Below are 115343 nucleotides of genomic sequence, written 5' to 3' on the forward strand. Positions count from 1 at the left end.
TCTTTAACGCTGGTTTCCAATAAATCCCCATCATGAGTACCGATCATGTTAAAACCCCTTACCATATGTTTTTATATACAGCTCTTTCTATAGTTTAACATATGTAAGCGGAAAAGGCTCATTCCTAGACCAATAAAATCCCAATCGGCGGGATTTCCGCAATAGACCCTTAGCCCTTACTAGTTTTGATGTTAACCTGTTTAAAACCGCATTCCGAGCATTGGTAAATCACATTTTGGTTGGATTGTGCGGTTAATACATTTTCCATTTCCCTTTCCTCACCGCATGCCGGGCATATTACCATTGGATTTTTCATTTACATCCCTCCAATTAATAAGATGTCGTAAAAATCACTACTTCATTCAAGTAAAAATTGACCGGTTCAAAATAAAAAAGCCGCTTCCAATGGAAGGCGGCTTTTTGTGATTTTTTTAAGATTGAAGAAGATCAAAGATTTCAATGGTAATCATATCAATATTATCGAATTGATATTTAGATGATTTCCCTTTATCACTGTATACTTCAAGCTCGAACATTTCTGTTTTGCTGAAATATGTAACCTGGCACTTTTTCACACCATCTATTTCAAAAAAACGTTGAGCAGATTCAGATTCCTTCGCTTGCTCTTGAAGACTTTTCAATCTGGTAAGGATGCCCTGTAATTGAGACATACTCCCTCTCCTTTCTGAATAAAACCTTTTCGATAGGTTTCACTATACCATACTTTTCTATCCAGTAGCCACGCTGAAATAAATTCAGAATAATTTAAAACTTCATTCTTTACATGGCACTATTAACAGAATAAAATAAGGAATGGATTTTGTACATGAAAAATTTTCTGGGGGTAGATTCAGTTGCAAAACATTAGTGAGCTTGGATATCGCATTTCATTGATTGATGGTTTTGATTTGGATAGAAGAAATCGTACAGGAACATATGTAATTGCCGATGAAGACATCACCTTAGTCGAAACTTCTGCCAGCCCTTCCATCCCCCACTTAATGAAGGGGCTCGAACATTTGGGAATCGCCCTCGAAGATATTACATATATCATTCTTACCCATATTCATTTGGACCATGCAGGCGGAGCTGGACTTTTTTTACAACATTGTCCGAATGCGAAAGTGATCGTCCACCCAAAAGGCGCACGGCATCTAGAAGATCCAACACGTTTGATCGCTGGGGCTAAAGCGGTCTATGGTGAAGAATTCAACAAGCTTTTCAATCCGATATTACCTATTCCAATAGATAGAATCCTGACTAAACATGATAAGGAATCGCTAAAAACAAGTGAAAATTCCAAGTTGACCTTTTATGACACGCCAGGACACGCTAACCATCATTTAAGCATTTTCGATTCAGTTTCAAAAGGGATGTTTTCAGGTGACACCGTAGGCATCTATTATCGTGAACTCGATGAAGAAGGTTTGGAATTTTACTTACCGTCCACATCCCCAAACCAATTTAATCCCGATGCGATGCTTGCTGCAGCGGAATTGTATGAAAGCATCGGCGTCGAACGTATATATTTTGGTCATTACGGGGTATCGGAAAATCCTAATGAAGTCTATAAACAACTTCATTACTGGCTGCCTAAATTCGTGGAGACTGCCAAATCGGCATATAGGGAATATGCTGGCTTCGAGGAACAAGTGGCAGCTACCAGTAAAAATATTTTCACGAAGGTCGCTGTTCATTTAAGCGAAAAGGGAATCACCGCTGATCATCCTGTTTTTGATATCATTGCCATGGACCTTAACGTTTGTTCCATGGGATTGATAGACTACCTGATAAAACAGGATAAAGATCGGTAGAATGGTCCTTAAGGTTTTTTCCTATTCAAATGTCTTGGCATTCTCTATAATGAAAAAGTAAACCTTACCTAAAGCATACATGGAGGAATGAAATGAAAGATGTTACGCTCTATACCCAACCTGATTGCCCTCCCTGCAAAATCATGAAAATGTTCTTTGATGATAATAATGTCGTATACAAAGAAAAAGATATTAAAGCGGATGGACATGCACGAAAAGAACTAACGAATAAATATGGCGCCTATTCCACACCGACGGTCGTCATCGATGGGAAAGCCATTATTGGTTTTGAATTGGACGAAATAAAGAAAGAACTGAATATATAACAAAAAGTCCAGGGAAGGCTGTAACCTTCCCTGGACTTTTTCATTTCAGCCTCTATACTTTTCAGCTTTGAAGGACTTTCCTCTAAATCCCTTATTCCATTTTTTCACTTCCATACTTTACGTCCATTATCTTCCAAACCCCATTTTCCTTTTTCAAAGTAACCGATTCAACATGTTTTTCCATCGATACAGGTCCGTCCCCTGTGTCCTGGAATTCCTCTTGAACATAAATGAAGTCACCGTTTTTCCCATATATAATTTCCGTATTTTTGTCGTAGCTGAAAAATGGGATATAATATGGTGCGAAATCTGATCCAAATGCGGTATAACCGCCATCGACTTTCACTACATTCGCTTGGACGAACTTCTCGATGAAGTCATCTGTGAAATGTTTATCCAACTTCCCTTCAATCGCTTCCTTAGTACGTACTTCCTCACTGATCGAACCTTGATTCTCCATGGCATCCTGTACTAAGGATAATACTTCCTCTCTATGTAAGCCCTCCGCTGAAGCAGTGAACCCTCCACTTAAAAATAAAAGGACGCTGGCAAGACATGCAACTAAATATTTACTCATTACAATCATCTCCTAATTATAGAATTTCTCCTAATGATTCGGATTTTTGCCCATGTCTTTCAATACCCGTCAAGATCAAAGCCAAACTACAAAAATTAATTTCTCCGTTAGACCTTGAAACCATTGCCCATTCTTCACAATAAAAAAGAAGATTTCATGATATTGAAATCTTCTTCTTACACCTATCGAAAAGCATAGTAAAAAATAAAACCGGCAACCAAAATCGTCCCAACTAAAAGAGAAACTAATATCGGGTTCTTTAAATAAGGATGTTCTTTAACTGTATCATCGATAGTCGAATCATATCTGGCTTTCACTTTCTGTGCCCTTGCCACAGAATAAGTATAAAAGAGCAGATATAACGCCATGACTGTAACGATTATGATTAGAATCCAGATGTACGTGCTCAAAATATGTCTCCTCCAAGCGCATCATTTCTGCTTATCGTTACACATTTAAAGCGATTATATTCATGAATCGTTTTTTATAACAATGCTTCATTTTCATATAAATAACTATAAGAAAGATCACAGAAAATGTATTCCTTATTATTCAGGGGATATGAAAAGGTCCGAATGGTTTCTCCCGTTTCAATATCACTGTATAAATCGGATAGTATTCCTGTTTTCCGATTACGCATCTTTACGATATTTTCGAGAAAGTAAGGTCTCCAGCTCCAATTTTTATTCATATAGCTCGGTTGGACTAACCATTGCCCGTCCTTATGGAGGATATTGGGAGATTTTTGATACCCTTCTTCATCACAAATATAAAGCCGGAAACATACGGAATCCAACTTTTTCGCCAAAACTCCGAGAAACTCTTCATGGGAGCCAGCCCGTTTATGCTGCTTTAAGAAGTTTTGCATATTCTCGTTGAATTGCAAAGTCTTTTGATAAACGGCTTCAAGCTTCTTGGTCTCTAAAGAAATGAAAGACTGACATTCTTGATGGAATTTTTCACGAAGTAAATCTTTATTAATGAACTCGCCTTCCGGTTTCGCCAAAAAATACCCTTGATAATATCGTCCCCCATTCTTCCATGCAAAGCGAAGCTGGTATTCGGACTCAATGTTTTCAAATAGTAAATTGGCGCCGATTTTTCGTGCAAGCATGCTTAGAGAAAACAGGATGACCTGATAGGCATCTCCACCTGAAATGCGAAGCTGGTCCAGGTTAACTTTTAAAATATTCGGAGAAATCTGTGCGATTCGGTCCAATTGCGTATCTTCCCCTAAATGATCTAAAGCTATCTTAATCCCATATGTTTTAAAGTAAGCAAGCACATGCTGCAAAGGATCTAAGTTTTCCGGACTGATCGTGTCTGATAATTCCAGCACGATCCGGTGCATTTCCCCCGGTTGAAAATGACGATGTAATATCTCCATGAATTCTTCGCCATGATCCAGCATAAGCAAATTAGGATCTCTGTTGATAAAGATAAGAAAATCTTCACCATAGTCTTTTATTCTCTCCAAGGCAATTTCAAGTACGTAATTATCCACTTCCACCCTATACTCTTCCGGCACTGCAGAATCGTGAAAAAAAGGGCCAAGGCTTTTATATTCCGCCTGTTCCTCATAGCGCCCTAGAATTTCATACCCGATTACCTGATGTTGATCTGCACTGAAAATCGGTTGAAAGAATGGTGTCACCTTGTCTAAATTCTTTAATATCTTTTCTGTATCCATGATGCATCTTCCCCCTAATTACGAAAACACCAATATGCCAAAATTATACCATTAGTTTCCGGCATTGATAATAAATAATTTTAATTCCTACTGAACAACTCATTTTTCAGAACATTAAAATACCCGTTCATCCTATCGTTTTGAAAAGAAATACATTGAAAAGGCATTGTCCATAAATGGAACAATGCCTTCAGTCTGATCAAAAAGGGAAGAACCACGGAATTGTGATCACCATGATAACACCAATGAAGATCTGTATGGATATCCCGATCATGATAAAATCTTTATGCTTGTAATCACCCGCCGTCATGACAAGCGCGTTGGTAGTGGCTACCCTTGGAGTGGATAACGCCAAACTTCCAGCAACGGCAAGGCATAGAAACACAGGAAGCGGATCGATTCCTTGATTCACCGCAGATGTCAGGGCAATGGGCGTCATGATTACCGTCGCGGCTCCATATGGGATGAATTGGCTCAGTATCAGTGTCAGGAGGTAAAAGACCGCCAATATGCCGTGTGCCCCGATATTACTGAATAAAACGGCCAGCCAATCACTTATCATTCTCACTCCACCCGTATTATCCAAAGCAGCCGTTATTCCGAACATGGCAGCAATCAAGAGAACAGGTTCCCAGTTAATCTTTTGGTATGCATCCTCCATCGAACGGACACAGCCAGTGATCACCATCAACAATGCTGCAGTCAGTACCGATAATACAGCAGGGACGGACTCCATCGATAAAAGAATGACCATCAATGCAGTGATTCCCAAAGCGATCCAAGCTTTGCCCCTGGAGTTGACCGGAGAGCCATCTTCTGAAGTACTTCCAATAACGATGACATCCTGTAAATCCGAGGAAATCCTCTCAATGTTCTCCCATTCTCCATGTATCAGGATTGCATCTCCCGGTTTCAAGCGTTCCGTTCCGACATCCGCTTGAATATATTCGCCATTCCGATTGATTGCCAGCACATTACATTGGTATTTCTCGCGAAAATGCACATCTATCAAGGTTTGATTTTCATAATCCGAATTCGGGACGATCAATATTTCTGTCAATCCAAATCTACTGCTAAGAAAATGTTTCTTTATTTGTTCTGTATTGAAATGTTTAAACTCCAGTTCATAGTTAAGTGCCAATCTCTCTACTGCTTCTTCTTCTCCAAACACCAAAATGACATCTTCGGGATGAAGAACTTCATCCGCCCTGGCTGAAATCGTCAGCTGTCTTTGCAGCAGCGGCAATTGTTTGTCCTTTGGCTTCCGCTGGATTTCAATCAAAGTCAATTCATACTGAATAGGAAGCTGGAGGTCTGACAGCCTTTCTCCAACAATATCGGAAGTAGCCGGTATGTGCAGATAATGCAATCGGTCATACACTTTGTACATGCCGGCAAGCTCCCCTGCAGACAGTCCCTTGACACTGTTATTCGCTGCAATCGTTTTCTCGGGAAGCAACAGGCGCCCGAGTGTCAACATGAAGAATAACCCTGCTGCAAAGGCGATTAAGCCAACAGGTGTAAAGTCGAAAAATTCTAAAGTCCCTATTCCGTTTTGCCGTAATACATCAGCGACGATCATATTGGAGGGAGTACCGGTAAGTGTTAATAACCCCCCAATACTGCTTGCATAGGCAAGGGGCAATAAATACCTTGTCGGACTTGTTTTTTGTTGTAAGGCCATGCTCATAACGAGCGGAAGCAGTATGGAAACAATTCCTGTTCCGCTTAGAAATGCACTTAATATTCCTGCAGTCAGCATGACGATAAGCAGCGATTTCCATTCACTGCCCCCACATAAACCTAACAACTTATTTCCTGCCTTTTCCACGATTCCTGAATTTAACAGGCCGGCACCGACGATAAATAGCCCAGCCAGCATGATGACCACTTGATTCGCAAACCCGGCCACCAGTTCATCCAATGTAAGAATCCCCAATAAACCCAGTATGGAAAGTGCGCTAAGTGCAATTAAATCAGCTCGAAATTTTCCTTGTATAAAAAGCGCAATCGCGCATAGAAGTATAATCAGTGTAATAAACATTGGTTCGGTCATCATGTTACCTCCGTATAGATGTTCAATTTCAAACCGGATACGGTTTCATCAAACCCCAGTTTACATGTTTTTCATAGGCTTATAGAAGATATTTTCTTCAATTTATGTATATTGTTTGTTAGTATGAGGAAGTAACATTTTTATATTAGATAGGTTGATTAATTTGAATAAACCCATATCAAGAAGAACATTCTTAAAGAAAAGTCTTGGTACATTGGCTACCATAACCGGTTTAGGTATTGGCGGAAACTATTATGCCCATAATTTGGAGCCGAAATGGTTAGAAATCAAGCACAAAATCATCAGACACCCGCTTATCCCAAAAAGTTTTCATGGCATGAAAATGGTCCAATTCAGTGATACGCATTTAGGCTTTCAATTTCAGCTTAAAGATTTACAAGCAATTGTCAATAAGATAAATCAACTGGACCCTGATGTTATTTTTTTTACCGGAGATTTAATGGACCAGCCTAATAAATACAAGGCTCACCAGAAAATCCCTCTCGTTTTGAATCAGCTCAAAGCGCCGCTTGGAAAGTTCAGCATCTATGGTAACCATGATCATGGGGGATATGGCTCAGAAATTTACAGTGATATCATGGAAAAATCCCATTTTACCATGTTGCAGAATACCTCAGCTAAGATAACCTTATTAACGGCTGAAGAAATAATCATTGCCGGGGTTGATGATGCCATGCTAGGAAAGCCGGATTTTGAAAAAGCCCTTTCCGGCATCCCGGAAGAAGTGTTCACCATTATGCTTTCACATGCCCCTGATCTTGCCGACATATCAAGGACTTACGACATCCAATATCAAATAAGCGGTCACAGTCACGGAGGCCAAGTACAAATTCCGTTTGCCGGTGCCCTTGTAACTCCTCCATACGCTGAAAAGTACCGGGAAGGCACATATGAAATCGATTCATTAACGTTACATGTTAATAGAGGGCTTGGCACTACCCGTCTCCCCTATCGTTTTCTTTCACGTCCGGAGTTGACTGTTTACGAATTACAAGCCGAAAAATGATAGAAAACGAAAACAGGGGAAAACCGCCAGACTTATTAACAAAACCTGTGCGGATAAAACAACTTGTTGCCATGTATCATTTATAATGGACTCCTATGAATTATAGCATTAGAAGTATATCGAGAAAACCAGGTCTTTTTTACCAGAATCAACGGTAATGCCATAAAGGTTATACCATACTTAAATAGCCACACAGGAAAGTGCCGATACACCCTAAAACAGACACCGTTATATAGATAAGGCTATCTATATAACGGTGTTTTCTAATAAGTTCAAGCGTTTCCATACTGAATGTCGAAAAGGTCGTAAAAGCACCCAGAAAACCTATCGTCAGAAAAACCTGCAAAGATAAAGCCCAGCTCTCTTTTTGCGGAAACACCAATCCCAGCCCGAAGGAACCTAAAAGGTTAATCAGTAAAATGCTAATGGGTATAGAGACCGCTGGCAAAAGCCTATTAAAAATAATCTGCAAGACATATCGGGAGGCCGCCCCAAAAAAACCTCCTATAAAAACAGAAAGAAACTCAATCAAAGCGAGTCACCTCTTTGTCTATTAAAAAGGCCCAGTCCGAGGAAACCAGCGACCAAACCAAATAAAAGCGTAGCTCCAAGATACAGTCCCGCCAATGGCAGAGAAGTCTGCAGTAGATTAACCACTTCTTGGGAAAATGTGGACATCGTGGTGAAGCCGCCGCAAAACCCGCTGCCCAGCACTAAAAAAACAAGCGACTTCTTTTTCGCGGCGAAATAGCCATTGATCATTCCAAGCAAAAAGCTGCCTACTATATTTATCAATAGGGTTCCAAACGGGAAGAAGGAATGGCCAGCAGTCAAGATTACGCAATAACGCAATATTGCTCCTGCCGCTCCTCCAAAACCGACTGCAAAGATGCTTTTTAATCGATCCATTTAGGTCCCCCCGAATTCTTCTCATAAGTAGACTCATTATAACAGATTAAGATGAAACAGGCTCTTTTCTTAAAAAAAACCATACTATGTAAAGAATTTGAGAAAAGGAGGCTAATTATGCAAACACAGTATTTTCCTTACTACCACTATCCACAGACCATGATGCTACAGAACGAATACAGAAATTCATATGGGAATGAATATGGACCTGAATATTGGAATGACGAGCGCTTCTTTCCTTTCTTTCCTCTATTGGCGCCTGTAGCTTTTGTTGCAGGATTGGCAATTGGACCGTTGCTATTCAATAACCGTCCACCTGTCTATCCTCCATATCCTCCTCCATACCCGCCCGCTTACCCTCCTTACCCTGCTTATCCAGCTTATCCTGCTTATCAAGGCTTTCAGGGTTACCAGCAACAACAATTCGGCGCACAGGCTGGGGTATCCGAAAATATCAATATATACACTCAATAAGGATTGCACAGAAGGCGACATTGAACGCCTTCTTTTTCTTGGACCAAAAGCCGTCAGATTGAATTTTACTTCACTATATATTTTGAAGTGGTATAATATGAAAATGAATAGAAGGTAAAATGTTAGGAAATGATGGTCATACCTTAGAGATGTACATGCATTGTTTTTTCACTATTTGTGCCTGGTTGCGCACACGTCTCTATTTCAACCAATATATAAGACAGGTTTTGATTGAAGGACGTCTGTTTGTAACGTCCTTCTAACCTTATTAAGAAAAGGAGTTTCCATGATGAACCAAACGAAAGGACATTCTGAAAGGGATGAGTTTTCGATTAACTCCATTGCCCAAGCCGTGTTTATTGTCAATAAACATGCAAAGACTGCATTGGAGCCCAAAAATTTATATAATTTAAAACGGCTCGCATTAAGCAAGCTTATGCAAGAAGGAAAAGCGAAGAAGATTGGACTTCATTTCTCTGATAACCCTCGCTTTGCAGCACAACAATCCGACGTCATTGTCGAATGCGGATCATATGTTTTTCATTTACCTCCCACTAAGGAAGATTTGAAAAAACTACCCCACCTCGGCAGCCGGGCAGCCTCCATAAGGAACCCTAAAGCCGCATTGTCATTATCCAAGGCAAAACAGATCCTGCAATCTTACGTTGGACAAGCAGGTGAAAAACAACCTAACCCTACCAACACCGAGAAAAGGGCTCACGGGCGTGGGTCGGTCAAGCAACCTTTCCACAATCCATTTCCATCCTCCTTTTTAGGAAAAGGTTCCAAGTATTAATCATCATTGATAAACCAAACGGGCCGTGAGGTAATGCCTCACAGGCCCGTTTCACATTCATAATACCAATCTGTCTATCAACTTTATTAGCTCTGCAATTTCTGGCTTGCTGATCTGTGCGTCAGCCCCTACGACCTGACCTTTATGACGCAGGCTGTCCGTAATCAAAGAAGAGAAAATAATCACCGGCAATCCAGCGAGTTCCCCGTTTTCCTTTATTCTTCTAGTCAAATGATGCCCATCCATTTGAGGCATCTCAATATCGGTAATCACCAGTTGCACTTCTTCTTCAACCACTTTTCCTGAATCAATTAAATTCTCCAGATAATTAAATGCATCAAGTCCATTTTCATAAAACTCAAAATACTTGAACCCAGCTTCTGACAATGTATCAAACAGCAACTTCCTCAGTAATGGAGAATCTTCTGCAATCAGGATTCTCTTGTCTGAATTTTGCCGGATACCAAGCTTTTTAACCTGTTGGATGTTTATTCCTGATTCTGGATTGATTTCGACCATTATTTTTTCAAAATCTAGTAACAGTAACATGTCACTATTTAATTTTATTACTCCGATAATCTGACTTTCAAGGCCTTGATACATATCTGAAGGCTTTTCGATTTGTGACCAGGAAATACGGTGGATCTGTGTTACGGTATGGACATGGAAAACCACTTTTTGCTGATTGAATTCAGCCACTATGAATTTATCCTGCTCAGGAGTTTCAGATGGCGGAAATCCTAAAGCATCCGCCACATTCACAACTGGAAGGACTTCTCCGCGAAGCTCAATGATCCCCTCCACATTTGGATGCGAATGCGGGACTAGCGTAATGGGGACAGGATTGATGATTTCCTTCACCTTAATTACGTTAATGCCGAATTTATTATTTCCGAGACCGAATTCCACTATCTCAAGCTCATTCGTTCCACTTTCAAGTAATATTCCTTTATTTGCTTCCATTGTTTCATCCCGCCCTTCTACTTTTTCATTTCATAATCCATAAATCATTTAACCGCTAGGAAAAATACCATGGTTTCATCAATGAACTCATACCTAATAATTCGGTTAAATATTTCTTTTGTTTAGGGCACAGCTAAAAAAAGAATCAAGAAGTGATTATTTATTAATACCAAACTAAAAAGGGACCCATCAGAGTCCCTTTTTCCATTCTCATTATTCACCACTGCCATACCGGCCATCATATCGATCGTAAGGCTGTCTCTTCGATAAAAACCTCCATATTGGGTGGATCAGCAAATAACTCCTTGCAGCCCTTCTAAACCCACTTAAAATAGCAGGTCAGTTGGGTCTTTTCATCTCCTTCACGACCTTTTCTTTGGATTGAGCCATCCTTTTTTAACAAAGAATAAAAACATCATCAAGGCAATTCCGCCCATCATTCCAAGAATGATGAAATAGCCATAATGCCAATTTAATTCCGGCATATATTCAAAATTCATCCCGTATACGCCCACTATGAAGGTCAGCGGCATGAAAATGGTAGTGATGACAGTCAACGTCATCATCGTAGAATTCATATTATTAGAGTTCACAGACAAATAGCTATCTCGGATATCTGACGAAAAATCTCGATACGATTCAAGCATTTCAGTCAATTTAAGAAGATGATCGTACACATCATTAAAATAAAGGTGCTGATCCTTCAAGTAATTCAGACGCTCTGATGAGATCATTCTGTACAATAAATCACGCATCGGCAATATGGTCCGACGGAGCTTGGACATATCTGTACGTAAATCGAAAAGCTGATCCATCAATTCGTTAATCGTGTCATTTTCAGTATTTTCCTCAATGCTGCCCAATTCGCTTTCTATTTTATAAACAGGCGGGAAAAATTCATCGACGATCCTGTCAATTATCCTATGCATCAAGAAAAAGGGACTTTGCTTCAACATTTTATTACCAGCAATTTCTTCCCATACTTTTTCCAGTTCAAGCATGTCTTCCTTATGAAAACTGACTATCCATTTTTCACCAACAAACATATCCAATTCCACTGCTTTAAATACCTTCTCCCTTAGAGCATGTATCACAAGAAATTGGTAGCCCTCATAAAAATCCATTTTGGGACGTTGGTTAAAATCATCCAGGCAGTCTTCGATTGCCAGCGGATGAAAGTGAAAATGATTGGTTAAAAGTTCGATTTCCTTGTTTGTGGGGTTGGAAAAATCCACCCAGTACCACTCGATATCCGAATTATTCATTTCGGTTAGCGGTAAACCAAAACTGACTTCATGATTAGAAGTTATTGCGCAAGTCCTTATCATATGTATCAATCCTCAAAATTTTCTTATCATACATTATACCTTTAATTCATTAATCTCAAAAAGTTTTCTCCCCCCTCCAAACTAAATGATAAAATAGAATGAATGAGTCAAACATTGTACATAATTCATGTAGTAAGAAAAGGGAGGATATTCATAGATGGAACATTTAATAAACCCTCTAGTAAAAGACGTTAAAATATCAGGAATCCGTAAATTCTACAATATGGTAGCTGATATCGAAGGCACCATTTCCTTAACGATAGGACAGCCTGACTTTCCAACTCCGATGCATATTAAACAAGCTGCAAAACATGCCATCGATAATGACTATACCGTTTATACACACAATGCGGGCTATTTGGAATTACGGGAAGCCGCTTCAAATTATGTAAAGGATAAATACAAGCTTAACTATGATCCGGAGAATGAAGTAATAGTGACCTCTGGTGCCAGCGAAGGCATAGACATTACGTTCCGGACGATCCTCACCCCAGGAAACGAAGTAATATTACCGGGTCCGGTATATCCGGGATACGAACCCATCATAAAGATGTGCGGGGCAACACCTGTTTATGCCGATACAACAAAAAATGGATTTCGTTTGACTGCTGATATACTTGAAAAATACATAACTGAGCATACCCGGTGCATCGTTCTGCCCTATCCATCGAATCCGACCGGGGTTACATTATCTGCCGAAGAATTATTGGACATTGCCGAACTTGTCAGGGGCAAGGACATCTTCATATTGGCTGACGAGATATACAGTGAACTGGTATTCGATCAGGAGCATGTTTCGATTGGCACTTTCTTAAAAGAACAAACCATCGTCCTGAACGGACTGTCCAAGTCCCATTCCATGACCGGGTGGAGAATCGGCCTTCTGTTTGCGCCTGCAGCCATCTCTCAGCATCTCCTGAAGGTTCACCAATACAATGTGACCTGTGCCGCCTCCATATCGCAGAGAGCTGCCTTGGCAGCATTGACGGCAGGCAGAGATGATGTAATCCCCATGAAGACTGAGTATGCACGGAGACGGGAATACGTATTCAGCCGCTTACAAGCGATGAATCTGGAAGTAGTCAAACCAAATGGTGCCTTTTACTTTTTTATAAAGCTGCCTGAAGGCTATTCCTCTTCGCTTGATTTTTGCCTTAAGCTTGTTCAACAGGAAAAAGTGGCAGTGGTCCCTGGAGATGCATTCTCTCCCCTTGGTGAAGGGTACTTCAGGATATCTTATGCATATTCCATGGAAACCCTTGAAAAGGCTTTGGATCGTATTGAGGCTTTTTTAGCCATAAAGTAACCGAAAATAAAGCGGCCTTCAATTGAATGAACAATTGAAGGCCGTTTTCCTATTTTCAAAGTTGTATGCTACCGAAGGTTTTTCACCAAGTCAGTCAATTAATACAACCTCCGTAAGAAACGAATTTCCCGATATCCCTCTTCCTTATTTGTCGTGGTAAGGCTCACTTCAACGATTGACCCAAGTAAATCAGCCATCACTTCTTCAAATTCCTTTGCGGAGCGCGGCTTTGAAAAACCTAAACTCTTCAATTCGCGCATCAGGATCTGAAAACCGGCATTCGTTTCGATATGACTGAATTTCACCGGCAGTATCAGCGGACTTTCATTCATTAATTTCAGATCCCAACGAATGGGCTTTGTTTGGTGAATGGTTTTTTCTCGCTTAAAACCTTCAATCCTTACAATATATCGACCATCTTCTAATTCCTGGAATTTCATATTGATATCATCGAATTCGCCCATAGCTTTCACTCCTTTTTGTAAAGGCTGTCGCTATCAGCTTATTCATGATATAGAAATGCTAGCACTAATTATAATGTTTATATAATGCTTGTGTACCGCTATTTTCCTCGCCAGCTTCTGCCAGCCCCTCATATAGGGATTTGCTTAGGCTTAATCCAGGAGCGTCCATTCCCATTCTTTCCGCTTCATCAAGTGCAATCTTCATATCCTTGATAAAGTGCTTGATATAAAAACCAGGTTCAAAATCCCCTTCAACCATTCGCGGCACAAGATTGGACAGTGACCAGCTTCCGGCGGAACCCGATGATATGCTCCTTAAAACCCGTTCCGGATCCAACCCGGCCTTTTTGGCATAGGAAATCGCTTCAGTCACTCCGATCATATTTGATGCAATGGCGATTTGATTGCACATTTTCGTATGCTGTCCTGAGCCAGCCGGGCCTTGATGGACAACATTGCTGCCAATGATATCAAAAATGGGCAGGACAGCTTCAAATGCCTCACTAGACCCGCCGACCATGATCGTAAGCTTCGCATCACGAGCACCGATATCTCCTCCGGAAACCGGTGCATCCAATGATTCCATGCCCCTTTTCTTGGCTTCTTCTGCAATTTTCACTGCCAAAGATGGAGTGGATGTCGTCATATCGATTAAATGGGTTCCTTGTTTCCCGTTCTCGATAAGCCCATTTTCCCCCAGATAGATTTCTTCCACATCACTAGGGTATCCCACCATGGAAATGATCACATTGGCTCTCTGCGCAATTTCCTTTGGTGCAGATGCCCACTTCGCTCCCTGTGAGAGCAGCTCACTTGCCTTATCTTTCGTCCTTGTATAAACAAACACCTCAAATCCCGCCTTAAGAAGATTTGCGGCCATGCTTTTTCCCATAACTCCTAAACCTATGAAGCCGATCACTTTGTTCGATTGCATATTGCAGATTCCTCCCAATCATTTTGTTTCAAAAAGTCTTAAATGGACTTTATCATTCCTCCGTCAACTAAATACGACTGGCCCGTTAAATATGTATTAGCGCCTGAAACAAGGAAAGTAACGAACCTTGCAAATTCCTCGGGTTCCCCATAACGGCCAAGAGGGATTTTGTTAATCGATTGTTCAGTCACCTCCTCAGGAGTGACGCCTTGTTTCTCCGCATTCATTTCATCAAGGTGCTGAACGCGGTCTGTTGCGATTCTTCCTGGACCGACTGTATTGATCAAAATCCGGTCCGGTGCTAATTCTGAAGCTAACGTCTTTGACAATCCAACGATTGCCGTCCGGAATGTATTCGATAATATCAATCCTGGAATCGGTTCCTTAATGGATGAAGAAGCAATATTAACGATTTTCCCGCCCTGTTTTTTTAAATGTGGCAAGCTTTCACGGATCGTCCTGATGAAACTTAGTAAATTAAGTTCGAAGGATTGTTGCCATTCTTCATCATTGAAATCCGTAAATGAACCCCCTGGAGGACCTCCGGCGTTATTAATAAGAATGTCGATACCGCCGAATTCCTCAGCAGTTTGCCCAACCAGGCTTTTAATATCTTCAGCTTTTGTTATATCCGTTACCTTATAAGAAACTTTACCCGTCCCAAGCTGCGATAATTCCCTTTGTACGGCGGCAAGCTTTTCTCCATCACGGCTTGCCAGCATGACATTTGCCCCTTCCTTAACCAATTCAGCTGCCATAGCCTTCCCCAAACCTTGACTTGAAGCTAAAATCAATGCATTTTTCTTTTCCAAATGTAATTCCATATAATATTTAACCTCCATTTTCTTAAAATCATAATTCCATTATATCGTCATAACCGTAAAGTGAAAAATCTGAATAATCATTATTGTGATTTTTATTTACAAAAAATAGCCGGTTGGATAACCCAACCGGCGTCAAAGGGGGAAATGAGAATGTCAGCTGCCCTAATAGAGCTAAACAACTGTGCTTGCTTTTTATTTACCCCCATTATGAAGCAATAAACATTTATTCTCAAATAATCAAGCAAGAATTACAGGACAGCACCCCATCCGAAGGTTCTGTGGATGGGGTGCGTTTTTCCTGATATATTTATTTCTTCAAAGCGTTAACTACCGCTTCTTTCACATTATCATTCGTATCCAGCCCTAAAACTTCCTGAGATAGTTTTTTCATCTCTTCAAGTGAAAGTTGGCTAATTAGAGAACGTGCTTTTAAAATCGAAGTGGCACTCATTGAGAATTCATCAAGGCCCAATCCGATCAATATCGGTATGGCCACTTCATCTCCAGCCATTTCCCCGCACATTCCGGCCCATTTCCCTTCTTTATGAGCTGCATCTATTACCATTTTAACCAGGCGTAAAATCGCTGGATTGTATGGTTGATATAAATAGGATACTCTCTCATTCATTCGGTCAGCGGCCATCGTATATTGAATCAAGTCATTAGTGCCAATGCTGAAGAAATCGACTTCCTTAGCAAAAACATCCGCCATCACTGCAGTTGAAGGGATTTCAACCATGATTCCGACTTCAATTCTTTCGGCAACTTGAACACCATTATCAAGCAATTCCTGCCTAACTTCAGCCAAAACGGCTTTAGCTTCGCGGAATTCAGCAAGCGTGGCAATCATCGGGAACATGATTTTCAAATCTCCGTAAATGCTTGCACGAAGCAGGGCACGGAGCTGAGTCCGGAAAATCTCCTGCTCATTTAAGCATAGGCGTATAGCACGGTATCCAAGGAAAGGATTCATTTCCTTAGGAAGCTCTAAATATGGCAGCTCCTTGTCCCCGCCAATATCAAGCGTTCTGACGACTACAGGCTTACCTGACATTCCCTCCAGCACCGCTTTGTATGCCTCGAACTGTTCTTCTTCACTTGGAAAGTCATTTCTGCCCATATAAAGAAATTCCGTACGATATAACCCGATGCCTTCACCGCCATTTTGATGAACGCCCTCAAGATCTTTCGGCGTACCAATATTGGCTGCCAATTCCACATGATGGCCATCATTTGTAACGGTTTTTTCATTAACCAGCTTCGCCCACTCAGCCTTTTGCATGGCATAGGCTTCCTGCTCCTCTTCGTAGCGTTTCACGAGTTCAGGAGTAGGATTGATGTGAACTTCACCCTTTAGCCCGTCAATTATGACCAAGTCACCATTTTCAATGGACGAGGTCACTGACTTCGCTCCAACGACTGCTGGAATTTCCAATGAACGTGCCATTATGGCTGAATGGGATGTACGTCCACCAATATCTGTCGTAAATCCTTTAACATATGCCGGATTCAACTGTGCTGTATCGGATGGAGTCAAATCCTCCGCAATGATGATCACTTCTTCAGCAATCATGCTCGGATTAGGAATATGAACACCTAAAAGATGTGACAGAACCCGTTTCGTGACGTCACGGATATCCGCCGCACGTTCCTTCATGTATTCATTATCCATTTGTTCAAACATCGTAATGAACATGCTTGCGGTTTCATTTAAGGAAAACTCAGCGTTGACGCCTTCTGATTGTATTTTATCCTGAATTGGAGTGATAAGTTCCGGATCAGCCAAAACAAGCAGGTGCGCGTCAAAGATAGCGGCTTTATCGGCCCCTAAATCTTTTTCGGCTTTATCCCTGATTATCTCCAATTCATTTGTTGACTTTTGAATAGCTTCCTTAAAACGGGATATTTCAGCCCCGACATCTTCTATGCTTCTTTTTTCAATCGATAAATCTGGCTCAGTCAGTCGATAGGCTTTAGCGATGGCTATTCCGTTTGAAGCTGCTATTCCACTAATCAAAGTGGACATTATTCTGCTAATCCTTCTCTGTTTAACGTTTCAGCAAGTGTGTTTAGTGCATCATTTTCATCGCTTCCTTCAGCAGAAATCGTAATTTCCGCCCCTTTGCCAATACCTAGAGACATTACACCCATAATGGACTTAAGGTTCACTTTTTTCTCTTTATAAGCAAGGTTTATTTCTGAATCAAATTTTCCTGCAGCTTGTACAAGCAATGTAGCCGGACGAGCGTGAATTCCTGTTTCTGCAGTTACTGTAAATGTTTTTTCTACCATATAAATCAATCTCCTTTAAGATAAATTAACAAAAATAGGTTATGTAAGGGGTTTTCTCCATCCATCAGGAAAGAAACGAAAAAAAGAAATGCCCTTTTCCTTATCAGGATAGCATTATCATTCCCAACAAACAAACCAAAACTATTGGTACCTACAAAATAGTACAAAAATATAGAAGGAACTGCAACTATTACTTTTCAGATTCTTCAATGTTTAAATGGACAGCTGTGCATTTTTGGTAAAAAAAGCCCTGAAACTCAGCATAATGAAAAGGACCACCGTTAATGAAACACTTCCGAGAATCCCGATTAGTATCGCAATCTGGTACTCAATAGCGATTAGCGGGCTTATCCCCGACAGGATTTGCCCTGTCATCATTCCTGGGAGGAAGATAATCCCCATCCCGAGCATATTGTTCAAAGTCGGGAGCACTGCCGAGTCGAATGCAGCATCCACATATTTCTTAACAGCTCTCGCTGGAGTCGCTCCAAGCATCAGCATCGCTTCTACCTTTTCACGATTACTGCTAATCCCATCATGGAGGTTTTTAAGCGCCAATGTCACTCCTGTCATCGCATTTCCCACGATCATTCCAGCAATTGGAATGAAATACCTCGGCTCATACCATGGGGTGAAATGGATCACGACCACATTAAAATAAAACAAGGCAGCCATGGGACCTGATAACATACTTAGGATAACCATCCTTTTGATTTTCTTATTAAGTGTATGGGACACTTGCTTAAAAATATTATGGATGGAAAACAGGGACATCGCACATAGAAATCCCAAAGAAAGTAAAGGGTGGGGATTTTCAAAGATATATGTCAAAACATAACCGGCGAGAACGAGTTGGACCGTCATCCGTACCGTAGCGAGCACGATTTGCTTTTCCCGTGAAATCCCGCGCCATTTCACGATTATGAGCAGGATTACTACAAACACGTAGGCCGCACAAAGACGCCAGAACTCAATATCTATTATCCCATTCGCCTCCATTAATAGTCACCCTCCTTCGCCTTTTTCAGAACGATCCTCTTTTCAGCACAGATGTCCGCAAGCTGTTTTGAATGGGTTATCATGATGACCGTTCCTTTTTCCCGCTTTACTTCTTCTAAAAAACGGCTCATGACCGTCAGCTCGGCTTCCTCATCGAGAGCCGAGGTCGGCTCATCCAGTAAATACACCTCGGGTTTCAATAAAAGTAGCCTCGCCAGTGCCAGCCTCTGTTTCTCCCCGCCAGAAAGATTCTCCGCCCCCTCGTCTAAAGACTTCTGCAACTGGACGGTCTCAAGTGCTTTAACCAATTCGGCTTTATCCTTTTTTTCCCGTTCTGTCAATTCCAGGCCAATCTGAAGATTTTCTTCAATCGTACCAGGTAAAGTGAACGGTGCCTGAGAAAGCATTGTGACTTTACGCCGGAGCTCTATCGGGTTGAATTTATCCAGCAGCTGATCCTCATAATAGATCGAACCGCTATCCGGGTCATCCATCCTGTTCAATAATCGGAGCAGTGAGGTTTTTCCTGCACCGCTTTCCCCAGTCAAGCAAGTAACCATACAAGCGGGTATTTTCAAATCATCAATTTTCAAAATCCCTTTATACCTAATATTTTCAAGCCTAAATATCATTTTGCACGCCTGCCTCCCTTACTCCACCATATCATTATAAGAAACTATCATGATACGGGGTAGCGATGCATGTAAAATTTTTCATTTTCTTTCGCTTTTTTATGGGTTAGTATTAGTCCTGCCGAATATATCCATGACGGACGTGGAAAACACCTTAATAAATGGGGGGACTTATCATGAACGGAAATTCCTTGTTACATTCTTATCTGAATGTTTTTCTCCTGACTGCACTTTGCCTGATTACGTTGTCTGGCTGCCAGGCAGCATCAGATGACCAGATTAATCAATCCAAACAGGAAGATTCAATTTCAAATGAAGAAAAAGGCAAGACATTCACAGCCGAGATCATCAAAGTTGTTGACGGAGATACAGTAAAAATCAAAATGGATAATGGAAATGAAGAAACGGTCAGGCTCCTTTTGGTAGATACTCCAGAAACCGTGCACCCATCCAAGCCCGTTCAGCCTTTTGGACCTGAAGCAAGCAAGTTCGCCAAGGAACTCATGCCTGCGGGCTCTGAAGTGGAAGTAGAAACCGGCATAGGTGAAAGGGATAAATACGGCCGGCTGCTGGCCTATTTTTATGTTGATGGCAAAATGGTGAATAAACTCCTGCTGAAAAAAGGACTGGCAAGGGTAGCTTATGTTTATGCACCGAACACGAAATATCTTGAAGAATTGGAAGATACTCAGAAACAAGCCCAAAGAGACGAAATCGGTATTTGGTCTATTGAAAACTATGCAACTTCAAAGGGGTTTGATGATTCCCAGTCAAAAGAAGTATCAGTGGAAAATCCGACTGGATCTTGCAGTAACCCGCAAATTAAAGGGAATATAAACTCTAAAGGCAATAAAATATATCACATTCCTTCGGGGCAATATTACGAAATAACTAAACCAGAAGAAATGTTTTGTACCGAACAGGACGCACAGGATGCCGGTTTCCGAAAATCGCAAAGTTAATTCACCGGTTTATCAATATGCCTGCTTCCGAACTCGCATTTGGAATTTTTCAGGGGTGATACAAAATGAAATACAACCAAAAATATTTCGTTACTGCTTTTCTCCCCCGCTTCCTTATTTTTAAAAACTAAATGATGATTTGGAAAATTACACATCTTTAAATGTATAGACTGCAGGCAAATTAAAAGAAGATCCGTTTGCCTGCAGTTTTTTATTTTAAAAAGATCCAGCGGATTTCAGAAATCCGCTCCCTTTCCGCCGTCTGCCTGCCTCCATCCAGATAGTTTCCATCATATGTATAATAAGCAAAAAACAAGTAGGAACCTATTTTCCTTTAAAATAATGGTCGGGGTGAGAGCCTTTCGAACCTTCGTTATTATCTAGTTTGTAGACAAAAGGAGTTCTATCTTTTAAAACATATTTGATTAGAACGGAAGGCGTGAGACTCCTGCGGGAAAAGCGAGTGCCCTACCAAATTTTACAACCCCTCCTAAAAAAGTTTTAAATTCACAATTCGGAATGAGACCTTTCCAAACTCCCTTTTTCTCGACAAACGGAGCATTCATGTGTATGGCTTTACATTGAATGAAGAGGAAAAACTAAAAAAAATAGTAGTGAATTGTTTCGGCACATCCAATATCAGGATGTGTTTTTTTCATTTGGTCACCTTTTTCAAGATTATCTGAATCTAGTTTTTCCCTTCAATAAGGTTCTTTTCAGCTCCCTTAAAACCCACTTTTTCCCCCTCCATTTTTCCGTTACGCATTTTGGCTATATATGATCGTTTTATTTATGGTAGAAGCACCCGGGAATACAGAAAAGTGCACTTTCTAAAGGTGACTTGCTTAATGGAAGATTTCTCAGCACTAACGAAGGAATTCACCCCGATGATCCATCATATTATCCGCTCACTTTCCATCTATAAAAATAAGGAAGAATATTTTCAAGTAGGCTTGATTGCATTATGGGAGTCATTGGGGAATTTCAATGAGGAATACGGAAAATTCTCCAACTATGCCTATACGGTAATCAAAGGCAAAATTCTGAACGAATTAAAGCATCATCATAAATATGAGATCCGCACTGAACCCTTTGATTCCTTCATATTAGAGATTAAGGATCCTTTTACGATGCATGAAGAGGCCTTTGCCATCGATAATATCTTAACCTACACGGAAGGATTGACACTGAATCAGCAACGCTGGCTTTTACAGACATACCTCGAAAATAAAACAGTGTCTGAAATCGCTGAGGTCTATCAAGTCACTGCAGCAGCCGTCAAATCATGGAGAAGGTCCGCTTTAAAAAAATTAAGGAACAAGTGATTTTTCCATTGTAAATAATTTGGGGTGGCTCAATCATGAGCCACCCCAAATTATTTACATCGATTAACTTCTCGCTTCTTCTAAATACGTATAAGTTATCACACCGTTATGTTGGGCATTCCCCCGAAAATGTTTAAAGTCTTCCCTTTTAACAAGAATCTCACGAAAAGCTAAAAATTCTTCTTTTGTTATCCTGAATTCATCCATTTCCCGGTTCGCCAGTTTATCGAGTACCTCTTTTGCTTCATCTGCATTCATCATATTATCCTCCTTAATTATCAAATGTTCCATCATATTCAGACAGGAGAAATTCCGTTTTCATTTTAACATAAGCAGGCCACTAAATATAAATCAGAATTTTTTGAGGCCCTCTTGCTACATTATTCTTTACGTATGCTTTAAAATAGTGCAAACTGTATAGTAAAATATCATAATGTAAAATGATTGGCATATTTTGTACATAGAATTACATACTGGTACGTATAACTGCGTTTGCAATATATACCAAATTATGCCACATCATTACAGCTCGTCCATTTCAAGAATCGCACCTCCCTTTAAAAGTTTAGCTTACTGTACCGACATGAGAGATAACTAATTCTCTTACTGGCACTTCCCACGTCAAAATCTAAACGGCAAGATGTTCGAATAATCCAATTACTCCATAGTTACTTTTTGATCATTGGAAACAAAATGGGAAAGGATGATTACCATGAAGAAAGCGGAAGTTGGAAATATCATTGAATTTAGAGAAGGCTTAAAAGGAATCGTCGAGAAAGTGAACGAGAACTCAGTAATCGTGGACGTCACGTATATGGAAAATTATCGTGATTTGGAACTTGAACAGAAAACCGTCGTCAACCATAAAAATTATAAAATCATAGGTTAATACAAAACGGGATGGTTTCTCTATACCATTCCGTTTTTACTTTTTAGCAAGCGTATGAATTGATTCTTCAGTTTTTTGTAACCATTTCCATTTTACTCCGTCTAATTCATTAAAGGGCAAAACACTTGTATGTGGTGCAACATATCCAAATTCAGATTGGAATTTCTATCAGAAAGATGAGGGAAACAAATGACTCGTTGGACACGTTATATTGGCTGTGTCACATTCGCCGCTATTCTGCTGACTGGCTGCGGTACGACCACAGACGAAAATGCAGATGAGCCACAAGAAGGTTCAGTAAAAGAGGGGAACGAAGGCAATACCTCTCAAGGAGATAATCGTAATAACAAAATAAGACTGATGGAGCAAAACCTGCAATATTCAATTAACGGGGAAGCAAAGGAAAAAACAGCGTTCTTAAAAAAAAGTGATAATCAACCGTTCAGCCTTTATGTTTTGCAACAATTCAGATTAAGTGCCGAAGAACCTGGAAAGGATATTGTGTTCCTGACTGAAGATGACTCCATTTATATGAGAATAGAACTATTGAAGACGGATGTCAATTGGGATGAGGTGGAAAAAAATGTTCAATCCCAGCTGGAAAGCATTTCAGAAACGATTAGGGATCCTTCACTTGAAATCGAGGGCGGAACGGGATTTGAAGTGGAAAGTGGGGATGATGTGATCACTTCCATATTGATCAAGGATGAAAAAGCACCCGTCCGCTTAACTATGTTCACAAAAAAAGATCGAGATTACCGGGATGCTTTTCTAGAGATGGCTAAGACGCTGATGAAAGGATGAACATTGATTCCCCCCTGATGCGGAGGGCTAAGTTCAGGCCCCCCGTTCTTCATCACTCCTTCCCCGCCTTGCTTTTCCAGACCAGAATTAAAAAAAGGAGGCTTATGTATCCAAAAACCGGATAAATATATCCTAGTAACCTTCCATAGCCGAATTCACTAATGATCAAAGCTATTAAAAAAATCACCGCTATGATCAGCATGCTTGGCAATTTAATATAACTGCTGATTTGCCTCTGTAATCCATATATGTTTCCGATGACCGAAGTGAATATCTCCCCGTAAATCACCAAAATGAACATCCAATATAACTGACTGGCTGCCGTTCTCATAATAACTGCTGAAGGAATTTCATAACCATTCACGTCAGGAAGTGTCATAAGTGAAAAATGCCCCGTCAATAAAATGATCGTAAGGAAAATCCCTCCAAGGATTGCTCCATGTTTAATGACCTTCTCATCTCGAACTTCATACGCAACCGGAACCAGCACAGCCTGTGCCAAAGCAAGGTTAAAGGCTGTATAGGCAAATGGTGATAAAAGCATTTTCACGGTGATCACTTCATCTGGAACTTTTGTAAGGGTCTTAAAGAAATCCCCATTACCCAAAGTCGAGAAAAAAAGGATCAAACTAAAACAGATCATGATTGGTACAACAAACGAGTTCACAGTGAAAACACCGCGCATGCCCATCATCAGGACCAAGGATGCCAGTATGATCGTAGACCAACTTCCTATACTTTTAGACACGCCAAGTTGTTCTTCGAAAACGGCTCCAGAGCCCGAAATCATGACAGCTGTCACCCCTAAAAGCATGATAAGGAAGAAGATGTTGATGATTCCTGCTATTTTCCTGCCAAAAAGAAATTGATTGAACTCCTCATAAGAAGATGCTCTGATCCTTGCGGAAATGAGCATGATTTTCGTTCCAGTGAAAATGAAAATATAACCTGCTATTAAAATCCCGATAAAACCATAAAAGCCATAACGGGTAAAAAACTCGACAATCTCTTTTCCAGTTGCAAATCCTGCACCGACGACTGTGCCTACATAAACCGCTGCAATCTGAAAACTCCCTGACCACCTTGACAGCATACTCTCACCTCCTCCCTACATTTATATGTAAGGAAGAGACATTTAAGACAAGCCGAGTAATATTCCTTTCGTCGGCTGTTTTTTTCCTGGGTTACTTCCTCTCATTGTGCAGTCTGAAACTCCTCATGCATTTCACTGTGAATCATCATTCCGAACGTATGAAAGATTTAAAAAAACGCTTGGAATAATCTCCAAGCGTTCAGTGTAAACAAATTAATAAAAGTTCCAATTGATTTCAGAAATACGCTCCCTTTGCCGCCGACTGTCTGCCATGCCGCATCAAAGCAGGCGCCTGTGGGGTCTCGGCTAGTCAGTAATTCGGCAGGAGTGTCGCAAAATTTCTTCAATCCAATAATAAGGTTTCTTTCTATATAAAACTTTTATAATCATGATTCGGAGTTAGACCATTCCTTCAAGTATCCAGTTCGTATCATCAAGCCTGATATTTCATAATGCCTTATCATCTACAGTGGAGAGCCATTTGTCTATCACCTTCACAACGGACTCTACAGTCCCGTCAACAAATGGGGATTTCAGATTCGCAGATTCAACGAGATCAAGAAAAGACTTGCTGCCTCCAAGTTGGCACAGATTCAAATAATCCTCCCAAGCCGTTTCATCTTTTTCAGTCGACCTTTTCCAGAATTGGAAAGCACAAATCTGGGCCAATGTATAGTCGATATAATAAAAAGGTGATTGATAAATGTGGCTTTGCCGCTGCCAATACCCGCCATTCTCCAAGAATTCATTTTCTTCATAATCGCGATGCGGCAAATATTCCATCTCGATCTTACGCCAAGCCTGCTTTCTTTCAACTGGTGAAGCATCAGGATTTTCATAGACAAAATGCTGAAATTCATCAACAGCCACCCCATACGGAAGGAATATGAGGGCACCGCTTAAATGGGAAAACTTATACTTTTCCGTATCTTCCTTGAAAAATAGCTCCATCCATGGCCAAGTTAAAAATTCCATGCTCATCGAATGGATTTCACATGCTTCATATGTGGGCCAATAATACTCAGGAATGTCAAGATCACGGCTGCGAAACACTTGGAATGCATGACCTGCCTCATGTGTCAAAACATCTATATCCCCGGAAGTTCCGTTGAAATTGGAAAAGATGAATGGAGCTTTATAGTCTTCTATAAAAGTACAATAGCCTCCGCTCTCTTTTCCTTTCTTCGCCACAAGGTCCATCAGGTCATTATCTATCATATAGTTGAAAAACTGATTCGTTTCAGGCGAAAGCTCCTTGTACATCTTTTTCCCGTTTTCGATGATCCACCCGGCATCGCCTTTTGGAGTGGCATTACCCGTTCTGAAATGAAAATTCTCATCATAATAGTTCAGGTTCTCCAATCCAAGACGTTCGCGCTGACGTTCCTTCAGCCGGGTGACAAGCGGTACCACTTCCTCTTTCACCTGCTTGCGGAATGAAGCAACCATTTCAGCATCATAATCAGTCCTTGTCATTCGATAATACCCAAGTTCCACGAAATTCCCATAACCGAGCGCTGTCGAAATTCCATGCCTCACCTTGACAAGGTCGTCGAATATACGATCCAATTCCTCCTGCTTTTCTTCAAAGAAACCGTAGTATGCCTCACTTGCATTTTTCCTTAATTCACGATCCGAGGACTCCATAAAAGGCTGAAGCTGCGCTAGTGTTAATTCTTTTCCATCAAAGGGGATTTTTGCAGAGGCAATCAATTGTGAATATTCGCTTGATAATTTATTTTCTTTTTGCAGCTGTGGTATGATTTCGGGCGAAAAAGTTTTGAGTTGGGCATCTGCCAGGTCAAATAGTTGAGTTCCCCATTTCAACTCAAGCTCCTTGCGATATTTCGAGCGAACGAGTTCATTGTAAAATTTGGAGGTTAACTCTTCCATTTCAGGGGAGAAGTCATCTAAATAATCATTCTCCGCTTTATAAAAATCATCATTGGTATCAATGGAATGCCGTATATAGACCAAATTAAACATCGTACCTACATAATTTCGAATTTCATTTATTTCTTCCATGGCTTTTATTTGTGCATCGGCATTAGCAGCGTCAGTAAACTTTTCCAAAGCTTTCATGAACCGTGTTTTAATTTCATCCATTTCAGGACGTTTATATCCATACTCATTAAATTTCATATGTACGCTCCTTTTCACGATATAAAAACATTTTTTTCCTGTATAATCCAGAGTAACAGTTTCCAATCCAGGTCACATTCATCATTGTCACGGTTATCGTAATATAAAAATTCGCCACAGCGTTATTAAAAACCTCTATGTCCTCGAAACAAATTCAGGTTTTATCAGACATAAAAAAACCAGCACCTGCAGTCAATCCGGGTGCTGGTTCTTTAGCTAATTTTGGGCGGAATACCCAATCTTTTTAAGCAATTCGATCACGGTGGCCTTTTCATCTTGCGTAAGTACACTCATGATATCATCGATTCTTTTTTCATGCTCAGGAAATACTCCTTCAATGAAGGTCTTTCCTTTATCCGTTATTTTTGCAAAGGTTACACGGCGATCCTCTTTACATGCAATTCGCTGTAGATATTCCTTCTGTTCAAGTTTATCCACAACATAGGTAATGCTGCCGCTCGCCAGCAGGATCTTTCCGCCTATTTGCTGAAGAGGCTGATCCCCTTTATGATAAAGTAATTCCAGTACTGCAAACTCTGTTGGATTCAAACCCTCTTCAGCTATATGTTTATTTACTACATCATTAATGGATCGATGAGCTCTAGACATCACGATAAACAGTTTCAAAGACTGTTGGATGTTATTATTCTCCATAACTTCACAACCTTAAAAATTTTTAATTAAAATATCTTGAATTAAAAGTTATTATATGACATAAAGACTTCTTTGTCAATCTGCCCTGTTAGTATGCACTATTGTTTAATCAATCATTTTGATATACTTGAAAAAAAAGCTAAAGTAGTGACAAACATGAAAACAAGGCATAAATTCACCACATATCTACTTATTGTTATTTTACCATTAATTTTTCTCTCTATCATTTATTGGATGCATTTAGATCGTTCCATTCAAAAAGAAAGACAGGAACAAGCTAAATGGGCGGGAACGGTTTATCAAGAATACATAGATCAAGTTATCAGTGAAACGAAGGAAAGCCTTGAGCTGCTTAGCCTTAGCAGTTCCATGCTTTATATGGATGACAAAAAAACAGAACTTCTTTTGAAATGGATCAAAGATACAGATTCCAGGTATGCAGGAGTGTATTGGCTAAATCGCGACGGTGTGTCCATTTCAGGGACGAATAAGAATTTCCATCATAACTATTTAATTGAACAGAATGATATTGAGCGTGCCTTAAAAACTCAAAAAGCGGTTGTTGCAGAAACAAAAGAGCTACATAGCCATGATTTTAATTATTTTTCCATTTTTGCTCCCATTCTGGATCAAGATAGAAAAGTGCAAGGGTTTTTATTAGCACAAATCAGACTGGATCATATGGAAAAAAGATTAAAGATCCTTAACCCCGGTCATACCTTTAAATTGGAAACAAAGGACAAAACCCGAATTATAGATATGAATGCCGAAGGATTCACTGGACATTCAAAATGGGTGGATTTCCCTTTGACCGAAGTCGATTGGACACTATCGGTCAAAGTGCCCGATAAGATTAACACAAATGACATGAATGTTTTTTTAATGCTTGTCTTTTTCACCTTCTTTTTTACTCACATGATCTATATCATCGTGGAGGAACTGATCGTTCGCAGGAATACCAAAAAACAAAAGTTACTAAACGAAAGCCAAAAAATAGATTTTGTCGGTACTTTAGCTGCCAGTACTGCACATGAAATAAAAAACCCACTTACCGGCATAAAGGGGCTAGTGCAATTATTGGTTGAAAAACACCCTGAAGAACAAGATCAGTTCTATTACTCTGTCATCATGAAGGAAATTGAACGGATCAATAGCATCGTCAGCGAATTTTTAATTTTAGGGAAGCCAATGGCCCAGACTTTATCCTTATATGATATTCGCAGTATCATTGCTGAATTGAGACCAATAATAGAATCAGAAGCACGTCACTTCAATATTGAAGTGGAATGGAATATCATAAAGGAGCCGATCCGGGTTCATTGTACAAAGGACCAACTCAAACAAGTCATTCTTAACATTGCCAAAAACGGTTTCGAGGCCATGGAAGTTGGGAAAAAGTTAAAGATTCAAATTCACCATGAAAATGAATGGGCTAAAATCATGATCATCGACACCGGGCAAGGACTGAATGAAAAAGATATAGATAAAGTGTTCGATCCCTTCTATACATCGAAAAAGGAAGGAACCGGATTAGGGCTATTTGTGTGTAAACGAATTATTGAATCTTTTAACGGTACCATCGAGTTTTCAAGTAAACCTCAAATCGGTACAACCGTTACAATCAGCTTACCGCTGATAAAACATTCATAGCAATACATTGAAGGGTTTCATTTTTTTATGAAGACTAGTAACGATTCCGATTTATTTTAAGATGTCATGCATACGGTGCATGCCTCTTGAATCTATTTATTGAATAGGTAAAAATCTCAATCAGGAAGAAGGAAATAAACAGATGGGAAGTATCGCTGCCATTAAAACAAAACCGCAAAAACAGGATATGACTCTTAAAATCATGATCATCATAGGCATATGCCATTTAATGAATGATTCTCTACAGGCCGTCGTACCGGCCATGTTCCCAATCCTCGAAAAATCAATGTCGTTAACGTATACACAGCTGGGGATGATTGCATTCTGCCTGAATATCGTCTCATCGCTTCTGCAACCGGCAGTTGGGTTCTATACTGATAAAAAGCCATTTCCATATGCATTGCCCATCGGGTTGACCAGTACTTTAATCGGAGTCATCATTCTTGCACTTGCCCCAAACTATACCATTATCCTTGGTGCAGTCATCTTGATGGGCTTAGGGTCAGCCATATTCCATCCGGAAGGCTCCAGGGTTGCCTACATGGCAGGCGGATCAAAGAGAGGCCTGGCACAATCAATTTATCAAGTCGGAGGGAATAGCGGGCAGGCACTTGCCCCGCTCATCACAGCCATCGTACTTGTTCCTTTTGGGCAAAAAGGCGCACTCTGGTTTGCCCTGGTTGCCTTAATGGCCGTTATCCTATTGCTGTATATTGCCAAGTGGTATTCCCAAAAGTTAGTTCACTTCCAGCCTAAAAAGCTTGCTGCGAAAGTAATCAATAAAGAGCGGTCCCATAAAGTGGCAAAAGCCCTGGTATTGATATTATTCATTATTTTTGCACGTTCTTGGTATGTATCTTGCATGACGAACTTTTATAGTTTTTATTTGATCGAGCAGTATTCATTCACGATAAAATCCGCACAATTTTTCCTATTTGCCTTTTTGGCCGCTGGTGCTGTAGGTACGTTTTTCGGAGGTCCGCTTGCTGATAGATTCGGGCGCAAAAATGTCATTTTCTTTTCATTCGCTGCCAGCATGCCACTAACAGCACTTTTACCATTCGTACCTCCTACAGCCGCTTTTATCTTATTATTGATGGCGGGATTCATTATAATGAGCAGTTTTTCCGTCACTGTAATATACGCACAGGAATTGGTCCCGGGGAAAGTCGGAACGATGGCAGGGTTGACTGTAGGGTTAGCCTTTGGAATGGGTGCCATTGGATCCGTTTCATTAGGAGCCATTGCCGATATAATTGGAATCGAATCCATGATTAAGCTAGTGGGATTCCTGCCATTGCTGGGAATCATCAGCATGTCGCTGCCGACTGATCAAACATTGAAAAAATGGTATGCAGAAGAGTAACTGCAAAATTGTTATTTCCTGGAACATATTTTTTGTGTCTAAATACAATAAATTATTGTTTCACCCAAAAATTTAAAACAGTAACGATAAGTACCATACAAAGGAGAAATTTATGAGTGGAGTTTTATTAGGCAGCATCCTATCTGCTATGTCTACAGGGTTTGGTGCGTTACCGATCTTGTTCATTCAAGGTTCAATCACACATCGATTCAGAGACACTCTTCTGGCATTCACCGCTGGAATCATGATGGCTGCTTCGTTATTGAGCCTGATCCCGGAGTCTCTGGCCACCGGAGGGTATATTCAGCTAGTCATTGGAGTGTTTCTCGGGGTATTGACATTAACGATCATGGAAAAAAACATTCCTCATATCGATCTCAGCCATACGAAAAGTGGCATTCAGTTCGATGAAAAGGCTTTGCTCATCATCACTGCCATTACACTTCATAATATTCCTGAGGGTCTTTCCGTCGGGGTCAGTTATGCGTCTGATACAGCTGATACAGGTAACTTGATCGCTTTTGCCATCGGCCTGCAAAATGCTCCGGAAGGCTTGCTGGTGGCTTTGTTTTTAATTAATCAAAAAATTGGTAAACTCACAGCGTTCCTTATAGCAACCTTAACCGGTACCATCGAAATAATTACAGGATTATTGGGTTATTATTTAACCTCTTACATTGGGTTCCTGGTTCCATACGGCCTAGCCTTCGCCGCCGGGGCCATGCTTTTCATCGTTTATAAGGAATTGATTCCTGAAAGCCATGGGGATGGTAATGAACGCACATCAACCTATTCCTTCATCGTCGGCCTTTTGTTCATGGTAATTTTATTGGAAGTTTTGTAATTTCCCCCACCTGCCATGGCTGGCTCCATCAAGTGAGTCAGCCCTTACTTTTCATTTATCAGTGTAATCCATTCAGAAAAATAAGGCCTCTAAACCAATCCCGATGCATGAAGGACACCTTCTGGTGACCTCTCCCGATATAATCCCAAGCCCATGAAATTCCAAAGATATTTCTTGTGTATATGAGTCTTTCTTTAATTGTTTTAAATGATATGTTCGTAAAGGTTCCTTCATGAGAAATCGCAAAAAGGGGATTGTCTCCCTGCCTGCCAATTTAAAAGGTCATGCACGCATTCAGTTCCCTTAAAAGGTTATGTCATCATTAAAGGGCTGCTGCACTATAACAACCATTTCTTCCCGCTTATTTCTCACTTCCGATGAATGATGTTGAAGGATCAAATACTCATTTATTAGTTTATCAAGCTGCTCGCTTTGGCGAAGGGTATACTCATGACCTAGTCCATACATTTTGGCTAACTCCATCATTTCCCAACGCTTCATTCGAATCTCAGAACAAATTTCCATTGCACACCTAGAATTCATAACAACATTCACTACTCCTGCCCTTTTAAAGTTACATTATAATAAAGAAGTATTACAAAATATGCCTTATATGTAAATAGATTCGCAAAAAAAGACAAAACTTCTTAAATTGCGATAAAGCTTTACCCACCAGCAGACAGGATATGACGGAAATTTCTAACCATAAAACCCTGATAATTATCAGGAAGAATCATATGAAGCCAGCTCCGAGAAATGATTCGAAAGTCACCCAATTTGAGGGGATTATTAGTTTCCGCTTAATTAATTCGGCACAGTTCCCTTTTATGAAAGCACAACATTTTTTATGAGCTTAATTGTGATTCCAAGATAATAATGATGGAACAAAAAAAGGAATCCAATAAAGGATTCCCCAGACTGTAGAAAATTCGAAGAAATGCCAGTCTGCCTGCAGTTTTTTAGGATAAGTACTATTTGTCCACTCCAGGCACACGCTTTCCGTTCCAATCCCTTTAATAAATTAGATAGAACCTTTTTCACGAAAAACGTCCTAGTTATTCTCAGAATCCACTCCCTTTCCGCCTACTGCCTTCCAAGCCACATCAAAGCAGGCATAGCCAGTTATTCGGCAGTAATGTCGCAAATATCTTTTACTCGAAAGGCAAATAAATATGAAAGCTCGTCCCTTTTCCCACTTCGCTTTCCACCTCTATATAGCCATTGTGCTCTTCAATGATTTTATAGCTGACCATGAGCCCCAGTCCGGTTCCCCTATCCTTCGTCGTATAAAAAGGTTCGCCCAATTTTTTTAGCATTTCCGTTGAAATCCCCATACCTTTATCGGTAATTGAGATGCAGCCGTATTTCTCTGAAAACCGGCTTGTTTTAATTTGAACAGATCCGCCATCCGGCATGACTTCCAATGCATTTTTGATGATGTTAATGAACACTTGCTTTAACTGGTTCGCTTCACATAAAACCTTAAATTCCTCTTCTTCAAAGTCTGTCTCGAATTGAATATTTTCCAACAGTGCCTGAGCGGCCAGTAATTCTAGTGTCTCTCTCAAAATTGTATGAATATCCTGTTTAAAAATTTTTAGAGCCTGCGGCTTTGCCAACACCAAAAATTCCGTGATAATGGATTCGATTCGCTTAATTTCAGATGTTATCACATGAAAATATGTGGAAAACTCCCCCTTGACACCATCCTCAAGTAACTGGATAAAACCTTTTAAGGCTGTCATTGGATTCCTGATTTCGTGAGCAATTCCGGCCGCCAGTTCACCAACGACATTCAAAGTATCCGATTTCCTGATCTGTTCCTGCATTTCGAGATTTTTACTCACATCTCGGAAAATGCTTAAATTCAGGTTCGAATATAAATTTTTCCTTGTCAAAAATTCAATATGCTTTACTCTTCCATCTTCGAATGTTATTGGAATGATGGATGAGTAGACCTCATGCTTATAAACATTTTCAATGTGAGCGTTCAAGACAGGAGCATTTTCAGGAATTTTTTTGATGAATCCCTTAACAGATAAAGAAATCAGTTTACGCTTTGAAATCTCCAATATTTTTTGACCTGCTTCATTAATATCCGTGAACCCTTCATGATTCCAGAGAATCAAGCCGTCTAAAGTTCCCTCAAAAATTTTCCTGAACTTCTTCTCACTATCCCTTAATTCCTTCTCAATCAACCAGCGCTCACTGACATTTCGAAATATCGTTACGTTATACCCGTCACCTTCATGTTTTTTGGCAGTCAATTCAAGCAATTTAATTTGGTTATTAGGCATTTTATAAATCAGCTCACCCCGAACTTGGGTGTCTCTTTCAAACGTTTCCATCATCTGACCAAAATGGTGATTATTGCTGTACACGTATTTCCAGATATAACTGCCTATCAAATCCTCTCTGCTGGATTCGAATATTTTACATGCTGAATGATTGACCCGAAAAATGATTCCATCATCATTCCAGAATATGATCGCATCCATCGACTGGTCGAATAATTCCGCAAAAATCCGTTCGCTCGTTTCTAACTTTTTTTCTATTATATTTGATTCTGTAATTCTTCGAAGCACCGACATATATAATTCATTTCCTACCGTTGAACTTATGGAAAAAGTAAAGTGATGCAGTTCATCCCCAACCTCAATCTCTACCTCTCCTTTGAAGTTCGACTCATAAAAGGCTCTTTGTATGCTCTCATCCCAATATCCCCGATAATCAGGGGATATGAGGTCCCTCATATTCTTACCGACAATCTCTTTTTTCGGGATGCCCATGACATGGATAAAGGCATGGTTCACTTCCATGATTATTCCTGAACTGTCGAATAGAACGATACTTTCTATGGCTGTATCAAAAATGTCCAAAAACATCTGCCTTGACATCCTTGTTTCCCTTGACGAAGAAACATCCAATGTCACATCCCTCAAACGATAGAACTGCTGTCCTTCGGAAAGCTCGCCTATACGCATAAACTCTATTTGCTTAAGGGCTCCGGTATGAAGCTGGATAATTTGCCTTTCAGGTTCATTCGAGGTTTTTAGGGAACTTGACACTTCCTGATTATTTAAAGGGATGACATCGAGAAAATCAGTTATCTTCATGGACTCCAGCTGATTTTTCGATGATTCCAGCAGGGCACATGAGGCATCATTGGCAAAAGTGATACGCAGTTCCTCATCAACCCTAATATAAGGCTCTGACATTGAATTGAAAATATTCAAAAACCCTTCGATTTGTTTATTCAACTTTATAATTTCCTGTTTATATCCCGATTCATTCTCATAACCGATATTCATATTAACCCCCTCATCAAAACCCCAACTTACCAAACTTTATTCGACATCCATCTTGATTTTCCTCGGTATTTTCGAAAAACGATAAAATTACAAAATTTTACTATATATCAAATGATAGTATATTGAATACTATAAAACTTCGCGTTAAGCTTAATTTAAGATTTTTATAATAAATTTAATAAATATTGATTTCGTACAAGGTATTTAGGGTATAAGAGATAACAATGCTTTCTTTCTAGCTACCTTAAAAATTTATTAAATGGAGGCAACAATGAAACAACGTGATTTTTTCTTCGATAACGCCAAGTTCATTCTCATGGCCTTTGTCGTCTTTGGACATTTGCTGAATACGTATATACATGACAGTGAAACGATTTATGCTTTATATAAAACCATTTATTCCTTTCACATGCCTGCCTTTATCCTGGTTTCAGGCTTCTTTGCAAAAGGTTTTTATCAAAAAGGGTATTTAGGTAAAATTACTAAAAAACTGATTTTACCCTACATCATTTTCCAATTGATATATACCGTTTACTATTATTTTTTATATGAACGCTCTGCCATCACCGTAGACCTGCTTGATCCCCAATGGTCGCTATGGTTCTTGATCAGTTTATTCTGCTGGAACATCATGCTGCTTGGTTTTTCAAAGCTAAAGCCATCAGTAGGCATAGGTTTATCAATCTTAATCGCATTATTGATTGGATATATTGACAATATCTCCAATTACCTTAGTCTTTCCAGGACATTCGTTTTTTTCCCGATGTTCTTGATCGGATACCATTTAAGCAAGGACCATTTAAAAAAACTTTTCACTCCCAAAATTCGTTTGGCTTCACTTAGTGTCATGTTAGTGATTTTTATCGGATTTTATTTAAATACCGATATCAATTATAAATGGCTGCTCGGTTCGAAACCATATGCCGAACTTGAAGATGCGACAATCGTGTCCATGTTCAAACGTCTGGGATTTTATGGATTGAGCATAATTTCAGTGTTCAGCTTCCTTTCATTCATCCCACGCGGACAATATTTCTTTACGAATTGGGGTAAACAAACCCTTTATGTCTATCTGCTGCATGGTTTCTTCATTCGGTTCTTCCGTGAAAGCACCATACAGGAATACTTCAGCAATACCGAGAGCTTCATCATGCTCGCCGGTCTCTCTTTCTTGATTACGGTGTTATTATCAAGTGAAATGATCGCTACGATGGCACAGCCGATCATCGAATTGAAGGCGACCAAAACAAAACGTTTCATGACTAAAACAAAAGAATATATTAAACAAGCTTTTTAAATAAAACGGATGAAGCATTTTCTGCTTTATCCGTTTTTATTTCATATCGACCTTCAAGGGAAAAGATTCCCCTTCAATACAATAACTCATTTTTCAAATGAAGCACGCTATGGTAAAATTACTCGTTAGTGCTTGTTGGCTTAAAAAGACATGTACACGAAAGGAGTCAGGCGTTTACTTTACGCCCTTTAACATGAATATAATAATCAGTACTCTTAATGCAAAATATATCCATACATCGCTATCCATCCGATATTTAAAAGCTTATGCCCAGCCAGATTATGATGTACAGCTGGCGGAATATACAATAAAAGATCCGATTATGAACATAGTTGGTGACCTTCATTCCAAAAAACCTGACGTAATCGGGTTCAGCTGCTATATTTGGAACATCGAGGAAACAATGAAGGTCGTAGCCATGCTGAAGAAGATCAATCCAGAATTGGTTATCATCCTGGGCGGACCTGAAGTCACCTATGATGTTGGGGAATGGCTTGATCAGATTCCCGGGGCTGATTTCATCGTAATTGGCGAAGGTGAAGTTACCTTCAAGGCCCTTTTATCTGAAATCGAAGGTTCGAATGACTATAAGAAGGTCGGCGGCATTGCGTATCGGCAGGATGGGAGAAAAATCATCCAGCCTCAGAACGGCAAGGTTGATTTAAAATCCCTCCCTACTCCATATCGTTTGGAGGAAGACCGCGGAGACCTATCTAAACGTGTCACCTATATCGAAACTAGCCGAGGGTGCCCGTTCAGCTGCCAATTTTGCCTTTCATCGATTGAAGTGGGTGTCAGGTATTTTGATCGAGAAAAGATTAAAGAAGATATCAGGTACCTTATGGCTAATGGTGCCAAGACAATTAAGTTCGTTGACAGAACGTTCAATATCAGCCGAAGCTATGCCATGGAAATGTTTCAATTCCTAATCGATGAACATCTTCCCGGTGTGGTTTTCCAATTCGAGATCACGGCAGACATCATGCGTCCGGAAGTTATCCAGTTCTTGAATGATAATGCCCCTGCAGGATTGTTCCGCTTTGAAATAGGAGTACAGTCGACGAATGATCATACGAATGATCTAGTAATGAGAAGGCAGAACTTCGAAAAACTGACAAGGACCGTAACCATGGTAAAAGAAGGGCAGAAAATTGATCAGCATTTAGACCTTATTGCAGGTTTGCCTGAAGAAGATTATCATTCTTTCAGAAAGACCTTCAATGATGTTTTCGAGCTCAGACCCGAAGAGATGCAGCTTGGTTTCTTAAAGATGCTTCGTGGCACTGGCTTACGGATACGTGCCGATGAACACCAATATATATACAGCGAACATGCTCCCTATGAAATCCTGGGGAATAATGTTTTATCCTTCGATGACATTGTCCGCATTAAACAAGTTGAAGATGTCCTTGAAAAATACTGGAACGATCATAGAATGGACCATACCACGGAATATCTTGTCCAAACGGTATTTCAATCACCGTTCGACTTCTTTCAAGATTTCGGTACCTATTGGGATGAACAAGGGTGGTCACGAATCGGACATCAGCTTGAAGACTTGTTCAGACGTTTACAGCAGTTTTTGGCTTCCCGGGAATCTGCCGAACTGAAAAACATTATCGGACTCATGAAATTGGATTATTTCATCAATCAAAAATACAAACCACGTAAACCTTGGTGGGAAGCTTCATTAGATAAAAATGGGCGGAAAGAGATATATGAAGATATTCTGAATAACCCTGGACAGCTTGGTTCCTCTTTCACAGCTTTGGCCCTTAATGAAAAGGAAATACACAAACACACATTGCTCGAGGCACTTCCCTTTGATTTGGAAACGTATTTAGCTGAGGGAACAATCGTCGATAAACCATCGTTCATGCTTGCCTATTTTGATCCGAGTGGTAAGGGATCAACGATTTTCCCTCAATCAAAATCTGGCAGCATCATACTTTAAGAATAAGGACGGACCCAAGAATTGGGTCCGTCCTTATTTACTTATCACTTTCACGTTTTTTATTTTCTTTTGCCAAAATCTCATAAATTTTTGTTGCGTTCATATCGCCGCTGAATTCGATTCCAAATTCCGTCCGTACATGTTCCCCCATCTTTTCCCCGCTGTCCCGTTTTTCTTTATCCATTAACTTCTTCCTTTTCTGCCCTGCTTTGAATTGCGGTTGGCACCTTTCATCGCGTTTTCCTCCATTGCGAACTCATTGGAAAATTCATTTTCAGCTTGGTTTCTTTTTGGCGTTTTACTTGCTTTGACAGCACCATCCACATTGGCTTTCCGTTTCATTTTCATCCACCCTTTTTAATATAGTTTACTTCTTTAGAGTGGGGTAAAAATGCCGGAAATTATTCAGGGATAATATAGGGACAGACGAGAAAAATAACCGTAAAACGGAAAGGGAGTCGCTATATGAAAAAAAAATTGGATTCACCAATTATCGACGATACACAACCGCACCAAATTAACGCACCAAGCTTTAAAGGAACCGGCATAAAACCAAAGGCTCCATTCGTTAATGATTATGGAGTCGTCATCGGCGACAGTAAATATGCATCCGAAAACTCACCACTTGAAAATTGGAGTGAAGATACAGATCCGGAAATCATGGCTGGAGACGAATGGATACACCCCACCAATGATATAGGCTGGAATACAACTGAAAACCGTGAATTGTTAGAGGCTAAAAGAGCACCGCAGCCGCCTTTCATGCATCCCGATAAGGATGTCAGCACCGATGCGGATTGAGTCGTTCTAGAAGGGCAAGAATCCCATTATCATACAAGGGGTGCATCACACCCCTTCTTCTCATTTAACCTGCAAAATCAACTTCCCTTTTGTTTGACGTGCGTTCATTTCCTCATGGACGGCTGCTGCCTTTTCAATTGGATAGATGCCCCCGATGGTTAGCTTAAGTTCCCCAGACGCGACGTATGCAATAAGTTCTTGAATGCTGGGCAACAGTAAATCTGGGTGTTTCATGATCTGTGGCAGGAAAAAACCTACAACGGATTGATTGCGCCTCATTAATTGCTGCGGATTCATCGTATATGGCTTACGGCTGGCATTACCAAAAACAACTAGACGTCCGAATGGTGCCAAACATTTCAATGTTTTATTGAAAATATCCCCTCCAGCCATTTCCAGCGCCACGTCGACTCCCTTTCCTCCCGTGACCTCACGGACTTCCATTTCCCATCCTTCTTTCGTGTAATCGATGAGTTCATCTGCCCCCATCTCTTTAGCCAGTTTCAACTTTTCCACTGTGCTGGCTGTGGCAATCACTTTTCCAGCCCCGAAGATTTTGGCTAGCTGGACAGCAATCGTTCCTACTCCACCTGCAGCAGCATGGACCAATACCGTATCCCCCTGTTGCATGCGTCCCATTGTCTTTAAAATATGATAGGCGCTCAGACCTTGAAGGGGCAGGGCAACAGCTTCATGGAACTGAATGGCATCAGGAAGCGGAATGGCCGAGAACTCATCAGATAGGGCGTATTCCGAATACCCACCTGATTCAATTAAACTCACGACCCTTGTACCAGGTTTGATTTTAGTCACCTTTCCACCAACCTCCACCACAACGCCAGCCACTTCCGCACCTGGAATGAAAGGAAGCGGCGTAGGTACTACATATTGCCCTTCCCTTCTGGCTGTATCTGCATAATTGACGCCGACACAATCGATTTCAATCAGAACTTCATGCCCAGTTGGCACAGGTCTTTCCATTTCAGTCAATTTCAGTACTTCCGGTCCGCCGTATTCTTCAAAATGAATGGCTTTCATCTTTATCCCTCCCTCATTAATTCCCTGTAAATTCCGGTTTTCTCTTTTCTTTGAATGCTGCAACTCCCTCCAGATGATCTTCTGTTGAAGCCATCAAGGTTTGCGTGATGCGCTCTTGTTCGAGTATTTCACCAAGTGTAGCCGTAAATGAATGACTTACGAGCTTTTTCATCATTCCATAAGCCTTTGTCGGTCCATTTGCCAGCTTTTCCGCAAGTTTCAATGATTCTTCTTCAAGTTGATTGAGTGGGTATAAATAATTAATGACACCTAACTGGTATAAGCGCTCCGCAGAAATCGGTTCGGCAGAAAAGAAGAGCTGCTTTGCAAGGTGGGGCCCTACTAACTTAGGTAAAAAATACGAGCCCCCTCCATCAGAAATCAGGCCTACCTGTGTAAAACTCATGGCAAATTGACTATCATCGGAAGCCACGATCAAATCACAAGCGAGTGCCAAATTGAATCCTGCCCCTGCCGCAAATCCATGGACGGCAGCGATTACGGGAACCTCAGAGGCATCGAGAGCCATTATGCATTCGTTCATTCTGCCGACATGATCATACAATTGACCTGCAGAGGCCTTCCCCATCGACTTTACGTCTCCTCCTGCAGTGAACGACCTTCCCGCCCCTTTAATGACGACGGCCCTTATATGTGGTGTATGTTTTACATCCTTAATCGCTTTCGTTAAGCTTGCGATCATATCAGGACTAAACGCATTCAAACTTTCAGGACGATTCAAAGTAAGGATCATTACATTATCGATTACTTCTGTCAATAAGTGTTCTTTTAACATTTACCCATCCCCTTTTTCTATTTGATCAACCAGCCGCCATCCACCAATAAATCCGTCCCAGTCATATAGGAAGCCTCCGGGGAAGCAGCAAAGGTAATGACATTACTTATTTCCTCCGCTCTCCCCACTCTTTCCAGTGCCGTGTTCCGTTGAATGGACTTTACGAATTTTTCATTTTGCAATCCATCCTCCGTCAATGGAGTTTCAATGAATCCAGGTGATACGGAATTGACCCGAATGCCGACTGCAGCGAGTTCCAGTGCCAATGATTTAGTTAAACTGATGACACCTGCTTTAGCAGAGCTGTAATGCGGGATGAATGCCCCTGCCTGATGCCCTGACAGTGAAGCCACATTCACGATTGCCCGATTGGAGGAGCCTTCATTACCACTGTCCGCCCCTTCTTCCATCACTTTCCCCAAGTACTTGGAAACAAGAAAGACACTTTTCAAATTGACATGCTGAATCATATCCCAATCAGCAGCAGATGTATCCAAAAGCTTCGAGGACTTTGATCCACCTGCGTTATTGATTAAAATGTGAAGGTCACGATATTGTTCCTTCACATACATGGCCAGCTCTATTACATCCTCCTCGACGGTAACATCTGCAGGGAAAATGTCGGCCACGGGAATCGTATGCCTCGCATTGATTTCTGCAGCTGCTTCCTCCAGCTTTCCTTTCGTCCGCCCTACCAATAACACTTTTGCCCCTTCGTCCGATAGGCGCATCGCTGTAGCTTTCCCAATACCTGAGCCTGCACCTGTCACCACCGCTATTGATTGTGAAAACCTCATCCCCTTCACTCCTTATCTGGATTTTGAACTACGTTTCCTGCCTTTTCAATTCAGCTTCGATCCTTCCATCCACCAACTCCGGGACAAGATCCAACGAACCTTTTTGCGCCGCCAATTCCAAATCGGCGATCAAACTATGTTTGTCAAACAGCTGTCCGACATATGATGATTTCAGGATATCAAAGGCATTTTCGCTATTCGTGCGATAAAGCGCATTGGCAGCCTTTGCTGCATCGTTGAGTATGAACGAGCCTTGCGACCCAGCAATCAGGCAATCTATCAAATGACCTGCACCGTAAAAGTCTTCCAGACTGAATTCACCTGAATTTCCCGAGCAAACGATGATGATCGTTTCTGTTTTATGATGTTTTCTTATTTTTTCTGCAACAGACGGATTATTCAACAAAGATGCGATATAAACCTTTTTGGCAGCTGCAGAATTTCTCAGCGCAACCGTTCCATTAGTCGTGGAAAGTATTAATGTTTTGCCGCGTACCAACTTACTCAATAGCGTCGGACTCGGATACATTAAATCATCAACCGGCTTAGCTTTTAGTTCCCCTGCAACTACAACATCCCCATGGTCCAATTCCTGGCTTTTCACCAAGGCATCCACTGGATCCATGACAGGTATCACCTGGCGTGCTCCCTCATGAAGTGCTGAAATAATCGTAGTGGTCGCTAATAATACATCAAGTACGACCGCAACTTTCTCCCCTTCTTGAAGCTTTTTTCCATCTATCTCTTCTTTTTTTAGCAGCAAATGAATGTTTTGTATATATTCCATAATATTAAACTTCCTTCGCAGCTACATTTGCTGCATGAGTGAGTAAGCTTTTAACCGTTTTTCCGAGATTGGAAAAACGGGGATCATTAGTCTGGCCTTTTTTATATCGATAATAAATTTGCTGAAGAATGACAGCCAACTTAAAGTAACCAAATGTTAAATAAAAATCGACGTTGGAAACATCCCTGCCGCTTCTAGCTGCATACATCTCGATAAATTCCCTTCGTGTCGGGAAACCAGGTAAAGTGGTAACGGATGCTTTACCCACACCGATTTTGATAAGTTCCGGATCACCGCTTTCCGTCCAGTAGCTTAAAGCCACTCCTAGATCGGCTAACGGATCACCAACGGTGGACATTTCCCAATCAAATAAACCAACCATCTCTGTAAGGTCCTGGTTAAACATGGCATTATTGATCTTATAGTCATAATGGATAATGGAAGTCTGGCTATGTTTCGGGATATACTGTTGAAAATAATCGATGAGCGGTCGAATTTCCTTGATTTCATCTGTCTTTGCTCTCTCATAGCGGGAAATCCATCCGCCCACTTGTCTTTCAATGAACCCTTCAGGTTTGGAGATTTCCACCAACGCAGTTTTCTCATAGGGAATCGAGTGAAGATCAGCAAGCCGATCGACCATGACATGAGAAAGCTGTCGGCACTTTTCAACAGTAGGCTCGATTCCCTTGGGAAATTCGGTATCTATTACAATTCCATGTTTCCTTTCCATTAGGAAAAAAGGGGCCCCCGCAATCGATTCATCATCCGAGAACAGAATAGGCTCGGGAGCTGCTTGAAAATATGGGTTGATCGAGGAAAGGATATGATGTTCACGCTTCATATCATGTGCCTTTGGCGCAACAGGGCCAAGCGGTGGCCTTCTTAGAACAGCCTCCCACTCACCAATTTTCAGCTGATAAGTCAAATTGGAATAGCCCGTTGAAAATTGTTGCAATTCTAACGGTTCATTTGGAAGGTCCAATACATTTTTTCTTAGGAAACCTTCTAATGCACCAATATTCAGTTCCTCGCCGGGCCGAACAGGAATCGTATCGCCAACCATGTTCTTCCACTCCTTCATTCTAATTATGAACAAGATGTGAAATGAGTTTTTCTTTAATCATTTCAGGAATAGGTTCACTTTTTTGATTCAAAAAATTAAAACAAACTAAAACTGCACTTCCCTTAGCAATGATTTCCCCAGTTTGTGAGCAGAGGATATCATGGGCCATTTCACAACTTTTCGTCCCTACCTTTTTTATAGATGAACGAATGGTCAAGAGTTGATTGAAATATCCCTGAGCAATAAAGTCGCATTTAGTGGAGGCTAACAAAAAGTTCCATGACTCGACATTCGTAGCTAAGCCCAAAGCTTCAAAAAATTTCATGCGCGCTTCTTCAAGGTAAATGAAATAGCTTGTGTTATTGATGTGGCCCAAAGCATCCGTTTCGGAAAAACGGACGTCGACTTCCAATTCATGCATAAGACCCCTCCTTGAATTAACGATGTACAAAAGCAGGTTTACGTTTATCCAAGAATGCGGAAACCCCTTCTTTAACATCTTCAGTTTGGAAGATTTCTTCAAAAAGATTCGTTTCAATCTCCAGTCCTTGTTCAAGCGTGGCTTCACTTCCTTCATTAATCGCCTTCTTGATTCTCGAAAGTGCCTGAAGTGAGTGCCTTGTCATTCGTGAGGCCAAGATTTTCGCTTCCGATAAGCCGCAGCCTTGCTCGACGACTTTATTGACAAGCCCGATCTTTTCCGCTTCCATGGCGCCTAGCGGATCACCGGTAAATATAATCTCTTTTGCCTTTGCGTTTCCGACAAGTCTGGACAAACGCTGTGTACCGCCAGCTCCAGGAAATAAGCCTAATTTCACTTCCGGCAGACCAATTTGAACCTGTGTTTCAGCCACTCGCAAATCACAGGCCAGAGCCAGTTCACATCCGCCGCCCAAAGTCAGGCCGTTTAATACAGCTATTGTAGGTTTAGGAAACTGGTCTATTTTGGTTAGGACGGCATGACCCTCCTTTACAATTTCCTTCATATTCGGGTTCCCCATCATGCTAGGGAATTCTTTTATATCAGCACCAGCCGCAAATGCGATATTGCCTGCACCTGTTATGAGTACCGCAACTGTTTCATTATCTTTTGAAAGTTCATCGAATGTTTCTCCCAACTCCCTGAATACTTGTTTACTGATTACGTTTAATGGAGGATTATCGATGGTGATGATCGCAAGCTTATTTTCCTTAACCACTCTAATTAATTTTGTCATCGATTCTTCACCCCTTGATTTGGATAATCATACCAGCCTTTTCCTGTTTTCCTTCCTAAATCCCCTTTATTCACCTTTTCTGCTATACAAGCATTCGGCTTGTCTTCTGGATTTCCAGTTTCATTGTATCGCTGCTGCATGACAAAATATCCTACATCAATACCTGATAGATCCATCAGTTCAAAAGGGCCGATGGGATGGCCTAAAGCTTTCCTGCAAATTAAATCGATATCCTTATAATCCACAATTCCTTCTTCATACAAATATAGGGCCTCACGCTGCAACGCTCCCAAAATTCTATTGGCTACGAATCCCGATATCTCTTTTCTCAACAAAACTCCTGTCCTATTCATTTTCTCTGTCACTTCCATCGCAAGCTCGGCTGTTTCCTCCGATGTTTGATCACTCATGACAACCTCAACACAATCCATAACTAGAGGCGGAAAAAAGAAATGCATATTAATAAACTTATCCGGGCGCTTCGTCACACTCGCAAGCAGGCTATTGACGATCGTTGAACTATTCGTAGCAAAAATGGTTTCCGCGGAGGCGAATTCTTCAAGTTTAGCGAAGACCTCCTGTTTCACATCAAGTTTTTCAACTACCGCTTCAATGATCAGATCAGCTCCACTCGCCGCTTTCTCAAGATCGGTAGTATATTGAAGACGGCTAAAAGCAGCCAATTTACGATCTTCAGACAATTTTCCTTTTTGAACCCATTTAGTCAAAATGGCGTCCAGTTTTTCTTTGGCTGTATTCAACGCTAATTCCTGAACATCCTGAAGAATCGTTTCGTACCCTCCAAGTGCAGCAAGCATCGCAATTTGATGCCCCATCTGCCCGGCCCCAATTACGGTTATCGATTGAATTTGCTTGTTGGCCATGCCTTCTATCTCCCTTCAACTAACTGGTTAGTATGTTACCTGGTCACGCTTCAATTCCCTGCAGAATCATCCCCATAAAAATGGAGGCAACTTCCTGTTCGTTTTTTTCACCTTCTGGGTCGAACCAATGATAGCTCCAATTGGCTACACCCAAAATAGCGAAAGAGATGATGGATGCATCGAGATTGGAACGTAGTTCTCCGCTCTCGATGCCGCTAATCAGCACTTGCTCGATTTTATTACGGAACTCATCCCGCTTAGGAAGGATTTGTGCAAGTTTTTCGTCACTTAGATTTTTCATTTCACGGAAAAAGACCGTTGCGCTGGATTTTTTGGTTCTGATGCTTTTTATAAGCATATATACCATATCGAAAAGCTTATCCTTACAGCTTTTCCCAGGTTCCGAAATGATCATTTCCTGCTCACTAAGCAACTCGTCTATATAAGCGAGATGAATATCCATAAGCAATTGCTCTTTGCTCGTAAAGTAATAATAAAACGTTCCCTTCGTCACCCCGACCGATTCGACGATATCAGAAATCGACGTTTCACTAAAGCCCTTCTTTTCAAATAAGCGTATGCTATGTTCTGTCATTTTTTCTTTCATGTAAGCACCCTCGCAATCTGTTAAAATTTCAGCTGAATTGATATCATACGCTTTCGTACTATCAAAGCCCTCTTATTTCCTGGAAAGTTCTTCTCTTAAAGCCCGCCTTAAAATCTTTCCGACATTTGTTTTCGGTAACTCTTCACGAAATTCAACGAAATGCGGAATTTTATAGGCCGATAGGTTGGCACGGCAGTAGTCGATGATTTCCCGCTCATTTGCCGTTTTATTATTTTTAAGTACAAGCACCGCTTTTACCGACTCTCCTCGGTACGCATCCGGAACGCCGATGACAACCGCTTCCTGGACAGCAGGATGTTCATAAAGCACTTCCTCCACATCTCGCGGATATATATTATAACCACTTGCGATGATCAAATCTTTTTTCCTATCGACAATATAGAGATACCCGTCATCATCAACTTTGGCGATATCACCCGTATAAAGCCAACCATCTCTAAGCGTTACCGCCGTTTCCTCCGGCATATTCCAGTACCCTTTCATCACTTGTGGTCCCTTGACGACCAATTCCCCCATTTCGCCAGTGGCCACTTCTTTTGTCCCGTCACCCAGGTCCATCACTTTATATTCAGTCGAAGGGATTCCGATCCCGACGCTCCCCGGCTTCCTTTTTGCAAATACCGGATTACAATGAGTTGTTGGCGAAGCTTCCGTAAGACCGTAGCCTTCCAATATCTTTGCACCTGATTTTCGTTCGAACTCACGCAGCAGTTCCACGGGCATCGGTGCACTTCCGCTGTTACAGACCTGAATTGAGCCCATTCCATATTCTTCTGCCCTCGGGTGATTCGTCAACGCTACATACATGGTGGGAACACCAGGAAAAGTGGTCGGCTGTTCACGCTTTATCGTTTCCAGCACTTCTTCTATTTCAAATCGGGGCAGCATGATCGAGTCACCCGCGATATACACGGATAAATTCATTGCGGACGACATTCCAAAAACATGAAAAAGCGGGATGACCGACAGCGTTCTTTCAGTACCTATTTTTAATTCATGCTTGAAGAATTCATACGTTTGAACGACATTGGCCAGAATATTGCTGTGTGTCAGCATCGCTCCTTTTGAACGGCCAGTCGTTCCTCCTGTATACTGAAGAACGGCTATATCATTTTCCGGATCGATTGATACTGGATTGATTTTGCCATCTCCTGTTTTCATGAATTGGTCAAACGAAGCATCAGGCTGAAAATCTGCATCCGAAGTCTGCAGGCTTACGACGATAATATTTTTCAAATTTGCATGTTGCTGTACACTTTTCACTTTTGGGTATAATCCGTCCAATACCACGATCGTTTCTGCACCGGAGTCTTGTAAAATATGCTGCAGCTCCCTTTCAACCAGCATTGGGTTAATTTGTGTGATAATGGCTCCTGTTGTCAACGAACCATAATACGCAATGACGTATTGCGGACAGTTAGGCAGCATGATGGCGACACGGTCGCCTTTTTGAACACCTTTTTTTTGCAGGGCTGAAGCAAAGGCTTGCGACGCATGAAAAAGTTCCTGATAGGATATCTTTCGGTCATAAAAAGTAATAGCTGTATTGTTTGGATGGGACTGAGATGCATTTTGAAGGATTCTTTGCATCGGAAACTCAGGGACTTTGATTTCCTTTGATATTGAATCAGGATAAACGGACAGCCATTTTTTTTCATTCATCATTTCATACCCTCCAGCCATATTTACTTACCTTTCATTACTTTGCATGTGAACCCCCATCGACGATCAGGATATTTCCAGTCACAAAATCAGATGCCTTCGAGGCAAGGAAAACCGCTGCCCCTTTTAAATCATCATCACTCCCTAATCTTTTTAGCGGAGTGGAATCCAAGATAGGATTCTTTCCTTGCTCAAGAACCCCTTTCGTCATTTTTGTCGGAAAGAACCCTGGTGCGATTGCATTTACATTGATATTATGCTGACCCCATTTAACAGCTAAATCCTTCGTTAAAGTAATGACCGCCCCTTTACTCGTATTATATCCGACCGTATCGAGCACCCTAGGGTCGGTCCCCCCTAATCCGGCGACGGAAGCGATATTTATGATTTTCCCATGTCCCTGCTCAATCATGACCCTGCCTGCTGTCTGGCTCATGATAAAGGTTCCGGTTACATTGACATTCATCACCTTCTGCCATGCTTCAAGGGGCATGTCGATGGCCGGTGCCCCCCAGGATGCCCCGCTATTGTTTACTAAAATGTCGATGGCACCGAATTCTCGGCAAGTTTCGTTAACAACTTCCTGTACATCTGACGGATTGGTGATATCACACTTGAAGGAAAGCGCCTTGACTCCAAGCTTTTCGATTTGTGAAGCAACTTCGTCGCATGCCTCCTTCTTCCTTGAACAAAGAACGACATTCGCCCCAGCTTCGGCAAAGCCAGTCGCTATTTGTGCTCCCAATCCTCTCCCTCCGCCGGTTATGATCGCCGTCTTTCCAGTCAAATCGAATAAATCGGTAACTTTCATATTTTCACCTCATGCTTTTGTTGGTATTTTCGAAGTTCTATTTTAGCAACTTGTGAGCGGTGAACTTCATCTGGCCCATCAGCAAGCCTTAACGTCCGTGCATTTGCCCAATGTGCAGCAAAAGGGAAATCATCGGAGATCCCTGCAGCTCCAAAGCCTTGGATGGCCCTGTCCAGCACTTTCAATGCCATATTTGGTGCCACCACTTTTATCATGGCAATCTCCGCCTTCGCTTCCTTGTTCCCGACAGTATCCATCATATAAGCGGCTTTTAGGGTCAGAAGTCTCGCTTGTTCGATTTCAATCCGTGAATCGGCGACCCACTCCATGATCACACCTTGTCTCGCCAATGTTTTACCAAAAGCGACACGGTTTTGAATGCGCTTACATAATTCTTCAAGTGCTCTTTCAGCAGCGCCGATCAGCCTCATGCAATGATGAATCCTTCCGGGTCCGAGTCGTCCTTGGGCAATTGCAAATCCTTTGCCTTCACCCCATAGAATATTCGTTGCCGGGACCCTCACATTTTCAAAAGTGATTTCAGCATGGCCATGCGGGGCATGATCATAGCCAAACACAGGGAGCATTCTCTCGATTTTGACACCCGGTGTATCCAGCGGTACAAGAATCATTGACTGTTGTTCATGCTTGGACGCCTCAGGATCTGTCTTACCCATGACGATGGCAATCTTGCATCGAGGATCGCCTGCTCCCGAAGACCACCATTTTCGGCCGTTTATGACATACTCATTACCCGTCTTTTCTATCCTGCATTCGATATTGGTCGCATCGGAAGACGCCACTTCCGGTTCCGTCATCGAGAAGCATGAGCGGATTTCCCCAGCAAGCAAGGGCTTCAGCCAGCGTTCTTTATGTTCCTCCGAACCGTATCGCACCAACACTTCCATATTACCTGTGTCCGGCGCATTACAGTTGAAGATTTCAGGTCCTATCGTCGACCTACCCATGATTTCACAAAGCGGGGCATATTCTATATTTGTTAAACCCGCACCGTAATCGCTATCAGGTAAAAATAAATTCCATAATCCTTCTTCCTTTGCTTTTGCCGTCAATTCAGATAATATCGGGGGTATTTCACTCCAGCGGCTCTTCTGTGCTTCGAGCTGCTTTTTGTATATTGATTCATTTGGGTATACGTACTTTTCCATGAATTCCGTTAACTTCTTTTCCAAGTTTTTCACCTTTTGAGTATGTTCAAAGTTCAAATTGAATCCTCCTTTTAAACTAACTGACCGGTTAGTATGTTATTACTTTTAAATTATATACACAACATTCAGATTTTTTCAACAATTAAATCATTATTTTCTTATCATTCAAAGCCCTGTACCTGGACCTTTTCTTTCCCACTATATTCCTTTTTTTGGACGGTGGGAAATATACATACGATTTTCGTACCTTTTTTCAGTTCACTTGTGATGAAAACTTTTCCGCCATGATTTTCGATGATTCTAAAACAAACGGAAAGACCCAATCCTGTTCCTGATGTTTTTGTAGTAAAAAATGGTTCTCCTACTTTTTGCAGGGAGTTTTCCGGAATACCCTCCCCTTCGTCCAAAATGCTCAAAAAAACTTCCCCATTTTCCCCATTTATGCTTACAAAAATATTTCCGCCATTCGGCATCGATTCTATGGAATTTTTTATCATGTTTATTAGTACTTGCTTGATTTGGTTTTCATCAAAGTACATAAAAATAGGTTCCGAATCATAATTTTTATGAATTTGAATATCGTTCAGTACGGCGTTTGTCTCCAACAACGTCACGACATGGTTGCAGCTTTCCTTTAAATCCTTCTCAAGAAAAACCGCCTCAGCAGGTTTCGATAGCAGCAAGAGTTCATTCAGCACTTGCTCAATTCGATTTATTTCCGAAAAAATAATATCATAGTACTCCTGCTTTTCGGCACCGCCATCTTTAATCAACTTCACGAATCCCATTATCGCTGTCATCGGGTTCCTGACCTCATGTGCAATCCCTGCCGCAAGTTGGGCAGCCGTTGATAATTTGCTTGATGTGATTGCCAAATGTTCGTTTAGGCTCACAAGCTTCTCTTCCGCATGTTTACGTTCATTGATTTCCGATAATATGCCCGCCGTCCCGATGAATTTCCCAGCGTCATCATAAATTAGTTTAACGAATGCTTCAACCCAACTTGTTCCCTTTTTCGCATTTAGTTTGATGTCCGCGCGAAAGTATTTATTCCCTCGATGAAAGGTGTCCGCAAAGGCCTTTAATACATCCTGATAAGAATTTTTATCCATATGTTTAGAAAAGTGAAGCCCCAGGGATTCATTCACGGTTGCACCACTCATCGATTTCCATGCCGGGTTTAAGTACAGCCAATTTCCTTTATCATCCGTCTGGAAAATAACCTCATTGAAGCTATTGACCAGTTCTTTGGAGTAATTGGAGATAATGCGATAACGCCCTTCGCTATCCTGCAATAAAGCAATCGTTTTACGTTTATGATCAAAGTTGGCACCCAAACACCAGGCTATGGTCAAAATTACGATTAAATATATTCCTGCAAAGGCGGAAAACCTGCGTTCTTCATGACCCAGCCACCCTATATAGGGCAGTATCAATATGAAGAAAAGGGCAGGGACAAAGATTCTTCCTGTATATTTCTTCACTTCTTCCACCTCCTTACCAAAATGATTTATACTTCATCTGATCGAATTCCAAGTAAGGGATTAAATTAGCATATCTTTTAAATAGAAATGGTGGAAAACTCACTTATAGGTAAATTTCAACATTTTATCCATGATTCCTGCAAACAACACAAAAAACCTTTCCACGGGTGGAAAGGTCACTGTTAAACTTAAATCATTTACCCAATGATGACGCGTTCTTTTGGATAATGGAAATTTTCCGTAACTTCTTTATGGCCTATGATATACAGGAGGGAGGTTATCCCGACACGGCCAATGAACATAATGATCATGATGACAATTTTACCGGTATTGCTGAGGTCAGGCGTTATTCCCATCGAAAGGCCGACTGAGCCGAAAGCCGAACATACCTCAAAAATGATTTGCATCAAAGTGAAATTTTCGGTAATTGATAAAATGAAGACCGCCATTATGCAAAGGAGGGATCCCATGATCATAACTGCAGTCGCTTTTCGGATATCATCGGGGTGAATTTCCCGTTTGAACACTTTAATGGAACGCCTTCCTCTCATGAAATTCCATAAAAATAGAATCATGATGGCCAATGTAGTTGTCCGGATTCCTCCCCCGACTGAACTTGGGGATGCTCCAATGAACATCAAAATGCTCATCAATAAAAGGGTCGGTTCCGAAAAGTCACTCACATTCATTGTTGCTAACCCGCCGCTTCGAGTATTGGAGGACATAAATAAAGAGTAGAAGAACGATTCATGCCAGCTCTTATTTTTAAAGAATCCATTTATTTCCAGGAGGTAAATCAGGATCGTTCCCCCAATTATAAGGGAAAAGAAGGTGACAGAGGTCAGCTTCGTGAACAAAGAAAAATGAAACTTATAAGTACGGGCCCTATTGGACAAAAACTCTTTCAGCTCAATTAAAACAGGAAACCCAATGGCGCCAAGGGTAAGCAGGATAATCGTAATGAACTGTACAAAATAATCGTCTTTAAATGGAATCATCGATATACCGGTAATATCAAAACCAGCATTCGTGGTGGCACTTACGGCTAAAAATAAGCCATTTAAAAAGGCCTCTTTCCAGTCTGGAAAAAAATTCAGAAAGTAAATACCTAAAACGAGAGCTCCAATCATTTCAATTACGACAAATATCTGAATGATTTGGATCAATAATTTAACAAGGCCCGAAAGATTCGATTGATTTTGATCAGTCATGATCAATTGCCTTTCCTTCAAACCGATTTTCTTTCCCACTATAAGCCAGAAAAAGGTTCCGAGTGACATGATGCCAATACCGCCAAATTGGAGAACGAACATTAGAATGAAATAGCCTACCTCATTATACACTTCAGGCAAACTAACAACTGTCAGACCTGTCACACTAACTGCACTTACGGCTGTGAATAAAGCATCCATGAATTTAAATTCCACGCCTGGCTTCAGAGCAACCGGCAAGCTCAACAGTACGGTCGAGATAGTGACGGCCAAAAAATAATAACCGACAATAAGCTGAGCTGGTGTTAACTTTGATAATATTTTTTTGATAGCAAACATAAAGAGTTTCCTTTCTTACTCCTATATAGTTATGTGAATCACATAACCATTAAATATCTAGTTTACCCTTTTTTCATTCTTTTTTCCATTCTCTTTTAAAACTGACTTACTTACAACAAAAAGGCAGGTTTACCAATAAGTTTGGTACTGCTCATATAAGTAAAACTCGACATTCTACTTATACTATCATTACAGCGGCAAAAGCCGTTGAAAAAGTAAAGGGGAGATTTAAAAATGGCTAACAGCAGTAACAATCTTCTTGTTCCTGGAATCGAACAAGCATTAGAACAAATCAAATATGAAATTGCATCTGAATTCGGTGTACAATTAGGTTCCGATACTTCAGCACGTGCCAATGGTTCAGTTGGCGGAGAAATTACGAAACGCCTTGTACAACAAGCACAATCTCAACTTAAAGGTCAGTAATTCCTAACACAATTAAATATCCATGGCTAAGAGTCCAGCTGCATGCTGGACTCTTTTTAATCATTATGTCCATTTCCTTTTCCATTATTGCCGATACCCCTTTTCGACTTATCCCAATCTTGTTTATTTTCCTTATGCTGTTTTGCTTGCTTATCCCGATTAGCCTGCTTCACTTGGTTAGCTTGTTTATTTTTACTTTCGTGCTTTAAATGATCATTATTATTTTCTTTGGCTGAAGAAATTTTTTTCACATCGAACTTTTTATCATTCTTTTCATTTTTCTGCTTGTTCTTTGATTGGTTGCTGTGGTCGCTTTCGGATTTTCCTTTTTTCTCGTTGCTTTTTTTCTTGTGTCCATTTATTGCATCCCGTTTCCGTTTTCCAATTGTATCTTCCCGTTCATTTTGTTTCTTAATTTTGGTAACTTCCATACCCGCGTTTTTCCGTTCAGTCGGTTTGGCTTCATTGGCCTGCTTTTGCTTTATTTCAATTTCATTATTCTCTTTTTTCTTTTCTCCATCCGATTTATTTTCCGTACTCAGCGTTACGCTCTTCTCTTTCGGATTAACACCCTTATCCTCGACTTTTTTATCTGGTGCTGGAGCAGGCTCCCTCTTATTGACTTTTACCTTATCCTTATCTTTATCTTCATTCAACTTCTTTTCGAGATACTTTCCAGTGGATATGCCTTGTTCCCTTGCTTGCTTCCGATCGCTTTTTGTTGCCTGGATCACTTTCATTTTTGTGTTAGAAACATTATCCTGCTCAGAAATTTCTTTTATCTCTTCTTTTAAATTCTTATCCAGTTCTTTATCTTTTTCCAATAACGTTGTGGAAACCACAATTTGTTTATTTCCTTTCAAATAACCAAGTTGCTTCGTCGTTTCAACGATACGGTTTGTAACAGTCTTTATATCCTTGCCTTTCCAGTCCTTCAGCTGACCAATCACAAGCTTGCCGTCTTCATTTAAACCGGTAAGTTTGAGAACTTCTAAATCATCGTCAAGCTCCAATTCAATGCTTGGATTCACATCTATCGTCATATATGCCGACACAGGACCAGGGAAATAAGAAGGAAGAATCGAAAACAGAATCAAGAAGGTGGAGGCAATGCTTAGCACGGCCGTTTTTTTGAAAGATGAATGAAAATTGAAAAAGGCTAAAGTGAACTTTTGTTTAGCAGGTGAAAAAGTGATTTCCTCACCCACTTCATATTCCCGTTCCTGCCTTTTGGTTTTCAGAAATTCACCCTCGGGGGTCAATAGGGTAACAAATCGCTTATTAACTGAAAGAATAACTCCTTTTTTCATTCATCGATAGCCCCTTTTATATAATCATTCAAATACAAAAAATCTCCGTTTATTATGATTGCCACAGCAATGATGTACTTTCTGTTCCGTTCAATCGTTTTTCTGCTTACTTCCACTTTTCCCTCAAGCTGTTTTACGGGCAGCCGCTTTTTTGCAAACAGGATTTCTTTCAGTTCGTCATCTTCCATTAACAATTTAGCGATCATAATAGCTCCCTTCCTGGCATCTGCATGTTTGGGAGAGTTTTCAACTAAATCCTCAAATGACAGACCAAAATCCTCTAGATGGCTTATATAAAGCAGAATTTCTTCTTTTCTTCTTTCCGATTCCTTCTGCTTCTCGTATTCATTGATGGAATTTTCATTATCGATATATATATGGCTTTGCTCATTATCATCATTCAGTGATAAATCCAATAGGACTTCTTTTTGTTTGGACTGGCTTCTTATATAATCTATAACCCTTCGTTTAACGAGGGTTTCGGCAAATGCCAATAAAGAACGGCCTTTTTCCGGGGAATATTTATCGATTGCCTCGTTAAAAGCAATCAGTCCAATACTGAATTCATCATCTGATTCGTATATGTAACGTTTGCAAACCGATGACACTGTTTTCGCAATAAAAGGTTTGAATGACTCTATGGTATCATTACGAAGGCTAATATCGCCTTGTTGAATTTTCAATACGGTTTCTTCTAAAGAACGCTTTTTTTTGAATGCTGTAAACAACAATCCAAGCATTTGCTCACCTCGCTCCTGTTGAACATAAAATACGCATCAACATACTTATCTTAAGCGGAGGGAGTCTAAAAGACAGTACCAAAAGAACTATTTTTGCATTAAAAATTAAATCACATAATATATCAACATGATAAAATACTTAGTTTTTTCTCGTTTATTACAGTGCAATTACAGTAAGTTATCTTTTTCCTGATTTTTGTCCAATACAATGGGACATTTGTCATTTTTATAACCGGAATTTAATATTCACATCTTTTAACATATCATTCGTAAACATCCCTGCGCTTTTGAGGGTCATCTCCAAAAATACATGAAAAAGCAAAAAAAACAGGCGTGACCAGCACGCCTGTTTTTTTAAGCTTCCTGTATTTTTTTCTCTTCTTTTTCTTTTTTTTCTTTTTTGCTTGAAATGATCCATGCACCTGCTGCAATTCCAATCAAAACGACCCAGAAAATCGATTTCCAAAGAGTTGATTCAGGGAAATGATGATCGATGATAGCCAGTGAAGGGTGTGCGAGTGTGTGTACCGCCAACTTCACTCCTACCCAACCCACTATCAAAAATGCAGCCGTTTCTAGGGAAGGACGCTGATGAAGCAACTTCACGAACCCATTTGCTGCAAATCGCATAATGATCAATCCAATCATGCCGCCGAGGAACATGATAGCGAATTGCCCTCCGTCAATACCGCCGACTTTCATCCAGCCTGTTTCAGGAAGTGTAACAGCCAGTGCGACAGCAGCCAACATCGAATCGATTGCGAAAGCTATATCAGCCGCTTCAACCTTTACCACGGTCATCCAAAAGCCGGATTGCTTTTTAGGTTTCGTGATTTCCTTCTCACCTTTACCAGCGTATTTTTTGTAAATGTGCTGAAAAGCAATGAAAAGTAAGTAAATCGCACCGATTGCTTGAACTTGCCACACCTCGACAAGAAAGGAAATAAGGAATAAGCTTGCAAAGCGGAAAACAAAAGCTCCCATCAAACCATAAAACAAGGCTTTTCGCTGTTGTTCTTTTGGCAAATGCTTAACCATGACAGCCATGACGACTGCGTTATCCGCAGCAAGTATCCCTTCTAATCCAACCAAGATAAGAAGGACCCAACCATATTCCAATAATATTGATGCTTCCATCCATTCAACCTCCAATAGTTAGTATTTCCTTCCTACTGGCATTGGCAAAATAAAAAGACCTCTGCCATATAGGCAAAGGTCTTGCTGAACATGAAAACATGTCAACAAAGCCGATGAATGTTTAACATTCACGTAATGACGACTTTGTTTTAGGGCGAACCCTAACGCTACTCCCCTTTGAAAAGGAAAATCAGTTATTAAGTATATTCATAGTATACGCGCTCGTTATGAAAATAACAATCTTTTTTATAAATGGATTCATTTTCTGTACCCTTTGGATATTTTAATCAATCGCAAATATTCTTTGCCGAAACGAATCCAGTTCGGTTTGGCAGAAAAGTAGTTCTGAAACAGCGATAAAAAACTCGTGTATTTCCCTTCATATGGATACCATTGTATTTCTGTATTGTTTTTACCTTTATCGATCATGATCGCTTTTTCATGGCAGAAAATCTTTAATCCATGCTCGCCATGATAGCGGCCAACCCCACTTTGTTTGGCACCGCCAAATGGTAAATGATGATTAGCAACCGTTATCAGCACATCATTGATCGTCACCGCCCCTGTTACTAACCGAGACGCAATTTTGCTTGCTTTTTCACTATCCATCGTCCAAACGCTGGAATTGAGTCCATATTCACTTTCATTTGCCAGGGCGATCACTTCTTCCTCCGTATCAAAAGGCACAACAGGCAACACTGGTCCGAACGTTTCTTCTTTCATGATTTTCATGGAATGATCGACATTGGACAGAATCGTCGGCGGAATGAAATGGGTCTGTCCCGTTTTCCACTCTTTCGGAGGTATTCCGGCTTCAAGTACGGCCCCCTTATTCAGTGCATCCTCCAGTTGTCCAGCCACAATATCAACTTGTGCCGGGAAGGTCATTGAACCGATGTCATCCTGCGAATGCACCCCCTGCCTCATGGACTTCGTCTTTTCTTTAAGAAGCATGAGGAATTCCTTATAAACAGGACGTTCCACATAAACCCTTTCAACACTCATGCACACCTGCCCGCTATTTGTAAAAGCCCCCCAAAGCGCCCCGTTAACAGCCCGTTCCAGGTTGGCATCACGCAGAACGATCATCGGATCCTTCCCGCCAAGCTCCAAAGTCGTTGGGATCAGTTGTCTAGCTGCGACCTCACCAATCATTTTCCCAGTCCTTACAGATCCAGTAAAAAATATATAATCAGGCTTTTGCTCAGTTAATGCCGCACCCAGTTCTTTTCCTCCATGGGCAAACTGTATAATTCCGTCCGGGAAACCAGCTTCAAGAAACAGCTTTTCGATGCAAACCCCAACTAAAGGTGTTACCTCTGAGGGCTTGGCGATGACTGCATTTCCCGCTGCTAGAGCATTAAGAATGGGTACCATGGAAAGCTGCAGCGGATAATTCCATGGTGAAATGACGAGTATCGTTCCACGGGGCATATATTGGATATAAGATTTTTTTCCAATTAACATGAGCGGAGTGGTGACCTTTCGTCCGGAAAGAGTTTTCAATGCATGTTTCTCGATATGCTTTATTGCATCAATCGTTGGCATGATATCAGCAACCAGCGCTTCAATTTTCACTTTTCCCGTATCTTTTGAAATGACTTCAGCTATTTCATCCATTTTTTCTACCATCAATAAACGAAGCCGTTTTAAATAGTGCAGCCGTTCCTTGATGGAAAGATTCGACCATTCTTGGAACGCATGTCTTGATTTCTTATATATATGAGGAATCGACTTCAATGGCGTTGGCACGATTTCCGCAATCTTCTCACCTGTTGCCGGAGAAAACACTTCCAGCTTGTCATATATCTCTTCCATAACTACTCCCCTTGCTTAACCTTATTTTTATTGGTACTCCCTATCATTCTTATGCTTTTAATTAAGATCGACCAAGGAGGTAGGCCTTCCCTAATTCACTAAACGTAACGTACGAGGTTTTTCCACCCCTCTTTATATCATGCCAGAGACGCAGGAGCCTGTATAATATAATCCATTGGAACCAAGTTCACAACCGGTTCGCTCTCTTCATTAAATCCCTGCACCATTCCGTGCCACATAACCGGGGCTAAAATAAGTATACCTTTTAAGATGAGTCACTCTAACAAATTTGTTTACAGTATCCACTTCATCACATCAGGTTTTTCCATAAATAACCTTAAATAGTAATCTTCCAGACTTAACAGAACCGCCAAATGGAATATATAGTAAAAATTTTTCAGATATTAAAAGGAGTATTCACGTTTGCTATCGAAGGTAATGTATAGGAATCCGAATTGGGCTATTAGCAAAAAGGAAATCCGGCAGACAAGTTTCTCGGTTTTAGTGTTTAATATTGGTTTATGGAGGATAAATTCATATATCGAATAAAAATTATTATCTATATAAACGATTTTCCGTTACTATATAAGAAGGCGATTTTTTCGCGCATACATATTTGAGGTGAGCGCACAAGTGAAAAGAATAATTAAAGCATACGACTTCCCTATTTTCATCGCTGTCGTATTACTCTGTTTGTTTGGTTTAGTCATGATTTACAGTTCGAGCATGATTACTGCTGTTGCTCGATACGGCATGCCTATGGATTTCTTCTTTGAGAAACAAAAAACGGCCTTTCTCATTTCATTCGTGGCAATGATCGTCACGATGATTCTTCCTTATAAGATGTACAAAAACAAAATGTTCTTGATGTCTATGATGTTTGGAATGGCTGGTATCCTTTTGCTCCTCTTTATCTTCGGCCATACAGCAGGAAATGCCACAAGCTGGTTCAAATTAGGGACAAAGTCGATTCAACCCGCTGAATTTTCCAAGTTAGCCATGATTATTTATTTGGCAGCCATTTATGGAAAAAGGCAGGATCGAATCAATAGTATTGATAAAGCCGTCATCCCGCCGATTTTCTTTCTTGTATTCATCTGCTTTTTAATCGGAATACAACCTGACTATGGAACGGCAGCGGTCATTTTCCTGATTTCAAGTACCATGATCATTTCATCCGGTATGTCCTTTAAGAGTATATTCAAACTCTCTTTGATTACTGCGATTTTCGTTGCCATATTTGCACTAGGTGTAATAGTGACAGGAAATTTTTCTTCCGTTCTTTCTGAAAATAAGATGTCTCGTTTTACTGGGTTTGCAGATCCTTTCGGAACGGCAGGAGAAAGCGGGTATCAACTCGTAAATTCACTATTCGCGATAGGATCCGGCGGCCTTACTGGAGTGGGTCTTGGTGACAGTGTACAAAAATACGGATACCTGCCTGAATCACATACTGATTTCATCATGTCTGTCATTGCAGAAGAGCTCGGGATATTCGGAGTGGGGTTCGTTTTATTGACACTAGGTTTTATCGTTTTAAGGGGATATGTACTTTCAGCAAAATGCAAGGATCCATTTGGAAGCCTTTTATTGATCGGCATCTCATCCATGATCGGCATTCAAGTCGGCATCAACGTTGGCGGAGTGACTGGACTTATCCCTATTACCGGGATCACCCTTCCATTCATCAGTTATGGAGGATCTTCCTTACTGCTGCTCATGCTTTCAATGGGCATATTCCAAAATGTCGTTATGCGAATGAACTTGCTTGAACAGAAAGAAAAGGTCGTGTCCATCCCAAAAGATGAGATTGCGTCCTCAAAATAATCGTTCAAATACCCCCTGACATTTCTGTTCATGTCAGGGGGTCCCCTTCTCTATAAGGTTATGGAACTTCACATAAAAAAACAGGCAGTCGAGACCCGACCGCCTGTTTTTTTATTTATAATGGATACCGATTTTCGTAAAGCCAGAAATCAGACTGAGTAAAGGACAAAGCAGGCAGAAGAATGCAAATGGAGCATATTCAAGGGTTGAAACACCCAATACCTGTGTCAGGAATACACCGCAGACACCCCAAGGAACCAGAGGATTCACAACTGTTCCTGCATCTTCAAGTACCCTCGCAAGCGTTTTGGGCTGCAAGCCTAAATCTTCATATTTCTGCTGAAAGGCTTTCCCAGGCAGTATAACTGACAAATACTGTTCACCCACCAGGAAATTCACGCTGATTCCTGCAAATACAGTAGCGGAAATCACTTTCGCTACACTCGTCAATGAATCCTGGATCGCTTTTAATATAGAAGGTATGACTCCCAATTCGAACAATAGTCCGCCCATGGCCAATGCCAACAACACCATCGAAACGGAGAACATCATACTTTCAATTCCGCCCCGCGATAAGATTGAGTCAAGTTGATCCATTCCACTCTTGAGTACAAATCCGCCGTATAAAATATCTGCCAGTTTTGCAACCGTCAAATTAGGCGTTTGAATGAAAGCGATGATGGCTGCCGAAATGATTCCTGCCGACAATGTCGGAATGGCTGACACCTTTTTCAAAGCCATGATTAGAACGATGACAAACGGAATCAAACTCCATATGCTTATATTCGTTTCCATTTCCAAGGCTTTGGTCATGGCTTCGATTTCCTCAACACGAGCAACTTTGACATTCGGTGAAAGGAAGTAAAAGATGATAAGTGATATTAAAAAACCTGGAATCGTAGTCCAAAGCATATTATTAATATGTTCAAATAATGGTGCTCCAACCGTTCCAGATGCAAGATTGGTAGAGTCGGATAATGGAGACATTTTATCCCCAAGAAATGCACCGGAAATGATTGCACCGGCTGTAATCGCCAACGATAAATCCATCGCCGCCGCCATACCTATTAAAGCAACGCCGATAGTGGCTGATGTTGTAAGTGAACTCCCGATACAGAGCCCAATTAGCGAACACACCAAAAATGTGATTGCATAAAAATATTCACCAGAAATCCAGTCAAACCCATAGAACATGATGGTAGGGATCGTCCCGCTTGCCATCCATATGGAAATCAGCATTCCAATGAAAAAGAATATATAAATGGCTCCCATACCAGTACCTGCACCTTTGACTATAGCCGCCTCCATAATTGAAAATGGCAGTTTCTTGATCTTCCCATAAACAAATAAGAAAAGGATTGCCGCTATTATTGGAATATGGGGGGCAAGTCCATAGTGTATGATACCAGTTGCAATGATTAAGAATAGAATGGCCAAAACCCCAATTGCTTCAAGTAAGGAGAGTTTTAGCTTTGCATCTTCAAGACGCATGATGTTTTTCCCCGCTTTCAATGTTGTATATTCTCTGAGGTAAGGCTAGGACCTTTTCACTCCTTACAATTACTGAAACGCTTTTAAGCACTAAAGTACTAGCTAAATATATAGGAGTTTCAGGAGATTGTCAAAGGAATAATTTAGTACAATTCGATTTTATCAGTGATACTTCTCTCCACTGATACAACGCAAACCATTACCAAGCTCCTTCCGATAGATATATGTTCAATTCATTCCATCATAATGACTTTTATGTGATTCGATAATTATTTGGGCTAATTGCAATGCCTTGGTTGTCTCATTGATCTTTACAAAATAATGAAACAGTTTTTTCTCATAATGATCGATCAGGACTATGTAGCCTGTTTTCCTGAAAAAGGGCAGAGCTTCTTCTTCTATTAAACGGTAGAATTTTTCTTCCTCTTCCTGGATTGCAAATAGATGCAATTGAAAATAAAAGGGTGGCATGCCATTATGTTTTCGGGCAAGTCTCAATCCTTTTTCAGCTAGGTCCGTGAGCTCTGTATCATTCAATAACTTTCCTTTTATCGCGTTGTTGATGTATCCATCCAAAAACATCGTGTAAAAAGGATTATCTTCATCAACGAGCAGAAGCGCCCTTTCGTATAATTTTCTTGCATCAGCAAACCTTTTCCTTCTATAACATTCGAAAGCAAGATTGTTAAGGAGCTTGGATTTTCGATCATATGCCTGACAAGCATCACACATCTTGATTAAGGAATCGTATTTTTTCTTGGTTTCCTCAAAGTCGTGCAGCTCCCTTGCGTTCAATTGAACAAGCATCATCGTTTCGGTATCGATGATTCTTAGTACATTCAATGTTTTATGAAAATAGGCTAGCGCTTTTTCAGCATAATAGTATGATGCAATATTTGAATGTGTTGAATGGTGTGCCAGTGCAAGATGATAATAATATTCATTGTGATGGTATCCAGAATGATCAATGCTAGTAAGGATGTTGATGCAATCTTTGTATTGTCCGGTCAGGAAATAATAGATGCCCATGATATGTTTTAAATAATTGCGTTCGTACGATGAGAGCTGTGACTCTTTCCCTTGGATAATTTGTATCCTTTCAAACGCTTTCTCCGGAAGGTTCATGAATAGATGGTACCTTGAGAGGATTAAATTATAGGATGCATGAAAATCAGGAAGCTCTTTAAGCGGCTCATCTTCTATTTCTTTTTTTAACCTAGCTGAGTCTTCCGTCTGTTGTGAAATCAAAGCATTCTGCCACTCATCAAGTTTTTGGCCCAATAGATGATATTTTCTGACCTCTTCTTTTATATTGATCTGCAGCCTCTCGGATAACAGGGTTATCATCTCTTTGGAATACTCGGTAATCCCTCGTTCAATCTTGCTTAAATGTGTAATGGAACAAATTCCTTGTACCAGCTCCTTTTGTGTCATTTGGGCTTTTTCCCGATAAAACTTAATGATTTTACCCTCCACCAAAAATTCCCCCATGCTAACTTTTTCCTCCAATTATAGCAAAATGGTAAAAGCCCCAGGAAAATATATTTTTCCTGGGGCAAATGCTATTGATTCGTTTCTAGTCCAATCAGGCGTAAAAAGTATTCCAAACCTTTATTGCCAATCTTTTCTTTCGGTACTTTATTTACTGGTGCATCCGGACCTTTCGTCAAGAAATTCTTCTCGACATATCTGACGTCGAATTCATCGACGGTACCGTCCTGGTTAATATCTTCCTTGATGATGGATTTATCCTTGATACCATATGCATCGACGACTTCCTGAATATCTTTTATGTCTATGACTTTATCTTTATTGATATCCCCCGCTAGGTTCAGATCTGGTCTGAGTCTTATATTCTGTCCTAATAGAGTTCCGTCTTTTTCTTTACCTGGAACGAAATTTGTATGGCTCTTGAGATGTGATGGCGTTTCGACGACAAGCGTATATTCCTGGTTAGATGCAGGGATCCCTTTGATCGAGAATTGACCCCAATCATCAAGTGTTCCCGAGTATTTTTTCCCTGCTTTGGATTGCGCATAAACTTTCACACCGATTTTTGTGATATTACCTGGCTTAATATATCCTTCCTCACTTAAAAACGCTTCTGGAGAAATCGATCCGTTCAAAGTTGAGTGCTTAGAAATGATTTTATATCGGTCAACACTGTAATATGGAAGATCGGTTGCAGTATTGCCCCCTTGTTTTATATAAGAAGCTTCTCCTACATCCATTCCCGCATATAAATGATAAAAGGTATCGTCGACAAGTTTAAAGGATACATCCAGTAGAGGCATATCTCCGTTTAAACCTTTAAATGCCTTTCCTGTCAATTCAGCGCCAACCTTGACTTCTTTAGATTGATTATCATCATTAACGACAGGTTTGGTTAAAGAAACATTTAACCCTTTTTCTTTTGCATATTTTTTTATTTTACTGGAAAGTTTAGCATTTTTAAATTGATAAAGCTCACCTTCATACTTGATCGTATATTCTCCTGAAAGGAACTGTTTTACATTATTGACTGATAAAGTCATGGTAAAGGTATCATCCTTTTTCAGCACTTCTTTATCATAGTTTGATGTGACATATTCAGTCCCTTCTTTTAAAAACACATAATCTTGAGGATTCATTGCTGTTGCCATATCTGTAGTTGCCAACCTTAGATAAAGTGCATCATTTGCAATATCACTTTCTTCGATTCCGAATTTCACATTTCCATCAGGATCGATTGGGAATTCCCTGCCAAAATATGCGTATTTGCTCGTGTCGTAAAACATAGTATTGGAAGTTTGGTCATAGTCCAAACCTTTCTCTTGAAGTACTTTTACTGTCGCATCATTGACATTTCCGTGTACATAGAAAGCCTTCTGACCATCTTCTTCGGTAAACATCGAGTCATTTATTTCATATACTCCTGGTTCTTTGTCCCATTTTACGTCTGGAGGGGTGTTATCGACTATTGCAGCAGTACCAGCTGAGTAAGTTTTTCCCGACTCATCACTTCCTATGAACTCTAGAGTGTAGTCCCCTTCTTGAAGTTTCTTATACGTATCGGAAATCGGATGCTCTGGATCGTTTGTAAATGGATATACATGACCAGTAAACGCAAAAAGAATATAATACGGTCTATCTGGTTCGAACCTAGAAGCATTTAGGCTCCCTACGTATCCTAATGGTTTATCTGACTTCGTATCTTTTAGGATAACATCCACTGTTTCCATTGGACTTTTCAGCTGAAACATAGCATTCATAAATGGGTTATAGTATTGCCAAAACGGGAAATCATTAGCAATGGATGGACTGTCCGTTTCAACGTAATCAATACCTTTATCCGTTACTGTGATCGAAAATGGAACTTGATACGTTTCTTCATCATTTTCAGAATTTGTGATGTGAAGGTACCCTTCATATGCCCCTTCTTTTGCATTTGCCGGTACGCTGATAGTTGGTTCAATTACTTTGGACTTACCTTTAGCCACAGTAACCGACTTACTCACTTTTACCTTTACGCCATTTGCATTGGCATCTTGTACACCTTTTATATTTTTATGGTATTCAACATCAATGGTATATTTTTTCTTTTTCCCCTTATTTTCAATTTCCACTTTTTTCGTGAGTTCAATCGCTTCATCATTGTCTCTTATATATTCCCGGCCAAATGCAAGTGAGCCCGTTTCCTCGTTAATTTCTGTCGTTTCATCACCTTCGACAATTTCGGTTTTATCCAATACTTTTATCGAAGTATCCACATGCACGGCATCATAGGCATCAATACGGCCGGCTCCAACTTCATTCACCGAATGATCTTTTTGTAAATCAACGGATGTATTCATGAGAGCTTCTTTCACATCAAACGGGTCATAATCCCCGTGTTCTTGTAATATTAATGCAGCGACTCCCGCAACATGCGGTGTAGCCATTGATGTACCTTGCATACGTCCATAGGATGATGTGTAATCAATCCCTTCATCTGGACTATTGATATATTCCGGCTCAGTGGAGAAAATGGCTACGCCAGGCGCTACAATATCTGGCTTAATATCGTAATTTCCGTTAACTGGACCTCTGGAACTGAAGTCTGCCAAATTATCTCCGACTGTTTTTGTATTCCCTGTATCTTTAAATGTAAGGGATCCATTTTCGATAGCTTTTAATTTTTCCCCATCTTCTTTGGTTAATCGAAAAGTAGGGATAAAGTCGGTTCCTTCCCCAACATATGAGGTGATTTCTCCATCCACATTGTTATAGATTATAATTGCTTTTGCCCCAGCTGCCTTTGCATTCTTTATTTTCACATCAAACGTAAGGGTTCCCCGTTCAATAAGAGCGATTTTATCTCGAACATCTTTTCCTTCAAAATCGCTTTCCTGTCCAATGCCGGCATAAACGACCGGAAACGATTGACCAGTTAAGTCTTCAATCCGATCCGAAAAGTTTTTGCCTAATAGTTTCATGTTTTCAAATGTATATTTTCCAGCACCAGCAGTTATGGTAGGGATCTTCATGGCAGAATCACTTGCCCCAACTGAAATGCCAAGGGCAGCTGTTCCAGGAGAGCCTAAAGTTTTCGCACCTGGCCCCGCATTACCGGCAGCAACAACGGAAACAACTCCAGAAAGCATTGCATTGTTGATCGCTACAGAAGTAGGATCAAGCGGATCATTGACAGATGATCCAAGTGATAGATTCATGATATCCATACCATCACTGACTGCTTTATCAATTCCTGCTATTACACCTTCATTGGAACCGGAACCATACGGTCCTAACACACGGTATGTATAGAGGTCAGCTTCAGGAGCAACACCTTTCACTGCATAATCCACTTCATTTGTTTTTGTTGCGGCGATCGTTCCAGAAACGTGTGTACCATGAGCTGTATAGTAAGCAGAACCACTGCTGGTGAATTCCGGTTGACCGGATGATTTCCAATTTTCATAGGTTGTCTCCATCGGATCTGCATCATTATCGACGAAATCCCAGCCCTTAACCGATGAAGGCTCAATGTCCTTAGGATTCTCACCTTCTTTACTTCGGTATCCTTTATATGCATTGGTTAAATCGGGGTGATTGTAATCGATGCCAGTATCAAGGACACCAACTTTAATCCCTTTTCCCTTTATATTTTCTTCATGAAGTTTATCTACTCCAATTTGAGGAATGCTATCAGCCATTTTTGGAGTGATCCCTTTTTCTTGAACCGGGAGCTCCAATTGGATTTTTGCATTATTCCAGATTCGTTTAACTGTCCCTGATTGAAGTAAATCTTTTACCGCAACTCCTGGCAACGTCATGGAAACGCCGTTAAATGCATGTTTATATTCTCTGTTTATCGCTAATTTACTGGAATCATACTTGGATAAATCTTTTTTCTTTTTCAAAGATTCAATATAGCTTTTAAATTCTTGATGTGACTGATCTACGTTATTTTTTGCAGAAGCAATCGTCATTTTTTTCCCAAGCACCGCTTGTTTTTTGACGGCGACCTGTGCAGGAGCTTGTTCGAACTCAACAATAATGGAAACCAGCTCCGGGCTATTTGTTTTTATATCTGGAGAAATGGTGAAGTTAGGACCAGCGTTCAGCTTCTGAATCGCTTGTCGTTGCTCCTTGGATAAGTTCGATAAAATGTCTTCAATATTTTTATGGGTAATCGTCACTTCTGGATTCTCCGCCAATGGATGAATCGAAAAGGTTGTAGATAGAAGAAGCCCGGCAGCGAGGGTGCCTGATAAAACAAGTTTCCCTTTAGAAAATTTCATTTTTCCATTCCTCCTTATTGTTTAGAAAATTTAGTATCTTCTGTTAAATAATAGAGGATAAATGGTATTGGTGTAAATTGGGGTAATGCTCTTGGTTGTATCTCCCTATGGTTCCATGATCTTTATGTTAAATATCATGACAATTGGAGTGGCAGGATGGGATTTCATGGTTCCATTCCTAATTGGCATGAATCAAGTGTAGGACAAGCGAACTAGAATGATAGAAGTAATTACCCCACATTCCCACGAGAAAAGTCTGCTGAGGCCATTATGAGGCTCTCGGCACTAGTCATTCCCTGTCTATAAGGTCACCCGTAAGGTAAGCGATAGTTATAGTAGAATTAAAATATCTCCAGATAATGAAAAAATCTCTTGTATTCATAACACACGGGGTTCGAGTTTGTAGACAAATGGGGGTCTATCTAAAATTTAAGACAAAGTAGATTGGAACGGAAGGTGCGAGACTCCTGCGGGAAAAACGCGTCCAAGGGAGACCCCACAGACGCAAGGCGTCGAGGAGGCTCCCGGACCGCCGCGGAAAGCGAGTGCCTGTAATGGAAATCAACGTTCGAGTTTTCAAACAAAAAAAACTGTAGACAAAGGGTTCTATCTAAAATTTAAGACAAAGTAGATTGGAACGGAAGGTGCGAGACTCCTGCGGGAAAAACGCGTCCAAGGGAGACCCCACAGACGCAAGGCGTCGAGGAGGCTCCCGGACCGCCCGCGGAAAGCGAGTGCCTGTAGTGGAAATCAACGTTCGAGTTTTTCACAAAAAAAAACTGTAGACAAACTTGATTTTCATCGAGTTTGTCTACAGTCTGAAGCCCGTATATAACACGGGCTTCTTCATTATTTCAAATCCATTGGATTATATAATTCCACATCAGGATTTTTATCTTGGAACCAACGAAGAGCAAACTCATTTTCAAATAAGAATGCATATTTATCAAACCGATCTTTAACAAGGATGCTTCTTGAGCTATGAAGATTTTCATCAAGCTTTTCATCTTCAGCCCAGCGTGTAATCTTGCTGCCCATGCGCTCCATCACGACTTCAACATTGTACTCGTTCCTCATTCGATGCTCGAATACTTCGAATTGAAGTTGCCCAACCGCACCAAGCAGATATTCTTCCATCCGGACCGTTTTGAAGAGCTGAATTGCCCCTTCTTGTACAAGTTGGTTAATTCCTTTATGGAAGTGTTTCTGTTTCATGACGTTTTTAGCTGTTACCCTCATGAATAGTTCCGGTGTAAACTGAGGCAGCCTTTCAAACTGAAACATGTCTTTGCTTGTTGTAATCGTATCGCCAATTTGGTAGTTACCTGTATCATATAAACCGATGATATCTCCGCTTACCGCTTCATTTACGGTGTTCCGATCATCAGCCATGAATTGAGTGGAAGAAGAAAGGTTGATTGGTTTTCCTGTCCTGCTCAGGTTGACGCTCATCCCACGTTCGAATTTACCGGAGCAAATGCGAAGGAAAGCGATCCGGTCACGGTGTTTTGGGTTCATATTCGCTTGGATCTTGAAAATGAAACCAGAAAAATCATTACTGACAGGGTCCATTTCACCTGACGTTGTCATCCGCGCTTGTGGGGCTGGTGCAAATTTCAGATAAGCATCCAAAAACGTCTGAACACCGAACGTCGTTAAAGCACTCCCGAAAAATACGGGACTAAGTTTTCCATTCGCAATGTTTTCTTCAGAGAATTGGTTACCCGCTTCCGTCAACAGCATGATTTCTTCCAAAGTTTGCTCATATAACTGGGAATCCTTAAGTTTATGATCCACTTCGAGTTCACCTTCGTCATTCAATGGAAGGAAACGCTCTTCCCCTTCCGTTTTGAACTGTTCAATCCGATTATTGAACCTGTCGTAAATGCCCACGAAGTCTTTTCCCATCCCAATCGGCCAGTTCATTGGATATGTTTCTATACCTAATACCTCTTCGAGTTCGGCAAGCAATTCTAGCGGCGTTTTACCTTGTCGGTCCATTTTATTGATAAAAGTGAAAATCGGGATACCCCTCATCCGGCATACTTTGAATAATTTAACCGTCTGATCCTCGATACCTTTTGCCGAGTCAATGATCATCACGGCGCTATCAACAGCCATCAGTGTACGATATGTGTCTTCACTGAAATCTTGGTGGCCTGGTGTATCGAGAATATTGACACGGAAATCATCATAATCGAATTGCATGACTGAAGATGTAACTGAAATTCCCCGTTGCTTTTCAATCTCCATCCAGTCACTTGTTGCATACTTCCCTGTTTTTCTAGCTTTAACTGTTCCGGCATCACGGATCGCGCCGCCAAACAGCAATAATTTTTCTGTCAAAGTCGTTTTCCCTGCATCCGGGTGAGAGATGATTGCGAAGGTCCGTCGGGATTGAACCTCGTCTTTTAAAGTAGTCATAAAATGTTCCTTTCATTATTGGAGTCATCAATAAAAAAATTTATAGGGGGTTCATTTGTATTATTTACATTGGAATGGCAACCTTTCTTTGTATGCAAAAATCCTGATCATACACAATATATGTAAGAAGAAATATATCATAAGGCTTAAACCTTGGCTACTCTGCATTCATTTCAATCAACCTTTCTATTTTAACACGATATGAAGGAAAGATGTAGAGGTGAATGAATCACCATAAGGGGTTTTGTTCAGATGGCAAAACAAAAGACGCTTAATCAGCGCCCCTTATCTTAATCCATATGGTTACCGTTCATTTATTCATGGTTTAACTTATTTACCTTGCAGGTTTAATCGCTTTTTGATTCCGCTTGTTCTTCCAGCGTTTTTTTACTTCCTTGAATATGATTGGAGCAGCAAAAATGAGGGCCCTTTTTAATAATTTCTTCATTTTTCATCAGTCCTTTCTTTCTTACTTATCCTATACCCGATTATTTTCGTGAAAAACTTTAATGCCAAATTGTTTTCCTATTCTCCACTCTAAAGGCTTTTCCTATTGGCCCGGTCAAATTTCAATCCAGGAAACTCCTGTGCGACAATACCGTTATGCTTCCCCTTATAAAACCTGTCTAATAATATTTTCCCTAATGGGAATGTATAAATTAATTCCATTTGTTTTATCCTTTATAAAGGTGGGTATATATTAAAAAAATGGAAATTGCCTCATAAGAGGCTTTCACATATTATCAAGCATCTTCGTATGATGATTTTAACTTGAAAGAGGGTGCTGGATAATGTGTGAAATTGATTTTTCCATCACGGTAAAATCATCACCATTAATATTTTTTAACTTTTTAGGAGGATTCATCGAATGACAGTAACAGGTAAAGTAAAATGGTTCAATAGTGACAAAGGATTTGGATTTATCGAAGTACCAAACGAAGACGATGTTTTCGTACATTTTTCCGCCATTCAAGGAGAAGGTTTCAAGAGCCTTGATGAAGGTCAAGAGGTTGAATTTGAAATCGAAGAAGGAAACCGCGGACCCCAAGCTAAAAACGTCATAAAACTCTAAAGCATAGATACACAAACATATTGATGGACATTGGAAAAGGATGCCGCCCAGATTGGACGGCATCCTTTCCTTTATATGTTATATGTACAAGCGGCATATTCACGTTATCTTTCATTAAAATGATCCAAAATGAAGCCGGGAACATGTTCACCGGAAAAACTCTTGATGTCCACATCTCTGCTTTCTTTATAATAAAAGGCAGCTGAGTACTCCCCGCCCCAATCGATTTGGGCATTATCAATGGCCGTCTCGATTTCCGAAGCGGTCTTAATTTTCAAGCGGTTTGGCTGTTGTTCAATCTGCTGTGCGATTTCACTTTCAGAAAACGAATGATAAACTTTCGAATCGGTCTTCGCAACCAGTATATAAGAGACATCATCAACCATTAACCTTGCTTTTTCCGATTGTCCGGTACTTTCCATCCATTTTGAAAACTGAGTATATGAAGAGTCCCAATTCATATAAATGGTTTTGTCATTATGCAAGAGAATGTCGATGGAGGCATAAGCACCAAAAGAAGATGTCATTTGGTCGAACGATTGATTATTCAGATCCTCCGACAATGCGTTTACGGCTGCTTCCAGCTGTTGACCGTCCGTGATCGTTATTGATTTGTCCACTTGTCCGCTCGCCGTTATCTTGATTTTAGATACGTCATCAGCAGAAACATTCAATAACTCATTAACCATTTCTTTATATTCATTCGACTCATAAATTTTCGCCAATAGCGGTTTGTATGAGTCGTAGTTTTGCAAATGATACTCCCTTGCTAACCGTTTTCCATTCTTGAGTTCATACAGCAGGAATACGGATTGTCCATCATTCAATTCACCAAAGGAAACCTTTTTACCCTTATCGATAATTTCCTGATGCAATAACCTGATCGCTTCTATATTTTCCTTCTCTTTAAGATAATTGGAAGCGTTATCCGATGTGTCACCATCTTCAAAAAATAAAGGAGAATTGCCAATATAAATTTGGCTAATCATTTTTTCATCAGGAATCTTGGCCTTATACTGAAGGGGATCTATTTTTATAATGAGTGCCAGCACAATGATAGCCACTATAAATGCTGCATAACCTTTCTTGTTGACCCGTATTCGCCAAGTCTTTTGCAGGACCATTTCCCCTAAATAATATCCAAGTAAAGAACCGACGGTATATCCGAAGAAAATCCACCCTGGTTGGCTTGTCGTTTCGCTAAAATACAGTCCTGTAAACAGCATCATGCATAATGTCAGGCCGAATTTAAATAATGGCTTAATCTTCGGATAAACAAATGCCTGCGATACATGCTCCAGCTTTCTCCTCTCATAGAGAAAAAGAGAACTAATCAGAAAAAGTAAGGTTAATATACTATAAATTAAAGTATTAACAGATAAAAAGTCTATTTTTTCCATCTCCGTTGCTGCTAATAAGGGGGAGATGCCCTTCATATTGGAGCTTAGATAATAATCTGCAGAAAATCCTGCTATCAAAAACTTCACATTGGCTGCAAACAGTACAAACAACCCCACCGGCAAAGCAAGAAAAATATAGGTCAGCAGTCCTTGAAAGGCTGATAATCCCGTCACCATGCCAATTAAAACGGCAACAGAAAAGATCAAAGCTTCCAAAATAAATGTAGTCCCCATCCATGACCATATATCAGGCATGGTATATAGCGTTTCTATATCAATTGCCGAGTGGAATAGTATCAAAATTAAACCTGTAAATAATATCGGCAAACCCAAGAAGCCAATTCCCGTCCCAATCATATGAATGTAGATGCTGCGTCTAGTAATCGGTAAACTATGAATAAAGTCAGAGGCTTGTTTCACTTGTAAAAACCGAAAAAGGAAGATGGCAAGTAATACTGGAATAACGATGACCAAGACAAACTGTATCATCTGCTGACAGGAAAAGAGGTTTTCAAATTTCACATATTCATTGTTCTCATTCAAGATAATCGCTAACATTTCCAAAGGCAGCGCAAATATGAGGCCGACGAGATACAGGAAACCAATCCAGCCAGTGCTTCTGAAAATATAGATAATCAATTCTCTATTAAACCAGGTTATTCTGGATGACATAACCGATATCCCCCATTTCATAAATGAATATCTCCTCTAGAGTAAGGGGGAGAATATCTAATATTTCTGGCTGAAACTGATTAAAGTGCGATTTAATCATGGATTCTTTACCTTTAACGATGCAAACGATCACGCTGCCGCGTCTTTCCTTGTTGAGAATTTGAATTCCGCGGTATAAACCGTGGGGAATTTTATGTTTAAAGGCGATTTGCACTTTGTGTACATCAGCTTTTAAGTCATTCAAATCCTTTTGGATCACAAGCTCACCCCTATGTAAAATCCCTACATGATCGGCTAAATCTTCAATTTCCCGGAGATTATGGGACGATAGTAAAATCGTCATATCCCTTTCCGATACATCCTGAATCAACAACTGCCTCACATTTTTACGCATGACCGGATCTAACCCATCAAACGGTTCATCCAGGATGAGAACTTCCGGCATCGTCGAGAGTGCGAGCCAAAAAGCAACCTGTCTTTGCATACCCTTCGATAGTTTATGTATTTTATTTTGTACGGGTATCGGAAATACTTCCTGTAATTGATAGAAACGGTCTTGATTCCATTCACTATAAATATGGCTATAAAAACTTGCCATTTGCATGATCGTATAGTTAGCCAGGAAATAAGGCGTATCAGGAAGGAAGAAACAACGATTTTTCACTTCACGGTTTTCAAACACGTATGATCGATCAATTAGAACTTCTCCTGCATCCTGTATCAGATTGCCTGAAAGCATTTTTAATAAAGTCGTTTTCCCCGCCCCATTTGAACCTAATAACCCGAATATGGAGCCTTTTTGTATGACCAAGGTGACGTTTTTAATCGCTTCTTTTCCTTCATATAATTTACTCACCTGTTTTATTTCAATCATGAATCTCCCCCCTTTGCCAATGGACTGATTTCCTTTATCAATCTATAAATTTCATGTTTATCGATTCCGATATAAAGAGCTTCAGCGAGTACCCTTGAAAGCTCGTTTCTGATCTTTTCTTCTTTCAATGAATTTTTCAAGGATTTAGGAGGAGCCACGAAATTCCCTTTGCCTGGTAATGTATATATAAACCCGTCAGATTCAAGCTGCTTGTACGCTTTCTGGATCGTATTTGGATTGATGGTCAATTCCTGAGCCAATATTCGAATAGATGGTAGCTGATTATGTTCCTGTAAAACTTCATTGATCATTAGTTCCTTTAACTTATCCATCAATTGCTCATATATCGGCTTTCCATTTTGAACATCCAGCTCAAACATCATAAACCCTCCTTGCAAATGGGTGTATTACATCTCCTAATACAGTAAATTATAAAACAATATCTTCCAATTTAAAACCAATTTAAAACCATTTTCACACAATACTCTTCATAAACTCGCTTTCATTTTGTTTAACAAGACTTACAGGAGGGAACTAATGATAGTAAGAATAAACAAAGGAGTTGTTTTCATTGAAACCATTATACACAGCTACAGTTGCCGTACAAGGCGGTCGTGAGGGACATGTTAAATCAGAGGACGGGATTTTGGACTTCGATGTGAGATCACCGAAGGAATTAGGTGGTTCCGGTGAGCGCGCCACAAACCCGGAACAATTATTCGCAGCCGGTTACGCGGCTTGCTTTGACAGTGCCTTGAATCTTGTTCTGCAAAAAGAAAAGAAAAAAGTCGATACTTCCGTGACGGCAAATGTCACGATCGGTAAAGATGAGGATGACGGAGGCTTTAAATTGGCTGTAAGATTGGATGTTTCCATTCCCGACCTAAGCAGGGAAGAGGCTGAAGACTTCGCCAAAAAAGCACATATGACCTGCCCCTATTCAAAAGCGACTCGCGGGAACGTCGATGTCACCTTGATTTTGGTATAAGATTATGCAAGGGAATGGATACGGCATTAAGGCCGGCTCCATTCCCTTTTTTCTTAGTTCACTTCTTCCAATCCCTTCATTTTCAAAAGAAAGCCCAGACCTATTACCGCCATGATGATCAATGAGCCCAATGCCATCCTGCTCGCCAATGTACCGAGGTCATGGAATACCAACGTTATTGTTCCATATAAAAGCGGACCGATTATTGAAGAGACTTTTCCTGAGAATGCAAATAGTCCAAAAAATTGCCCCCTCTTCTCATCCGGGGTCAATTCAATGATATATGTCCGTGATGTCACCCACATCGAACCAAGTGAAATGCCGAACATACTTCCGGCAACCCAGAACCATAGAGCGGTTTGTGCAAAGAGCGCTATAAATAAAGCAACCAAAAGCAGAACCCCCACATATGTCACAGCTAGCCGCGGCCCCTTCGACTGCGTGATGTATCCAAACAGAAACGATCCGGCAATACTCGATACTGTCGAAACCAAGTAAAGCAAAATGAATCCGCTTGAGGAAAATCCAACAACAGTCTTGGCATATATGGCCATCATGCCGATAGTGGTCGCAATTGCATCATTTAAAAAGAAATAAGCAATCATGAATGTAAAAACCGATCGATGGGATTTCATCTCTTTAAATGTGGATTTAATTTCCTTATAACCGGATAAAAAAGGTTGTTTCGCTTTTTGCTGTTTTGGAGACTCTTTTAAAAAAAAGAACAATGGAAGGGAAAAAACCAGAAATAAAATGGCCGTGGGAATAAAGGCTTCATGTGAACTCCCTTTACTTATGAATGGATAGATGGACAGGCCCACTAACGTTCCAAGGTAGCCTACCGCCACGCCAAATCCTGATATAAGCGGCAATTGCTGTTTCGTGCCTAAATCACTCATCATCGTATCATAGAAAACAAGACTCGAATGATAGAAAAACTTTGCTATCACAAATAAAAGAATGACGATCGCCAAGGAAATTGGAATGCCAAGAAGCTTCCCATCGAACGGCGCCCCTCCAAATACCCCCATTAAAAATGTACATACAACGGAAATGAGTGTGAAAATCATAATGTATTTTTTCATTTTTCCCGTTCGATCGATCATGACACCGAACAGCGGGGAAAACAAAACTAGAAACAAACTGGCAATCGCATTTGCGTAGGAGATGAAGGTACTGGCAATCTGATCAAGAACGGCATTTTCCCCAATCTGTTCCTGGAGGAAGAATGGAAAGAAAATCGTATTGATATTAGAAGAAAAAATCGTATTGGCAAAATCGTAAAACGCCCAAGACAGAATGGGCAGGGAAAAATATAAACCAAAATTCCCCCTCGATTTTTTAGACTTCGGTTTCACCTGCAACTCCATCTGCTTTCCCCCCTTATTGATACTTAAATTATATGTATTCCATACCTCTCCAATAAATCCTTTAAGTCGGGATTATAACATTGTGTAAAACATGATTTTTCCCTGGCTAACATGTAAAATTGTGAAATGAGGCTGTCCTGAAAACTTCTTTATATTCTTTCTAAAGAATATTTAAGAATTTTAATTCCTAAAAGGAGTGTGAAAGATGATTGCATTTTTTCTTATTATCTTGGTAACCATACTTGTCCTGTTCGCCATCTATTCTAATCGAACAAAGGGTGTTTTCCCTGAGGACTTCAAAATGCAGCATTCACCACTTAAAATTGGACATCGCGGTGCATCTGGATATTGCCCCGAGAATACAATGGCATCTTATAATAAAGCTATTGAATTGGGAGCTGATTTCCTGGAAGTGGATATCCATCTTAGTAAAGATGATGTACTTGTGGTTCATCATGACCCAACTCTGGATCGAACCACGAACGGCAAAGGGAACATCCGTGATTACACGGCTGCCGAATTAAAGGAACTGGATGCAGGAAGCTGGTATCATTCCCGTTTTAAAAACGAAAAAATTCCTTTATTAAGTGAGGTATTGGAAAATTTCGGGTCAAAAGTCGGAATCTTAATCGAATTAAAACATCCATCTGCTTATCCCGGCATTGAACGGAAACTTGCAGAAGAATTAGGAAAATTCCAAGAATATTCAACAAGTGAAAATAGGATAATGGTTCATTCGTTCGATATGGAATCCATGAAAAGGTTTCATCAATTAATGCCAGACATACAAGTGGGCGTTTTGATAAAACGGCGAATTAATGACCAAAAATTAAAGGAGATTGCCGAGTTTGCATCATTTTTGAATCCAAAGCAAACGATTTTGAGTACGAAACTGCAAATGCGAATCCAAAAGCACGGGATGAAAGTATATACATGGACCGTCAACAATAAAAAACAAATCCGCATGTTCAAAAAGATGCAGTTAGATGGGATCATTTCTGATTTTCCTGATTATTTTTTTGATTGAATCATTGAATGAATTTGCCTTCTTCACTCTAATAAGGGTTACAGAAATTTTTATAATCATGGTTCGGGGTGAGACCATTCCGAACCTCCTTCTTAAAAAAACTTCCCCGTTGTTTTCAGCCGGAGCACTTTTGTTGGGGTTCAGGCATTTATTCGACCGTTCACGCATTTATTCGACCTACATCGCACTTTATTCGACCGTTCACGCATTTATTCGACCCACACCCCACTTTATTCGACCGTTCATCATTTTATTCGACCTACACCCCACTTTATTCGACCGTTCACCATTTTATTCGACCCACACCCCACTTTTTTCGATCTACACCGCACTTTATTCGGTCGTCCACGCATTTATTCGACCTACACCCCACTCTATTCGACCGTTCACCATTTCATTCGACCTACACCCAACTTTATTCGACCCACACCCATTTTATTCGACCCCCTTTTGTCCACAACTGAACAATCCGCTAATGCGGATTGTTATTTTAATAACAATGAAAGAATTGTATCTCATGCGCGTCCGTTCCATAATATGCCCATCGCTGTTGACTTCGTCTCCATCGATAACCTGCCACGGAATTATAGCCGACATATGTGGGGTAAAACCAAAATGAGCGGCCATTTTTAAGCCAAACATACGTATGTTTGTATAAACACCCTTTCATTGAATCAGTGTCCATTGCCTTAGACATTCCATCGTGAAGTTGTGGAGTGAATAATGGCGGAGCTATATGAGGCGGGCCTCCTCCGTGCGGCGGCCGCGGCGGCGGATGGTCCCCATAGGACGGGCCAGGCGGGCCAGGAGGAGTCCTTACATCCATTATCTGTTTTGGATATGGAATCGCCAAGAAATCATTATCCATGTTTCGGAGATGTGCATTTTGATAGATATTTTCAGTACCGTTATGGTGTTGATAGAATGAATTGTATGGTTTCATACTTTTTCACCTCATAATTGAACTTTCTTTTATCCGTATGTAGACGAACGGCCATATGTGCATTTTCATTCCTAATTACTGTCTCGACTCTGTGGTTCTACTGAATCTTTAAACGGAAAATAATGCGTCAGAAAATATTCCCTGTTTATTTTTTGAAAAAATCCCTGTATTTTTTAGCTTTCTTGCACTAGAATTTGATATAGTGTTCTTAATGATTTAAACTCAATAAAGTCAAAAGTCATTTCAGGCCCTGAATCATTGTGGGAGGCCAAATTTTCTTATCTTAGAAAAAACGAGGGATTCCTATGTGGGAATTATTATTAGAATTCGATTATCAGACCGTTCGCCATGCGGTATGGGCAGGTTACTTATTTACCTTTGTCTTTCCACTGGCTGCGTTTTACTTCTTAAATAAAAAGCAATCGCTCTTGAACGACAAATATCAAGCTTCCGTTCATACAGATAAAAGTAAATCCCCCGTTCATGCGGGCAGCATTTTTGACTGGCGCGGTGCACAGCGCTTCTTCACATTTATCCGGCAAAAGGATTCACCAGATGATTCCGATGAGCCAAGCCTCCTTCTCTTTGTTTAACCACTAACAATTTGAGGAGGAAATTATATTGAAGAAGAAAAACATGTTTCTAATTGCAGTACTATTTCTGGCAACGACCCTATTGACAGGATGCTCAGCAGCAACGAGCGGTCCATTTCATACCGCTTTGGTTAACCCTATGACAAAAATGTTGGAATTTAATGCTGATTTATTTAATGGCAACTATGGTTTAAGCATCATCATGATGACATTTTTGATTCGCCTTGTCTTGCTTCCACTGACTGCCAAGCAATATAAAACACAGCTTAGCATGAAAACGAAGATGAATGGGCTGAAACCGGAAATGACTGCAATCCAGCAGAAAATCAAAGAGACGAAAGATCCAGCTAAACAAAAGGCCCTTCAACAGGAAATGATGCAGCTTTACCAAAAGCATGGAGTCAATCCTTTAAATATGGGCTGTTTGCCGCTCTTAATTCAAATGCCGATTCTAATGGGCTTTTATTATGCGATCCAAGGCTCACATGAAATTGCGACCCATAGTTTCCTTTGGTACAGCCTTGGTCAGCCGAATATTGCCATGGCGATTATTGCTGGTGTCATTTATTACTTCCAATCGGTCATTTCCATGAGACAAATGCCGGAGGAACAGCAGAAACAAATGAAGATGATGAGCCTGCTCTCACCAGCAATGATTTTATTCATTTCTTTCTCCGCTCCTGCTGCTTTGCCGTTATACTGGTCAATCGGAGGTATATTCATGATTGTTCAGTCCATCGTGCTTCAGCGAATATATAAAAAAGACCATGCCGGTGTTCCCGCTGCAAATGAAACGGTTATGAAAAAAAGCTAATCCAATTGGATTAGCTTTATTTTCATAAAGTTAAATTTTCGCGAGTAATTGCTAGCCTTGATGGAAAGTGGATTTTCAGGGCGAAATTCACTATTTTATTTCTTTGGCAATGGATTTGTTGATACCTTTTCGAAAAACTTCTCTACATATTCGAAATCCGTGTAAAAGAACAATAATAGGTCACCCGGTTGTGATGTTTCCCACGCTTTTACGAATGCGTCCAATTCATTAGGTTCGATTAAGGTCCGATCTTTTTGTAACCCTGCTTCTACGGCAGCTTCCTGAAGCAGTCTGGCTACTTCGAACGGCTCCCTGCCCCGCAAATCATCGTCTTCTTTAATGATGAATAGATCAGAATTCATGGCCGCCTCCTTGGAGAGCCTGATTAGCTCTTCATCAATACGGTCCCCAGGTCCTGCCAAAACAGTGATAAGACGATTTTTGTTATAGGCACTGACCGTTTCGAATATGGCCTTCAATCCTGCTTCATTATGGGCATAGTCGATGATGATCGTGCGCTCTTTCAACTTTTTTAAATTGAAACGTCCTTTGGACAAATTCGTATCAGGCATAAATTTGGCAGCCTTCCTTCGTAGTTCTTCCATTGAAATGCCTTGAGTCTCGGCTGCGGCTAACGCTTGAAGTAAATTGGCGATATTATGACGTGCCATGCCGGAAATCGTTATTGGAATCTTGGTGCAATCCATAAATTGTCGGATGACACCATCAGATGAATGACAGATTACACCTTGTTCATTGACGTACCAAACTTTACATCCCCCATTTATCGCAGCCTTCACGTGAGGCTGGGTGGCATTAGTAGAGGTGTAAATGACCTCTCCATCTGTATGAGCGTTCATGGCTGCTACATTCGGATCATCTGCATTCAGCACACAATAGCCTGTTTTCATTACGACTTCGGCTACCAGCCTCTTTAATTTAATGAGATCATCCAATGTATCGATTCCATCATGGCCGAGGTGATCCTCACTTACATTGGTAATGATCCCCACATCACATTTACGAAAAGCAAGACCTTCACGAAGAATCCCTCCCCGGGCCGTTTCCAATACGGCTACATCAACTTCAGGATGGGCCAATACCATTCTTGCACTGACCGGGCCACTGCAGTCACCTTGATCCATTACCTCATCGCCGATATATACTCCATCTGAATTCGTCATACCCACCTTTGTATTTTCATTAGAAAGAAAATAATGAACCAATCGGGTCGTTGTCGTCTTTCCATTTGTTCCGGTCACTGCGATGATCGGTATAGCTGCCTCTTCCCGAGTCGGAAATAAATAATCGACAATGGCCTTGCCTACATCCCTTTTTTTCCCTTCGCTCGGATAATGATGCATTCGAATTCCCGGAGCAGCATTCACTTCAATAATCGCAGTCCGTGAATGTTCGATTGGTTTGGATATATCCTCACAGATAAAATCGATTCCGGCTATATCCAGACCAACCGCTTTCGCGGCAGCAACCGACATATTTTTAATGGTGGGATGAACCTGATCCGTTACATCGATTGCCTTTCCACCAGTCGAAAGATTTGCATTGCCGACAACTTGAACCAATTCCCCTTGATTCGGAATGGTATCGAGCGTCCGATTCGATTTTTCCAAATAACACGTCACAGTATGTGTAAGCGGGATCTTTGACATTGCCTTCTCATGTCCTTCTCCCCGCAAATCATTACAATTTTCCTTTTCTATCAATTTACGTATCGATTCCTTACCGTTGCCAATAACAAAGGGAGGAAGCCTCAAACTAGCGGCTATAAGTTCACCGTTGACTATCAGTAACCGATAATCATGTCCTTCAATATGTCGTTCGACTATGTACTTCTCCACATGCGACTCCAAACAATTGATTACATTGAATAGTTCATCCTTATTTTTGATATGGGTGATGACGCCCTGCCCCTGCCTCCCATTGTACGGTTTAATGACCAGCGGAAAACCCAGCCTGTCCGCCGAGGCAAAGATATCTTCGATGGAATGGGCAACTTCCCCTTCAGGTACAGGGAGTCCACACCCTCTTAAAATTGATTTGGTCAATGATTTGTCACATGAATTCTCAACGGCAATATTCGAAGTCTGGCTGGAAATTGTCGCCTGGACATACTTCTGCCTTGTACCGGTTCCTAAACGCAGTAAGCTTTCATCACCCATTCGCTCGACAGGGATACCTTTTGCTTGTGCTGCTTTAAAAATGGCTTCGGTACTTGGCCCCAGTTTATTTTTATAATATAACTGCTCTATTTGTTTTACATAAGATTGTACATTTATATGCTTTTCACCATTCAGGATGGCTTCCGCTATATCTTTTGCTGCTAAAAAAGCTTGAAGACCTGAGTGAGGCTCCTGATAGTCAAAGGTCACATAATAAAAGCCCTTCTTTTCCATCATTATCGTTTTTCCACGAATGGCTTCGATTCCGGCCAGGTTTTGAAGCTCAATCGTCATATGCTCCAATATATGTCCCATCCATGTTCCTTTTCTCAGCCTCTCGGCGAAACCGCCTCGATACCCTTTTGAACATGTGTGGCTTCCCAGGTTCGGGAGTGCCTTTAACAATTTTTCATTGAATCCAGGTATTGAATCAGATGGTTTCTGTTCCAGTTCCCCTATATCCAATTCAATGCAAATCGTCGGTGTATAAGCAAAATAATTAGGTCCTTTTAAATAACGGACTCGATTGATTATCATTGTTGGATCCCCTTTTTCATCAACAATTTCCTTGCAAGCAGGTCAAAACGGTATCCTCTGGTTAGTGCATGTAGGTTAAATCCCGAAAGAGTCAACTCTTCACTGCCATTATCAGAAGATGTGATATTGATATAGTCACTTGTGCTGCCATCAAGCACCAATACTTGATGTTGGCCAACTACTTCAAAATGACCGTCTTTAACTAAAATTGCTGTATTTTCATCTATGCCAATACCCATAATTTCCTTTTTCCCTGCTATCGCACTTAACAGGCGGTCAAATCGGCCACGCTGGGAAAAATGTTGATCGATTATCAAATCGTCAAGGAAGCCGAAACCCATCCCAATCTCAACCTTTAACTTATTGTCATTCAGCATCGTGTCAGCAGCAATGATCATATGCTTACCTAAAATGGAAGCACCAGCACTTGTCCCTGCTATCACCATTCCTTTATGCCAGGCTTTAGAAAGGGCATCGTGGAATTTGGTTTTTCCAATCAGCTCAAACAATCGGCTTTGGTTTCCCCCTGAAATGAAGATGGCGGAAAAAGATGTCAGCTGTTCACAAATTGCTGGGTCATCTGCATCCTGCCTTGAATCCAGCTTGATCACTTCCACCCTGCCCACGCCTAAATCCCTGAAAATTTTGATATACTCTGTACTCACTTCCTCAGGAATTTCACTCGCTGTAGGCAATATTCCTATTCCGCCATCCCTATTACGGGTTGCAAGCTCGACAAATTTATTTAATACTTCACCTTCAAGGCACTTATCCTCTGCCCCGCCAATGATAAGTAATTCACCACAATTCATTCATCATACTCACCTTTACAAATGGATTAACATCATGAAATTGCTCAAAATAGAACACATAATGACTAGTATGGCAACTTCTATCAATCTTCATTCATAAAAATGGGAAACTGTAGAATTTTGTTTAACTTAATGTAAAGAGAGGAAAAGTAATAGAGTAAAAAAATAAAAAGGAGTGTGCAAAAATGAGCGAAAACCAAATTAAAGAAAAAGTATTGAACATCATCCGTGATCATAAAATAGGAGTTTTATCTTCAGTTGAAAACAACAAACCACATTCACGCTATATGACATTCTTTAACGATGATTTAACTTTATACACACCAACGAGTGGAAAGACGGAAAAAATTGATGAAATTGAAAAGAATCCTAATGTTCATATCCTGATCGGCTATGATAATAAAGGATTGGGCGATTCTTACCTGGAAATCTCAGGTACCTCGAAAATAAACGATTCACAGGAACTGAAGGATAAATTATGGAATGAATCCTTTGAAGATTGGTTCGAAGGTCCGAAAGATCCGAATTATTTAATCCTGCAAATTAAGCCGGAAAGCATCCGATTGATGAACAACAACGGTGAACCTCCACAAGAATTATCATTGTAAATCTTTATTTTTTGTACTTACGCCAAATGACGAGTATTACGCTCAAACTCACGAGTAAATGACCAAAATTCACGAGTAAAACACCAAATCTCACGAGTATTTGATCGAAATTCACGAGTATTACTCCAAATCAGGAGTAAATGACCGAAATTCACGAGTAAAACACCAAAACTCATGAGTATTTGATCGAAATTCACGAGTATTACTCCAAATCACGAGTAAATGACCGAAATTCACGTGCATTTCACTAACACAGTACTATACTAAAAATAGCGCTATAAAACAGTTAAAAGCCCGCACATGAGTACGGGCTTTTTTCACGATTACACCAGCTCTGATTGGATATAGTGCAAAATCAGATTGGCTGTATGCTTTAATGAAGAAACATGTGTCCGCTCGAAGGCATGTGAGGCATCGATTCCCGGTCCGATCAGACCATGTACGACATCATATCCTGCCCGGATTGCAGCAGAAGCGTCCGATCCATAATATGGATAAATATCGACGCGGTAGTCGACGGCATTTGCTTGGGCAAGTGAAACTAAATGCTGACGCAATTTATAATGATATGGACCTGAGGAGTCTTTTGCGCAAATGGATACGCTGAATTCATCCGTCGATTGTCCATCGCCGATCGCGCCCATATCGACTGCTAGATATTCGACTGTTTTCTCAGGGATATTGGAATTTCCGCCATAGCCGATTTCTTCATTGTTGGAAATCAGGAAATGGGTCGTATATGCCAATTTTATTTTTCCTGCGGAAATGAGGTCAATGATATGAAGGAGGATGCCAACGCTAGCTTTATCATCCAAATGCCTTGATTTCAAAAAGCCTGTATCCGTCACTTCCACTCTTGGTTCAAAGGAGACAAAATCTCCAACAGAAATGCCAATGGCCTCTGTTTCCGCTTTAGTCTTCACGACAGCATCTATCCGGACCTCAATTGTCTCATCATCACGCTTGGCATCGCCGGCATTTTTATATACGTGGACAGAGGTCTGATTGATTAAAATGGTCCCGGTGATAATGGTTCCGTCAGCTGTATGGATTTTACAATACTCCCCTTCCACTGAGTTCCAGCGGAAACCGCCGATCATTGTCAATTTAAGACGGCCATTCGCCTTGATTTCCTTTACCATGGCCCCCAGTGTATCGACATGGGCAGTCAGCAAACGATGTTTGCCATCATTTTCGCCTTTCAATGAAGCAAGCAATGCCCCTTTATTCGTGATCTTGTAAGGAACCTTCCTCTGCTCCATGAAATCAGCCGCGTATTTAATGGCTTGCTCTGTATAGCCGGAGGGGCTGGGTATGGACACCAATTCTTTTATGTAAGATACAATTTCTTTTTCTTCGATCACACTCATGCGTATCATCTCTCCTTTCCTCTTGCTTCATTATATCTTTTTATGGCAACTTTTAACATATTTAAAGACCGCCAAAAGGCGGTCCTTTAATGATTTAACTCATAAAAGCCAGGACAGGCAACATGGCCATAACTATTGTTGAAATTCCATATAACGCTAAGTTCTCCATATTCACTCTTCTTTTCCACTTATCGCGCCATACTTTGTATCTGTCCATATCTTCGTTCCTCATAAAAAAACCTCCTTCATGATGAAAGTTCAACTTACTTCAACTGTCTTTGTTTGTTGGACATTTCCTTCATATATTCCAAGAAGGCAATTCTCTTTTCGTCTGGATAGGCTACAATGTCTGCAATGATTTCCTCTTCGAGAGGTTTCAGTAAACGGCCAACCGATTCAGTAAACAATATTTCTAACTCTCTCTTTGTTTCATTAGGATTTCTCACTTCCATCAATATCACCCTTCCAATTACTTACTATTATCTATATAACCTTTATCCTCTACATTAAAACGCAAAAAAATCGACCGCCCATAAAGGCAGCCGATTGTCATCAATTAAATTATTTCGTTACCCCGACATTATGCCACTGATATTGGCGGCCAGCGAGATAATCATAACCTGTCACACGTTCATTCACTCCCGCCAATTGATAACGGAATAATGTCGGAATGACCGGAACCTCTTCATGGATCAATTCCTGCCACTCATTATACGTATCGATTCGATATTGATCATCGAAGGCTTCCTCTGAAATCCCTTTAGCAAGAAGCTCATCATTTTTTTCACTCACCCAGCGGGTATAGTTAAATTCTGCAGATCTGGACCAAATTCCTGATGGATCCGGATCGGAAGCGACACCCCATGCAGCTGAATATACATCAACTTCATCATTATCCTTTTTCAGCAGGTCATAGAATGAATTGAACTCATGCAGCCTTCCATCCTGCAATTCGACGTCCAAACCAACTTGTTCCCATTGCTGGATATAATATCTTGCTAGTGGCTCAGAAACATCGGAACCGCTCATGGAAGCAAAATTGATCTTGAACTCTTTTCCGTCTGCATCTTCACGAATGCCATCGTTATTCGTATCTACAAAACCTGCATCATCCAAAAGTTTTTTAGCTTTTTCAGGATTATATTCATATGCTTTTACATCTTTATTGTTATATTTAAAGTTCGGTGTAATGACAGAGTTGGCAGGGAAGCGAAGGCCCTTGAACATCTTTTCGCCAACTTCTTCATTATTGATGGCATATGCCATTGCCTGACGAAGGCGTTTGTCACCGAATTTCGGGTTCTCATCCATAACGTTTTCTTCTTTTTCCTTATCATAATGACCGAAGTTGAAACCAATATAGGAATAAGCCAATTCCACTTTCCCCAATAATTCGATGTTATCCAATTCCTTGGCCTGATCATATTGCTCAGCCAGGACCTCCGCTACATCGAGGTCACCATTTTCAAGTGACTTGACGACAACGGCCGGATTCACGACTTTTAATGTGACACTGTCCAATTTAGGTTCACCGCGGTAATAATCTTTATTCGCTTCGAATTCGACCGCTTCCCCTTGAACGATTTTCTTCACTTTGAATGGTCCAAAACCAATCGGATTTTTACGGATTTTATCCGAAGATTCCAAATCTGCAATTGGAACATCTTTTAAGTATTCTTTATGAAGCGGGTATGTCCATAATCCAGTCGTGACGGAAGGATTCGCTTTTTTGAAAGTGAAAGTGATTTTCTTGTCGTCGACTTTAATGCCTGAAATCTTATCCGCTTTCCCTTCATGATACTCCTCCATACCCTCGATTAAAGCCATTTGTTCATCATAGCGTACACCTTTGTAATCCTTGCTTCCCATGACAAGGTATGCATATTCTAAATCAGCGCCTGTCACTGGCTTTCCATCATGCCAATTTACATTATCCTTAATCGTCAGCGTGACCGTTTTATGATCATCCGAAATCTCATAGGAAGCGGCACCTTCATTCGTGAAAACATAGTTTTCGTCTGTATCCAATAAATCTTCATCAAAGAATGTGATAACTTGGTTATCAGGCTCGCCTTGATAGAAAACTTTGTTTAATATCCCTTCAAACGGGGTATCGGATACCAATCCATATGTCAAATGGCCGCCTTTAATCGGCTCTCCTTGATTCGTCGTCTTTGTCGGGAATTTAGAGGTATCGACCTGTTCGACATCTTTCCCTTTTTTCTCTTTCGTTGACGATTTCTCCGTATCATCCGAACATGCAGCAAGCAGTAGAGACGAAATGGCCAATGCACTTAATACCTTACTGTAGCTTTTGATTTTCATATCATACACTCCCCTTTTTTATGCTCTTCTTTGTCTTGCATCGGCTGCGCGTTTTAACGCTTGACCAACGAAATTTATACTCAGCATCAACACTAAAATCATGAGTGATGCGGGTACCCATATCCACCACTTGTTTTCCAGAACATCTGGATTTCGAGCATAACTGATGAGCGTCCCTAAACTCGGTGTGCTCTCCGGGAGACCGAACCCTAAGAAAGTCAAACTGGATTCTAGGCCTATATTGCCAGCAAGGTTCAAAATGAAGTTAACGATGATCAGTGAACTGACATTGGGCAGAAGCTGAAACAGGATGATTTTCCAATGTGGCGTCCCGAGTGTCTGTGAGGCGTGGATATAATCCAGCTCACGCTCTGACAAAGCCTTTGAACGAATCAGCCGGGCCTTGCCTGTCCATAAAAACATCGTCATGATTAAAATGAAAACATATACATTGAAGATCGGTACAATCACGACTACAACGATGATGAACATCAATTGCGGCAGGGCAATCACGAAGTCGATAATACGCATGATAACATTATCGGTTGCCCCGCCGAAGTAGCCAGCCAGAAGCCCTAATGATAAACCGATGATAGCCGTGAATAATGTAATGAACAAACTGATCGTGAATGAATTTCTCGTACCCACTATCAATTGTGCAAATACATCCCGGCCGCCATAATCGGTTCCAAGCCAATAGTCTGAAGATGGTTCCATATAAATGGAGAGAAAATCGACCTTCGCTATTTCCTTGGCGTCCATGAAGAGCGACGCACCGTAAACAAAAATCAATATGGCTGCTAATATGATCAATGAGCCCATGGCAAGCTTATCCTTTTTGATTTCCTGCCAGATGATTTTGATTCCTGAAGGGCTCACATCTTTCACTTGTATGTTCTTTCCTGTTTCTACTTTCATTTCCATACGCTCACCCCGCTCCTATTCTATCCGTATGCGCGGATCGACCGCACTAAGTATGATGTCCGAAAGAAGAGTGCCAAGCAGAGTGGCAAATCCCGTCATCATGACGATGGCCGTGACAACGCTGAAATCCCGCAGGCTGACTGAACTAAGGAAAAGCTGCCCCAGACCCGGATAACTGAAAATGGTCTCGATTATGACCGCGCCGCCGATCAATCCGGTAATTTCATAACCTAAGAATGCCGCTATCGGTAAAAAGGAATTTCTCAGGATATGCCGTGAATATACTTTTGATTCAGGCACTCCCTTCGAACGCGCAGTCCTTACGAAATCCTTGATTTTATTATCGATGATTTCATTTCGCAAATATTGGATCGTACTTGTTGTTGCAATTAAAGCTGTACTTAAAGCTGGTAAAATCAAATGATTGATCTTGCTTACAACATAGGCAAATGTTCCTTCATCCACTTTTGAATCGACACTGCCGCCAGACGGGAACCAATCCAGGGCAAATCCGAAAATGAATAACATGATTAAAGCAAAAATGAAAATCGGCGTGCCAAATCCTACATAGCTATAACCCGTAACGGTTTTATCCACCCAGGTATCGTTATACCTTCCGCTAAGTATGCCTAATGGAATCGCAAGCATATATGTAAAGATAAGCGTGACCAACGCCAGGAACACCGTGTTCCAAAGCCTGTCTTCTATAACATCCATGACGGGCGTCTTATGTGTATAGGAAATACCGAAATCCCCCTGTACTGCATTGGATGCCCACCTTATATATTGTTGGTACCAAGGGTCATTCAAACCCAGTTCTTCCCTGATCCTATCAAGCTCGGCCGGGTTGGCCCTAGGATTGATTTCCTGACCTGACAGTGCATCTCCCGGCATTGCTTTTGCCATCATGAAAACGATGATGCTCAATAAAAAGAGCTGCGGGATCATAACTAATAAACGCCTTAGGATAAACTTCCACATATTCCTTACACCTCCTTATTGTAATGCGACTCTATGTGTCGATGAGATTGGCTTCAAATCGTAGGCACGTCCATCCTCATCGAAATATTTTGAGTAGGTAGACTCATATTCCGAGGTGAGTTTTTTTCTAAGCTGCACTTTATCTTCGCGAACTTCCGGCTCTAAATCCGGAATGGCGGCAATCAGGCGCTTCGTGTATATATGTTGCGGATTTTCATAGATTTCCTCGCTTTTGCCTTCCTCTACCAATCTACCGCGATACATAACTCCCATCCGGTCACACATATGCCGGATTACACCTAAGTCATGACCGACAAATAAATAAGTCAAATTGAACTCCTGTTGGAGATCCTGAAGGAAATTCAATACCTGTGCCTGAACGGAAACATCCAGTGCTGACACCGGTTCATCCGCAATGATCAGTTTAGGTTTCAATGTCAAAGACCTGGCAATCCCAATACGCTGGCGCTGCCCCCCTGAAAATTCATGAGGATACTTGTGAATCGACTCCGGACTGAGTCCGACTTTGTCCAAGAAGTCCTGGACGATTTTCTTTTCCTCTGAAGGTGATAACCGTTCAAAGTTCCTCAGCGGTTCGGCAATGATGTCCAGTACCCTCTTCTTGGGATTCAATGATGAATACGGGTCTTGGAAAATCATTTGGATATCTTTTCTAAATGGTTTAATTTCTTTTCTACTTAAAGATGCTAAATCCCTGCCTTCAAACAGGATTTGTCCGGATGTGACATCATTCAGCTTGACCACTGCCTTGCCTGTCGTGGACTTGCCGCTTCCGGATTCCCCGACCAAACCATATGTTTCCCCTTGCTGCAACTCAAAGGAAACACCGTCCACGGCCTTTACGTGATCAACCACCCTTCTGAAAAAACCGCCCCTTATTGGAAAATGCACTTTCAGATTATCTAATTTGAGTAATGTCATGGGCCGATGCATCTCCTTCAGCTTGAAAATAAAATTCTTTATAGCACGTACAGCGCACAAAATGATCATTGCCCACTTCGTGAAGCCGGGGTGTCTCTTCATGCGCATGCTTAGGTATCCAAGGAATCCTATCTTGGAAGCGACATCCTATCCGATCCATTTTCGCTATCGATGGAACGATTCCCTCGATAACGTGCAAACGATTTTTCTCGTTTGCAGCCGAAGGAATCGAATTTAATAACGACCTTGTATATGGATGCAGCGGATTGTTGAATATCTCTTTAACACTTCCCGTTTCCACTACCTGACCTGCATACATGACAACGATCCTGTCAGCGACCTCTGCTACGACGCTCAGATCATGTGTAATTAAGATGATCCCCATTTTTGTCCTGCTTTGGATATCCTTCAGCAGATCAAGTATTTGTGCTTGAATCGTAACATCGAGTGCCGTCGTGGGTTCATCTGCAATGACCAGTGCAGGGTTGCAAGCAATGGCAATCGATATCATTGCCCTTTGCCGCATTCCGCCCGAGAGCTCATGCGGATATTGCTTGTACGTCCGTTCAGGATATGGAATTCCCACTTGTGTCAAAAGTTCGATCGTCCTATTCTTTTTTTCAGCACTGGAGAGTTCAGTATGGTAATCAAGATTCTCCTCGATCTGTTTTCCTATGGTCATGAGCGGGTTCAAAGCCGTTAATGGTTCCTGAAATATCATACCCAATTCCTTACCACGGACTTTATTCATTTGTACATCATTCAACTTTAGTAGATTTTGACCTTTATAATTGATATTTCCTTCGGATTTCGTTCTCTGCTTATTATGTAATTGCATGATAGATAAGGCCAAGGCACTCTTTCCACAACCTGATTCTCCAACAACTGCTACAATTTCATTTTCATTCACCGTAAACGAAACATCATCCACCGCTGCATGATATTTGCTACCGATTCGAAATGAGGTAGTTAGGTTCTCTATTTGTAAAATAGCTTTCTTCATCCTTGCTCCCCCTAAACTATTTTATCGGGAAAATAATTAATCTTCTGATAATTAGTTAGAATTTTAATCAATTTTTTACATTTATACAATAGTTTTTATAGAAAATAATCACATTTTTTTCATTTTTTATAACTTTAGGAATAATTTTCTGCAATAAAAAATCATTTCCTTTATAACTGTTATACAGTAAAGTTTTGAAGTCCGATTAAATATATAGAATCAATATTTTTGAATTTATTATTTCAAGATATCTTTTTTAAAGATTATGCCCATTTATTGACCTTGTCGTTTTACGTACTGCGGAATGGTTCCGATTGAAGTATTTTAATATTTCAGAAAAATTAGTATATTTGTAAGAATATCATAAAAAAGGTAATTACTTCATATATATTTCATTACTTTAAAAAAAACACCAAATTTTGATGTAATGCAATGAAACCTTTTTAAAACAGATTCGTAGAAAACGGTAGAAAATAAATGATGAGGTGATTGAATGTATTCACAAACTGTACAAACATATATGCCGTCGGTCATGCGGACGTTCGCTTTATCACTTTGCCGTTTCCGTTTTAGGGATGGCTCTCGGCACTCTTGTACCGCCATCGTTGTTTCTTCCGTTAGCGATACTTGAGATCGCCATGTTGATTGGAGCATTTATATTGCGGAGGAAAAAAGCAATCGGCTACACATTTTTGTATAGTTTCACGTTGATTTCTGGAATTACGACCTATCCGATCATCGCACACTACCTAGCTGCTGCAGGGACAAATGTGGTGATCCTGGCAGGTGTTACGACGACAGTCGTATTTGGAGGGCTGTCAATTTATGCCACAACCACCAAAAGGGACCTTTCTTTCTTGGGAGGAATGTTATTTGCTGCCTTGCTAGCTTTAGTTGTCATTAGCATTTTCAACATTTTCTCTCCATTAAGCTCTACAGCCATGCTGGTCTTTTCCTTTATCGGGATTTTAGTTTTCAGTGGTTATATTTTATATGATTTCAATCGTATGAAGCATTACGGGGTAACAGCCGAAGAAGTACCGCTCATGGCCTTGAATCTATATCTTGATTTCATTAACCTATTCATTAACATCTTGCGCTTCTTTGGTATTTTAGCAAGCGATGACTAAAGTGCTAATAGTATAAATCCTAACAAGATAACATAAGAAAGACGCTTGGACTTATCCAAGCGTCTTTTCACATTTCTTTCCCATACGGTTAAGCTGTAAGATGGTAGTAGTGATTTCCCCAAAACTCCTGGCAATGAATAAAATACCAAATCACAATGAATTTGGTCTCAATCATTAATAAGAACGGCAGAAGGGATGCGTATCTTATTTATATAATCCTGGATTTGATTGATCGGTCCATGGCAGTTTCACACCGAAAGTGCTTGCAATGAACTGTGTATCTTCCCTTCGTTTTTTCCTAATTTGGGCCCGTTGTTTTGCTGATTCATTTAAATTCATTTCCATCTCTGTTTCAGGAACCAAACGCGGAACCGGAATTGGTTTACCTTCTTCATTAATGGCAACAAATGTCAAGAATGAAATGACACATAAATTCCGGGCTCCTGTAACTAAATCCTCTGCAACCACCTTTACGATGATTTCCATTGATGTTCTGCCCGTATACGTCACGAAGCTTTCAAGGCAAACTGCATTTCCTTCGTGAATAGGGTGCAGGAAATCGACAGAATCAGTTGATGCAGTAACGACGTTGCTTCGAGCATGACGCATGGCTGATATAGCCGCTACATCATCAATGTATGCCATTAATTTGCCTCCGAACATCGTACCAATATTATTTGTATCCGGCGGGAGGACAAGGCTTGTTTTTATGACCAAAGAGTCCCGGCAATTTTTTGTTTCTTCCATGGTGACTGCACTCCTTTATGTCTGATTCTCACTAGTCCACTTTATCGAATTCTTACCTGTAAAGCAATTCACATGCTTATTTTCCTGCTATTAGTCAAAATTATGCGGCTTATAATGAAGCCAACCGCTTTCACTGCCCTTTTGGCTGCTTGCCCTGCTGCAGCTCACGCAGGCTTAAGCCAAATGTCATTTGTAAATGCGGATAATCCTTGAACCCTGCCCAATCCCCTCCCCAATCGAAACCTAACCCTTTAGCGATGGTTACGACTTCCATCCAATCCGACTTTCCATTATCGTTGCCGTCATAACTCATATCCCAAATGGCCTCGCCTTGTTTGTTAAGGAGGGCAAAATCTATCGCCAAACCGAAATTATGCAGCGATTCGCCACCTCTTGCATTCGTTACGATGTTGCCCGAGTCTGATCTGCCCTTTTCATAGAGTTCATTTTGCTCGGCTAAAGACCGGAACCCCGCCGTAATGATAACCGGGATGCCTTTGTCATTAGCCAATTGAATGAGCTCGTCCTTTTTTTCGGCGACGATCGGATTCAGCTCGTCAGTCAGTTCGATTTCATCCAGATCAGGAGGAAGCATATACTTGAACAAGAGCCCCAGTAACAATCCTATAAAGCCCAATACCAAAAATGTTCTTACCCAAGTGGCTTTCACTGAAAAATCCTTCCTTTACGAATATCTGTCTGAAAGTGAAAAACTCAACCAAAGACGGATGAGTTTCTTCTATAACTTTGCTTTCAATTCTTCAATTTGCAATAAATGCCGTTTTTCATGAAGTCCCACGAACGGGATCCATTGCTTCAAGCTTAAATCTTTAAACAAAGGATGTGGTAATGACTTTTGTTCGAGATCAATTTCCTTTGCATGGTCAACGACCTGTACAAAAGCTTTTCGGGATTCGGACAACTTTTCCTTAACTTCACTCAAAGTTTGGTATGATTCTGACGGAATGACAAATGGCGGCGCCTGGACCTTCACTTCACGATTTAAAGTAAGCTCGATCGGTTTATCCACAGCAGGAATGCTATCGTTGCTTTTCAATTTATCGGATATGCTCTTTGTTATGGCCCTCTCCATTAAATATAAATGATCCAATACCTGGATGATGCTCCATCGTCCAGGTTCAGGATGGGCGTTCAGCTGTTCATCCGATAGTCCGTTGACCGCATTTAAAAGCTCTTCCCTGATTTTTTCATTTTCATTCATTTTTAGCATCTCCTCTTATAAGCCTCGCTAATCTCCTTTAATTATTCCATTTACTATAGGAATGTGTAAAATAATAATACTTTTTGACACAAACGAACCGATTAAAAGTTGTCTATTTTTTGAAAAGCTCTATCATAGTCATTAAGGTAAAATTCAAATGACTTTCAAAATTCATCATAGATAGTCTAAATAGGAGTGATCGCTATGAGTGGAGGACATATTCCATTCAGCCACAAAGGCCGCAGTTCCATGCATGCAATACCTTCAAAAGGAAGCATATGGTTGATGCTCAAACAAATGTTCAATCGGGTACCATCCAAATGGAAGTTTTGCACTTTGATATTATGTATCATGCTTTTCATTTCATTGCTTGAGTTCTCCATCCCCCAGTTGACGCAGTTTACGATTGATAAAGTCATTCCCGAAAAAAGATATGATTTGTTGATCTGGATTGGCACAGGAATTCTTTGTGCCAGCATCTTATTGGCGTTACTGAACTACTTTAACAGCTATATCGTTTCCAAGGTCGGTCAAAGAGCTATTATGGATATACGGAATAGCATGTATGACCACATTCAAACACTGGATATGAAATTCTTTGACAAAAATCGAACTGGTGACTTAATGTCCCGGTTGACCAATGATGTCAATTTACTGCAGCAGCTCATCTCTTCGAGCATGCTCCAAGTCTTGACGGACACGGTGACTTTCATTGCCGTGGCGGTATATATGCTTTTCATTAACTGGAAGCTGACCATTGTCCTTCTTTTTATATTCCCTTTCATGTTCTATATCACAAGGGTATTCGGGAAACGCATCAGGATGTCATTTAGGTCTGTGCAAAGTTCCGCAGGAGATGTCAGCAACCAGTTACAGGATTCCATTTCAGGAATGCGGCTCATTCAATCTTTTACGAATGAAGAGTTCGAATCAAGGCGGTTTGCCGAGCGTAATCAGGAAAATATGGCTGCAAACATTAAGTCCGTTCGACTACGTTCCATGTTCGGTCCGATTATTGATTTATTGAACAATATCGGCCTTGTAGCAGTCATTGTGTTCGGTGCTTGGCAAGTGATGGAAGGTGAATTCACAATAGGATTAATCGTGGCCTTCCTCGCCTATTTGAGGTTGCTGCAGAGTCCCGTTCGCAATTTTAGCCGTGTCATCAGCATTGTCCAGCAATCAGCCGCCGCCTTTGAGCGGATAACTGAAATATTGGAAACACAACCTGAAATAAGTGACAAGGGAAATGCCATTGAACTCCCTTCCATAAAAAAGAAAATTGAATTTCAAAGTGTTAATTTTTCTTATGATGAGAATGTTCCTGTGCTCAGCAGTTTAAACCTGACCATGAAAGCTGGTCAAGTAACCGCTCTGGTCGGCTCCTCTGGTGCAGGAAAATCGACCATCACGAGCCTTTTGATCCGATTTTATGATCCGCAAGATGGAACAATCAAAATGGATGGCCATGATATCAAAAATGTATCACTGAAATCATTAAGGGGACAAATGGGAGTTGTCTCCCAGGATATCATTTTATTCAACGGTTCCATCCGTGATAACATCATGTATGGAAAACTTGATGCTACAGATGATGAAATCATCGAATCCGCCAAAGCGGCAAATGCGCATGACTTTATCAGTGCCTTTCCTGATGGTTATGATTCTCAAATTGGAGAGCGCGGAGTCAAGCTTTCAGGCGGACAAAAACAGCGCATTGCCATTGCCAGGGCACTTTTGAAAAATCCGCAAATCATCATTCTCGATGAAGCAACGGCGGCCTTGGATACAGAATCCGAACATTTGATACAGGAAGCTCTGTCACGTTTATTGATAAACCGGACTTCAATTGTGATTGCACATCGTTTATCGACCATTCATGATGCCGATCAAATAATCGTTCTGGAAAAAGGGCAGGTTCATGAAAAAGGAACACATGAACAGTTATTGCAAAACAATGGCAGATACAAGCAGCTCCATGACTTGCAGTTCCCTCAACTAAAAGCGATATTAAATTCCTAGAAAGCAAGAATGCACAGAATGCCTTTCTGTGCATTCTTGCTTTCATTTGAAATCATAACTTTCCAAAACCCGATTCGCAATGAGCTGATACCCTTTTTCATTCGGATGTAACTTATCACTGAAATACTCTGATTTCTTTTTATCTTCAAAAAGATCATTCGTAGGAATGAATAACATCCTATTGTCTTTATCCGCTATTCCCTTTATTGACTGGTTATAATCGCGAATATGCTTTTCAAGTTTTTGATTTCCTTTAATTGGGTTATATAGTCCCACTACCAAAATATCAGCTTTATCGTTTGCCTTTATGAGTGTTGACGTAATCTTTTTCAGATGGCTGATATACTCCCGTTTACCCTCATTGATTTTTCGATCACTTATTTTCTCCAAGTCCCCGCCGTTACTATTGATCAAGTCATTTGTTCCGATATAAACGATGAAAGTATCGGCTTCATCAAGTTTCGTTTTAATGCGGTAATCATCAAGCTGTTTCATCACCCCATCCGTTTCCTGGCCTTTTATACCGTAATTCCAAAAACTCACTTTTTGTTCCGATTCCGGGTTATTCAATTCATCCTCCAGGCCTTCTATATATCCTTCTCCATCCTTATCCCCTTTTCCATAGGTTAACGAATCTCCAAAAGCCATCACCCTTTGCACATCTTCCGACTCCGAGGCCTGAAATTCATATGCAACAAAACATATAACCAGTACTATAATCAAAAAAACTGACAATTTTTTCATTTGGTTCTCCTCTGCCTTTTTACTAGAAGTATTTAATCCTTTACATACCCAAAAAATCTGCAGACTTAACATAAAAAAGGAATTGTCAGATAAAGAGTAAAAAGTGTATGATAATAAAAAACTTTCAATGGATTGGGTTTCAATTCACCGTCCCTTAAACAAAAAAACGGGATTACCCTTCATTCTGGAGATTGAATAAATGATAGTTAGGAGATTACATCATGGATGAGCACATAGAGTTTAGAGAGGCAGAACTATCTGATTTACCTAGAATTGTTGAAATATATAATTCGACAATTGCTTCAAGAATGGTCACGGCAGATACGGAGCCTGTATCCGTCCAATCGAGGGTTAAATGGTTTGAGGAACATCATTCAGAAAGTAGACCGCTATATATCATTACTATAGAAGGGAAAACTGCTGGATGGATAAGCTTTCAATCCTTCTATGGCCGACCGGCATATAATTCCACTGCCGAAATCAGCATTTATATTGATGATTATTTCCGGGGAAAAGGAATCGGACAAATTTCGATTCAAAAGGCAATTGAATTGAGTCCAAAATTAGGTATTAAGACTATATTGGGTTTCATTTTCGCCCACAATATACCTAGCCTTAAGCTTTTTTCCAAATTCGGGTTTGAAGAATGGGCACATTTACCTCAAGTTGCCGAGCTGGATGGCATTGAGCGGGATTTGATCATTCTTGGTAAACGTGTCGATATTTAATATAATTTTTTAGAGCTATTGCCTTGAGCAGTAGCTTTTTCAAATTAATACAGGTCGAATTGGCTAATTTAAAAATACCGATATGCGTTTTGGAGGGAAAAATATTCTGACTCTCTTTTACTTGCTAACGCATTTAATAGCGTATCCAATTCTTGACTGGCCTGAACAGTAAGCAGACTTGTTAAGCCGTAACTTGCTGCCAATTTGATCATTTCCTGTCTCTTTTCTTCTACCCTTTCTATAGTTACTTTACGGCAAGGCATTATATGCCACCTCCCATTTATTCAATTTTTTTACACTTTCATCATAATTAAACTACTAGTTAAAATCAACTATTTTCCAGAAATAAAATGTGTTATTTTATAGGTAAAATGTGACAAAACACCTACTTTATTCTTTAATTATGTATATTTTATGTCATTTTCTATTAAACGCAAAAAAGCATCCACTAGTGTATACTGTGAATGCTTACATCATATCCCTTATCCAAGAGCCCAAAATATAGCCCATCGCTTACTATGTCATCCATTCAGAAGGTGACTCGTTATTAGGTCTATTTATAACAATCTTATATTCATCTTCAAGCACTTTTAATGGGGCATCATAAAGGTGCCTTTCATCAGAGGTTTTGTATACTCCATTGGCCAATAGCTCTTCAATGAGCTTTGCCTTCCTCTGTTCAATCCTCTTAAATAATTCTGCCATGTAAATGGCTCCTTTCCTAGTCATCCTAGAGCCTGCTTCTAGTTAGCTAACTTTATCAACTTGTTTGATTTTCACCAAATTATATATACCTTTTCTATTATGTCACTAAACGTTATTTCCCAAAAATAAAAGCCCCTTCTAATTCAAGAAGAGGCTGACTGTGTCCGTACGGCTCTTCTTATCTTCCAAGCATATGCTTGTTGGATTTAGCACAGTTCCCAAAATGGGTCCGCTGCCGAGGTTTCTTTGGGCCAAGTCCCTCCACCTCTCTGGATAAGAATTCGATATATAAATGATGTAGAAATGATTCTACCCTAATAATTATCAAAAGTCAATTACCTGGTTCTCCCTTTTTCCCTGGACATTACATGCTCCCTCTTCAAATGCGGGTTGCATTTTCTTGTCTTTCTGATATGATGTCAGTAATTACATACAATTCACACCACTAGGGGAGTCTTTATTAAGACTGAGATGGAAATAGTTTCCGGACCCTTTGAACCTGAACCGGCTCATACCGGCGGAGGGAAGTGGATGATATCGTCCATTTACAGACTATATCCATCTACCCCGTTCAGTATTCAGGAACGGGGTTTTTCATTATCTAGGGAACCATTCTAAAGGAGGATGAACAATGGAGAATATTAAAACAGAAACATTCAGTGATAGACTTCATGCACGGGCAAAAGAGATTTGGAAAAGGAATCATTCACATCCCTTTGTCCAAGCAATTGGAAATGGTACGCTTCCTGAAAAGAAATTTGCCTATTACATGAAGCAGGACTATATCTATCTCATGGATTATTCCAAGCTCTTTGCTTTAGGTGTCATCAAAGCCCATAACATCGAAACCATGGCAAAGTTTGCGAGTATTTTAAATGAAACCCTTCAAGTGGAAATGGATATCCATCGGCAGTATGCTTCCGAATTCGGGATCAGTTCCAAGGAATTGGAAGAAACAGAACCTACTCCCACCACTCTAGCCTATACAGGTTACATGATAAATGCAGCTCAGCATGGGACATTGGCAGACTTGATCGCCTGTCTCCTGCCATGCGCTTGGGATTACTATGAAATCGGTTTGCTATTAAAAAAACAAAATGGAGCAGCATTGGAAAACAATCGCTACGCAGATTGGATAAGGTCCTATTCATCACCTGAATTCGGGGAAGCACACAAGTGGCTGATCGCATTGTTGGAAGAATTGACGGAAGGCATGCCAGAAAAGGAACTTCTTAGATTAGAAAAGCACTTTTTGGTTACTTCCCGATATGAATATTTATTCTGGGATATGGTTCAAAATGAGCAGGATTGGCCGCTGTAGGTCGCAGACATGATGATGAATCCTATCAAGAAACTGACGTTGACTGCCATGATAACGGCTATAACGACACTGACCAGTTCATTTATTTTCATCCCTGCAGGATTTGCAAAGGTCTTTCCTATTCAGCATCTGGCAAATGTCCTCACGGCCGTTCTATTGGGGCCTGCTTATGCTGTGACACAAGCTTTCCTAGTTTCCATCATTAGAAACATGTCTGGTACCGGTTCAATATTCGCCTTTCCCGGGAGCATGATCGGTGCACTTTTGGCTGCCATCCTTTATCGAAAAACACAAAGCTTAAAATTCGCTTGTTTAGGTGAAGTGATCGGGACCGGCATTCTCGGTTCCATGGCCTGTTATCCACTTGCCATCCTCCTATTAGGAGAAAAAGCAGCTCTTTTTGGTTTTTTACCGGCTTTTATGCTCAGTTCATTCGCAGGTTCGATTTTAGCTTTCATATTACTTAAAATACTTTTAAAAAATAATTATATGAAGGGGTTTTTTTATGAAAACAGCATTAACCATCGCCGGCTCTGATTCAGGAGGCGGTGCTGGAATACAAGCGGATTTAAAAACATTTTCTGCACATGGGGTATTTGGAATGTCTGCCATTACAGCCGTAACCGCACAAAATACAATGGAAGTCCGTTCAGTACAGCCAATTGAAACAGCTATCATATCGGACCAAATTGCAGCTATATTTGAAGATATTCCTGTCGATGCAGTAAAAATAGGCATGCTTGGATCAAAAGAAATCGTGGAAACAGTCGCTGCGTCCCTTAAAACCTTCATGCCTGCCATCGTTATCCTTGACCCTGTCATGATTTCCAAAAGCGGCCACCATTTGCTCGACGAAAAGGCTGTCTCCGCCTTAAAAATGGACTTACTTCCGTTTGCAACACTTGTAACACCAAATGTACCGGAAGCGGAAGTGCTTACTGGCTTGTCGATTCGGACGAAACAAGATTTCTACAAGGCATGCATTTCAATACAAGAAATGGGTCCCAAAGCCGTTTTACTTAAAGGGGGCCATGCAGCGGGAAATCCAAATGATCTTTATTATGATGGGACTGACTTCCACTGGATCAAGGGAGAGCGCATACATACAAAAAACACTCATGGTACGGGCTGTACCCTATCATCCGCCATTACATCAAACCTGGCAAATGGCCTGCCCTTGCAAGAGTCGATCGAACAGGCCAAGACTTATATTTCTGAAGCGATACGCAATAGTTTTTCAATCGGTAAAGGTCATGGTCCTGTCCATCATTTTCATTCATATTCAAAAAAAGAACGGAGTGACTTAATATGAAGGTTTCCGCAGCCGATTTATTCGTGAAGGTAAAAGAAAGAAAACCACTCGTCCACCAAATCACCAACTTTGTTACGGTCAACGACTGTGCAAATGCCACCCTTGCCATCGGTGGTTCACCAGTGATGACATCGAGCCCAAGAGAAGTGGCGGATATGGTTAAATTAGCGGATGCATTGGTCCTGAATTTCGGTACGATCGATGATAAAGCCTTGGAAGCAATGGAGATTGCCGGTAAGACGGCAAATGACCTGGATATCCCGGTCATTTTGGACCCGGTGGGAGTTGGTGCCACCGCCTATCGATCAGAGCAAGTGAAAGAGCTCCTAAGTAAGGTTACTTTCCACATCATTCGCGGCAATGCAAGTGAGATCCTTTCATTGATGGGTGGGGATACCGTTACTCGCGGGGTGGATTCGGAGGAGCTTGCGGTCAGCAATGCAGAGCTGGCTGCTCGAGCCGCAAATAAATTGAATTGCATCGTCGTGGTCAGCGGAGCGAAGGATGCGGTCAGCGATGGAAAACGTACGTCCATCATCGATAACGGGAACCTGCTATTAACTAATGTTACAGGTACCGGTTGTATGTCCACTGCTCTTATCGGCACTTTTTCTGGAGTCACCGATGATTTCTATTCTGCGGCGATTGCCGGTATCTCAACCATGAGCATTTCAGGGGAACTAGCTGCCAAAAACCTTCAAGAGGATGAAGGAACAGGAACGTTTCGTGTGCGATTAATCGATGCAATATCAAGAATGGATAAGGAAATCTGGATGCATGAGGTGAAAATAAATGAAGAAGTCCCAAATTGATTTAAGCCTGTATTTAGTTACGGAAGAGTCCCTGGCAATAGAAGAATTGACCAAAATCATTGCAGAATCGGTTTCAGGAGGAGTCTCGATCGTACAGCTTAGAGAGAAAAATAATTCCTCCCTCTCCTTTTATAATAAAGCTTCTGCATTAAAACAGTTATTGAACGAGCTGTCCATTCCCCTTATCATCAATGACCGGGTGGATATAGCACTTGCTGTTGCAGCGGATGGAATTCATATTGGGCAAGATGACCTTCCACTGCCTGCCGTCAAAAAAATGGTTCCTGAAGATATGATCGTCGGTGTATCTGTTTCCAATCTTGAAGAGGCTCTAGAAGCGGAACGAAATGGAGCAGATTATATCGGAGTCGGTTCCGTTTTCCCTACAAAGACCAAACAAGATGCAACCTTAATGGCAATTGGGGATCTGGAGGAAATTTGCCGCAGCGTATCAATTCCCGCCGTAGCCATCGGGGGTATCACGGCCGATAACATTTCCTCCCTTTCTGCTAGCGGGCTTTCAGGTACCGCAGTCGTATCAGCCATCATGAATGCAGAAAGTCCTAAGACTGCCTCCGAATCCCTTTTAAAAATCATAAAGGACTTTAAATAACAAAAGGATGGGGACTGAATACAGTCCCATCCTTTTGTTTATGTCAAAACGGTATTCTTTGTTTCCTTCCCAAAAGCTACGGCAACTGCCCCCACTAAAATAGCAATTGTGAAAATGGTGAAAATCGATGAAATCGGGGTGCCGGCAGCAACTAAATACCCTACAAGCAACGGTCCCAGGACACCGCCGATCCTGCCGATCCCTGCGGCTAAACCAGCACCTGTACCACGAACTGCTGTGGGATACTGCTCAGGAGTATACGCATAAAGCGCACCCCATGCCCCTAGGTTGAAGAAAGATAGGAACATTCCGGAAACTATCAGCAGTGCCAGCCCCTCTGCAGACCCAAAGAAAAAAGCACTGACTGCCGTTCCAATTAAGTATGTGATCAAAACGAATTTACGTCCAAACTTCTCTATCAGCCATGCAGCTGAAAAATAGCCCGGAAGCTGTGCAAGCGTCATGATCAATACATATTCAAAGCTTTGAATCATGCTGAATCCTTTTAGGACCATCACACTTGGCAGCCATAAAAACATCCCATAATAAGAAAAGACCACGCAAAACCATAGAACCCACAACACAAGGGTCTGACGGGAGTATTCCTTTTTCCAGACACTTTTCATATTGCTTAATACAGATGGTCTCTGCTTTTTTTCAAGTTCCGTATACTTCGGTGAATCCGGCAGTTTCAAGCGCAGATACAGCGCATATAAAGCGGGTACGGCGCTCAATAACAATGCAACCCGCCAACCATAGGCCGGTATGATGAAATAGGATATGAGAGCTGCCAAAATCCAGCCAACCGCCCAAAAACTTTCAAGAAGGACGACGACCCTTCCCCTTTTACTCGCTTCAACACTTTCAGAGACCAATGTCGACGCAACCGGAAGTTCCCCTCCAAGTCCCATTCCAATCAAAAATCGCAATATCAAGAACAAGCTGAGTGTACTGACTGCTGCAGACAGGCCACTTGCGATTGAAAACAATAATAAAGTAATGATAAAGACATTCTTCCGTCCGACCCTGTCGGCCATCGCACCAAAGAATATGGCTCCAACAGCCATTCCTATGGAGTTTATGCTCCCAATCCAGCCAACCTGCTCACTGGTTAAGTTCCAGTCCTGTCTTAAAGCTACTATAATGAAAGAAAGCATACCGACATCAAGTGCATCGAACATCCATCCAAGACCCGCAACACCAAGTAACTTACGCTGCGATATCATTTTCGCATCATTTCCCATATATTCCTCCTGAAGAACTTTAGACCTTCTTGTTATTTTATCCTTATTCATTTTAACTATTAACTTTCATTTTTGCTATAGTAAATACACATGTCATGACAAAAAAATACTTCATTTTTAAAATGATGAAGAAACCTTGGATATTCTGTCGAATGTTATAGATTGAATATTCCCTTTTTTTCATTTATCATAAAAATTGGCATAGATCATAGCGTTAACAATAAGTCATCATGTTTTGCCCAAGATAACCATTTTATTCAGGAGGGTAATTAATGACAAATCTAACGTTAGAAGTAAGTGGAAAGCTGCAAAAATTTTTAACAGGACCAAAAAAGCTCTATATTAATGGCCAGTTTGTAGAAAGTGCTTCAAAAAAAACCTTCTCCACTCCTAATCCTGCTACAGGACAAAAACTTGCCGATGTTTATGAAGCTGATAAAGAAGATATCGACTTAGCCGTCAAAGCTGCACGCAAAGCATTCGATGAAGGTCCTTGGTCAAGGATGAGCGCGGCTGCACGCAGTAGGCTTATGTATAAACTAGCCGATTTAATGGAAGAAAATAAAACTGAACTAGCTCAATTGGAAACGTTGGATAATGGGAAACCAATCAATGAAACGACCAATGCCGACATTCCTTTAGCGATAGAACATATGAGATATTTTGCTGGCTGGTCCACCAAGATTGTCGGGCAGACCATTCCGGTAAGCGGAAATTATTTTAACTACACAAAACACGAGGCTGTTGGTGTTGTCGGCCAAATCATCCCATGGAACTTTCCGCTTCTTATGGCGATGTGGAAACTGGGAGCAGCACTCGCTACAGGTTGCACGGTCATATTAAAGCCTGCTGAGCAAACACCGCTTTCAGCTCTTTACCTGGCTGAATTAATAGATGAAGCCGGTTTCCCTGATGGTGTCGTCAATATCGTTCCCGGTTTTGGTGAAACCGCCGGACAAGCACTTGTCGACCATCCGCAAGTAAATAAAATTGCATTTACCGGTTCGACCGAAGTTGGAAAATTGATCATGCGCTCCGCTTCATATTCATTGAAACGGGTAACATTGGAACTTGGAGGGAAATCGCCAAACATCATCCTGCCTGATGCTGATTTCTCGAAAGCCATCCCTGGAGCTTTGAATGGGGTCATGTTTAACCAAGGTCAGGTATGCTGTGCCGGTTCAAGGGTTTATATTCAAAAGAAACATTATGATAATGTTGTTGCCGATATGGCCAGCCATGCAAAAAACATCAAACAAGGGATAGGTCTGGATCCAAGTACACAAATTGGACCGCTTGTTTCAGAGGAGCAGCAAAATCGGGTAATGGGTTATATAGAAAAAGGGAAAAACGAGGGTGCGGAAGTTCTTGTTGGCGGAAATAAACCGGGTGAACAAGGCTACTTTGTTTCTCCTACTATATTCGCTGGTGTTGAAGAGGATATGACGATTGCAAAGGAAGAGATTTTCGGACCTGTCATAGCGGCAATGCCATTCGAGGATTTAGATGATGTCATTAACCGTGCAAATGCCAGTGAATATGGATTGGCTGCCGGCTTATGGACAAGCGATATAGCCAATGCCCATTATGTTGCAGGAAAACTCCGTGCCGGTACAGTATGGGTGAACTGTTATAACGCGTTCGACGCAGCTTCCCCGTTCGGCGGCTACAAACAATCCGGAATCGGACGTGAAATGGGTTCTTATGCACTGGACAACTATTCTGAAGTGAAAAGCGTCTGGATTAATTTGGGCAAGTGATTTTTTGACTATTAAGAAAGAGGGTCTCAAAGAGGCCCTCTTTCTTTCAGTCCAATGATTCACTGTATAGAATCCTTGAATTATTCAACTATTCAAACCTTTTCAATAGTCTTTCCTTCTTTAGTTTTGATAAAATGCAAGATAGACAAAATAGCTGCTGGAGCCTGAGCGAACTTATATTGCAAATGAACTCCTTCGTATACTGTAAATTTTCACATAGGAGTAAAAAGTTTCTTTTTTATATGACAATAAGTACAATTATAAATGTAGAAAATGGAAAAGGAGATTTAAAATGATGAGTGATTTTCAAGCGAATTTAGAAAAATATGCAGAACTTGCCGTAAAAGTCGGCGTAAACATCCAACAAGATCAAACCCTGGTCGTAAATACAACATTAGAGGGCGCTGACCTTGTGCGTCTCATTGTAAAAAAGGCATATGAGAACGGTGCGCGCAATGTCATCGTTAATTGGAATGATGATATTGTTTCACGCACAAAATATGAACTGGCTCCGGATGAGGTGTTCCACGAATATCCAAAGTGGCGCGCAGAAGAAACGATCGAACTTGCAGAAAACGGAGCTGCCTATCTATCCGTCATCTCCTCCAGCCCTGACTTATTAAAAGGTGTAAAGCCTGAAAGGATTGCCAACTTCCAAAAAGCATCAGGGACGGCACTTAAGAAGTGGCGTCAGTATATGCAATCCGATAAAGTGAGCTGGTCCATAGTTGCCGTCCCTTCAAAGGCTTGGGCTGATAAAGTATTTCCAGAAGAAGCAGAAGGTAAACGCGTTGATCTGCTATGGGAAGCCATTTTCAAAGCAGTTCGTGTTGATGTGAAGGATCCTGTAGATGCCTGGAAAAAACACGATGATACCCTGCATGAAAAGGTTAATTATTTAAATGACAAGCATTACCAAAAATTGCATTACACGGCTCCAGGAACCGACTTGACAATCGAGTTACCCGACAAACATCTTTGGGTCGGGGCAGGAAGCGTCAACGTACAGGGTCATGAATTCATGGCTAATATGCCAACCGAAGAAGTGTTTACAGTTCCATTGAAAACAGGCGTTAACGGTACGGTTTCCAGTACGAAACCACTTAGTTACGGCGGCAACATCATCAATAATTTTTCCGTGACCTTTAAGGAAGGACGGATCATTGAAGTAAAAGCCGAAGAAGGGGAAGAAATCCTAAAGCAATTGGTTGAAACAGATGAAGGTTCACACTACCTTGGGGAAGTGGCACTTGTTCCATTCAACTCACCGATTTCTCAATCGAATGTTTTATTCTTCAATACATTATTCGATGAAAATGCATCAAACCATCTCGCTATCGGCAGCTCCTATGCTTTCTGTATTGAAGGCGGAAAAAACATGAGTCCAGAAGAGCTTGCAGAAAATGGACTCAATGAAAGCCTTACACATGTCGATTTCATGATTGGATCGGAGAAAATGAACATCGACGGCATCAAACAGGACGGCACTTCCGAACCTGTCTTCCGTAATGGGGATTGGGCGTTTTAAGAAGAGCTTTGATCTATTAGGGTTTTGAACGTCTAAAACCTTGAGTGTTAGACAGAAATGGTCACTATTCATCAGCCGCGTGTTTCTGCATACTAGGAAGCACGCAGCTATTGATATAACGTAATTTTGAATAGTTGTATAACCAATCCGCTTTGAAAATATTCTATATTACCAAGTCTAGGGTTAATACAACATTTATTAAAGCTAATATAAGTTTTGATATGTACTACCGCTACATTCAATTTCATTTGAATCGACAAGTTTTGAATAAATTGATCAAATGGTAATTTAATCGGATTAAACACCAGCTAGAAATTCACTAAGATAATGTTCCCCTTCCTACTTAACATTCCTGTATTAGTAAAAATTGATAAAACCACCAATCTTAATGACTGGTGGTTTTTGTCTATTTATAAAAAAGACAAAGTATTTTAAATCAAAAATACTTTGTCCCCCAATTAATATCCTAGAATAAACGGATGAACACGGCAACTCCGGTTCGCCCGAAGTCAAGGTTCAATACTTGTATAAATCTATTTCCAAGTAAACAACGTACAGCAGCTCTGTAGGAATCACCAGTCTCTAATTTTTCAGCACAAGGAGCAGCACTTCCAATCGTTGTAGCTTGTACAATTGTACGCTGAGCTAAAGGTATTAACGTAGCTCTTTCCCAAAGAATCGTAACTACATCAACAGATCTAGAACCAGACATATAATTCACCTCTTTTCATTGTTAATATATTAAATGCAATTTCAGACAGCATGGTTCGTTCTTTTGTCATGCTACACACAAAAAAAGGCGTATTTATTATATGAATATTCAAGAAAAAATCTAGCAACTTATTCAAAAGGAAACGAGCGACAAAAAGGAAATCCAGGAACACTTTGAAATCCACCAAGTCGTCGAAGCCACTGCCCGATTGTCGAGCAATAATCTGAAGCCGAGCTGCGAATGAAACTTGGCAGTACATCTGTCAAAGGACTCTTAGCCGATTTCGTCAATATCTTCCATTTAAGGAAATCAACAGGAAGTGTGTATTAATGATAGAAACTGATACAATTCATTTCGATAAAGGTTTTCGCCGATTGAATTTCATAGCCCTGATGATTTAATGGAGATTGTGGAGCGGATTAGTAAGAAGGTTTAGGTAATTAGGGGTTGTGAAAGAGAATGTGACGTTATCAAGACGTTTAACTTAGTGACCGCTTTTGAAACCCAAAAACATGCGTTATTAAAGGAGTTGTGACCAGCTTAGTGACCAAAAAATGACCGCTCCTGTAACGAAATAAATAATACTAAAAAGTCGGTCTGAAAGTTCGTGATTTAGGGTTTCCATTCATTTAATACAAAAAGAAGTTCCAAAAATAAATGGAACTTCTTTTTTATATGAATTTTAAGGTCGTTTGAATAAGCCAATAAATTGATAGTAATCAGTTCGTATAAACCTATTAAATAGCTTCCGTTTTTTCGTAGCCAATTTGCTCTATGATCTTTCAAAATCTGGATGGGACGTAATCATATTAACGGTCCAATTATCAAGCTTAGCGAAAGCTTGACCCATTTCTTTATACATTTGCTCTACCGCTTTCTGCTCCCCAATCCGCTCACCATATGGAGGATTCTCACCAGATTATTTCTTTTCCAATTGCTTCTTATTATACTATGGCTTTGGATAAACAAAAGGGAATACAAATAAGCCTCCCTCTAAGATTGGAAGAGGCTTATTCTAAGGGAACTTTATTAACTGTTTAGGCTTATTATAACTGTACTTTCTCTGGTAACACAGTGGTCACATGCGATCACAAAAAAGTAGTTTTTCCTACTTTCTCTATTTTTATCTTTTAATCTTCGGAACCTGTCTTCCATAATGGGGATTCGGCGTTTTAATTAACTGACATTCTTGAAAGCCTTCTAATTCATAGCCACGTGATTCCCCTGTATTACTTTAAGAACATGTGGCTGTTTTTTTCATTCACATTTAAAAAAACACCATTAGGCTTTTAGCTTTTGTCCAGCAAACTGAATGACATGGCATGCCTCTTTATATCATTGGAATATCTTGAACACATCTTTCATTGCCAAATATGTTATACTATTATTAAAGAGGGTGGCTAAATTGAAAAGCAATAAGTATAATACTGGTGAAACAGTAACTATTCAGGATACTAATGAATCAGTAACCATTAATAAATGGGCATATGTAAAAAACATGAAAAGATATTCTTATACTGTTAAAGAACATCCGACTACTTTTTTCTTTGAAGAAGAATTAAAAAAAGCTTAATGACAAGTCACTAAAAACCTACTCAGTTAGAGTGGGATTTTTTTTGCTTTCATTTTATAGCACAATAAAAAACAGACTCCCATCGAGGAAGTCTGTTCATATAGGTTACGATTTAATTTTAAAATTAAGCTTTTTGAACGTTAGCAGCTTGAGCTCCACGTGCACCTTGCTCAACTTCGAAAGTTACTTTTTGACCTTCGTCTAAAGATTTGAAGCCTTCGCTTTGGATAGCTGAGAAATGTACGAATACATCGTCTCCGTTTTCGCGTTCGATAAATCCAAAACCTTTTTCTGCATTAAACCATTTAACTGTACCTTGTTCCATTGTTGTTGCCTCCTAGTGCATAACACACATTGTATTACTATTTTTAATCATTTGGAAAATAACGAGTATCCTCTTCCACAACCAAAAACAATTCTTTATTAGATTAACATGAATTGATGCAGATAGCAAATTTTCCAGTGATATTTTAAGTTGGCTTCACATTCTTTTTGCCTTCCTATTTTCTTTATTTATCGAATTTAATGATTCAGATAATAATTAATGGGTATATCAGAGTAATAACAAACCGTACGATTTTCACTTTAAGAATTACAACAAGGAGGTCACTCAATGAAATATTACAAAGTTTCTAATAGCGGTTTTGACAGTAAGGTTATTGTAGCCTATAGCGGGTATGAGGCACTCGGATATTATTTAATGGAAATCGATGATCAACTTGGTTTTGTTGATGATATAGATGTGGAAGAAGTGGATGCTGATGAACGAGTCGAGATTTCCTATACCGGGTATCCCGTTTATAAAACACTTAAGGAGCTATATCAAGAGAAAGATTTTTGGGAAGTGCCTAATGTTGTCGTGGAAGTCGAATAATGAAGGCACCCCACATCTTTAAAAGAATTCCAATTTACCTCCCAATTAAACCGGTCATATAGTATTTGGTAATTGCCAGATATTCACGGGTATATGATTTCAATAGTGACACTTTTGGTGTCTTTACCGGCAATCCCTTCATGTCCAAGCCTTCTCTTTTTGCTATTTCCTGCCCGGTAGATATGAAAGTCATTACTAACGATCAAGCCTGAAGCTGCTGTATCTGGAATGAGTTCTTTTGAGAAAACAATATTTTCGTGAGTTGTTGTAAATTTGTCTTCCATCATGATGCGTGCTTCTTCAATTCCCTGGGCGATTAGTCCCTGTTGCATGGCTTTTGCTTCCGATATTTCTTCTCCCGGTCCTTTGCCGCCAGATACAATGGCCACTGTCTGTTTATTAGCCGATAAATACTCTGCAGCTTTATCAATCCTGTATTGTAAGGATAATGATGGCACCGAACCTTTGACCCTTGCTCCAAGAATAATGAGATAATCGGCATTTTCCGGAATTTGCTGGTGAATGGTACCTTGAATTTTCATGTGCAAAAAACCAAAATACCCCAGTACTGCAATAACGCTAATTACACAAAATTTCTTTAAAGTTTTTCCCCGTTTTTTTCTTTCCTTATATATCTTGCTTTCCCACTGACTCCCTCATAAATAAGATCGAAGAGCGGGAAATCATGAAGGACTTCCCGCTCTTCCAAAAATATTGAATTCAACAGCTTATTCTGTAACCATGTCATCATATATCAATTTTCCAATTTTACTGATTACTTGACGGCTTTCTTCCTCTGATTTCATATCTTCAGTAAGAACTGCAGCATAAACAGTTTGTGTTTCTGACCGAATGATTGCGCAATCATGGGCAACTCCTCGAATTCCGCCCGTTTTGCTTGCGACCTTGACCCCTCTACCCATCAGTGATGGAAGTTTATCCCTTAATTGCTGATTGTCAAGTGCACGCAAGATTCTTTCCTGGCTTTCTTTCGTTAAAAAGTTGCCTGTATGTATGGCTTTTAAGCAGGTGATCGTATCTTCCGCCGATATGGTATTGTCGCGCCCTTCTTTTAGTGCCTTAAAATCCTGCATTTTTCGTTCGAGGACAGTATTTTTCAAACCAAGTTCCTTGATGCATTGATTGATTTCCTCAAAGCCTAGCAGGTTCATCATCATATTCGTGGATGTATTGTCGGAAACGGTTATCATCAATGTCAATAAATCCTCTACGGTTAAAAATACCTTGTTCGATAAGACATGCAGCACACCGGATCCCCCAGTCACTTCATTAGGCGGGATGGTCACTGGTTGGTTCAAATAGATTTTCTTTTGTTCACTTTGACGATAACCTTCGATGATCATTGGTATTTTGATTAAACTCGCTGATTGAAAGGATTCATTCTCATGATATCCAATCGTGTCCCCAAGACCATTTTCAATTTTATATGCGATTCTCCCATTAAATGTTTCAACTAATGCCAAGATATCATGTTCTATAGTCTTTAAGGTCATCTATCCCTGTTCCTCCCTTATATATCATATAATCCCTATAAAAATCCATATACCCTAACTTATTCTACCATGTTAAAAGCAGTACAATCTTCTTATAAATTCCAAATCGAATGATTTTTTGTATAAAAAAAGAGCCTTCATATCGAAAGCTCCGAGTTTATTGACAAAAGGGGGTCCGTCTGAATTTTTAAACTAGTTGATTGGAACGGAGGGTGCGAGACTCCTGCGTGAAAAGCGCGTCCAAGGGAGACCCCACAGGCGCCAAGAGCGCCGAGGAGGCTCCCGGACCGCCCGAGGAAAGCGAGTGCCTGGAGAGGAAATCAACGATCATATTTTACACTCCCTCAGAAAAACGTAGGCAATCTTAATTATTATCGATTTTGTCTACAGTTTAAGAGCCTTCATATCGAAAGCTCCCTCAATAACCATTATTCATCTGGCATTAACTGCCCGGCTCTTCGCTAATGGGAATCGTTTCTTCTCGGTTGTATCCACCTGTGTGATTTTACCATCATGTACGGTTATTAAAACTGATCCATATTGCAGATCTTCCAAGCTTGAAATGATATGCCTGATTTTCATTTCTTCTTTCTTTTCCATAATATCTCTCCCCTTCACTACTGGTAATAAAGCTTCGTTTCATGCCTAATGTTAAAAGTGATCCCATGAAAAACGCAGGTTTTTCCCACTTTCAATGTTTTCTTGAGGAACTTGGTTTACCTATCATATCCTCATCACTTTACTTTCCGAATAAGAATAACCAGTTAATAGGAACTCCATATTCCCCTCCCTTCACTATAAAAAATAAAAGGCACCCGCCATCTAACAGATTAGATGTAAGGGTGCCTTTAGTTGACTAATCGGCCATATTCGGGAGTTGCTTATGTTATAGAAAAATAAAATTCAAGCAACAAACCATATTATTCTTACCAATTAACTTGGTTTTTACTAATATAATCCAATTTTCTCCTATTGTCAATAATACTTTTAAATTTTCTGATTAGTCTGCGTTTTACATTTTACTTATTTACCACTTTACCAAACTAAACTATTTGAGATATACTATTTTAGTATAAGTTGTCGGTATAAACACACACTTTGTATATAAGAAAGGTTCGATATAAATGGTAAATAAAAAATGGGGTTTATTGATTTTGACCACTTTCGTAATTGGAAATATGGTCGGCGGCGGAATTTTCATGCTCCCTGCTCAATTAGCACAGGTATCCAGTCCATTAGGGGCCACATTGGCATGGATTGTTACTGGACTGGGAGTTTTTCTAATAGCTTTGGTGTTTGGTAAACTGGCAGTCCGAAAACCGGATTTGAAGGCTGGACCACAAAGTTATGCTCAATCATTATTTAAATCTCCTGCTAAAGGAAGGGTTTCAGGGTATAGCATGGCTTGGGGCTATTGGGCTGCGAATTGGGCTGCGACAGCTTCTGTCATCATTTCATTTGCTGGTTACCTATCAACGTTTTTCCCGGTGATGCATAGTACGAAAGTGATTTATACTGCAGGTTCGTTTCAACTTGAACTAGGTAAAGCATTAACGTTTGCGGTATGTTCCATTGCCCTTTGGGGGATTCAGGCAATCTTGGTAAGAAGTTTTAACAGTGCTGGGAAAATGAATCTTTTTGCTACAGTTACCAAAGTGCTTGGATTCTTATTTTTCATCATTATCACGATATTCATCTTCGATACTTCCAATCTAGGAAACGGAGCTGAATTTTATGATAAGGCAGGTTCAGCCGTCTCTTTAGGTGATCAAGTGAATGCTGCTGCAATTTCAACATTATGGGCCTTCATCGGTATCGAAGCTGCCGTCATGCTTTCAAACCGTGCCAAGTCACAAAATGATGTAAAGAAAGCGACGATTTTTGGTTTACTCATCGCTGTTGCCATTTATATCGGCATTACTTTATTGACGATGGGTGCCATATCACAAGACGAGTTGAAAATATCACAAAAACCGCTTGTTGACGCACTACAAGCAGTAGTTGGTTCAAGCGGCACGTATTTAATGGCTGCTCTTGCCGTCATTTCCTTATTGGGATCGACAATCGGATGGATTGTCGTTGCCTCAGAAGTTCCTTACCAGGCAGCGAAATCGGATTTGTTTCCAGCCTACTTTGCGAAAGCGAACAAAAATGGCACACCCGTCCGTTCTATGACAATAACAAATATCATGACACAGATATTCTTATTCTCCACTATTTCGGGTACGATTTTGGAGGCTTATAAATTTTCGATGATCGTCGCTACACTCGCTTACTTGATCCCGTATCTTGCATCCGTTTTGTATCAATTGAAACTGGTCATGACTGGGGAAACCTATGACATCATGAAAGGCTCAAGGGTACGTGATGGAATTATCACCATCCTGGCTTTAATCTACTCGATCTGGGTCATCAAGACAGGTACAGCCGATATGAATACATTCATACTTGGCATTGCCTTATATGTATTCGGAATCGTCCTATACCCACTCTGGATGAGAAAAAAAGCATAACCTTAAACACCTTGGCATTAATAAGTGCCAAGGTGTTTTTTTATATATCCTTTATTGCCAATCTAGTTCTCAGCTGAACCGTATCACCTGATCTTAGCTCCCTCAATCCAGTCAATTTCGCAGACAAATCCAAATTAGGAGCATTCGTTACCCATGTATATGGTTCAGGACAGGCGAACCCCTCCTGGTTGAATAATACCCAAAACTTAAAGTGTTGATCAGCATGATAGATGACCTGTATGCCTGCCTCTTGGTCAGTGAGAATGCACTCGTTCTCGAGGGCTCTTTCCTCATCATAGCCAAATAGGTCATCAAACAGCCGGCCCTCCAAGCTAAAGCCGTTTTGGATTTCCAGTGTATCGGCCGTTTCATGAATTGCACCAGTGGGCAATGACCTTTCATTCAACTCCCAATGTTTATTGACGGGAAGGGATATTCTGCAATCCTCTAATTTCCCCCCTGGTCCAAATGGAAAATTGAATACTGTATGATAACCTGCCCCCCACGGAAAGGGATCATTGCCCTTGTTGGTGATTTCCAATTGTATATCCAATGATTCATCCCTTAAAATTAAAGACATATTCACAGTGATGTCTTGTGGAAAGCTATCTTTTAAATCAAACTCACTGCTTGAAAATTCAGTATTAATGACAATTTCTTTCCCGTTCACTTCCTTTTTGCAGACTTTCCAAGGCTTGTCATGTAAAAAACCATGTATATGATTAAATTTTTCCGTTTCATTGACCGGAAACCTATACACAGTCCCCTTATATGTAAATTGACCAGCTTCAATTCGATTAGGAGGAAACAAGATAGGCATTCCGTATAAAATGGGAGCCTTTTTATACTCTTCCAGACTAACCGGAGTTCGCAGTACCTCAATATCCTTTTGCTTGTACTTAAACGAAAGCAGATTGCTTCCTAAAGATGGCGCAAGTATCGCTTCCACTTTTTCATTGCCGAACTTTATGGCCTTTTCATTTAAAAAAGTGATATCTTCCATGTAACCTGTCACTTATTCTCCTCCTTTGACTTGAACATATATCCATCCTACTTCCGCAGACCATTTTTTGCAACAAATGGAAAATATAATTCATTATAATCTATCTGTGTTTAAAATATGTGTTGGCAATCTAGCATTATGCTTTGTTTGCTTTACTATTTTTCTATTTCTCTATTATCTTTTTCCCTCACATCGATCAAGTTGTACCTTATTAAATAAAAAAAGGATGCCGTTACGGCATCCTTTTTTTATTTATCTATTACTTTCACTTACTAAAGCCACTATGCCTTCTTCATCATCCAAAACAAGTTCAATACCCGAGTATGGATCTTTATTCATATATTCATCCAGCCATAAGCGAAGCGCTTCTATCAAGTTGATGGTAATTAACACTTGTTTTCGGCCATCGACAAACGCTTCCGCCGAAAAGCCATAATCATCATCATACATTAACTCCACTTCCACCTCATTGGGCTGTACCTGCTTTTTACGGGCAATGTAAAC

The 115343-nt window shown here is 40.5% G+C and carries 114 protein-coding genes, 2 pseudogenes and 2 riboswitches (2 of these 118 only partly in view); of the genes and pseudogenes, 38 read left to right on the forward strand and 78 right to left on the reverse strand.

Annotated features, from left to right (window positions below; genetic code table 11):
* The 3 genes from cbpB to LQ188_RS17605 all read right to left on the reverse strand — a co-directional run.
* Nucleotides 1-47 carry the 5' portion of a cyclic-di-AMP-binding protein CbpB gene (gene cbpB, locus LQ188_RS17595; RefSeq protein ID WP_101224526.1) on the reverse strand. Its footprint begins 394 nt before the window's first position, so the window shows 47 of its 441 coding nt (coding positions 1-47); its start codon is at nt 45-47; its stop codon lies beyond the left edge, outside the window.
* 122 nt (nt 48-169) lie between these two features.
* On the reverse strand, nt 170-316 hold the full coding sequence (locus LQ188_RS17600) for a hypothetical protein (RefSeq protein ID WP_230177599.1): 147 nt from the start codon (nt 314-316) through the stop codon (nt 170-172).
* Nucleotides 317-431: 115 nt separating this feature from the next.
* Complete coding sequence (locus LQ188_RS17605) at nt 432-671, reverse strand: YkuJ family protein (RefSeq protein WP_034314086.1); 240 nt, start codon at nt 669-671, stop codon at nt 432-434.
* 183 nt (nt 672-854) lie between these two features.
* Here LQ188_RS17605 and LQ188_RS17610 point away from each other — a divergent pair, with 183 nt between their 5' ends.
* Both LQ188_RS17610 and LQ188_RS17615 read left to right on the forward strand, forming a co-directional pair.
* On the forward strand, nt 855-1814 hold the full coding sequence (locus LQ188_RS17610) for an MBL fold metallo-hydrolase (RefSeq protein ID WP_230177600.1): 960 nt from the start codon (nt 855-857) through the stop codon (nt 1812-1814).
* A 92-nt stretch (nt 1815-1906) separates the two neighbouring features.
* Complete coding sequence (locus LQ188_RS17615; RefSeq protein WP_061462251.1) at nt 1907-2140, forward strand: glutaredoxin family protein; 234 nt, start codon at nt 1907-1909, stop codon at nt 2138-2140.
* Between the two features lie 91 nt (nt 2141-2231).
* On the opposite strand, the gene LQ188_RS17620 is transcribed toward LQ188_RS17615, so the two are convergent.
* The 4 genes from LQ188_RS17620 to LQ188_RS17635 form a co-directional block, all read right to left on the reverse strand.
* A complete protein-coding gene (locus tag LQ188_RS17620) occupies nt 2232-2717 on the reverse strand; it encodes a DUF3993 domain-containing protein (protein ID WP_157831112.1) in 486 nt (161 codons plus the stop codon).
* Between the two features lie 182 nt (nt 2718-2899).
* Nucleotides 2900-3127: a hypothetical protein gene (locus tag LQ188_RS17625; protein WP_101224523.1), complete on the reverse strand. Its 228-nt coding sequence runs from the start codon at nt 3125-3127 to the stop codon at nt 2900-2902.
* A gap of 74 nt (nt 3128-3201) precedes the next feature.
* Nucleotides 3202-4407, reverse strand: a complete 1206-nt coding sequence (locus tag LQ188_RS17630; RefSeq protein WP_230177601.1) for an EAL domain-containing protein — start codon at nt 4405-4407, stop codon at nt 3202-3204.
* Between the two features lie 199 nt (nt 4408-4606).
* Nucleotides 4607-6463, reverse strand: a complete 1857-nt coding sequence (locus LQ188_RS17635; RefSeq protein ID WP_230177602.1) for an SLC13 family permease — start codon at nt 6461-6463, stop codon at nt 4607-4609.
* Between the two features lie 163 nt (nt 6464-6626).
* On the opposite strand from LQ188_RS17635, the gene LQ188_RS17640 reads away from it, so the two are divergent.
* A complete protein-coding gene (locus LQ188_RS17640) occupies nt 6627-7490 on the forward strand; it encodes a metallophosphoesterase (protein WP_101224520.1) in 864 nt (287 codons plus the stop codon).
* 169 nt (nt 7491-7659) lie between these two features.
* Here the strand turns inward: LQ188_RS17640 and crcB are convergent, their stop codons facing one another.
* Nucleotides 7660-8022, reverse strand: a complete 363-nt coding sequence (crcB, locus tag LQ188_RS17645) for a fluoride efflux transporter CrcB (RefSeq protein WP_101224519.1) — start codon at nt 8020-8022, stop codon at nt 7660-7662.
* Nucleotides 8019-8399 carry a CrcB family protein gene (locus LQ188_RS17650; protein ID WP_101224518.1) on the reverse strand — a complete coding sequence of 127 codons (381 nt, stop codon included), beginning with the start codon at nt 8397-8399 and terminating at the stop codon, nt 8019-8021. Before LQ188_RS17650 ends, crcB begins: the two co-directional genes overlap by 4 nt.
* Before the next feature lie 117 nt (nt 8400-8516).
* Here LQ188_RS17650 and LQ188_RS17655 point away from each other — a divergent pair, with 117 nt between their 5' ends.
* Together LQ188_RS17655 and LQ188_RS17660 are read left to right on the forward strand one after the other, a co-directional pair.
* Nucleotides 8517-8873 (forward strand): hypothetical protein, encoded by a 357-nt coding sequence (locus LQ188_RS17655; protein WP_202190633.1) that lies wholly within the window; start codon nt 8517-8519, stop codon nt 8871-8873.
* Between the two features lie 289 nt (nt 8874-9162).
* On the forward strand, nt 9163-9669 hold the full coding sequence (locus LQ188_RS17660) for a YkyB family protein (RefSeq protein WP_101224517.1): 507 nt from the start codon (nt 9163-9165) through the stop codon (nt 9667-9669).
* Between the two features lie 57 nt (nt 9670-9726).
* Here the strand turns inward: LQ188_RS17660 and LQ188_RS17665 are convergent, their stop codons facing one another.
* Both LQ188_RS17665 and corA read right to left on the reverse strand, forming a co-directional pair.
* Nucleotides 9727-10632, reverse strand: a complete 906-nt coding sequence (locus tag LQ188_RS17665; protein ID WP_230177603.1) for a chemotaxis protein — start codon at nt 10630-10632, stop codon at nt 9727-9729.
* A gap of 362 nt (nt 10633-10994) precedes the next feature.
* On the reverse strand, nt 10995-11960 hold the full coding sequence (gene corA, locus LQ188_RS17670) for a magnesium/cobalt transporter CorA (protein WP_230177604.1): 966 nt from the start codon (nt 11958-11960) through the stop codon (nt 10995-10997).
* A 157-nt stretch (nt 11961-12117) separates the two neighbouring features.
* Between corA and LQ188_RS17675 the strand changes: the two genes are divergently transcribed.
* Nucleotides 12118-13266 (forward strand): aminotransferase A, encoded by a 1149-nt coding sequence (locus LQ188_RS17675; protein WP_230177606.1) that lies wholly within the window; start codon nt 12118-12120, stop codon nt 13264-13266.
* A gap of 98 nt (nt 13267-13364) precedes the next feature.
* On the opposite strand, the gene LQ188_RS17680 is transcribed toward LQ188_RS17675, so the two are convergent.
* The 7 genes from LQ188_RS17680 to LQ188_RS17710 all read right to left on the reverse strand — a co-directional run bounded on the left by LQ188_RS17680 (nt 13365) and on the right by LQ188_RS17710 (nt 19411).
* Nucleotides 13365-13730 (reverse strand): hypothetical protein, encoded by a 366-nt coding sequence (locus tag LQ188_RS17680; RefSeq protein WP_034314117.1) that lies wholly within the window; start codon nt 13728-13730, stop codon nt 13365-13367.
* A gap of 64 nt (nt 13731-13794) precedes the next feature.
* Nucleotides 13795-14664 (reverse strand): NAD(P)-dependent oxidoreductase, encoded by an 870-nt coding sequence (locus LQ188_RS17685; RefSeq protein ID WP_230177607.1) that lies wholly within the window; start codon nt 14662-14664, stop codon nt 13795-13797.
* Between the two features lie 38 nt (nt 14665-14702).
* A complete protein-coding gene (locus LQ188_RS17690; protein WP_101224513.1) occupies nt 14703-15488 on the reverse strand; it encodes an SDR family oxidoreductase in 786 nt (261 codons plus the stop codon).
* Nucleotides 15489-15795: 307 nt separating this feature from the next.
* Nucleotides 15796-17514, reverse strand: coding sequence for a phosphoenolpyruvate--protein phosphotransferase (gene ptsP / locus LQ188_RS17695; RefSeq protein WP_230177608.1), 1719 nt, complete (start codon nt 17512-17514; stop codon nt 15796-15798).
* Complete coding sequence (locus LQ188_RS17700) at nt 17514-17780, reverse strand: phosphocarrier protein HPr (RefSeq protein ID WP_034314127.1); 267 nt, start codon at nt 17778-17780, stop codon at nt 17514-17516. Before LQ188_RS17700 ends, ptsP begins: the two co-directional genes overlap by 1 nt.
* A gap of 213 nt (nt 17781-17993) precedes the next feature.
* Entirely contained in the window at nt 17994-18779 is a 786-nt protein-coding gene (fetB, locus tag LQ188_RS17705) for an iron export ABC transporter permease subunit FetB (RefSeq protein ID WP_230177609.1), read from the reverse strand.
* Nucleotides 18779-19411 (reverse strand): ATP-binding cassette domain-containing protein, encoded by a 633-nt coding sequence (locus LQ188_RS17710; RefSeq protein ID WP_230177610.1) that lies wholly within the window; start codon nt 19409-19411, stop codon nt 18779-18781. Before LQ188_RS17710 ends, fetB begins: the two co-directional genes overlap by 1 nt.
* Nucleotides 19412-19587: 176 nt before the next feature.
* On the opposite strand from LQ188_RS17710, the gene LQ188_RS17715 reads away from it, so the two are divergent.
* Nucleotides 19588-20373, forward strand: coding sequence for a thermonuclease family protein (locus LQ188_RS17715; RefSeq protein ID WP_230177611.1), 786 nt, complete (start codon nt 19588-19590; stop codon nt 20371-20373).
* A gap of 848 nt (nt 20374-21221) precedes the next feature.
* Nucleotides 21222-21698 (forward strand): sigma-70 family RNA polymerase sigma factor, encoded by a 477-nt coding sequence (locus LQ188_RS17720; RefSeq protein WP_230177612.1) that lies wholly within the window; start codon nt 21222-21224, stop codon nt 21696-21698.
* Nucleotides 21699-21761: 63 nt separating this feature from the next.
* Here the strand turns inward: LQ188_RS17720 and LQ188_RS17725 are convergent, their stop codons facing one another.
* The gene (locus LQ188_RS17725; protein ID WP_230177696.1) at nt 21762-21956 is read right to left on the reverse strand and encodes a hypothetical protein; all 195 of its coding nucleotides are present in this window, start codon (nt 21954-21956) and stop codon (nt 21762-21764) included.
* A 454-nt stretch (nt 21957-22410) separates the two neighbouring features.
* On the opposite strand from LQ188_RS17725, the gene LQ188_RS17730 reads away from it, so the two are divergent.
* Together LQ188_RS17730 and LQ188_RS17735 are read left to right on the forward strand one after the other, a co-directional pair.
* Nucleotides 22411-22587, forward strand: coding sequence for a DUF2187 family protein (locus LQ188_RS17730; protein WP_064505160.1), 177 nt, complete (start codon nt 22411-22413; stop codon nt 22585-22587).
* 189 nt (nt 22588-22776) lie between these two features.
* Nucleotides 22777-23391 (forward strand): hypothetical protein, encoded by a 615-nt coding sequence (locus tag LQ188_RS17735; RefSeq protein WP_230177613.1) that lies wholly within the window; start codon nt 22777-22779, stop codon nt 23389-23391.
* 52 nt (nt 23392-23443) lie between these two features.
* Here the strand turns inward: LQ188_RS17735 and LQ188_RS17740 are convergent, their stop codons facing one another.
* From LQ188_RS17740 to LQ188_RS17750, 3 genes are all read right to left on the reverse strand, one after another.
* Nucleotides 23444-24484, reverse strand: coding sequence for a hypothetical protein (locus LQ188_RS17740; protein WP_101224506.1), 1041 nt, complete (start codon nt 24482-24484; stop codon nt 23444-23446).
* A 447-nt stretch (nt 24485-24931) separates the two neighbouring features.
* The gene (locus LQ188_RS17745; protein ID WP_230177615.1) at nt 24932-26626 is read right to left on the reverse strand and encodes a M3 family oligoendopeptidase; all 1695 of its coding nucleotides are present in this window, start codon (nt 26624-26626) and stop codon (nt 24932-24934) included.
* A gap of 216 nt (nt 26627-26842) precedes the next feature.
* Complete coding sequence (locus tag LQ188_RS17750) at nt 26843-27280, reverse strand: MarR family transcriptional regulator (protein ID WP_230177617.1); 438 nt, start codon at nt 27278-27280, stop codon at nt 26843-26845.
* A gap of 156 nt (nt 27281-27436) precedes the next feature.
* Here LQ188_RS17750 and LQ188_RS17755 point away from each other — a divergent pair, with 156 nt between their 5' ends.
* The 3 genes from LQ188_RS17755 (at nt 27437) to LQ188_RS17765 (ending at nt 31140) form a co-directional block, all read left to right on the forward strand.
* The gene (locus tag LQ188_RS17755; protein WP_230177618.1) at nt 27437-28930 is read left to right on the forward strand and encodes an ATP-binding protein; all 1494 of its coding nucleotides are present in this window, start codon (nt 27437-27439) and stop codon (nt 28928-28930) included.
* Between the two features lie 142 nt (nt 28931-29072).
* Nucleotides 29073-30296 (forward strand): MFS transporter, encoded by a 1224-nt coding sequence (locus tag LQ188_RS17760; protein WP_101224503.1) that lies wholly within the window; start codon nt 29073-29075, stop codon nt 30294-30296.
* 112 nt (nt 30297-30408) lie between these two features.
* The gene (locus tag LQ188_RS17765; protein WP_101224502.1) at nt 30409-31140 is read left to right on the forward strand and encodes a ZIP family metal transporter; all 732 of its coding nucleotides are present in this window, start codon (nt 30409-30411) and stop codon (nt 31138-31140) included.
* A 303-nt stretch (nt 31141-31443) separates the two neighbouring features.
* On the opposite strand, the gene LQ188_RS17770 is transcribed toward LQ188_RS17765, so the two are convergent.
* On the reverse strand, nt 31444-31683 hold the full coding sequence (locus LQ188_RS17770) for an aspartyl-phosphate phosphatase Spo0E family protein (protein WP_101224501.1): 240 nt from the start codon (nt 31681-31683) through the stop codon (nt 31444-31446).
* Nucleotides 31684-32291: 608 nt separating this feature from the next.
* Nucleotides 32292-34451, reverse strand: a complete 2160-nt coding sequence (locus tag LQ188_RS17775; RefSeq protein WP_230177620.1) for a PAS domain-containing sensor histidine kinase — start codon at nt 34449-34451, stop codon at nt 32292-32294.
* A 271-nt stretch (nt 34452-34722) separates the two neighbouring features.
* Here LQ188_RS17775 and LQ188_RS17780 point away from each other — a divergent pair, with 271 nt between their 5' ends.
* Nucleotides 34723-35748, forward strand: coding sequence for an acyltransferase family protein (locus LQ188_RS17780; protein WP_101224499.1), 1026 nt, complete (start codon nt 34723-34725; stop codon nt 35746-35748).
* 193 nt (nt 35749-35941) lie between these two features.
* Nucleotides 35942-37702, forward strand: a complete 1761-nt coding sequence (locus LQ188_RS17785; protein WP_101224498.1) for a B12-binding domain-containing radical SAM protein — start codon at nt 35942-35944, stop codon at nt 37700-37702.
* 37 nt (nt 37703-37739) lie between these two features.
* Here LQ188_RS17785 and LQ188_RS17790 read toward each other — a convergent pair whose 3' ends face one another.
* The gene (locus LQ188_RS17790) at nt 37740-37886 is read right to left on the reverse strand and encodes a hypothetical protein (protein WP_157831111.1); all 147 of its coding nucleotides are present in this window, start codon (nt 37884-37886) and stop codon (nt 37740-37742) included.
* On the reverse strand, nt 37886-38044 hold the full coding sequence (locus LQ188_RS17795) for a hypothetical protein (RefSeq protein WP_094246584.1): 159 nt from the start codon (nt 38042-38044) through the stop codon (nt 37886-37888). The genes LQ188_RS17790 and LQ188_RS17795 overlap by 1 nt, the downstream gene beginning before the upstream one ends.
* 123 nt (nt 38045-38167) lie before the next feature.
* Here LQ188_RS17795 and LQ188_RS17800 point away from each other — a divergent pair, with 123 nt between their 5' ends.
* Nucleotides 38168-38503 (forward strand): DUF3905 domain-containing protein, encoded by a 336-nt coding sequence (locus tag LQ188_RS17800; RefSeq protein ID WP_101224497.1) that lies wholly within the window; start codon nt 38168-38170, stop codon nt 38501-38503.
* 60 nt (nt 38504-38563) lie between these two features.
* Here LQ188_RS17800 and LQ188_RS17805 read toward each other — a convergent pair whose 3' ends face one another.
* From LQ188_RS17805 to LQ188_RS17870, 14 genes are all read right to left on the reverse strand, one after another.
* Nucleotides 38564-39541: a zinc-binding dehydrogenase gene (locus tag LQ188_RS17805; protein ID WP_230177621.1), complete on the reverse strand. Its 978-nt coding sequence runs from the start codon at nt 39539-39541 to the stop codon at nt 38564-38566.
* 16 nt (nt 39542-39557) lie between these two features.
* Entirely contained in the window at nt 39558-40337 is a 780-nt protein-coding gene (locus LQ188_RS17810; protein ID WP_230177622.1) for an enoyl-CoA hydratase, read from the reverse strand.
* Nucleotides 40338-40354: 17 nt separating this feature from the next.
* Entirely contained in the window at nt 40355-41134 is a 780-nt protein-coding gene (locus tag LQ188_RS17815; RefSeq protein ID WP_230177623.1) for an SDR family oxidoreductase, read from the reverse strand.
* Nucleotides 41135-41162: 28 nt separating this feature from the next.
* Nucleotides 41163-41921 carry a 2-phosphosulfolactate phosphatase gene (locus LQ188_RS17820; RefSeq protein WP_230177624.1) on the reverse strand — a complete coding sequence of 253 codons (759 nt, stop codon included), beginning with the start codon at nt 41919-41921 and terminating at the stop codon, nt 41163-41165.
* 4 nt (nt 41922-41925) lie between these two features.
* On the reverse strand, nt 41926-42987 hold the full coding sequence (locus tag LQ188_RS17825) for a phosphotransferase family protein (protein ID WP_230177625.1): 1062 nt from the start codon (nt 42985-42987) through the stop codon (nt 41926-41928).
* Nucleotides 42988-43006: 19 nt separating this feature from the next.
* Nucleotides 43007-43408 carry a thioesterase family protein gene (locus tag LQ188_RS17830; RefSeq protein WP_101224492.1) on the reverse strand — a complete coding sequence of 134 codons (402 nt, stop codon included), beginning with the start codon at nt 43406-43408 and terminating at the stop codon, nt 43007-43009.
* 16 nt (nt 43409-43424) lie between these two features.
* Nucleotides 43425-44204: an enoyl-CoA hydratase gene (locus LQ188_RS17835; RefSeq protein WP_230177626.1), complete on the reverse strand. Its 780-nt coding sequence runs from the start codon at nt 44202-44204 to the stop codon at nt 43425-43427.
* Nucleotides 44201-45088 carry a 3-hydroxyacyl-CoA dehydrogenase family protein gene (locus LQ188_RS17840; protein ID WP_101224490.1) on the reverse strand — a complete coding sequence of 296 codons (888 nt, stop codon included), beginning with the start codon at nt 45086-45088 and terminating at the stop codon, nt 44201-44203. The genes LQ188_RS17835 and LQ188_RS17840 overlap by 4 nt, the downstream gene beginning before the upstream one ends.
* 43 nt (nt 45089-45131) lie before the next feature.
* Nucleotides 45132-45695: a TetR/AcrR family transcriptional regulator gene (locus LQ188_RS17845; protein WP_230177627.1), complete on the reverse strand. Its 564-nt coding sequence runs from the start codon at nt 45693-45695 to the stop codon at nt 45132-45134.
* Nucleotides 45696-45767: 72 nt separating this feature from the next.
* Nucleotides 45768-47378, reverse strand: coding sequence for a long-chain fatty acid--CoA ligase (locus LQ188_RS17850; RefSeq protein WP_230177699.1), 1611 nt, complete (start codon nt 47376-47378; stop codon nt 45768-45770).
* A gap of 37 nt (nt 47379-47415) precedes the next feature.
* A complete protein-coding gene (locus LQ188_RS17855) occupies nt 47416-48189 on the reverse strand; it encodes an SDR family oxidoreductase (RefSeq protein WP_101224488.1) in 774 nt (257 codons plus the stop codon).
* Nucleotides 48186-49415, reverse strand: coding sequence for an acyl-CoA dehydrogenase (locus tag LQ188_RS17860; protein ID WP_101224487.1), 1230 nt, complete (start codon nt 49413-49415; stop codon nt 48186-48188). Before LQ188_RS17860 ends, LQ188_RS17855 begins: the two co-directional genes overlap by 4 nt.
* A 104-nt stretch (nt 49416-49519) precedes the next feature.
* Nucleotides 49520-50842, reverse strand: a complete 1323-nt coding sequence (locus LQ188_RS17865) for an ATP-binding protein (RefSeq protein ID WP_157831110.1) — start codon at nt 50840-50842, stop codon at nt 49520-49522.
* A 197-nt stretch (nt 50843-51039) separates the two neighbouring features.
* On the reverse strand, nt 51040-52392 hold the full coding sequence (locus LQ188_RS17870) for a TrkH family potassium uptake protein (protein ID WP_230177628.1): 1353 nt from the start codon (nt 52390-52392) through the stop codon (nt 51040-51042).
* A 234-nt stretch (nt 52393-52626) separates the two neighbouring features.
* On the opposite strand from LQ188_RS17870, the gene LQ188_RS17875 reads away from it, so the two are divergent.
* A complete protein-coding gene (locus tag LQ188_RS17875; RefSeq protein WP_034314196.1) occupies nt 52627-52818 on the forward strand; it encodes an alpha/beta-type small acid-soluble spore protein in 192 nt (63 codons plus the stop codon).
* Nucleotides 52819-52874: 56 nt separating this feature from the next.
* Here LQ188_RS17875 and LQ188_RS17880 read toward each other — a convergent pair whose 3' ends face one another.
* The 4 genes from LQ188_RS17880 to LQ188_RS17895 all read right to left on the reverse strand — a co-directional run bounded on the left by LQ188_RS17880 (nt 52875) and on the right by LQ188_RS17895 (nt 57823).
* A complete protein-coding gene (locus LQ188_RS17880; protein ID WP_230177629.1) occupies nt 52875-54128 on the reverse strand; it encodes an anti-sigma factor domain-containing protein in 1254 nt (417 codons plus the stop codon).
* A complete protein-coding gene (sigI, locus tag LQ188_RS17885; RefSeq protein ID WP_101224483.1) occupies nt 54125-54868 on the reverse strand; it encodes an RNA polymerase sigma factor SigI in 744 nt (247 codons plus the stop codon). The genes LQ188_RS17880 and sigI overlap by 4 nt, the downstream gene beginning before the upstream one ends.
* A 354-nt stretch (nt 54869-55222) precedes the next feature.
* Entirely contained in the window at nt 55223-56005 is a 783-nt protein-coding gene (locus LQ188_RS17890) for a TerC family protein (RefSeq protein WP_101224482.1), read from the reverse strand.
* Nucleotides 56006-56263: 258 nt separating this feature from the next.
* Entirely contained in the window at nt 56264-57823 is a 1560-nt protein-coding gene (locus LQ188_RS17895) for an aldehyde dehydrogenase family protein (RefSeq protein WP_101224481.1), read from the reverse strand.
* A 633-nt stretch (nt 57824-58456) separates the two neighbouring features.
* On the opposite strand from LQ188_RS17895, the gene LQ188_RS17900 reads away from it, so the two are divergent.
* Nucleotides 58457-59650, forward strand: coding sequence for an FtsW/RodA/SpoVE family cell cycle protein (locus LQ188_RS17900; protein ID WP_230177630.1), 1194 nt, complete (start codon nt 58457-58459; stop codon nt 59648-59650).
* Between the two features lie 111 nt (nt 59651-59761).
* Here LQ188_RS17900 and nhaC read toward each other — a convergent pair whose 3' ends face one another.
* From nhaC to LQ188_RS17920, 4 genes are all read right to left on the reverse strand, one after another.
* Nucleotides 59762-61141 carry a Na+/H+ antiporter NhaC gene (nhaC, locus tag LQ188_RS17905; RefSeq protein WP_230177631.1) on the reverse strand — a complete coding sequence of 460 codons (1380 nt, stop codon included), beginning with the start codon at nt 61139-61141 and terminating at the stop codon, nt 59762-59764.
* Between the two features lie 228 nt (nt 61142-61369).
* Entirely contained in the window at nt 61370-62632 is a 1263-nt protein-coding gene (locus tag LQ188_RS17910) for a helix-turn-helix domain-containing protein (protein WP_230177632.1), read from the reverse strand.
* A gap of 71 nt (nt 62633-62703) precedes the next feature.
* Nucleotides 62704-66903 carry a S8 family serine peptidase gene (locus LQ188_RS17915; RefSeq protein WP_230177633.1) on the reverse strand — a complete coding sequence of 1400 codons (4200 nt, stop codon included), beginning with the start codon at nt 66901-66903 and terminating at the stop codon, nt 62704-62706.
* A gap of 849 nt (nt 66904-67752) precedes the next feature.
* The gene (locus LQ188_RS17920; protein WP_076366909.1) at nt 67753-69327 is read right to left on the reverse strand and encodes a peptide chain release factor 3; all 1575 of its coding nucleotides are present in this window, start codon (nt 69325-69327) and stop codon (nt 67753-67755) included.
* An 868-nt stretch (nt 69328-70195) separates the two neighbouring features.
* On the opposite strand from LQ188_RS17920, the gene LQ188_RS17925 reads away from it, so the two are divergent.
* Nucleotides 70196-70399 carry a cold-shock protein gene (locus LQ188_RS17925; protein ID WP_230177634.1) on the forward strand — a complete coding sequence of 68 codons (204 nt, stop codon included), beginning with the start codon at nt 70196-70198 and terminating at the stop codon, nt 70397-70399.
* 104 nt (nt 70400-70503) lie between these two features.
* Here the strand turns inward: LQ188_RS17925 and LQ188_RS17930 are convergent, their stop codons facing one another.
* Genes LQ188_RS17930 through LQ188_RS17940 form a run of 3 tightly spaced genes read right to left on the reverse strand, consistent with a single transcriptional unit; the run spans nt 70504 to nt 73728 of the window.
* Nucleotides 70504-72471, reverse strand: coding sequence for a DUF6449 domain-containing protein (locus LQ188_RS17930; protein WP_230177635.1), 1968 nt, complete (start codon nt 72469-72471; stop codon nt 70504-70506).
* Nucleotides 72446-73345 carry an ABC transporter ATP-binding protein gene (locus LQ188_RS17935; RefSeq protein WP_101224477.1) on the reverse strand — a complete coding sequence of 300 codons (900 nt, stop codon included), beginning with the start codon at nt 73343-73345 and terminating at the stop codon, nt 72446-72448. The genes LQ188_RS17930 and LQ188_RS17935 overlap by 26 nt, the downstream gene beginning before the upstream one ends.
* On the reverse strand, nt 73342-73728 hold the full coding sequence (locus LQ188_RS17940) for a GntR family transcriptional regulator (RefSeq protein ID WP_350301853.1): 387 nt from the start codon (nt 73726-73728) through the stop codon (nt 73342-73344). Before LQ188_RS17940 ends, LQ188_RS17935 begins: the two co-directional genes overlap by 4 nt.
* A 188-nt stretch (nt 73729-73916) precedes the next feature.
* Here LQ188_RS17940 and LQ188_RS17945 point away from each other — a divergent pair, with 188 nt between their 5' ends.
* Entirely contained in the window at nt 73917-74333 is a 417-nt protein-coding gene (locus tag LQ188_RS17945; RefSeq protein WP_101224475.1) for an organic hydroperoxide resistance protein, read from the forward strand.
* 53 nt (nt 74334-74386) lie between these two features.
* On the opposite strand, the gene LQ188_RS17950 is transcribed toward LQ188_RS17945, so the two are convergent.
* On the reverse strand, nt 74387-75703 hold the full coding sequence (locus tag LQ188_RS17950) for an MFS transporter (RefSeq protein WP_202190628.1): 1317 nt from the start codon (nt 75701-75703) through the stop codon (nt 74387-74389).
* Nucleotides 75704-75908: 205 nt separating this feature from the next.
* Here LQ188_RS17950 and LQ188_RS17955 point away from each other — a divergent pair, with 205 nt between their 5' ends.
* Nucleotides 75909-76730, forward strand: coding sequence for a glycerophosphodiester phosphodiesterase family protein (locus LQ188_RS17955; protein WP_230177637.1), 822 nt, complete (start codon nt 75909-75911; stop codon nt 76728-76730).
* Nucleotides 76731-77220: 490 nt separating this feature from the next.
* On the opposite strand, the gene LQ188_RS17960 is transcribed toward LQ188_RS17955, so the two are convergent.
* Entirely contained in the window at nt 77221-77673 is a 453-nt protein-coding gene (locus LQ188_RS17960) for a hypothetical protein (RefSeq protein ID WP_101224473.1), read from the reverse strand.
* Between the two features lie 305 nt (nt 77674-77978).
* On the opposite strand from LQ188_RS17960, the gene LQ188_RS17965 reads away from it, so the two are divergent.
* Entirely contained in the window at nt 77979-78266 is a 288-nt protein-coding gene (locus tag LQ188_RS17965; protein ID WP_101224472.1) for a hypothetical protein, read from the forward strand.
* Nucleotides 78267-78294: 28 nt separating this feature from the next.
* A complete protein-coding gene (gene yidC / locus LQ188_RS17970) occupies nt 78295-79080 on the forward strand; it encodes a membrane protein insertase YidC (RefSeq protein ID WP_230177639.1) in 786 nt (261 codons plus the stop codon).
* Nucleotides 79081-79175: 95 nt separating this feature from the next.
* On the opposite strand, the gene cphA is transcribed toward yidC, so the two are convergent.
* A complete protein-coding gene (cphA, locus tag LQ188_RS17975) occupies nt 79176-81797 on the reverse strand; it encodes a cyanophycin synthetase (RefSeq protein WP_230177641.1) in 2622 nt (873 codons plus the stop codon).
* Nucleotides 81794-82609 (reverse strand): cyanophycinase, encoded by an 816-nt coding sequence (locus LQ188_RS17980; protein WP_230177643.1) that lies wholly within the window; start codon nt 82607-82609, stop codon nt 81794-81796. The genes cphA and LQ188_RS17980 overlap by 4 nt, the downstream gene beginning before the upstream one ends.
* Before the next feature lie 185 nt (nt 82610-82794).
* Between LQ188_RS17980 and LQ188_RS17985 the strand changes: the two genes are divergently transcribed.
* A complete protein-coding gene (locus tag LQ188_RS17985) occupies nt 82795-83217 on the forward strand; it encodes a pyridoxamine 5'-phosphate oxidase family protein (protein ID WP_230177645.1) in 423 nt (140 codons plus the stop codon).
* A 323-nt stretch (nt 83218-83540) separates the two neighbouring features.
* Here LQ188_RS17985 and LQ188_RS17990 read toward each other — a convergent pair whose 3' ends face one another.
* The 8 genes from LQ188_RS17990 to LQ188_RS18025 all read right to left on the reverse strand — a co-directional run bounded on the left by LQ188_RS17990 (nt 83541) and on the right by LQ188_RS18025 (nt 90762).
* The gene (locus tag LQ188_RS17990; RefSeq protein ID WP_101224468.1) at nt 83541-84587 is read right to left on the reverse strand and encodes a M42 family metallopeptidase; all 1047 of its coding nucleotides are present in this window, start codon (nt 84585-84587) and stop codon (nt 83541-83543) included.
* Nucleotides 84588-84681: 94 nt separating this feature from the next.
* Entirely contained in the window at nt 84682-84819 is a 138-nt protein-coding gene (locus tag LQ188_RS17995; protein WP_157831109.1) for a hypothetical protein, read from the reverse strand.
* A 31-nt stretch (nt 84820-84850) separates the two neighbouring features.
* Entirely contained in the window at nt 84851-85039 is a 189-nt protein-coding gene (locus LQ188_RS18000) for a hypothetical protein (protein WP_034314269.1), read from the reverse strand.
* A gap of 109 nt (nt 85040-85148) precedes the next feature.
* Nucleotides 85149-86912 (reverse strand): oligopeptide ABC transporter substrate-binding protein, encoded by a 1764-nt coding sequence (gene opp4A / locus LQ188_RS18005; protein ID WP_101224467.1) that lies wholly within the window; start codon nt 86910-86912, stop codon nt 85149-85151.
* An 18-nt stretch (nt 86913-86930) separates the two neighbouring features.
* Nucleotides 86931-87836: an ABC transporter permease gene (locus tag LQ188_RS18010; RefSeq protein WP_101224466.1), complete on the reverse strand. Its 906-nt coding sequence runs from the start codon at nt 87834-87836 to the stop codon at nt 86931-86933.
* A 15-nt stretch (nt 87837-87851) separates the two neighbouring features.
* Nucleotides 87852-88817 (reverse strand): oligopeptide ABC transporter permease, encoded by a 966-nt coding sequence (opp4B, locus tag LQ188_RS18015; protein WP_101224465.1) that lies wholly within the window; start codon nt 88815-88817, stop codon nt 87852-87854.
* A gap of 15 nt (nt 88818-88832) precedes the next feature.
* Nucleotides 88833-89759, reverse strand: coding sequence for an ATP-binding cassette domain-containing protein (locus LQ188_RS18020; protein WP_101224464.1), 927 nt, complete (start codon nt 89757-89759; stop codon nt 88833-88835).
* Complete coding sequence (locus LQ188_RS18025; RefSeq protein ID WP_101224463.1) at nt 89737-90762, reverse strand: ABC transporter ATP-binding protein; 1026 nt, start codon at nt 90760-90762, stop codon at nt 89737-89739. The genes LQ188_RS18020 and LQ188_RS18025 overlap by 23 nt, the downstream gene beginning before the upstream one ends.
* A gap of 485 nt (nt 90763-91247) precedes the next feature.
* On the opposite strand from LQ188_RS18025, the gene LQ188_RS18030 reads away from it, so the two are divergent.
* On the forward strand, nt 91248-91892 hold the full coding sequence (locus tag LQ188_RS18030; RefSeq protein ID WP_230177646.1) for a Bax inhibitor-1/YccA family protein: 645 nt from the start codon (nt 91248-91250) through the stop codon (nt 91890-91892).
* A 204-nt stretch (nt 91893-92096) separates the two neighbouring features.
* On the opposite strand, the gene LQ188_RS18035 is transcribed toward LQ188_RS18030, so the two are convergent.
* The 3 genes from LQ188_RS18035 to LQ188_RS18045 form a co-directional block, all read right to left on the reverse strand.
* Entirely contained in the window at nt 92097-92639 is a 543-nt protein-coding gene (locus tag LQ188_RS18035) for an acyl-CoA thioesterase (protein ID WP_101224034.1), read from the reverse strand.
* Nucleotides 92640-92769: 130 nt separating this feature from the next.
* Nucleotides 92770-93234: a M15 family metallopeptidase gene (locus LQ188_RS18040; RefSeq protein ID WP_230177701.1), complete on the reverse strand. Its 465-nt coding sequence runs from the start codon at nt 93232-93234 to the stop codon at nt 92770-92772.
* 144 nt (nt 93235-93378) lie between these two features.
* Entirely contained in the window at nt 93379-93861 is a 483-nt protein-coding gene (locus LQ188_RS18045) for a DinB family protein (RefSeq protein WP_101224035.1), read from the reverse strand.
* 204 nt (nt 93862-94065) lie between these two features.
* Here LQ188_RS18045 and LQ188_RS18050 point away from each other — a divergent pair, with 204 nt between their 5' ends.
* Complete coding sequence (locus LQ188_RS18050) at nt 94066-95883, forward strand: ABC transporter ATP-binding protein (protein WP_230177648.1); 1818 nt, start codon at nt 94066-94068, stop codon at nt 95881-95883.
* Nucleotides 95884-95925: 42 nt separating this feature from the next.
* On the opposite strand, the gene LQ188_RS18055 is transcribed toward LQ188_RS18050, so the two are convergent.
* On the reverse strand, nt 95926-96627 hold the full coding sequence (locus LQ188_RS18055) for a GDSL-type esterase/lipase family protein (RefSeq protein ID WP_157831080.1): 702 nt from the start codon (nt 96625-96627) through the stop codon (nt 95926-95928).
* A 221-nt stretch (nt 96628-96848) separates the two neighbouring features.
* Here LQ188_RS18055 and LQ188_RS18060 point away from each other — a divergent pair, with 221 nt between their 5' ends.
* The gene (locus tag LQ188_RS18060; protein WP_101224037.1) at nt 96849-97355 is read left to right on the forward strand and encodes a GNAT family N-acetyltransferase; all 507 of its coding nucleotides are present in this window, start codon (nt 96849-96851) and stop codon (nt 97353-97355) included.
* A 68-nt stretch (nt 97356-97423) separates the two neighbouring features.
* On the opposite strand, the gene LQ188_RS18065 is transcribed toward LQ188_RS18060, so the two are convergent.
* Complete coding sequence (locus tag LQ188_RS18065) at nt 97424-97618, reverse strand: aspartyl-phosphate phosphatase Spo0E family protein (RefSeq protein ID WP_101224038.1); 195 nt, start codon at nt 97616-97618, stop codon at nt 97424-97426.
* Between the two features lie 253 nt (nt 97619-97871).
* A complete protein-coding gene (locus LQ188_RS18070; RefSeq protein WP_034314291.1) occupies nt 97872-98060 on the reverse strand; it encodes a Fur-regulated basic protein FbpA in 189 nt (62 codons plus the stop codon).
* A 175-nt stretch (nt 98061-98235) separates the two neighbouring features.
* Nucleotides 98236-98340: riboswitch (SAM riboswitch) on the reverse strand.
* A gap of 157 nt (nt 98341-98497) precedes the next feature.
* A riboswitch (TPP riboswitch) is annotated at nt 98498-98603 on the forward strand.
* Between the two features lie 88 nt (nt 98604-98691).
* On the opposite strand from LQ188_RS18070, the gene tenA reads away from it, so the two are divergent.
* The 5 genes from tenA to thiE are packed head-to-tail and all read left to right on the forward strand — an operon-like array spanning nt 98692 to nt 102118.
* On the forward strand, nt 98692-99381 hold the full coding sequence (gene tenA / locus LQ188_RS18075; protein WP_101224039.1) for a thiaminase II: 690 nt from the start codon (nt 98692-98694) through the stop codon (nt 99379-99381).
* A gap of 15 nt (nt 99382-99396) precedes the next feature.
* The gene (gene thiW, locus LQ188_RS18080; protein WP_230177703.1) at nt 99397-99918 is read left to right on the forward strand and encodes an energy coupling factor transporter S component ThiW; all 522 of its coding nucleotides are present in this window, start codon (nt 99397-99399) and stop codon (nt 99916-99918) included.
* Nucleotides 99887-100693 carry a bifunctional hydroxymethylpyrimidine kinase/phosphomethylpyrimidine kinase gene (thiD, locus tag LQ188_RS18085; RefSeq protein ID WP_101224040.1) on the forward strand — a complete coding sequence of 269 codons (807 nt, stop codon included), beginning with the start codon at nt 99887-99889 and terminating at the stop codon, nt 100691-100693. Before thiW ends, thiD begins: the two co-directional genes overlap by 32 nt.
* Entirely contained in the window at nt 100690-101505 is an 816-nt protein-coding gene (gene thiM / locus LQ188_RS18090) for a hydroxyethylthiazole kinase (RefSeq protein WP_101224041.1), read from the forward strand. Before thiD ends, thiM begins: the two co-directional genes overlap by 4 nt.
* Nucleotides 101486-102118: a thiamine phosphate synthase gene (gene thiE / locus LQ188_RS18095; protein WP_230177651.1), complete on the forward strand. Its 633-nt coding sequence runs from the start codon at nt 101486-101488 to the stop codon at nt 102116-102118. The genes thiM and thiE overlap by 20 nt, the downstream gene beginning before the upstream one ends.
* 38 nt (nt 102119-102156) lie before the next feature.
* On the opposite strand, the gene LQ188_RS18100 is transcribed toward thiE, so the two are convergent.
* Entirely contained in the window at nt 102157-103362 is a 1206-nt protein-coding gene (locus tag LQ188_RS18100) for an MFS transporter (protein ID WP_230177652.1), read from the reverse strand.
* Nucleotides 103363-103634: 272 nt separating this feature from the next.
* On the opposite strand from LQ188_RS18100, the gene LQ188_RS18105 reads away from it, so the two are divergent.
* Nucleotides 103635-105122, forward strand: coding sequence for an aldehyde dehydrogenase family protein (locus LQ188_RS18105; protein ID WP_101224044.1), 1488 nt, complete (start codon nt 103635-103637; stop codon nt 105120-105122).
* Nucleotides 105123-105417: 295 nt separating this feature from the next.
* Complete coding sequence (locus tag LQ188_RS18110; protein ID WP_230177704.1) at nt 105418-106650, forward strand: aminopeptidase; 1233 nt, start codon at nt 105418-105420, stop codon at nt 106648-106650.
* Between the two features lie 466 nt (nt 106651-107116).
* Here LQ188_RS18110 and LQ188_RS18115 read toward each other — a convergent pair whose 3' ends face one another.
* Entirely contained in the window at nt 107117-107362 is a 246-nt protein-coding gene (locus LQ188_RS18115) for a hypothetical protein (RefSeq protein ID WP_230177655.1), read from the reverse strand.
* 234 nt (nt 107363-107596) lie between these two features.
* Between LQ188_RS18115 and LQ188_RS27015 the strand changes: the two genes are divergently transcribed.
* Nucleotides 107597-107692, forward strand: coding sequence for a hypothetical protein (locus LQ188_RS27015; protein WP_363320597.1), 96 nt, complete (start codon nt 107597-107599; stop codon nt 107690-107692).
* Nucleotides 107693-108044: 352 nt separating this feature from the next.
* On the opposite strand, the pseudogene LQ188_RS18120 reads toward LQ188_RS27015, so the two are convergent.
* Nucleotides 108045-108272 (reverse strand): annotated as a pseudogene (locus LQ188_RS18120) (class I SAM-dependent RNA methyltransferase); the annotation flags it as partial.
* Nucleotides 108273-108767: 495 nt separating this feature from the next.
* Between LQ188_RS18120 and LQ188_RS18125 the strand changes: the two are divergent.
* Nucleotides 108768-108935 carry a hypothetical protein gene (locus tag LQ188_RS18125; protein ID WP_164855016.1) on the forward strand — a complete coding sequence of 56 codons (168 nt, stop codon included), beginning with the start codon at nt 108768-108770 and terminating at the stop codon, nt 108933-108935.
* A gap of 124 nt (nt 108936-109059) precedes the next feature.
* Here the strand turns inward: LQ188_RS18125 and cspC are convergent, their stop codons facing one another.
* Nucleotides 109060-109260 (reverse strand): cold shock protein CspC, encoded by a 201-nt coding sequence (cspC, locus tag LQ188_RS18130; protein ID WP_034314312.1) that lies wholly within the window; start codon nt 109258-109260, stop codon nt 109060-109062.
* A gap of 288 nt (nt 109261-109548) precedes the next feature.
* Between cspC and LQ188_RS18135 the strand changes: the two genes are divergently transcribed.
* Nucleotides 109549-109809 carry a hypothetical protein gene (locus LQ188_RS18135; RefSeq protein ID WP_101224047.1) on the forward strand — a complete coding sequence of 87 codons (261 nt, stop codon included), beginning with the start codon at nt 109549-109551 and terminating at the stop codon, nt 109807-109809.
* Between the two features lie 34 nt (nt 109810-109843).
* On the opposite strand, the pseudogene LQ188_RS18140 reads toward LQ188_RS18135, so the two are convergent.
* The 3 genes and pseudogenes from LQ188_RS18140 to LQ188_RS18150 form a co-directional block, all read right to left on the reverse strand.
* A pseudogene (locus LQ188_RS18140) lies at nt 109844-110351 on the reverse strand (YdcF family protein).
* Nucleotides 110352-110537: 186 nt separating this feature from the next.
* Nucleotides 110538-111323, reverse strand: coding sequence for a serine hydrolase (locus LQ188_RS18145; protein WP_101224049.1), 786 nt, complete (start codon nt 111321-111323; stop codon nt 110538-110540).
* Between the two features lie 432 nt (nt 111324-111755).
* On the reverse strand, nt 111756-111923 hold the full coding sequence (locus LQ188_RS18150; protein WP_101224050.1) for a YezD family protein: 168 nt from the start codon (nt 111921-111923) through the stop codon (nt 111756-111758).
* A gap of 524 nt (nt 111924-112447) precedes the next feature.
* Between LQ188_RS18150 and LQ188_RS18155 the strand changes: the two genes are divergently transcribed.
* The gene (locus LQ188_RS18155; protein ID WP_230177657.1) at nt 112448-113836 is read left to right on the forward strand and encodes an amino acid permease; all 1389 of its coding nucleotides are present in this window, start codon (nt 112448-112450) and stop codon (nt 113834-113836) included.
* 40 nt (nt 113837-113876) lie between these two features.
* Here LQ188_RS18155 and LQ188_RS18160 read toward each other — a convergent pair whose 3' ends face one another.
* Both LQ188_RS18160 and LQ188_RS18165 read right to left on the reverse strand, forming a co-directional pair.
* Nucleotides 113877-114851 carry an aldose 1-epimerase gene (locus LQ188_RS18160; RefSeq protein WP_230177659.1) on the reverse strand — a complete coding sequence of 325 codons (975 nt, stop codon included), beginning with the start codon at nt 114849-114851 and terminating at the stop codon, nt 113877-113879.
* A 240-nt stretch (nt 114852-115091) separates the two neighbouring features.
* Nucleotides 115092-115343 carry the 3' portion of a YxcD family protein gene (locus LQ188_RS18165; protein ID WP_076366987.1) on the reverse strand. It continues 48 nt past the right edge of the window, so only the last 252 of its 300 coding nucleotides appear in the window; its start codon lies beyond the right edge, outside the window; it ends in the stop codon at nt 115092-115094.

Origin of the sequence: Peribacillus sp. Bi134 (assembly GCF_918698065.1) — a bacterium.
GTDB lineage: Bacteria > Bacillota > Bacilli > Bacillales > DSM-1321 > Peribacillus.

What these genes read in the sequence shown, in the direction of transcription:
- LQ188_RS17880 (WP_230177629.1), bottom strand. Translation starts at nt 54,128, where the DNA reads ATGAAAAAAGGAGTTATTCTTTCAGTTAATAAGCGATTTGTTACCCTA.
- LQ188_RS18025 (WP_101224463.1), bottom strand. Translation starts at nt 90,762, where the DNA reads ATGAAGAAAGCTATTTTACAAATAGAGAACCTAACTACCTCATTTCGA.
- LQ188_RS17685 (WP_230177607.1), bottom strand. Translation starts at nt 14,664, where the DNA reads ATGCAATCGAACAAAGTGATCGGCTTCATAGGTTTAGGAGTTATGGGA.
- LQ188_RS18115 (WP_230177655.1), bottom strand. Translation starts at nt 107,362, where the DNA reads ATGTCTGGTTCTAGATCTGTTGATGTAGTTACGATTCTTTGGGAAAGA.
- LQ188_RS18065 (WP_101224038.1), bottom strand. Translation starts at nt 97,618, where the DNA reads ATGCCTTGCCGTAAAGTAACTATAGAAAGGGTAGAAGAAAAGAGACAG.
- ptsP (WP_230177608.1), bottom strand. Translation starts at nt 17,514, where the DNA reads ATGTCCACTTTGATTAGTGGAATAGCAGCTTCAAACGGAATAGCCATC.
- LQ188_RS17650 (WP_101224518.1), bottom strand. Translation starts at nt 8,399, where the DNA reads ATGGATCGATTAAAAAGCATCTTTGCAGTCGGTTTTGGAGGAGCGGCA.
- LQ188_RS17745 (WP_230177615.1), bottom strand. Translation starts at nt 26,626, where the DNA reads ATGAAATTTAATGAGTATGGATATAAACGTCCTGAAATGGATGAAATT.
- LQ188_RS17825 (WP_230177625.1), bottom strand. Translation starts at nt 42,987, where the DNA reads ATGGTTGGCGATACGATTCCTGTTCGGCCCGGCGAGGAACTGAATATT.
- LQ188_RS17890 (WP_101224482.1), bottom strand. Translation starts at nt 56,005, where the DNA reads ATGGAAGCATCAATATTATTGGAATATGGTTGGGTCCTTCTTATCTTG.
- LQ188_RS18010 (WP_101224466.1), bottom strand. Translation starts at nt 87,836, where the DNA reads ATGGAAATGAAAGTAGAAACAGGAAAGAACATACAAGTGAAAGATGTG.
- LQ188_RS18155 (WP_230177657.1), top strand. Translation starts at nt 112,448, where the DNA reads ATGGTAAATAAAAAATGGGGTTTATTGATTTTGACCACTTTCGTAATT.
- LQ188_RS17700 (WP_034314127.1), bottom strand. Translation starts at nt 17,780, where the DNA reads ATGGTAGAAAAAACATTTACAGTAACTGCAGAAACAGGAATTCACGCT.
- LQ188_RS17830 (WP_101224492.1), bottom strand. Translation starts at nt 43,408, where the DNA reads ATGCATGAATTGGAAGTCGACGTCCGTTTTTCCGAAACGGATGCTTTG.
- LQ188_RS17925 (WP_230177634.1), top strand. Translation starts at nt 70,196, where the DNA reads ATGACAGTAACAGGTAAAGTAAAATGGTTCAATAGTGACAAAGGATTT.
- LQ188_RS17605 (WP_034314086.1), bottom strand. Translation starts at nt 671, where the DNA reads ATGTCTCAATTACAGGGCATCCTTACCAGATTGAAAAGTCTTCAAGAG.
- LQ188_RS17795 (WP_094246584.1), bottom strand. Translation starts at nt 38,044, where the DNA reads ATGAAACGGAAAGCCAATGTGGATGGTGCTGTCAAAGCAAGTAAAACG.
- LQ188_RS18150 (WP_101224050.1), bottom strand. Translation starts at nt 111,923, where the DNA reads ATGGAAAAGAAAGAAGAAATGAAAATCAGGCATATCATTTCAAGCTTG.
- LQ188_RS17935 (WP_101224477.1), bottom strand. Translation starts at nt 73,345, where the DNA reads ATGATTGAAATAAAACAGGTGAGTAAATTATATGAAGGAAAAGAAGCG.
- LQ188_RS17835 (WP_230177626.1), bottom strand. Translation starts at nt 44,204, where the DNA reads ATGACAAAATTAATTAGAGTGGTTAAGGAAAATAAGCTTGCGATCATC.
- LQ188_RS17750 (WP_230177617.1), bottom strand. Translation starts at nt 27,280, where the DNA reads ATGGAGAATAATAACATCCAACAGTCTTTGAAACTGTTTATCGTGATG.
- thiW (WP_230177703.1), top strand. Translation starts at nt 99,397, where the DNA reads ATGAATCCTATCAAGAAACTGACGTTGACTGCCATGATAACGGCTATA.
- LQ188_RS17995 (WP_157831109.1), bottom strand. Translation starts at nt 84,819, where the DNA reads ATGAGGAACGAAGATATGGACAGATACAAAGTATGGCGCGATAAGTGG.
- LQ188_RS18020 (WP_101224464.1), bottom strand. Translation starts at nt 89,759, where the DNA reads ATGACATTACTCAAATTAGATAATCTGAAAGTGCATTTTCCAATAAGG.
- LQ188_RS18000 (WP_034314269.1), bottom strand. Translation starts at nt 85,039, where the DNA reads ATGGAAGTGAGAAATCCTAATGAAACAAAGAGAGAGTTAGAAATATTG.
- LQ188_RS17675 (WP_230177606.1), top strand. Translation starts at nt 12,118, where the DNA reads ATGGAACATTTAATAAACCCTCTAGTAAAAGACGTTAAAATATCAGGA.
- LQ188_RS18070 (WP_034314291.1), bottom strand. Translation starts at nt 98,060, where the DNA reads ATGGCAGAATTATTTAAGAGGATTGAACAGAGGAAGGCAAAGCTCATT.
- LQ188_RS17810 (WP_230177622.1), bottom strand. Translation starts at nt 40,337, where the DNA reads ATGTTAAAAGAACACTTATTGACAGAAGTAATCGATAATGTAATGATC.
- thiM (WP_101224041.1), top strand. Translation starts at nt 100,690, where the DNA reads ATGAAGGTTTCCGCAGCCGATTTATTCGTGAAGGTAAAAGAAAGAAAA.
- cspC (WP_034314312.1), bottom strand. Translation starts at nt 109,260, where the DNA reads ATGGAACAAGGTACAGTTAAATGGTTTAATGCAGAAAAAGGTTTTGGA.
- LQ188_RS18040 (WP_230177701.1), bottom strand. Translation starts at nt 93,234, where the DNA reads ATGCTTCCTCCTGATCTGGATGAAATCGAACTGACTGACGAGCTGAAT.
- LQ188_RS17985 (WP_230177645.1), top strand. Translation starts at nt 82,795, where the DNA reads ATGAGCGAAAACCAAATTAAAGAAAAAGTATTGAACATCATCCGTGAT.
- opp4A (WP_101224467.1), bottom strand. Translation starts at nt 86,912, where the DNA reads ATGAAAATCAAAAGCTACAGTAAGGTATTAAGTGCATTGGCCATTTCG.
- LQ188_RS17960 (WP_101224473.1), bottom strand. Translation starts at nt 77,673, where the DNA reads ATGAAACCATACAATTCATTCTATCAACACCATAACGGTACTGAAAAT.
- LQ188_RS17725 (WP_230177696.1), bottom strand. Translation starts at nt 21,956, where the DNA reads ATGAATGCAGATGAAGCAAAAGAGGTACTCGATAAACTGGCGAACCGG.
- LQ188_RS17815 (WP_230177623.1), bottom strand. Translation starts at nt 41,134, where the DNA reads ATGAGGTTTTCACAATCAATAGCGGTGGTGACAGGTGCAGGCTCAGGT.
- LQ188_RS17965 (WP_101224472.1), top strand. Translation starts at nt 77,979, where the DNA reads ATGTGGGAATTATTATTAGAATTCGATTATCAGACCGTTCGCCATGCG.
- LQ188_RS17820 (WP_230177624.1), bottom strand. Translation starts at nt 41,921, where the DNA reads ATGGAATATATACAAAACATTCATTTGCTGCTAAAAAAAGAAGAGATA.
- LQ188_RS17955 (WP_230177637.1), top strand. Translation starts at nt 75,909, where the DNA reads ATGATTGCATTTTTTCTTATTATCTTGGTAACCATACTTGTCCTGTTC.
- LQ188_RS17720 (WP_230177612.1), top strand. Translation starts at nt 21,222, where the DNA reads ATGGAAGATTTCTCAGCACTAACGAAGGAATTCACCCCGATGATCCAT.
- LQ188_RS17665 (WP_230177603.1), bottom strand. Translation starts at nt 10,632, where the DNA reads ATGGAAGCAAATAAAGGAATATTACTTGAAAGTGGAACGAATGAGCTT.
- LQ188_RS17730 (WP_064505160.1), top strand. Translation starts at nt 22,411, where the DNA reads ATGAAGAAAGCGGAAGTTGGAAATATCATTGAATTTAGAGAAGGCTTA.
- LQ188_RS17875 (WP_034314196.1), top strand. Translation starts at nt 52,627, where the DNA reads ATGGCTAACAGCAGTAACAATCTTCTTGTTCCTGGAATCGAACAAGCA.
- LQ188_RS17915 (WP_230177633.1), bottom strand. Translation starts at nt 66,903, where the DNA reads ATGAAATTTTCTAAAGGGAAACTTGTTTTATCAGGCACCCTCGCTGCC.
- LQ188_RS17800 (WP_101224497.1), top strand. Translation starts at nt 38,168, where the DNA reads ATGAAAAAAAAATTGGATTCACCAATTATCGACGATACACAACCGCAC.
- corA (WP_230177604.1), bottom strand. Translation starts at nt 11,960, where the DNA reads ATGATAAGGACTTGCGCAATAACTTCTAATCATGAAGTCAGTTTTGGT.
- LQ188_RS17950 (WP_202190628.1), bottom strand. Translation starts at nt 75,703, where the DNA reads ATGGAGTTGCAGGTGAAACCGAAGTCTAAAAAATCGAGGGGGAATTTT.
- LQ188_RS17755 (WP_230177618.1), top strand. Translation starts at nt 27,437, where the DNA reads ATGAAAACAAGGCATAAATTCACCACATATCTACTTATTGTTATTTTA.
- LQ188_RS17735 (WP_230177613.1), top strand. Translation starts at nt 22,777, where the DNA reads ATGACTCGTTGGACACGTTATATTGGCTGTGTCACATTCGCCGCTATT.
- LQ188_RS18145 (WP_101224049.1), bottom strand. Translation starts at nt 111,323, where the DNA reads ATGACCTTAAAGACTATAGAACATGATATCTTGGCATTAGTTGAAACA.
- LQ188_RS18110 (WP_230177704.1), top strand. Translation starts at nt 105,418, where the DNA reads ATGAGTGATTTTCAAGCGAATTTAGAAAAATATGCAGAACTTGCCGTA.
- LQ188_RS18135 (WP_101224047.1), top strand. Translation starts at nt 109,549, where the DNA reads ATGAAATATTACAAAGTTTCTAATAGCGGTTTTGACAGTAAGGTTATT.
- LQ188_RS17930 (WP_230177635.1), bottom strand. Translation starts at nt 72,471, where the DNA reads ATGTCATCCAGAATAACCTGGTTTAATAGAGAATTGATTATCTATATT.
- LQ188_RS17620 (WP_157831112.1), bottom strand. Translation starts at nt 2,717, where the DNA reads ATGAGTAAATATTTAGTTGCATGTCTTGCCAGCGTCCTTTTATTTTTA.
- LQ188_RS17940 (WP_350301853.1), bottom strand. Translation starts at nt 73,728, where the DNA reads ATGATGTTTGAGCTGGATGTTCAAAATGGAAAGCCGATATATGAGCAA.
- LQ188_RS17655 (WP_202190633.1), top strand. Translation starts at nt 8,517, where the DNA reads ATGCAAACACAGTATTTTCCTTACTACCACTATCCACAGACCATGATG.
- LQ188_RS17870 (WP_230177628.1), bottom strand. Translation starts at nt 52,392, where the DNA reads ATGTTTGCTATCAAAAAAATATTATCAAAGTTAACACCAGCTCAGCTT.
- thiE (WP_230177651.1), top strand. Translation starts at nt 101,486, where the DNA reads ATGAAGAAGTCCCAAATTGATTTAAGCCTGTATTTAGTTACGGAAGAG.
- LQ188_RS18035 (WP_101224034.1), bottom strand. Translation starts at nt 92,639, where the DNA reads ATGGAAGAAACAAAAAATTGCCGGGACTCTTTGGTCATAAAAACAAGC.
- LQ188_RS17760 (WP_101224503.1), top strand. Translation starts at nt 29,073, where the DNA reads ATGGGAAGTATCGCTGCCATTAAAACAAAACCGCAAAAACAGGATATG.
- LQ188_RS17770 (WP_101224501.1), bottom strand. Translation starts at nt 31,683, where the DNA reads ATGAATTCTAGGTGTGCAATGGAAATTTGTTCTGAGATTCGAATGAAG.
- LQ188_RS17785 (WP_101224498.1), top strand. Translation starts at nt 35,942, where the DNA reads ATGAATATAATAATCAGTACTCTTAATGCAAAATATATCCATACATCG.
- thiD (WP_101224040.1), top strand. Translation starts at nt 99,887, where the DNA reads ATGAAAACAGCATTAACCATCGCCGGCTCTGATTCAGGAGGCGGTGCT.
- LQ188_RS17990 (WP_101224468.1), bottom strand. Translation starts at nt 84,587, where the DNA reads ATGAGTGTGATCGAAGAAAAAGAAATTGTATCTTACATAAAAGAATTG.
- tenA (WP_101224039.1), top strand. Translation starts at nt 98,692, where the DNA reads ATGGAGAATATTAAAACAGAAACATTCAGTGATAGACTTCATGCACGG.
- LQ188_RS18045 (WP_101224035.1), bottom strand. Translation starts at nt 93,861, where the DNA reads ATGAATGAAAATGAAAAAATCAGGGAAGAGCTTTTAAATGCGGTCAAC.
- LQ188_RS17850 (WP_230177699.1), bottom strand. Translation starts at nt 47,378, where the DNA reads ATGAATGAAAAAAAATGGCTGTCCGTTTATCCTGATTCAATATCAAAG.
- LQ188_RS17680 (WP_034314117.1), bottom strand. Translation starts at nt 13,730, where the DNA reads ATGGGCGAATTCGATGATATCAATATGAAATTCCAGGAATTAGAAGAT.
- opp4B (WP_101224465.1), bottom strand. Translation starts at nt 88,817, where the DNA reads ATGTGGAAGTTTATCCTAAGGCGTTTATTAGTTATGATCCCGCAGCTC.
- LQ188_RS17765 (WP_101224502.1), top strand. Translation starts at nt 30,409, where the DNA reads ATGAGTGGAGTTTTATTAGGCAGCATCCTATCTGCTATGTCTACAGGG.
- LQ188_RS17740 (WP_101224506.1), bottom strand. Translation starts at nt 24,484, where the DNA reads ATGCTGTCAAGGTGGTCAGGGAGTTTTCAGATTGCAGCGGTTTATGTA.
- LQ188_RS17635 (WP_230177602.1), bottom strand. Translation starts at nt 6,463, where the DNA reads ATGACCGAACCAATGTTTATTACACTGATTATACTTCTATGCGCGATT.
- LQ188_RS17980 (WP_230177643.1), bottom strand. Translation starts at nt 82,609, where the DNA reads ATGAATTGTGGTGAATTACTTATCATTGGCGGGGCAGAGGATAAGTGC.
- LQ188_RS18105 (WP_101224044.1), top strand. Translation starts at nt 103,635, where the DNA reads ATGACAAATCTAACGTTAGAAGTAAGTGGAAAGCTGCAAAAATTTTTA.
- LQ188_RS17660 (WP_101224517.1), top strand. Translation starts at nt 9,163, where the DNA reads ATGAACCAAACGAAAGGACATTCTGAAAGGGATGAGTTTTCGATTAAC.
- LQ188_RS17775 (WP_230177620.1), bottom strand. Translation starts at nt 34,451, where the DNA reads ATGAATATCGGTTATGAGAATGAATCGGGATATAAACAGGAAATTATA.
- LQ188_RS17805 (WP_230177621.1), bottom strand. Translation starts at nt 39,541, where the DNA reads ATGAAAGCCATTCATTTTGAAGAATACGGCGGACCGGAAGTACTGAAA.
- LQ188_RS18060 (WP_101224037.1), top strand. Translation starts at nt 96,849, where the DNA reads ATGGATGAGCACATAGAGTTTAGAGAGGCAGAACTATCTGATTTACCT.
- LQ188_RS17840 (WP_101224490.1), bottom strand. Translation starts at nt 45,088, where the DNA reads ATGGCCAACAAGCAAATTCAATCGATAACCGTAATTGGGGCCGGGCAG.
- LQ188_RS17895 (WP_101224481.1), bottom strand. Translation starts at nt 57,823, where the DNA reads ATGGAAGAGATATATGACAAGCTGGAAGTGTTTTCTCCGGCAACAGGT.
- LQ188_RS17630 (WP_230177601.1), bottom strand. Translation starts at nt 4,407, where the DNA reads ATGGATACAGAAAAGATATTAAAGAATTTAGACAAGGTGACACCATTC.
- LQ188_RS17710 (WP_230177610.1), bottom strand. Translation starts at nt 19,411, where the DNA reads ATGATATTTAGGCTTGAAAATATTAGGTATAAAGGGATTTTGAAAATT.
- LQ188_RS17855 (WP_101224488.1), bottom strand. Translation starts at nt 48,189, where the DNA reads ATGAAAGTTACCGATTTATTCGATTTGACTGGAAAGACGGCGATCATA.
- LQ188_RS17690 (WP_101224513.1), bottom strand. Translation starts at nt 15,488, where the DNA reads ATGGAATTACATTTGGAAAAGAAAAATGCATTGATTTTAGCTTCAAGT.
- LQ188_RS18100 (WP_230177652.1), bottom strand. Translation starts at nt 103,362, where the DNA reads ATGGGAAATGATGCGAAAATGATATCGCAGCGTAAGTTACTTGGTGTT.
- LQ188_RS17600 (WP_230177599.1), bottom strand. Translation starts at nt 316, where the DNA reads ATGAAAAATCCAATGGTAATATGCCCGGCATGCGGTGAGGAAAGGGAA.
- LQ188_RS17910 (WP_230177632.1), bottom strand. Translation starts at nt 62,632, where the DNA reads ATGGGGGAATTTTTGGTGGAGGGTAAAATCATTAAGTTTTATCGGGAA.
- nhaC (WP_230177631.1), bottom strand. Translation starts at nt 61,141, where the DNA reads ATGCGTCTTGAAGATGCAAAGCTAAAACTCTCCTTACTTGAAGCAATT.
- LQ188_RS17920 (WP_076366909.1), bottom strand. Translation starts at nt 69,327, where the DNA reads ATGACTACTTTAAAAGACGAGGTTCAATCCCGACGGACCTTCGCAATC.
- fetB (WP_230177609.1), bottom strand. Translation starts at nt 18,779, where the DNA reads ATGGAGGCGAATGGGATAATAGATATTGAGTTCTGGCGTCTTTGTGCG.
- cphA (WP_230177641.1), bottom strand. Translation starts at nt 81,797, where the DNA reads ATGATAATCAATCGAGTCCGTTATTTAAAAGGACCTAATTATTTTGCT.
- LQ188_RS17845 (WP_230177627.1), bottom strand. Translation starts at nt 45,695, where the DNA reads ATGAAAGAAAAAATGACAGAACATAGCATACGCTTATTTGAAAAGAAG.
- sigI (WP_101224483.1), bottom strand. Translation starts at nt 54,868, where the DNA reads ATGCTTGGATTGTTGTTTACAGCATTCAAAAAAAAGCGTTCTTTAGAA.
- LQ188_RS18055 (WP_157831080.1), bottom strand. Translation starts at nt 96,627, where the DNA reads ATGAAAAAATTGTCAGTTTTTTTGATTATAGTACTGGTTATATGTTTT.
- LQ188_RS17715 (WP_230177611.1), top strand. Translation starts at nt 19,588, where the DNA reads ATGAACGGAAATTCCTTGTTACATTCTTATCTGAATGTTTTTCTCCTG.
- LQ188_RS18050 (WP_230177648.1), top strand. Translation starts at nt 94,066, where the DNA reads ATGAGTGGAGGACATATTCCATTCAGCCACAAAGGCCGCAGTTCCATG.
- LQ188_RS17780 (WP_101224499.1), top strand. Translation starts at nt 34,723, where the DNA reads ATGAAACAACGTGATTTTTTCTTCGATAACGCCAAGTTCATTCTCATG.
- LQ188_RS17790 (WP_157831111.1), bottom strand. Translation starts at nt 37,886, where the DNA reads ATGGATAAAGAAAAACGGGACAGCGGGGAAAAGATGGGGGAACATGTA.
- LQ188_RS17615 (WP_061462251.1), top strand. Translation starts at nt 1,907, where the DNA reads ATGAAAGATGTTACGCTCTATACCCAACCTGATTGCCCTCCCTGCAAA.